Here is a 99467-nt window from a genome sequence, read left to right on the forward strand (position 1 = left end):
GGCCTGGGGCGTGTTGGGCTTGTCGTTGCGGGTTTAGTTCTTTGTGGGGGGGGGCTTTTGGCGGGGGCCCGCGGGGGTTGGCTATGCGGGGGGGGCCGATTATAACCGGCCCCCCGCCTCATTCGTGGTGCAGGTGTCAGACCTCAACACCGGGTACAGGACGCCCAGTCAGGGTCTTCTCGGTTCTGGAGTCGGCTACGAGCCGTCGGCTGGCCACGTACGGGCCTCCACCCGCCGCGCCCGGCGCCGGCGCAGCCGCGCGGCCCGCCGCCCGAACTCGCCGGTGTAGTAGAAGCACGTGCACCCTCGCCCGGCGTACCGGCACTCTCGCCGGTATCCGGGCACTTCGCGTCCCAGCATCGACGCCACCAAGGCCCCCGTCATTTCCCATCCAGCAAATCCAGCACCGCAGTTGCGCGCCGCCGGCCGCCCTGCGAAGCTCAGCCGCAGGGAGGCTCACCCGACCAGAGTCCGCGCGGTAGCCGCGGCTCGGGCACCAGCTCGCCCGCTCAGTTGAAGTAGATCCCCGCGAAGGCGCCGTCGTAGCCGGCCGAGGTCATGGCGACCTCGAAGTCGTCCCACACCTTCTCCGGGTGGGAGAAGTGCTGGTCGAAGTAGTCGACCGTCAGGTCCGGCTCCAGCCACTCGTGCGAGCAGCGGCAGCGGACGAATACCTGCTCGCGCACGTTGAGGAGCAGCCAGTCGCGGCGGGCCTTGCAGTGCTCGCAGATGATCACGATGCCGCGGGCGTTCAGCTCGTCGGCGTGCGGCACGGCCCGGATGACGGGCTTGCCCGGTTCGGGTTCCGGGACCACCAACGGGCTGTCGGGGATGTGCAGTTCAATATCGGCGAGCGGCGGGAGGAACGCCGGCTCGTGGTCGTCGCGACGTCTCGGCAGATCCGACAAGTACAGCCCTTTCATCAGACGTGGGGGCTATAACCACGAAAGGTACGATTTTATTCCCGAAACTGGATTCCGTTACCCAGCTGTGATCTTTCCGGGGTCGGGCGTTCACCGTCGCTGTTCCGGGCCTCGCTTGGCAGGTGTTGTGCTGGGACGGGGTTCGGCCTGCTCTGCCGGGTCGCCGGCGGTTCGCCGGGGAGAGCGTGCTTGAGCGGCAGCTCGTCGGTCCGCGCCGCCGGTTGAGGCAGCGACTCGGAGCAGTTCGGTGAAGGCCGGGCCGTGGCTGAGCCAGGTGTGCACGTCGTGCCACGCCTCGGAATTGCGTTCCTCGAGCGCCTCATTGTAGCCGTCGACCGTGGTGGCCCTGGTGAGGATGCCGTTCCATCGGTGGACGATTCCGTTGGCGCTCGTGAAGGCGTTCTCCAGCTCGCCCAGCATCCAGTCGGCTCGGTCTGCGGCCGGCCCGGGCGGCAGGTTGGCCTGGGCGGCGCGGCCGTCGCGGAGGAAGGCGCTGGCGTCGGGTAGGACCCGCTCGAGGTGGCGGAGCGCTTCGGCATCGCGGCGGACGACGCCGTCGCCGTAGAGCTGGTCGTCCAGCGGCCACCCCTCCTCGTCGCTCAGGCTGTCGGAGATCGAGTCCCAGTGGTCGACGGCCGCTTGGGCCTGTCCGAGCGCTTCTTCCAGGACTGTCAGACGCTGGTTGGCGAGGATCTGGTCGTGGCGGGGCAGCAGTGTGCGGGCGATGTCGGCTGCCGCGCGGGCTGGCTCAGCCTCAGCGGGAACGTGGAGTTCGAGCACCTCGCCGTCGTTGACGTGCTCCATGTACGAATTGCCGTTGGTCACGGCCATCGAGCGGATCCTGTAGCCGGGCCCGGTGGGGAGCTGCTCCTCGGTGACGAGCAGGCCGATAGGCCGGGCGAGGCTGTGGAGGACGACGGCGTAATGGAAGTCGGCGAGTTGGAGTGTGGGCCGGAGGACGAGCAGCGAGATGATGTCGGCCATGTCCTCGTCGAGGCCCTGATGGTGCTCAGCCCGCCAGGTCCCGGGCAGGTGTGTGGCGAGGGCAGTGGAGTACGAGTTGAGGTTCACGGGTCCTGGTCCTGGGTTCTCTCTCCTCGGCCCGGCGGCGTGCGGGGTGTTGTCGGGCCGGGGTGGGCGGCTTCGGTCTCGGCGGGCCCGGTGCAAGCAGCGCACCAGGCCCGCCTGCGGCCGGTGTCAGCCGATGGTCGGCCGGGGGTCGACGGCCGTGTCGAGCAGGCCCTCGGCGTGCGCGAGGTGTTCGTGCACCTGGGCAGCGTCGGTGCCGGTGACCACCAGGTGTCCCAGACGGGCGGCGTTGAGGTCGCCCTGCGGGGGCAGCAGGGCCTGCTGGCCGGGTCGGAGTTCCCACACCAGGCGCTCCAACCAGTCGGGGGTGCCGAGTTCGGGACGCGGGTGCGCCCTGCGGACGGTTCCGGAGTGGGCCGGGTAGAGCAGGCAGATGCCGGCGGCGGATGCCCGGGTCGGGGTGAGGTCGGGTTCCCTGCCCAGGGCGATGTCGGCTGCTGCGGCAACGAGGTCGATCCCGGTGGCGAGGTGGACCAGGTGGGCCACCAGGTCTCCGCCGATCCTGGCGTTGACCTCGACCAACTTGGGGCCCGCGGTGGTCAGGCGCATCTCGACGTGGGAGATGCCGCTGTTGACACCGAGGGCGTCCAGTGCCGCCTCCGCGATCGGTCCGACCTCGGCGAGGAGCGGGTCGTCGGCGGCGACGACGTGGCCGACCGCTTGGAAGTGCGCTCCGGCGAGTTCCGTGCGGGTGACGGCGACGGCGGTGGTGATGCCGTGGGAGGTGACGCACTCCACCGCGATCTCGGGGCCTTCCAGGTACTCCTCGACGAGGATGCCGTTGCCCTCCTGGCCTTGGGTCTCGGCGTGGGCGTTGACGTAGGCGAACGCGGTGGGCAGTTCGTCGAGCCGGTCGACCTTGACGACGCCGATGCCGTCGGCGTGGGCGGCCGGCTTGAGGACTACGGGCAGGCCGATCCGGCGGGCCGCGGTGGTGGCGGTCACCAGGGAGGTGACCCGGATCGACTGGGCGGACGGCACGCCCTCGGAAGCCCACACCGCCCTGCTCGCGGCCTTGTTGCGGCAGGCCGTCGCGGTTGCCGAGGACTGGCCGGGCACCGCGAGGTCGGTGGCGATGTGCGCGGCCGGGACGACGGCGTGCTCGTCCCACGTCACCACGCCCTTGATCTTGTGGCGGTCGGCGATGCGGGCGACCGCCCACCGCAGCTCCTCGAGGTCGCCGAGGTCGGCGACCTCGTGGTCGCGCAGGTAGGGCAGCTGCCAGGTCGGCTCGGCGTCGCTCACCAGGACCAGCGGGCTGCGCGTGGCGGCTGCGGTGAGGCAGTACGAGCTGAACGCCTGATCGCCCGAGCCGAGGACCAGGAGCACCCCGTCATCGAGGGCGTTGTCCGGATGGGCGGCGGTCGTGGTCATGTGGTGCTGTTCTCCAAGAGATGGAAGGGAGTTGGGGCTGGAGGGTCAGGCGGCCTGGGCCTGGAGGTGCTCGTCCTCCTTCGCGGTGGGCTCGGTGGCCGGGTGCTCGTAGGAGTGCCGGTGGCTGTGGAGGCCGGCCAGGCAGAAGGCCGTGGCGACCGCGGTGGCCACGGCGGTGGCGAACAGCAGCGCCCTCACGTTGGCCGCCGGAACGGCGAGGACCAGCAGGCCGGCCAGCGGCAGCGGTATCAGGACGAGCAGGACGCAGGTGGCCAGCGTCGCGGAGAAGCGGCGGGCGGGAATCAGCCGGGCTCGTGCGGTGCGCAGGGCGACGGTGGCCGCGCCCTCGGCGGCCATCACCGTGCCCACCGCGGCGGTGTAGGTGGTCAGGGTCGGAGCGATGGCGGCGGCGCCGGCCGCGGTGCAGGCTACGACGGAGGAGGTCAGGATCACGGGGAACAGGCCGAAGCGGTCGATGGCGGGCTTCGCGGCCAGGGCAGCCAGCAGGGAGGTGCCGGCCGCGAAGCTCCAGACCAGGCCGGTGGCGGCGGTACTGCGGTGCAGGTCCTGGGCGACGGTGATCGGGGTGGAGACCTGGAGGACTCCGAAGACGACGTTCGCCGAGGCGAGCGTGCCGATCAGCCAGGCGAGGGCGGGGGTGCGCAGGACAGCGTCGATTCCGCCCGCGAGCGCGTCGCGGACCCGCTCGCGGCGGGCCTCGGCGACCAGGCGCAGGCGGGTTCGCGGGGTGTGCATGACCAGGGCCATGGTGATGGTGACGGTGGACAGGATCGCCACGGTGGTCAGCAGGAGGGCCGGCCCGGCGAGCAGGAGCGCGCCGCCGATCAGCGGTCCGAGCAGTGCGGCGCTGCGGTCGATGGCGGTGCACCTGGACTGCACCCGGTGGATCTGGGTGCTGGCGCGTCGGCTCGCCTCGGCGCCGAGGGACTCGACCGCAAGGAGGCTGCCTTCGGCCAGCATGCCGGCGGCGATGCCGAAGGCGAGCACGACCGCGACGCCCAGCCCCAGGCTCATCCCCGCCAGGGTGAGGAGGGCGGCTGCTCCGCGCGCCAGGCTGGTGGCCAGGACGGCGGTCTGCGGGCTGTAGCGGTCGACCATCGCCCCGCCGAGCACGACCGCTGCCAGCCTGGGCAGCCACTCCAGCAGGAAGGCCAGCCCGGTCCACATCACCGAGTGGGTGAGGGTGAGGACCAAAAGCGGCACGGCGTAGGTGATCACCGATCCCGCCAGGGCGTCGGCGCCGCGCAGCACGTAGCAGCGCAGCAGCCAGTCCCGGTCGCTCTGCCGGGGGCGGCGCGGGACTCGGCGGGACGGCTCCAGGAGCGCGGGCTGCGTGATCGAAAGGGGCAAGAGGGTGCTCTCCGGCTTGGGCGTGGTGCGGGGCGGCGCAGCTGCTGCCGCCCGCTTGTGGAGGTGTGGGGCGGGCGCGCTGGAGTCGGTCAGCGGCGGTGGGAGACCGGCAGGACTGCGACAGCGGGTGCCGGTCCGGTCGGGGCGGCACGGTGTTCGCCGACAGGAACTGCGGACGGTGTGCTCGCGAGGGCGGCCTCGCGACGCACCGCCCCGGCCGGGGCGCCGAGGACGACCGGTTGTCCGGCGGCGGGCTGGAGGCCCCGGTGGCGTGTCGGGCAGGTGACGCCGTACCCCTCGGCGCGCAGTCCGTCCACGGCGCGGGCCACGGCGGCCCGGCGCTGCGTCGGCTCGGCGAGGGTGGCGGGCAGACGGTACGAAGTGCGCTCCGTCGAAAGGTTCTTGACGAAGCCGGCCTGCCGGAGAAGCGTCTCCGCTCGGAGCAGGGTGGCCTCTGCCCTCTGCCAGCCCGGGTCGATGCGGTCCAGGTATCCGTACACCCCTGCCAGGAGCTCCGGGACGCTGCCACCGTTCGCGGCGTGCGATCCGTTCCGCTCACTGTCGTAGGCGACTTCGAACAGGTCGGGGTTGTCCGGGTGGTCGCGGGTCACGAGCCAGCTGGGGGGCGATCCGGGCCGGTAGTCGCCGCAGTCCTCCGGCGGGGAGATCGTCAGGTGACTGCCGTCCACCAGCAGAACGTTGACGACGTAGTCGCTCGCGCCGTAGTCGACGACGCACTCCAGGCCGTAGCTCTCCAGCGGGTCGATGATGCCGCGGTACCGCTTCGCGGGGTCGTAGGTGTCGTACGTCCGGGGCGTAAGCGGCCCCATGACGTGGGCGTTCACGTCGAGGCCGGCCTCGGTGATCAGGACGGTGACCTGGTCGGTGCGCACGGCGGGTCCTCCTGCTGTTCTCGGGCGGTGGCACGCCCGCCGACGAAGCGTCGATCGCGTCCGTCGGCGGGCGGATCACCAGAGTCCCGTTCGACGGGCTCGCCGCAGCGAGCCGATCTTGTGCTATGGCCCTCGGCGCCCTTGCCCCCTTCATTCACCTTCCGCAAGCGTGGTGCCGACCTGACCGTCGGCGGATCTCAGGAGGTACACCGTGACGATCGACAACGACAGCAGCGGCGAGGCCGGTGACTACGACCTGCTGGCGACCGGAGTCTGGGTGGACGGCGAGGTAGTCCCGGCCGTCGTCCGAATCCAACGACCCGCCCCGCTGCCTCCGCAGCCCCCGCTCCCCGCGGACTGGGGCAGCTGCGCCAGAACACGGGACTGCATCGACGGTGAGTGCTACTGCGCCGAGCCGATGCTCGCCGACTACCTGTTCCCTGACGGGGACGGCCCGGACAACCTCGACGGCTGGAGCGGCCTGGACGAGTACTCGTAACGAGCCGTCTGCACCCCGGCCTCGCCCGGCCAACCCCGGAGCCCCCTCGTCGGGTACGAGGGGGCTCCGCTGGTTCAGCCCCGGCCGCTGCGCCCCCGGCGCTGCGGCCCGGGCACCGGGGCAGCCGGACCTGCGGCCCTGGGACGGGTGCCGGCCTTTCCGGTCTCAGCCGAAGGTACGGCCGACAGCTCCGCGAGCCGGCGCACCCGCCAGACCATGACGGCGGTGACGGACTCCGCAGTGTCGAGTTCACGACGGTTCCGGGCTCGCTCGAGGAGCACGGCCGGGTCGTGGCCGGCAGCCTCCGCTTCGGCGAGGGTGGCCGCGAGCGCGTCCCAGTCCTGCCCACCGGGCTCGGTGTCCACTGCCTCGGGCAGTTTGGCCCGGATGACCGCGTCCTGCCGTTCGCGAACCGGCGCGGGCAGGGAACGGCCTCGCGAGGCCATGGCCGCCATCGGGCGGGCGGCCACCGTGGCGTACGCCGCCCGCAGTTGCTCGGCAGCGGCGCCGGCGGCGGCAGCCTGCTGGGCGTGGGCGCGCGCTGAGTGCCACCGCGCCGACGCGATGGCCAGCAGGATCAGGGCCGACAGCAGCATGGCGGTGACGCCGCCGTCCTCACCCCGATTCCCGGCGTAGCCGCTGCTGAGCAGCTGGCGGGCCGCCGTACGGACGGCCCGGTTGTCGGCCCGCTCAGCGCGGACATGGGAGCGCGATGCCCGCTCGAAGGCCCTTGCCGCCGAGAGGAGTTGGGCCTTGGTATCGGCCGGGGCGCGCACGGCCAGGACGTCGATGATCTCGATGGCGCCGACCAGCTGCGCCGCCGCGTCTTCGTCGGGACCTTCCTCAATCGTGCGGGTGGCGTCGTCGACCGCGGCGGCGGCGTCCCGGCGGGCACGGGCGGCCTTGGAACCGGGCACCCGCGCCTTGCCGGCGCCCGGGTCGCCCACCTGGGCCGCGCTCGCGCCGTCTGCCCGGACAGCGCCGTTCAGCCGCTTGCGGATGCGAGGAAGGGAGAGGTCCGGCGCCAGCTTCGAGCCGCTGAAAAAGATCGGCTCGCCTTGGGCGTTGCGGTCGTCCGGGTGGGCAACCGAGTAACCGAGAACGTCGCCGGACGGGCCGACTTTGCGCTGCACCAGCAGGCCCGCAGCTTCGAGGCGGCTGAGGAACTCGGCTTCGTCGCCGGCGCCGGCGACGGCCTGGCGGACCCGGTCCCTGAGCTGCAGGCGCATGGGCTCCGGGCGGCCGAGGCGCTCCGCCTTGTGCCCTTCCGCGCTGGTGGGCCGCTTGGCTGCCGTCTTGTCGCCCGGGTTGAGCTGGCGCAGGCCGAGTTCCTTCTCGATCTGGCGGCATTCGTCCTGTGCGCGCTGGGCGTCGTTGTGGAGGCGGGCACCGCGCAGGTCGCCGCGCACGATGGTGGCCATGATGTGGATGTGGCGGGGGTCGTGGCGTACGGCGATCCAGCGGCAGCCGTCCGGGTCGCCAGGCAGGGCGATGCCGGCGGCAGCAACGACGCGGCGGGCGACTTCGCCCCACTCCTCATCGGAGAGCAACCGCTCGTCCGGGTCGAGGCTCACCGGGCAGTGCCAGACGTGGTTCTTCAGACGAGGCCGACCGCGCTGGTTGACCCGCAGATCGAGGGCCTGCTCCAGCTGCTTGAGGGTGGCGTTGGGGTCGCGGCCCGGGTCCGGCGCGAACCCGTCCCAACTTGCCACCAGGTGAGGGTCAAAGTGCTCGTCGCGCCGGCCGGGGCCGAAAAGGTAGGCCAACAACCCGTAGGTCTTGTTGCCGCGGCTGACATCAGGAACCAAACGGACCGCCGTTCACCAGCTGGGCTGCGGTGTCGTCGACCACGGCCACGGCCTGGCGGACGGCACCGAGGGTGAGGGCCAGCTCTTCCGGCTGAACGTGGCCAGCGGCGTGGAAGCCGAAGGTGAGCTGGTTGAGGTTGTTGCCGACGCGGGCGAGCTGCGCTCGGCTGGCGGCGAGTTCGTCGACGGCACGGTCGAGGCGGTCTTGTGGGTCAGTGGCGGTGCTGTGACCGCGGGCGGCACTGATGGCACTGGTCGCGATGAAGCGACCAACGGTCACAGCACGGCTGGCGGCGGCAGCGGCGATCTCGCCTTCTTCGTCTTCGTTGAGACGCACGGTCAGCTTGCGAGTGCGGCTCTGGGGATTGCGGTGGCGGCGGCGCGGTCGACGTACAGGGCGCGCGTCACTGGTCGGTTCGGCGGCGGACGGCTCGGCGGCGGAGCTCGGCGTCTCGATCTTCTCCTCCTCATTCTCCTGCCGGCACCCCCTGGTGCCGGTGACCGAGGACGAGTCGAGCGCCCCCGCTCGACTCGTCCTCGGTCCTCCCTCGCCCCCCGGGGGCGAGGGCAAGTGCCAAAGTCGGGCGTAAGCCCGGCTTTGGCGATAGCTTGCTGCGCCGTAGGGGCCAAGCCGTCAGCCACAGAACTACGGTCACAGCCAACGGACTTGGCGCGCTCAGGCGGCAGTGGACTCCAGCTCGAGCTTCGCGTCCAGGAGCACGCCGAGCCCGTAGTCCAGGGCTTCGACCGGGCTCTCCAGGACGACCTTCGGCCCGCCGGCGGACCGGCGGACCAGCCAGCTGCCGTCGCTGGCGGCCTTGGCGGATCGGACGAGCCGCTGCTCCAGGAGGAGCTGCATCAGGGCGTCCGGGGTGGTGGTCTTCGACTTGGTGCTGGTCATGTGCGCTTCCTTGGAATGGAGTTGGGTGTGGGAGTGGGCCGGTGGGCGGCGAGGTGCGGGGAGTGCGGGGAACCGGTCACGGGTTTCGGCGGAGGTTTGGCGGCGGCGTCGTCGATCATCTTCATCAGCTTTCCCATGCGCTCGTTGCTGATCGAGTAGCCCTGCTCCCGGAGGCCGTCCGCAACAACGTCCCGGTTCACCCGGCCGGCCTTCGCGGCAGCTTCCCTGGCGACCGGCACCAGGTCCTCCAGCTGAACCCGCTTTCGTCCGGTGGACGCGGACGAGCCCGCCGAGGGCACCGGACCGGACGGACCCGCCGAGGAGACCGGACCGGACGAGCCCGCCGAGGAGACCGGACCGGACGAGCCCGCCGAGGGCACCGGACCGGACGGACCCGCCGAGGGCACCGGACCGGACGAGCCCGCCGAGGAGACCGGACCGGACGAGCCCGCCGAGGGCACCGGACCGGACGAGCCCGCCGAGGGCACCGGACCGGACGGACCCGCCGAGGGCACCGGACCGGACGAGCCCGCCGAGGGCACCGGACCGGACGGACCCGCCGAGGAGACCGGACCGGACGAGCCCGCCGAGGGCACCGGACCGGACGGACCCAGTTGGTCCGCGCCGACCAGCCGCAGGCGTGGCTGCTCGGTGGTGGTCTGGTCGTGGTCGAGTTGCGGGGTGTCCGAGCGGCTGCGGCGGAAGCGGGTTCGCCACCTAGAGCGGACAGTGCTCGGTGTCGTGGAGTCGGTCCGCTCCGTGCGAGCCGTGAGCTTCTCCGCCTGTGCAGCCTCGGCTTCGTCCGGCTCGCTGTGCGCCGCCGTGGGAGTGGCGTGCCGCGACATGACGATGTAGAGGTGGGTGGCACCTCCGAGCACCAGCGGGGCGATGGTGCTGAGCGCCCCAACCGCGCCGTTCGTCAGGTGGATCCCCTGACCCGGCGTGGTCTCCTGGTTGAGGCGGACGGCGTGGGTCCAGTTGGCCCAGACGCTGGTGGCCGTGGCGCTGCCGAACACCGACCAGGTATAGGCGCGGGCGCGCCATGGCGCTTCCTTCAGCACGACCAGCGCCCGCACGCCGTAGGCGATGAACCCGTCGATCGCGAGGGGGAAGAGGTAGGACAGCTCGGGGCGCACGTGCATGGCGACGGCCATCTGCTGCAGCGCGTCGTAGCTCAGGGTGCCGCCGACCGCGCCCATCACGCCGATCGCGGCCTTGTCCCAGCCGGACATGCGATTCGGTGTGCTGCCAGGCTCGTTCATGCCGCCACCGCCGCCGGCTCCGGGTTGAACTGGGCGGCGATGCGCTGCTCGCGGCGCAGCAGGAAAGGCTGCTTCTCCAGCTGCGCGCGGGCTTCGCGCAGTCGGGTGAGCGCCCTGGTGCGACCGATGTCGAGCACGGGTGCCCAGATCCGCGGGTCGAGGTCGAGGATGGCGGCAACGACGCCGACGCTGTCGCGCTCGGATCGGGAGAGGGAGACGGGGCGGCCGTGAAGTGCGGCAACGACGCGGTCCTCTTCCCATCGGCCGTTGGTGTTCAGCTTGTGCAGGGCGAGTCGCTCGTTCTGATCGAGGCCGGCGCGGATGCCGTGGCGGTCGTTGGTCTCCAGGGCCTCGGTGAGGCATTCGTCGCTGACGGGACAGGCGCTGCACAGGGCCTTGGCGGCTTGGTTCTTCGCGGTCTCGCCGGCCGAGGGGTAGAAGAGGTCCGGCTGCGGGCTGTCAGCGCAGGCGGCCCGGCGTACCCAGGTGTAGTCGCGTCGGCGGCTGGTGATCGAGGTGATGGTGCTGGACACGGGGTGGTTCTCCGGGTGGGTCCGCTGCCGAAAGGGGGCGGACGTGCGGGGCATCGGCTTCAGCGCGGCCGGGGTCGGGGTGGGTTGGTCGCGCTGGTGCCGGCCGTTCGGTGGCTAGCGGGGTCGCGGGCCGGAGAGACGGGGAGCCGTCTCTCTGGCCAGCGTTCTGATCCGCCGGTCGACGGCCGGGCTCGTCCTCGAGTCGGCCGGCGCGCTCGGGCGGCTGGCCTGCAGCTGCGCGAGCGCGTGCAGGTATCCGGGCGAGGCGTCCTCGCGGGTCTTGATCTTGGCCTCTTGGAACGCGCCTCCGCCGCACCTGCCAGGCTGGCGGGGCTCCTCGGCGGGCCCGGTGCCGTACGCGCGCAGCACGCGGATGCTGTGCAGGATCGTTTCTCCGTACGCCTGGTTGATCTTCGCGATGAGCACCGGGGCGAGGGCCCGTACGTGGGTGGCGTAGGCGGGGGATGTGGCGCGGACGACCAGCTGGCGGCTCTTGTGGTCGAAGCTGACGGCGGCGACGTGGTCGGCGAGGTCGCCCACGGTCGTCGGCCAGAGGTCGAGCAGTCCGCCGCCGGCCAGCGGCGCCTGCCAGGCGTGCTGGGTCACCAGGTCGGACAGGGCCGTTCCCAGCCCCACGGGGTCGAGTCCACCGCACCGGGGGGCGGCAGAGCGCCCGGTGGTCGGGGCCTTGGCCGCGCCGGCGGGGCGCTTGCTCGCGTCGGCGCGGGCTCGGCGGAGGGCGAGGCGGGCGAGGTCAATGCCGGTGTTCTCGTTGTGGTTCATCACGCGGTTCCTGCTCTCAGGTGGCTGCTGGTGGTGCGGAGGCGCAGGACGCGCTCGACGAGGTCGCGCCCGTAGATCTGCTCGGCCTGGTCCCGGCCGGCCAGGGCCAGGGCGGAGGCGACGAGTTCGGGTCTTCCGGTGAGGTACTGGCGCCACGCGGTGGTCCGGACCTCGCGGTGCTCTTCGCTGGTGGGCTGCTCGTCGAGGGCCACCAGCGGCTGGCGACGGGTCGCTCTGGTCCAGGCGTCCCGGAACAGGCGCTGAACCGCGGTGCTGCGCGGGGCCTGCCAGGTGCCCTGCCATTCGGCGTGGCGCTCCTTGGCCGCCTGCGGGCTGTCCCGCCACCAGGCGGCGATCGCGCTGCGCTTGGCGGGGGTGTCGTAGAGCAGTTCGGCGCCGGCGAGGCGGGCGGTGAGGAAGCCGACTGGGCGGTGGACTCGGCGCGCGGGTGTCCGCTGGGCCAGGACGGCGATGACCTCGTGGGCGGTCCACCCGGCGTCCGCGAGGTGGCGGACGGCCCAGGCGATCCGGGCAACCGGGCTACCGCTGAGCCACGGGACCTGCCGGACGAGTTCCAGGGCCAGCTGGTGGCGCCGTCCGACCGCGTTCAGCTTCCGGCGGGTTCGCTTGCCCGGTCGGTCCTGCTGGTCTCTCCCGTTCTCGAGGTCGCCCTCAGAGGGATTGTTGGTAGGTGCTGCAGGAGAAGACGTAACAGAACCTGCCCCCATTGGGGTGCAACGGGACTTCTTCCGAGGGGAGTTGATGCCGGCCTTTCTGGTGCGCCGCTTGGCGCGGCGCACGGTTCGGGCCGCCTTCTTGCCGAGCTGGGCGAGGGCGAGACGGCTCTCGTCGGAGACGACACCGACGACGGTGCGGATGAAGGTCTCGGACTCGGCGGTACGCAGCCCGATGGCGTCGTCGAACAGCACAGGGATGGTGCGGACGAACTCGCTTGCCTTGGCGGCGGCCTGGCGCATGCGGGTGCCCTTGACGGTGTACGTGAGCAGTCCGGATTCCCTGAGGATGGAGAGGTGGTACTGCACCGTGCGCTCGGACAGCTGGAGCATCCGCACGAGGTAGCCGACGCCCGGCCGGCACGGGGTGAGCTCGGCGAGCAGCTGGGCGAGGCGGATCGTGGTGCTGCCGAAGCGGGGACCGTGGGTACGGGCCGGGCGGTGGGCCTGGCTGTCGCGCACCCAGTGGACGGCTTGCAGCCAGGTGTACGGGTCCGGCGAGATGCGCCCGGAGGTGGTCGATATCCACTGAGAGGGGTCGGGCACGAGCAGGCCGAAGCCGCCCGCCGCCTCCTGCGCCTCGAGGGCGCGGCCGGGCAGGATGGAGCTGGGCACGGAAGTCCTGGTTTCACTGGGCACGGCGGCCTGGCGCCACGAGCTGTCGCAGCTCGGGGCACGGCACCGGCGGATTCGGACGGCGGTACGCGCTGGGCGCGTTCATCGCGAGGGGCAGCCGCCTCGTGCGGGTCGAGGCAGGACGGACCGCCGGAGCCCGCCGGGTCGGCGGGACCGGGGCGGTCAGGCTGCTGGGCGGCGCCCTGGGTCAGGCCGCCATGGCGGCGGGTTCTGCCGCGGCCACCGCGGTCAGCCGTCCGGTATCGAGGTCCAGCTCGTGGGCGAGGTACGGGTCGAGACCGGGGAAATGCTGGACGATCCAGCGGGCCGCCAGCTGCCGGTCGACGAGCGGCTGGCGCACGTGTCGGCGCTGGGCGTCGAAGGCGCTGGCCGTGCGCGGGAACTTGCCGGCTCGGCGGTCCAGCCGGACCATCGCGGCGTCCGGCGCGAGGAGACCGGCGAGGGCCTCGACGAAGGAGGCCGGGGCGGTGGCGATCTCGGTGCTGTCGGGCCTGGTCGGCGACGCGGCTGTACGCGAGAAGGAGGACATGCGAGACTCCTCGGCAGTGGAGCAGGTCGGCCGCGTGGTGGAACAGGTAGGCCGGCTGCTTCGGACGTGGTTGAACGTCCTCGTTGTCGAGGAGCCCGGGAGCGCCAACTCCCGGGCCCTTGGCGAGAACGGCCGAGGTGACCCGTCCTGCGGGCCAGTGGGCCGGCCAGCGCCCTTCGAGAGCGCGCAGAGCGACACCCCCGAGGAGGGCGGACACTTTATTACCCCTTCGGCGGGATCAACGTACACCAAAATGGCCCGCCCTGGGCAATAGATTGACCCTCAAGATGTGCGGTCAGGCACTATCAGGCACTAAAGTGTCCCCGTGGGACGATCTGACACGGGAGGAGCGACGATGGCCAAGCACATCGACGCCGATACGGGGGCTGCGCAGATCGCGGCGCGGCTGGCCTACCTGTTCGAGCACCGGCATCCCGAGGAGCGCGGCCCGTACACGATCGCCGAGGTCGCGGCTGGCACCGGCATCAGCGAGTCCTCGATCAAGCAGCTGCGGGGCGGCGGCAGGGCGAACCCGACGATCAAAACCCTCACCGCGATCAGCACGTTCTTCGACGCACCCCCGACGATCTGGGTCGTGACCGACGAAGAGGTGGAGACGGAACTCGCCAAGCGCGACCTGACGTCAGCCATGCGGGACTCCGGCGTCCAGTCGATCGCGCTGCGCAGCCAGGGGCTCAATGCGAAGAACATGGCGCGCATCACGGAGATGATCGACATGGCGAGAGAATCCCAGGGACTACCCCCGATCCCCCCTACCTGACACCCCGAGCGAAAGGAACGGGTGGCGCTCTTTTCTCGGCCCTGTCTACGCGCATAGATATCTGGCGCGCCCCCTCACCCTCCCGCCGGCTTGGCATCGACCGGGGCGGAGGCGAGAGGCACGCAAGGTCAAGCGCAGGCCGACCCGAGCCCGCCGCCCGGACGGCGACGGCCCAGCATGCGGGGCCCGATTCCGAGCGGCGCGGTGATCACCCGCCGAAGGCAGCACCGGCGGACTCGGCCAAGGCCGCCCGGGGAACCTGGGCTGAGTCCGCCGCAAGGGGTTCAGACGCCGTGAAAGCTGACAATGAATCGCAGCGTGGTGTTGCGCAGCGGGGCCAGGGCCATGATCCGGCAAGGCACCTTGTCGTCACCGCCGTGGGGCATGCGCATGTACCTCACGTCGCCGTCCGGGTGGACGTAGTAGTCGTGGCGGTCCCAGATTTCCTGCGCCTCGGGGCAGCCTTCCATGATGTCCTGCACGAGCTGCTTCAGCTGGACGTGGTCAGGATGCTGCGCCGCTGCGGTCCTAATCTGCGCCAAGAACGGGACAGCCCAATCCTCCTCCCAGTTGACCAGCTGCTCGCGCGCCTCCGGATAGAGGAAGCTCCACCTCATGATGTTGCCGGAGTAGACCCACGGATACATCACCCTGTCCGGTGAGTTGTGCGCGACGACGTTCCAGGCAAGGTCTGAGATATAGGCCGGGCTCGGCAGCATCTTCGCGAGCAGGCGCTGCATGTCGCCGTCCATCGCCGCCATGGCGTCCGGCTCCGCACCGCGCTCGGTGGGTCCGCGCCCGATCGCCCGGTGGAAAAGCGCGAGCTTTTCGGCGTCGTTCAAACGCAGCGTATAGGCGAGTCGATCCAGGAAATCCTCGGAGAAGCTGGCTTCCTCGCCGTTTTCGAGTTTGCTGTACCAGCGGGTGCTGACGCCGATATAACGAGCCATCTCGCTTTTCGAGACTTCGGCAGTTCGACGAGCAGAGCCGGTCGTCTTCACCAGACCCGGAAGGGCATTGGGGTCCAGGCGCCGGCGCCAGCGTTCCACCATGCCCGCCAGAGTCTCATCACGGGCTATCAGGCGTTCGTGGTCGGTCTTCATGAACGTCGATTCTAGGCAGCGGCCGAGAGGCAGGCATGCCGGAGGAGCCTGTGGGGAACACCACACCAACAGCAAAGTCGAATCAACGTAACGAAACGATTTCGATGCTTGTTTTCGGATGATGAACAGTCAGCTGGAAATGATCATGCGGGCCGATTCCCATGGGGCGTCAGATCCCAGTATCGACGGCCCCTGGGGCCAAACGATTACTTTCCGTTAGCACAATCAGGCGATAACGCAGCGAAGTCGATGCGTGTAGCACGAACTACCGGTTCCGGAACTGGTGCTTCCGGAAGTGTTTGTTCCGGAACTGAAAGTTCCGGCGACGGTTTGGCAGGGTGGGGCTACCGGCCGCTGCCAGGTAGCGCCGGGCCTCCCTCACCCCGTTTGGAGTACGTACCCATGTCTCGATCCGCACTCGTCGTCGGCGGCAGCCGTGGCATCGGCCTTGCCGTAGCGCGACAGCTCCGTGAGCAGGGCCACAGGGTCGCCGTCACCTCTCGCAGCGGAAACTCCCCGGAGGAGGGGCTCCTCGCGGTGCCGTGCGACGTCACCAGCCCCGAGTCGGTCGACGCGGCCCTGACCGCGGTCGAGGCGGCGCACGGCCCGATCGAGATCGTCGTGATCAACGCGGGCATCACCCGCGACACCCTTCTGCTCCGCATGAGCGAGGAGGACTTCGACGCCACGCTCCAGACCAACCTGGCCGGGGCATACCGGGTCGCCAAGCGGGCCGTCAAGGGCATGATGCGTGGCCGGTTCGGCCGCCTGGTGTTCATCTCCTCCGCGGGTGCGATGACGGGGGAGGCCGGCCAGGCCAACTACGCCGCCTCCAAGGCGGGCCTGATCGGCTTCGCCCGGTCCCTGGCCCGAGAGCTGGCCTCGCGCGGGATCACCAGCAACGTCGTCGCGCCCGGCCTGACCGAGACCGACATGACCGCTGTGCTGACGGACTCCCAGCGCGAGTCCCTGCTGCAGCGCGTGCCCATGGGCCGCATGGCCCGACCGGACGAGGTCGCGGCTGCTGTCGCCTTCGTGACCTCCGACGCCGCCTCCTACGTGACCGGTGCAGTCATCCCGGTCGATGGTGGCGTCGGCATGGGGCACTGACCCCGGTTGAAGCCGGGCCCTGGGCGCACGAGGGGACGCCCAGGGCCCACCCAAGACTCCAACGGAATTCTTGATCATCTCTGGGAGGTGCCGTGCATGCGGGTTCACTCCGGACCGCCTGCGAAGATCGACTCGGGCGCCTGAATCTGCCGCACCGGTTCAGCGAGAACGACCTGATCGGAGCGGTCGCCTCACTGGTCGGACGGACAATCGCCTGCGAGCCCGTCGATATGAGGGGCGCATTCTCATGCGGACTGCGCAAGAGATATTCCGACCGTGAGGTCATCTACTACGAGAAAAACGCCTCGGCGCTGCATCAGCGACAGATTATTGCCCATGAACTCTCCCACATCCTCTGGGAGCACAAGGGTGAGATCGACCTCGCTGACCTGATGTCTGACGAGGAACTCGCCAGCCTGATGGACTGGAGCATTCTCGGGGTTTCCGCCCGCACGTCGTACGAAACCGACGCGGAAGTCGAGGCGGAAATGATGGCCACTCTCATACTTCAGCGCATGTACCGCGGAGCCGTAATGCCCGCCGCGCGCCCCAGCGCCGCCGATGAGCGCTGGGATGCAATATTCGCCTGATCCCTCAAGGAACAAGTCGTGATCAACGCCATTTTCGGCGGCATGCCCCTGATCCTGCTCGCCGCCTCGCTCTACTGGGCCCTCCGGCGGCGTCCGGGCCAGCGGCCTGCGGGCACTCTGAGCTTGTCCGCTCTCCTCGCTTGCTTCGCGGTCGCCTTCAGCGCCTACCAGCCGACGATCCGGGCGTTGGAGGACGCCGTCTCGCTGGACCTCTCCCGGCTGGTGAGCAACAGTGCGACCCTATCCGCAGGAGCCGCAGTCTCCTCCGTGCTCCTCTACCTCAACTACGACGTCGCCGACGCCCGCCGGCGGGTCCGCTGGCGACTTCGCCTCCTGGCCGTGGCCGTCGCCACCATGGCCGTCGCCTTCGCCGTCACACCCCGCGAGCTGATGTGGAGCACGGCCGAGGCGCAGGGCGGCCTCGACGAGGCACCCACGTCCCTTCACGTCTACTCGGCGGCGTACATCGCCTTCCTTTCGTACGCCGTCTTCGACTGCCTCACCCAGACCTGGACCAGAGCCCGCAAGGCAACCCGGACCACCCAGCGGCTCGGGCTCCGCACGACCGCCGCCGGCTGCGTCGTCGCGCTCCTCTACACCACCTACAAGACCGTCAACGCCGTGGCGGCATTGTTCGATTGGAACGCCATCCCCGGTGGCCCCCGCTGCACAAGCCCGGTCACGCCGGTCAACTGCGCTTTCAGCGTGACTGCGCCAGCCGTCAGCGTGCTACTCATCACGACGGGGCTGACCCTGCCCGCCATTCTCTGGCCGGTAACCCAGTTCCTCCGCCGCCGCTGGGAGCGCCAGTCCATTTCGGACCTCACCCCGCTCTGGCAGGACCTGACGAAGGTGTGCCCCAGCGTCGTCTTCCGGACGATCGGCGGGGCGACCGAGTCCGACCTCGTCCTTCACCGACGGGTCGTGGAAGTCTGCGACGGGATCCTCACCCTGGACGAGCACCGCTCGAGGGCCGTCCAGCACGCAGCAGCAGCAGCGGTCGCCGCCACCCGGCACGCCGGGACCGATCGCGGCGCCGCGATCGTCGAGGCGGCCGTGGTCGCCGGAGCGATTCGGGCCGCCCGTGCAGACGCCCCTGCCCAGGACGATCCTGCCCCGCAGGCATCCGGTGCCGACGCCCGCGAGGGAGACCTGCGCGCCGAGGCGTTGTGGCTACGCTCGGTTTCTCGGCAGTACGCGAGCAACGACATCGTCCACCGCGCCGCTGACCACCAGTTCCCGGCGCTCACTGCGGCCTAGGGAGACATCATGGCCTCCGCATCCCCCTTTGCGGACCCGGAGTTCTACCGGGACCGCTACCCGATCTACGCAGCACTGCGCGGTCGGTCCCCCGTTCTCCAGGTCCCCATGGGCGAAGGCGGCGCGACGGCGGTTGCCGTGACCGGCTACGAGCAGGCGCGCCAGGCATTCAGCGCCGCCCTCTCAAAGGACACCGGGGCCTACTTCGCCGACCGCCCATCCGGCCGTTCACTCCACCCTGCGGTCGCCCACACCATGCTGCACACCGACCCGCCGGCGCACACCCGGCTCCGGCGGCTGGTGAACAAGGCGTTCACCGCCGCCCGGGTCGACGGTCTGCGCCCCTACATCCGTTCCCTCGCTGAGCAGCTCGTCGGGATGTGGCAGCCCGGCAGCGAGGTCGACTTGGTCGAGGAGCTGGCCGGCCCCCTGCCGGTCACCGTCATCTGCCAGCTCCTGGGCGTCCCCCCAATCGACCGGACCTTGATCCGCACCTGGTCGACCGACCTGTTCGCCACCGGCGACCACCAGCGGATCGACGCGGCCTCCCACACCCTGGCCGGCTTCATGGCGGAGCTGATCGCCACCAAGCGCGCGCATCCCGACCACTCACTGCTCGCCGATCTCAGCGCGGTTCACGACGAAGATGCCGACCGGCTCAGCGAGGAAGAGCTGCTCTCCCTCTCCGTGCTGCTGCTGGTCGCCGGCCACGAGACCACGACCGCGGCGATCGGCAACGCCGTGCTTGCGCTGCTCCAGCACCCCGCCGAGCTCGAGCACTTGCGTACCAGCCCGCATTGCATCCGCGGCGCAGTCGACGAACTGCTCCGCTACGACTCCCCGGTCAGCATCGCCACGTGGCGGTGGGCACCTGAGGAGGTGGACCTCGGCGGCACCCAAGTGCCCGCCGGCAGCCCGGTCTTTGTGTGCCCGGGTGCGGCCAACCGCGACCCCTTGCGGTTCCCCGACCCTGATCGGCTCGACCTCGGCCGTGCGGACGCCGCCGCCCATCTCGCCTTTGGCCACGGGATTCACCGCTGCCTCGGTGCCCCGCTGGCCATCGCCGAGATCGAGATCGTGCTCGATGTCCTCCTGGAGCGCTTCCCGGACCTGAAGCTGGCGGTCCCGGCCGACCAGCTCGTCTGGCGCCGGTCCCGGCTGGTTCGCGGCCTTGAGGCTCTGCCGGTGCAGCTGTAGGCGTACGGGTGCGGGGACGCGGATACCTCCGGTCCCCGCACCGCTGGACCCAACTGCCTCCCTCAGCAGGAACCTTGTCGATCGGGCATGCGCTGCCGCGCACCCGCTCCGCCGTGCGCGCCCCACAAGGCGCCACGACGGGCCGGACACCTGAGCAGGCCGCACGGGATTGCTGGACCCTCCACCCCTCCCGACAGCGGGGGTCCTACGCCGTGTCGGTCTTCCCGGCCAGCGCTGCCCGGACCTTGGCCATGCCCCTGGCCGTCACCCGTCCCCGGGCGTCGTCCGGGACGGTCAGGCGACCAGCCCCGGCACACGCCGGACACAACCCCGGCTTCGGCAGCGGATCACGGCACTCCTCGCACTCCGCAACCCGCCGTCTCGTCGCCGTCGCCGCGGGGCGCTCGGCAGGCATCTTCCGGGCGAGGCGTGAGCGCAGCACCCCGGCTGGGGAGTAGACCACCTCCGGCAGCCCGGCCAGCAGCGCCTCCCGCAGCTGCTCCTCCGAACCGCCCCGCGCCATCCACTCCCGCACCATCGGCGCCAGCGCCGCCGCCTCCGCTGCGCCGAGCGGCAGCCGTCGTTCCGGTCTGACCGCGCGCAACAGCACGTTCATCGCGGCGCGAGTCGCCTCGTCCGCCTGTCCGGCAGGCTCGGCGGGTCGGGGAGCGGGAGCGGTTACCTCCCGCCCTCCCTCGGCCTCCGCCGGGCTGTCCTCGATGGCCGGCTCTACCGTTCCGGCGGGGAGGGTAGGTACTTCGACCAGGTCCTTTGGAAGGACGCCACGTTCAGCGGTGTCCGACTCACCGGAGTCCGGTGCAGTGGCACCCGGCAGCCCTCCCGACTGCGGCCGGTCGTAGATGTGCGCCTCCGATCGGATTCTCCCGTTCGGAAGTTGGACCACGTCCACGCGGTAGTACCCCCATGCCCGCAGCTCGTCCAGCGCCGCCGCCAGCGCCTTGCGGCCCTGGGGGCTCGAGTCGGCCATCTGCCGACAGGTCTCACGCCAGTCGGCCGGGCGGGACAGGAGGTCCACCAGCAACCCCCGGGCGGTGTAGGTCATCGCGCGGTTCTGCGCCAACTCGTTCGGGACGATCAGGAAGTTCGACGGGTGCGGGCTGCGGTGGATGATCAGGAAGGGCCTCCTCGCTCCTCAGCCGGGCCAGTCCCAACTGGGGGACGACGGACCATAGCCACGAACCCGCCACAAGTGAAGCCGACACCGAGCGACCTTGATCACACCCCGACCGAACCCGCACGCCGATCGGGCGCCGGCGATTGACGCGTGGACGGCTACGGCCTGTGAGTTGTTCGCCGTCCTCCGGAACTGGTGCAGCAGCGAACCGCATAGCAGGTGGCCTGGGCGCCGTCAGGCAGTCCTCCCTGACTTTCTGGCCCTGTCGAGTCGCCGCAGCAGGAAGGCGGTGGCGTTCGCCCGCTCCCGCGAGCACGGCCGTCCGGACGCGGCCCAGCACCTGGTCGACGTGGTGCTCGACGCCGCCGCCGGACGCTGAACCCGAACGGCCCCGGTGCCCGCCCCGTTGAGCGGGCCCAGCGTGCCGCGCGACCTGACTTACATTCATCTCGGCCAAATGTCACGACAATCGGAAGATTCCGAGAGGGTGAGCTCTGCGGGCGCCTCGCTGCCGGCATCGGCCAGGTGCTACGAGTACCCCGATTCCGGCGGCGCTCGGCGTCCACTACCGCGATGCAACATCTCACCTGGAACGTAGGTCGACTGTGTACCGCAGCTCGGGAATGGTGAAGCCCCTGATGGTTTCTTCGCGGGCGACGCCCTCGGTACACCAGCCGTGCCGTTCATAGAGCCTGCGCGCGCGGGCATTGCCGGTGAGCACCCACAGAGTCGCCTTGTCGAACCCGTCGCGGTGCAGGACATCGTGAGCTGCTCGGACGAGATTGGATGCCAGGCCGTTCCCCCATTGTTGCGGTGCCACGTTCAGCGCCCAGAGCTCTCCCGCGCCGTCCGCGTCCGCGTCGCGGCCAGGACCGACGTGCGCGAAGCCCAGTGGCGTTCCGCTCACCTCAGCAACCAAGATCTTCTCTCTCGGGTCGCGGTCCCTACTCAAGGTCAGTTGCCACGTTGCCGTGCGACGCTCCAGCGTCGTCGCGTCGAGCAGGCCCTGCGGCATGAGTGCGGCGTACCCGACAAGCCAAGCGTCAAGGTGCACTCGGGCCAGCGCTGGACCGTCGTCGGCGACCGCTTCTCGGATCAGCATGTTGAAGTCCTTCCGGTCTGGGCCCCGCCCCTCGGCGAGGCGGGGAGCGTAGCCGACATCGTGGAGCACCGCGACGGCGACCAGCAGGCCATCATCCCGCCTGGTAACGTGGCCAGTTGCTCAGCCCGGTGCGCCACCCCATGGGAGTGCGACCCCGTCTCGACAGGGCGTCGGCCAGCTCCTGCTCGGCGATCCGCCATGCTCACTGGGGCAAGGTCTCCATCACGCTGTCGGCCTCCCCGCCTGGTGCCTGGTCCGTTCGTTGCTGCAAGAGGCCACTGCCCGGGTCGCCGCCTGGGCAGTGGCCTCTCCTGCGCCGGTAGGCCCGGATGCGCTGTTCCGGGCCTACCGGCGGTACGACTACCTGGGTTCTGCCAGGGTCAAGAACTTGCAGCCGAGCCAGCGCTGCAGCACCGGCGGCACCGCGACAGTGCCGTCCGCCTGTTGGTGCTGTTCCAGCAGGGCCGGCACCAGGCGGCTGGTGGCCAGCCCGGAGCCGTTGAGGGTGTGCACGTAGCCGGGCTTTCCCGTTGCGGGGCGGTAGCGAATGTTGCCGCGCCGGGCTTGGTATTCCCGGGCGTTGGATACCGAGCTCACCTCGACGTAGCCGTTGATGCTGGGCAGCCAGACCTCGACGTCGAAGGTCTTGGCCATCGAGGCGCTGGTGTCCTCTGCGGCCAGCCGGGTGATTCGGTAGTGCAGGCCGAGTGCCTCGACCAGGTTGGCCGCCTTGGTCAGGAGTTCCTCGTGGGCGGTGTCGGAGGCGTCGGGGTGTGCGAACTGGAACATCTCGACCTTGTTGAACTGGTGGCCGCGAAGGGTTCCACGGTCGGCGGCGCGGTAGCTGCCGGCCTCGCGCCGATAGCAGGGCGAGTACGCGACGTACTTGCGCGGAAGTTCGTCCTCCGTCAGGACCTCGTCGCGGTGGAGGTTGACCAGGGCGGTCTCCGATGTCGGCAGCAGGAACCGCTGCGGCCCGGCCGGACCCTGTTCGAGGGCGAAGACGTCGTCGGCGAATTTGGGGAACTGGCCTGCGGTGTAGCCAGCCTGATAGGTCAGCAGGTGGGGTGGCAGGATCAGCTCGTAGCCGTCCTGAACGTGGGTCTCGATGAAGAAGTTGAGCAGCGCCCATTCGAGGAGGGCGCCGTTGCCACGGTAGACCCAGTTGCCGGTGCCGGCGAGCTTGGCTCCGCGCTCGTAGTCGATCAGTCCGAGTCGGCGGGCCAGATCGACGTGGTTGTGCGGCTCGAAGTCGAAGTCCGGACGGGTGCCGTGCTCGCGGACGACCTGGTTCTGTTCCTTGCCGCCGGTCGGCACGTCCTCGTCGGGCAGGTTGGGCAGTTGGTCGAGGAATGCCTGGCGCTCGCCGGCCAGGGCTGTGAGCTGCTCTTCGAGCACGGCAAGGCGGGTACCGAGTTCGGTTGCCTCGGTGCGCTTGGCGACGGCGGCCGGGTCCGCCGGGTCGAGCCGCGCGATCTCGCGGGAGATCTGCTTGCGTTCGGCGCGTAGCGTCTCGACCTCGGTCGTGCCGTTCCTGTAGTTCTCGTCCAGGGCGAGGAAGGCGTTGAGGTCGATGTGAACGGCTCGCTTCGCCAGCGCGCGCTCGACGCGCTGGGGGTGCTCGCGGATCACGGTGATGTCCAGCATTTCGGGTCCCATCGATCAGTCGGAGTGCGACGTGATCCCTTGGGGGCGTGGGCGAGAAGGGAACTCGCGGTGCCACCACGCCTTCGCCGTCACCCGGAGATGACGGCCTCGACAGCTCGATAACGGAAGCGAACCGGCGGGGCATTGGACCGCAAATAGGCCGTTCCTCCCCGCACTCGGGAGGGGATTCACCCCAGGACGCGAGACTGCCTTCCCAGCTGCCGGCAGCTCTCTCGGCTCGCGTGCCCTGCGGCTACTTGTCTCCGTCAGCGCGTTGCCCAGAGGATAGGGCGCCCGGGGCGCCGGGAGCAACGCAGAATCGCAGTCCAGATCCGACCGATCACCCTGAGCCACGTCGCGGTGATGGGCGCGGATCCCTCTCTTGCCAGCTCAGCAGCCTCCTTGCCACCCGGTTCTCGTGAGGGCCGGCCGCCGAAGCTGGTCAGCGGCGCTTAGCCGCGCGATCAGCCCGCGCACTCCGTCCGTGACGTTCGGCAGGGCGTTCGGCCTGGCCGGCCGGTCGGACGGTGGGGCTGCCACTGTTCGAGTCGCTGGAGGTGCTCGGCCGCGAGCGGACCCTGGCACGCCTGGACAAGGCTCTGGCCGAGTTGGCGTGATGCCCGGGGGGACGACACTGTGCGCCTTCCGGCTGCTCAGCGCAGATCGACGCGGACGACCCGGAACAGACGAGGCCAAGGAAGCCAGCGGCCTTGGCGTGCGCCCTCCAAGCGGCGTCGGGTTTCGTCATCCGGTCGAGATGACATTGAGCACCTTGAGTCGTTCTTCTGGAATCGAGCGGCCGAGCGCTGTTGCGGCATCCTCCCAGCGCGCGCGGCTGCTGGTCGAGGTGTTGCGCGAACTCGCCCCCCTGCTGTCGCATGCAGCCGATGCATGCCCGAGGCTTTCACTACCTGTCGCGGCGCGGTCTCAACCAGGTTCAACCGCCTCTACCCTATATACACCTGAAGAACCATCAGCTGGAGGATCTTGACGTGGGCCTGAAGCAGAGCGATTGGGTGGCCGCAGCTGCGGACCAGGTGATCGCCGAGGGAAAACGCCGTGGCGGGGCTCCGCTGGTGTGCGCATCCGGGGTCAGCCCGTCCGGCCCGATCCATCTTGGGAACCTGCGCGAGATTATGGTGCCGCACTTCGTCGCGGACGAGATTCGCCGCCGAGGTCTGGAGTGCCGGCACCTACTGTCCTGGGACGACTACGACCGGCTCCGGAAGGTGCCAGCCGGCGTCCCGGCGAGCTTCTCCGAGCACATCGGCCGACCGCTGACCGCGGTGCCCGATCCCTGCGGTGAACACGAGAACTGGGCGGAGCACTTCAAGGCGCCGCTTCGTTCGGCCTTGGCCCAACTGGGTGTTGAGGTTGACGAGATCAGCCAGACGCAGATGTATACGTCGGGGGCCTACCGTGAGCAGATCGTGCACGCGATGCGTCACCGGCAGCAGATCGACGGTGTCCTCGGCCGGTACCGAACGAAGAAGGCCGAGGTGGAGGTGGAGCAGGACGAGGAGGACCTGGCCGCCGCCAGCGCGGGAGGCTACTACCCATATCGGCCGTACTGCGAGGTCTGCGGGCGGGACTCCACCGCGGTCACCAGCTTCGACGACGCCAGCACGCAGATGCGGTACCGGTGCGAGTGCGGTCATTCAGGTGACTTTGCGCTCTCCGAGACGGACGGCGGGAAGCTGGTCTGGAAGGTGGACTGGCCGATGCGCTGGGCCTTCGAGGGCGTGACCTTCGAGGCGGGCGGCGTGGACCACTCCTCACCGGGCTCGTCGTTCACCGTTGGATCGCAGCTGGTGCGCGAGGTCTTCGATGGGCTCCCTCCGTCGTATCTCGGGTACAGCTTCGTGGGGATCAGCGGTATGGCGAAGATGTCTTCGTCGAAGGGTGGTGTCCCCACCCCGATCGACATCTTGGAGGTCTTGGAGCCTGCCGTGCTGCGGTGGCTCTACAACCGCCGCCAACCGCGCCAGTCGTTCCAGATCGCGCTGGACCAGGAGATCCTGCGGCTCTACGACGAGTGGGACGCGCTCGAGCGCAAGGTGGCTGCGGGGACGGCGACGGACCTTGATGTCGCGGTACGGGCCCGTTCGGTCGGTCCGGCGGCCGGACCACTGCCGTCCACGCCCCGGCCTCTGCCGTTCCGCACGCTGGCGTCGGTGGCGGACGTGGCGGCTGGCGACCCGGAGCAGACGCTGCGCATCCTCCGGGACTTCACTGTTGAGGAACCGCTCGCCAGTTTGGCGGAGTCCCAGCCCCGGTTGGACCGCGCGCAGACGTGGGTGACCACCTACGTCCCGGCCGAGGACCGCACGCAGGTTCGCGCTGAGCCCGACCGGGCCCGGCTGGAACAGCTGGCCCCTGCGCAGCGGGAGGCGCTGAAGCTGCTTCTGGATGGCTTGGACGAGCACTGGTCGCTCGACGGGCTGACGTCGCTGGTTTACGGGGTGCCGAAGATCCAGGCGGGACTGCCGTTGGATGCTCCGGCGTCGCCGGAGCTGAAGGCCGCGCAGCGGGAGCTGTTCGTGCTGCTGTACGAGCTGCTGGTTGGTCGGGACACCGGTCCTCGGCTTCCCACCTTGCTGCTGGCGCTCGGTGCGGACCGGATTCGGTCGCTGCTGACCGTGGCGTAGACGGGAGGCTGCGGAGGCTGATCGCGGGCCTCCTCGCTGATCACCCCCGAGGGCCGGGTCGGAGCGTGATGCTTCGGCCCGGCCCTCGGTGTTGGTCAGGCTGCCGGTTGGCGCCTGGTGCGGGTGAGGATCTCGTCGGCGATCTCGGTGGCCGGGCGGTGTTCGGTGTCGATGTGGTCGGCGAAGGCCGGCTGGCTCAGGGCTTCGAGGCAGCGTTCGACCTGATTGCCCTCCCAGCTGAGCGGTCCCCACTTGTCGGGGCGTTCGCCGCGCTCTCGCAGACGGTTGCGGATGGCAGCGGCCGGGGCCAGCAGGGTGAAGTGCCGGACGTCATGGCCGGCGTCGCGCAGTGGTTGGACGATCTGGTCGAAGACGGCGTGGCGGGCGATGGTCATGGGGACGATAATCGGGCGGTCGTAGGTGCGGGCGGCCCGGTCGATCATGCAGTGGGTGAGCGGCGGCCAGAGGGGCTCCAGCTCGAACTCTTCGGTACGCAGGGGCGCGGGGAGCTGGGCCCAGAGCATGTGCCCGAGGTCCTCGGGGTTGATGACCAGGGCCTGGGGCAAGCGTTCGGCGAGAAGGGCTGTGGTAGTGCTCTTGCCTACGCCGAACGGGCCGTTGACGAAGATGATCACGGAAGCGGGGCCTTTCTGCTGGATGGTCAGAAAAGCTCGACGTAGCGGTTCGGGTAGGCGTGGGCGTCGTACCGCAGGACGAGCACGGTGTACCGCTGGTGTGCGCGCAGGGTGTTGGTGGCGTGCTTGATCTCGCGCAAGCGGTCGGTCATGGCGGTGCGGACGGCGGGGTCGGTGTTGCCGCTCTGGGCGACGGCGCGGTCGACGGTGGAGCGACAGTAGTGGTCGATGGCGTCGTCGGGCTCGGGGGTGAGGGCGTGGTCGGTCCGGTGGAGGACGTCGAGGCCGGTGAAGAGGGTGAGGGCCTGGTCGCGGGTCTCCATGGGGCTGGTGATGCCGAAAACCTCGCGGCGGACGGCGGCGGCGTGCTCGGGCAGGGGTTCGGGGGCCCAGAATGGAGCGGCGAGAACGTATCCGCCATCGTCGAGGAAGCCGAGTAGCCGCGTCGCCATCGCGGGCGGGTCGGGGAAGAAGCCGAGCGCGGCGCCGATGGCGATGTGGCTGAAGGTGTGCTCGGGCTGGTAGGTGGTGCCGTCTGCCTGGTGGTAGGTGAGGCGCAGGGCGGGGTCGAGGAGGCCGTGGTTGTAGCGGGCGAGGGCGACCGAGTCGGCGCTGAGGTCGAAGCCGGTGGCGGTACAGCCGGTGAGGCGGGCGAGTTCACGCGAGGTGAATCCGGTCGTGCAGGCAACGTCGAGCAGGTGGTGCTGGGGGCCGAGGCGCGAGTGCAGGGCCCAGGTGTTGAGCGTGGAGTGGGCACCGGGCATCACGTTGGTCTGGTTGATCATGGCGACGAAGTCGGGGTAGCTGGCGGCCCAGACTTCGGCGGAGGACCTGGGCACCGTGGGCAGGGGCCAGGTGAGCGTGGTGGTCATGGAGTCCTCTCTGTGGTGGGCAGCGTCGGGATGCGGCGTTGGGTTGGTACGCGGCGGGGGTGGAGGGCGGCCAGGCGGGTGACGCTCATGCCAAAGCCGGTGCATGGGGGCAGTCCGCTGTCGTACAGGTCGATGACCTTCTGGTACGTGCGGTGGACCAGGTGACGATCGGCCGTGAACTGGGCGGCGAAGGCGTCGGCCAGCCGGTGGGGGTCCCGTTCGTTGGCGGCGATCTCTGCCAGTTCGAGGCCGTCGGAGTACAGCCAGATGCGCTGGGCCTGGCGGCCGGTGCCGGCAATCAGGGGCGAGGCGGGGCCGGGGATGTCGGTGATCGCCGTCAGGCCGCGCAGCTGCTGTCGGACGCTGTGGCGCCACAGCCGTCGGGCCAGGCGGTCGGGGTCGTCGGTTCGCTCGGCGGTGTAGGGGGTGCGTTCGACGGCGAGGGACTGGACAGCGGTGGTGTCGGCGGGGTCGATTCCGGTGATCTCGCGGAAGGCGTCGTCGAAGGTCCGGTGGGTCAGCGGGGCCGCGATGCCGGTGGTGGCCGTGACGAGGTCGGCGAGGTAGACGGTGGCCTGATCGAGGGTGAGGTCGGCGGCGTACGCCTCCAGCATCACGAACTCGACGGCGGGCCGCGCTCGTTGGCCCTCGTTGCGGAAGGAGGGGCCGATCTCGTAGCAGCGGGTGGTGCCGGACGCGATGACGGCGAGGAGGTCGAGTTCGCTTGTGACGCGCAGGTACTGGCGGCGTTCGGCGGCGTGTGCCCAGGTGGTGAACGGCCGTGCCGATCCTCCGAAGTAGCCGTCGGTGAGGACGGGGCTGATGGTCTCGCGGAATCCTCCGGCGGCAAGGTGAGCACGCAGCGGGCCGAGGACCGGGGTGAGGTGGGCGGCAGGCGGTAACGGCGGTGGTGCTCCTGGCTCGTGGCGTTCCAGGTGTCGGACGAAGAGGGTGGGACGGCCGGTGCGGCTGGTGGAGCAGGTACCTCGGACGACGATGAGGTCTCCGGTGTGCAGGCCGGCGGCGGTGGCGGGGTCGAAGGCGAGCTGGGCGGTGTGGCGGTCCCAGGCGAGGCCGGCGAAGGCGACGTGGCTGTGGGTGCGGACTGCGGTGATGCGGCCGGACAGGGTGAGGACTTGTTCGGAGGCCGGCCAGGCGTCCCAGTCAGCGGTCGGCAGCGGGTCGGGGCCGCGGTCGCCGGTCCGGGCGCGGCTTCGTGGAACAGGGGCGAGCGGGTCGTTGGGGGCGGTGAGGGTCAGCAGGAGGGTGACCGGGTCGTCGGTGCGGGGGTCGAGGAGCCAGGCGGTTCGGCGGAGCAGGTCGCGGTGGAGACGGTTGTCGGTGTCGGGCAGCAGGCGCAGGAGGTGGAGGACGGCGGCGGCGCGCAGGGTGGTGAGGCGGCAGGGGATGACGGCGGTGAGCATGCGGGTGGCGGCGGCCAGCCGGGTGGGGTCGGCGGTGCCGTGGGGCCAGGGCGGCCGGCCGGGTTCGGCGGCTACGGCGAGGGCGTGGTGGAGGATGTCGAGTTCGCGTGGGCCGCGGGTGGCCGGGTCGGTGTGGAGGGTGACGGCGGGGTGGGGGCCGTGGCCGAGGAGGCGGGCGATGCCGGCCAGGAGTTCGTCGGTGCCGTCGGCGGGGTGGGTGGTGAACAGCACGGCGGCGGCGCTGAGCAGGTCGGCGGGCGCGTCCCAGGTTGTGGGCGAGGTGGAGGCGTGGGTGGCGGTGATGGCGTTGGTCAGGGTGGTGAGGCTGGTGGGGGTCATGTCGTCTCCGGGTTGGTCGGGCTGGGGCTCCACCAGGTGACGGGCGGGTCGCCGGGTTTGATTGCGGCGACGAACTTGGCGGCCTCGCAGGTTTGTTGGGCGAGGTCGGCGTCGTAGGGGGTGCCTGCTGTGCGGTGGGCCTCGCGGATGCGCTGCCGGATGGCGGGCGCGATGGCGGTGCCCTTGGGGGTGGCGTGCCGGTCGAAGGAGTGGACGGGTTGGAGAAGGAGGAAGGTGGAGGTCGATCCGCGGGTGGAGCGCGGGGAGGTATCGGGGTAGCAGGGCGCGAAGACGACCAAGAACCAGCGGATGCCGGCGAGGCTCAGCCACCAGCCGTCGGCGCCCGCGTGCGCGAGTTCGGCGGTTGGGTCGGCTCCGGACTGGGCCAGCAAGCTGGTGACGGTCGCGCGGACGGTGGTGGTGAGGGCCTCGAGGGTGGCGCCGAGGCGGGGGTTGGTGAGTTGGAGGACCAGGCCGTCGAGTTCCTCGTGCTCGATGCGGCGCGCGAAATCTGCGAGGGCGGGCCAGGCTGTTCGGCCAGCCTGGTGCGGGTCGGGCCCGGGGTAGGCGGGGACGGTCTCGATGCGGGCCCTGGCGGCGAACAGGCAGGCGGAGCCGCGTTGGATGGGGGCGAAGCCGTCTTCAGTCACGGGTGGCCACCGCCCAGGGGTCGAGGTGGCTGCGCGAGGCCAGTGGTCCGTCCGCGCCCTGGTACTTGCCGTTGTAGAGCTGGTCGATCTCGCCGTAGGTTTCCCACCAGCTGACCTGCGCCACCGGCATACCGGGGTACAGGACCGTGGGGAGGGTGGCGTACAGCTGCAGCGTGGAGCAGCCGTAGAAGCCGAGATCGATGAGGTCGGCGGTGCAGTGGGCGAACGTGCCGCGGCGGGCGAACCCGGATGTGGCGTGCACGATGGGAACGAGCGTGTCGCTACCGAAGCGTTCGACGGTGTGGCCCAGGGCGAAGTCACCGCGTTCGAGCCGGTAGCCGGTCGACGGGATCTCGCGGTACTCAACCTCGGGCTCGCGCGTCGGGTCGAGGACCTCGTCCAGGTAGACGCCCACGCGGTTTCCCAGGGTCAGGTCGTAGCTGTTGGTCGTGCAGCGGCGCAGGTCGAACGGGTCGATCTTGATGCGGCCCTGCTCAACTTCCCGGGCGATCTGGGGGCCGGTAAGGATCACGACGGTGCTCCGATCAACATCTGGGACTCGCAGGGGTGATTGAAGCGGGCGTAGGTCGCCGAGCTGGGTTGGATGAGCCCGGTGTTGTGCCAGAAGCTGACCTGGCCTGCGACCATGCCGGGGTATATCCGGATCGGCAGGGCAGCGACGATCTCCAGCGTCCAGCGGTGGCAGGAGGTGGTGTGGCCGAGGTCTGCCGACAGCTGGAGGAACAGCCCGCGGCGGCCGTTGCTGCTGCACCCGATCAGCCGCATCGCGAACAGGGCGCTGCCGATCGTCTCCGCGGTGTGTCCGAGGTACATCCGGTGCGGCTCCAGCACGAAGCCCTCGTCCGGCAGCTCCATCTCCAGCCACGTGCCGGTGGGGTCGTCGAAGACCTTCAGCCCCCGGCCCAGGTGGTAGTTGATGGAGTTGGGGTTGACGCCAGCCGGGTCGTAGGGGGAGAAGACGATGTGGCCCTGCGCGATGAACCGCCGGATGGCCTCGCCAGTGAGGATCACCGTTTCACCTCCCGTTCGACGCGCACCGGCAGGAAGGTCGCGGAGCGGATCACCTGCGAGGGCTTCCAGGTCGCTCCGTCCTCCATGTGAAGCCGGCTGCCCCGCCGCAGAACGGAGCGCATCACGGCGGCGGCCTCCATACGGGCCAGCGCGGCACCGAAGCAGGCGTGCGGGCCGTGACCGAAGCCGACGTGCGGGTTCGGCCGCCGTCCGGGTCGGAACTCCTGCGGCTGCTCGAACACCTCCGGGTCGCGGTTCGCAGACGCCTGCAGTAGCACCAACCGTCGGCCCGCCGGCACCGGGACACCGAAGACCTCGCAGTCCGCGGTCGCCGTCCGGGCGGTGATCAACGCCGGGCCGTCCAGGCGCAGGACCTCCTCGACGAACCCGGCTACGGACTGATCCGAGCCGACCGCTGCCTCCGCCAGTTCCGGGTGATCCGCCATCGCAGCGAGCAGCGCGCCGATCAGCCCGGTGGTCGTCTCATGGCCGCCGATCAGCAATGCGATCAGATTGGCCACCGCCTCCTCCAGGGTGAGGCGCTCCCCGTGCTCCTCCACCTCGATCAGGTCCGAGACGATGTCTCCGGCCGCCCGGGTGCGGCGGTGCTCGATGAGGCCGGTGAAGTAGTCCCACAGGCCGGCCCAGGCTCCAGCGAGCCGCTTCTCCTGGTCGTCGGTGAGCGCGGGCTCGGTGAGCAGGATGACGTCGTCGGACCAACTCTTGACGAGGTTCCGGTCGCTGTCCGGGATGCCCAGCAGTGCGCAGATCGTGTGGACCGGCAGGGGCTCCGCGATACTGCCCACTCCGTCACCGCCGCCGGAGGCCACGAACCGGGACACGAGCGCGTCGGCCGCCACCGCTATCTGGGGCTCCAGGGCGGCGATCCGGCGAGGCGCGAACGCCTTAGCCAGAAGGCCCCGCAGCCGCGGGTGTTGCGGCGGGTCCGCATAGAGCACCCAGGATGCGACCGGTTCGAGCACCGGGCGGAGCACCGGGCGGATCTCATCCAACATGCCGACGGCGGTCGGCGCGCACACGAAGCCCGGGTGCCGGAGCAGGTGGCGCACTTCCTGGTGCCGCGTGAAGACGAGCCGTCCGCTGCCCAGGTCCGGGCAGTCGATGGCCCGAGGCCCTCCACCCAGAGCGGTGAGCGCAGCTTCACGCCCATCCCCCGAGGAGAGGGCCCTTAAGACAGTGGCCTGGTCCATGTTCCTGCCTCCCATCCGCCCGGTGTCGCGAGGAGCCAGCCCGGACCGTCGCGAAACCGGACGGACGTAGCACCAGGCGGGGAGGCTCACAGGCGGCAATCAGGCCGTGGCGTAACAAAGTTCGAGGGGCGACGGGAGGCGCCTGCCGGTCGCAGCTGGCGCGCGGTCCCGATCCCGACCGTCAACCGATGATGACGCTACGTCAGGCAAACGGCAAGAGGGTCGAAAAGGAAACCCTGTCCCTTTCGGTGAACGGGCATTTGCGAGCTACTGCCCAAGCACTAGCCTTTCCTCAACGCAGGAACAGGAGGTGGAAGGTGGCCGTCGAGCCGACCCCGCGACGACGCCGACTCGGCAGGGAAGTCCGGCACGCCCGTCAGCGCCTCGGCTGGAGTCTCGAGGAGGCCGCCGAGAAGCTCGGGTACAGCTCTGCCTCAACCATCTCGAAGATCGAGAACGGCACGCAGGGCATCAAGCTTCAACAGCTGCCGCACTACTTCGCCGTCTTGGAGATCGGCGATCTTGTCGTCCAAGCAGCATGGCGCGAGATGGTCCGAAACGCGCGCGACCGCAACTGGCAGCAGCAGTACCCAGGCGTCGCGGACGATCCCCTCGGCGACTACCTGGTGAACTTGGAGATCGCCGATAGCTTGTTCATCTGGTCCCCGGTCGCTGTCCACGGACTTCTCCAGGCCGACGAATACGAGTTGGCCGTGATCATCGCCGGCCGCGCTTGGAAGAGCGACGCAGACATCCAGCGTTTCATCACCGTGCGGCGGAACAGCCGCCGAGCGGCCCTCTCCCGCAAGACTCCACTCCGGATCTGGGCAGTGCTCACCGAGGCCCAACTACGCCAGGAGGTCGGAGGCCGGACGACGGCCCGCGCTCAGGTGCTCCACCTGATCGAACTCGCCAGTACCCACCGGAACATCGTCATTCAGGTCATCCCCCTGTCACATGGCGCACACGCCGGCTGCGACGGTCCGTTCATGGCCTGGACGTTCCCGACCGGCCACGACTCGGTCACCATCGAGGGCATGAAGACCGCACTCCACCTCAACGACCCCGCGACGGTGGCGGACTACCGCACCACCAGCGATCACCTGAAGACAGATGCCCTGCCGCCGAAGGAATCGCTCGAACTTCTCGCTCAAATCGCCAAGGATCTCTCGTGACTCACGACCCCCGCCTCTTTTCTGCTGACTCCAACAGCGTCGTCACTGCCGACGAGAAGAACCACCTCGATCCATCATGGGTCAACAAGCAGCTGGAGCAGGCGGAATGGCTGACGGCCAGCACCGGCGGAAGTAACTGCCTCGAAGTCGCCTTCCTGGACCGCGGCATGGTCGGATTCCGTGACTCCCTGAACCAGACCAAGGACCCGCTCCTCCTCTCGTGGGGCGAATGGGCGGACTTCCTCGCTGGCGCGAAGGCCGGCCGGTTCGATCGCCCCGGTCCTGCCGACGCCTGATACCGAGCCGGACTGTCACTGCCTGCTCCCCCCAGGCAAGCCACTGACGACTCACCGCGTGCCGAAGCTTCCAGGGCCGTCCGTATCGCCCACCTGGGAGCTTCGGGTGTTGGCCAGCCACAGCCCTTTGTATTGGATCAGGGGGTGTCGGTGGTCTGCTCTGGTAATGCCGGCCGGGACGTAGCCCCAGGATCGCACCAAGTCCTGCGTCGTGGTCCGGTCTCGTTCCTCGTTGTAGACGCCGATGATCAGCCGCCCGCCAGGGGCGACGACATGGTCCAGCAGATGGGCCACGTACGCTCCACGCAGGTCCGCCGGCACGTAGTCCACGCCGGTGCGGACGGCGTCGAAGCGGCGTGGAGGCTTCCAGCCCATCGCGTTGGCGGTCCAGATTCGACACGCCCACTGCGGGCAGCGGGTTCGGGCGAGGTCGGCGAGGGCGGTGGAGATCTCGACCCCGTAGGGCTCGATGGTGATCCCGGCTTCGGCCGCCCAGGCGGTCAGGCTCTCCATCAGGTGGCCGTTGGCGCATCCGATGTCCAGGAACGTCCCGCCGTGGGGCGGGAGCAGGTCGACGAGCAGGCTGCGGGCTTCTCGCCAGCGGGTCTCGTCGCCGCTGTGGCCGGACTGGGCCCGCGGGTTGTCGCCGTTGAGGTAGGCCGGTTCGATGACCCCCAGGACGGCGGTGTGCCACTCGGTGGCCGTGATCTCGCCCGCCTGGTACGCGTCGTCGATGGGTGCCAGATCGCGCCAGCCTCGCTCCTTCGCGCTCGCGATGTCCTCAGCGTCGTGGCCGACCGGACGGCGCGTGTCGGGGTCCATGCGTACTCCTTCCTTATCCCTAACGTTGGCGCCTTGCAGGCAGGGTGACGTCCAGTACCCTTGAAGAGCGTGGATCAGCCGCGCGGCCTCCCGGTGCGCCGGCCCCATTCGCGGGTCGTTCGAACCGGCGTGTGGTCCAACGATCTTCGCCAGCACGAACAGCTGCATCACCATCCCGTCGCGGCTCTCAAGGTCTGCCCGGCGCTCCCTCCGCACCCGATCCGCGAGCGCCGGTACGGCGAGCGAGGCGGCGAACAGCGATGCCGAGTCGAGGCCGCGTGGCGCCATTCCCCAGTCCTCCCAGTCGAACATGCAGAACTCGCCAGGGCCGGTGACGTTCGCCCAGTTCAGGTCGGCGTGAGCAGGACACCACTGGTCCACCCGGGTGTCGTGCGCTCCTGGAAATGCGGCCTTGATTGTGTCGTCGACCAGCTGCTTCGTGATCCGTTCGGTGTCCGGGGCCGCAACCCGGGCCGTTCGTTGACGGGCCAGCTCTGCCAGCGAGGCGTTCAGCGAGCGCCACCAATCGTCCGGCAGCTCCGGGTCGACGGTCACCACCGCGGGTCCGACCGGGAGTTCGGGCAGCAGCGAGATCTCGTCCGCGTGCCAGATCGCATGGTCGTCCGGGTCCTGCCATGTCGCCGACCTGTACCAGCGTGGCATCGCCACGCCGGGCAACGCCGCTGCGGCTTCGAATCCGCCCCAGCCCTGCTCCCGCGCCCGCGCCCAGGGGCGGCGTTCGACCCGGGTCCAGGTGTCGCGGTCGGTGCCGGTTCCGACCGTCCGGCGCTTGCGCACCACACTGCGCCGGTCCAGCCTCGTGCCGAGGCGCTGCTCAGCCTGGTCCAGGACGTGACCGACGGGCTCCTGCCGGAGGTCCATGGTCTACCGGACGAGGCCGGCGTCGGTGCCCTGCGGCGGGGTGACACCAGTCAGCTCACGCGCCCGCTCGGCGAGGAGCGGGGCGAGTTCTGGGTAGTACCCCCGATCGACAGCCTGGAGCATCTCCGCGAGAGCGATGAGCTGACCCACGCGTCCAGCCGGAGTGTCGAGGATGTCGGCGAACTCCGTGCGGATGCGGTCCGCGACCGCGGGCACGAGGAGGCTACTGACCCACAGGACCGCAGGGTCGTAGCCGACCGGCACCAGGCCCCAGCGTTCCCAGTCGAGGATCTTGAGCGGCGCGGCGGTCAGGTTGGCCCACTGGAGATCACCGTGCCCGGTGATCCGCTCGATTTCGGCCGGGGCCGGGATGCCGAGGTACTTCGGGAAGACCTCTTCAACCCATGTCTGACGCAGAGTAATCTTCGTGCTCGGCGCTTCCGCGATGCCGGCCACCGCGCTCCGCAGCCCGGTCCACCAGCTGTCGTCCAGGCCCGGGTCGTCGCGAAGATCCGGGGTCGAGGAGACCGCGGGTCCTACCAGGTCGAAGACGTCGGCCTGGTAAAACCAGCCGGACACCGTCCAGTCCACGGTGCCGTGGAGCCGGGGTCGCGGGACGGACGCGTGGACGCGCTGCTCCGCGCCGAGGGCCCCCTGGCCGGTCGGCCGGGGCGCCCGGTCGCAGTTGCTTCTGGAGACGCGGAGCCAGGTGTTCTCGGCCCGGCGACCGACGGTGGTTCCGGAGGTACCAAAGACCGGCGGTTCGGTGCACACGAGGCCGAGGAACGCTGCGGCCTTCTGGTGTGCTGCCATCAGGCTGTGCCGGGTGTCGTCATCCGGCCGAAAGGGCATCAAGCACTCCTGAGTCGCTTGTCGGGAATCGGTTCGGCGAGGGCCACCCTGGCATCGTCCCAGTGCCGACGGGTGCTGGTCACGTTGAGGCCGACGTCCAGCGCCCACCATGCTCCAATGACCTGCGGCGTGCAGGGTCGTCCGGCTGGACTAGGTTCACCAGTTCGGGTGTCATCAGGCCGGGCAGCCCCACGCCCTACAGGCTCGCTCCGGCTCGACGCGGGATAACTGTGGAGAACCGCGAGCATTCGTCGCGAGCACCGGTATCGTTGACTCGGCGTACAGGTAACGTAGTTGGCCGTCGATCATATTCCCTCCTGCGCTTCACTGCGCCTGTCAGAAGTTCAAGGGAACCGCATGGAATTTCTACCGATCGAGCGCGCTGCTGAGGCGTTCCAGCAGCCGGTGACCGCCGGCGAGATCCAGGCGGTCTGCCAGCGGGTCTTCGACGCCGACGTACTGTCCGCCAGAGAGTTGGGCTCGGGCATGTACAACAACACCTACCGCGTGGCCGTAACCGGACACGAACGTCCCGTGATCCTCCGGATCGCTCCGGAGCCGGGTCGGCAGTTCCGCTCCGAGCTGCAGTTGATGCGCAACGAGTACGCCAGCGTGCCATGGTTGACGGCAATTGCGCCTCTCATGCCGCGTGTCATTGCCGCGGATTGGTCGCACGAGGTGATCGGCCGGGACTACATGGTCCAGACCCATCTTGACGGCGTACCCGCCCCCGAAGGTCTCGGTAGGTACTCCCGCACGAGCTGGCCGAGCTTCTTCCGGCAGATGGGCTCGATCGCGCGGAAGATCCACGAGGTGCGCGGTCCGCACTTCGGCCCCGTCGCCGGCCCGGCATACTCCGCGTGGAGCACGGCCGTGGCGGCCTCTTTGGAGGACATCGCTGCCGATCTCGACGCGGTCGGCTTGGACTCCGCTGATCTGCGTAAGGTAGCCGAAGTAGCGAGCCAGCACCGTGCAGTTCTCGACGAGATCACCGAGCCACGATTTCTCTCGGGTGACCTGTGGACCGTCAATGTGATGCTCGCCGAGAGCGCACCCGAACCAGTGATCTCCGGAGTCCTCGACCTGGACCGCACCTGGTGGGGTGATCCTGCTGCGGACTGGACGATCCGCATGGCGATGGCGAAGGCAGACGAGCGGGAGGCGTTCTGGGAAGGCTACGGCCCCCAGGACCGTTCCCCTGCCGCGGTGCTGCGCTCGCGAATCTACGAGGCCCGCCACATCGGTGCCATCCGCCTGGAGCGGCATCGGCTGGGAAATGTTGACACGGTGCCGCAGACGTACGAGCTGATGCGGGACGTACTCGACCAGCTTCAGGCGTGAGTCGCAGTGTCGCGCTGCCGGGAGGTCTCGCGGCTCGGCATGCGTTGGACGCCGGTCTGCGCCGCTCGCAGCTCGGTCATGAAGTGGTCCTGTGGCTGGACGTAGGCGCGCAGGTCGACGTCGTGCAGCAGTACAGGTGGCCGGCTCAGCAGATGCGTGCCGGCGGCGATGAGGAAGGTGCGGGTCGCGGCGTCGCTGCCTCGCTTCGTGCGTGGCGCCTGATAGAGCAGGTACGCCGCCTGCAGCCAAGCAGTCAGCGCGGCGGCCGGGGTGCGGTGGTCCTGGGCGAGCAGAGTCATGGCGCTGCGAAATATTGCCCTTCGGTCCGTTTCCGGAGAGCTGGCGCTGTAGACCAGCTGACCGTCGGTGACAATCCGGGAGGTATCCCCGCCCCTTGCGGCGACACGGGCGACCATCACGGCCGCAGCATTGTGGGCGGCACTGCCTCGCAGTAGTCGCATCCCGTGTGCTGCCTGACCGTGACCGTCGGGCAGCGTGACGCGGTTGCACACGACGTCCACGCCGGGCCATTGGGTGAACCTTTCGGTGATCAGCGCGGCGATCCGTCGCATGGTCCGGCTGGCGGGAGTCTCGGCGCCGCCGAGGTAGGTCCGCGTGGCCGGATCCCATGTGGCACCGTCCCGGAACCGCTCGTGCTCCCCGATCCGAAAGAGGTTCGGGTTGTCGTCGGTGATCGGTGTGCGGAACTGCTCCGCCGAAGCTGCGTCGTAACGGCCAGACGGGTGCGGGTTCGCCACCGCGGTCCGGTACCGCCAGTCCTCCGCTGCTTCGAACGCCGTGCTAAATGCCGTGGCCCGCGCGCTAATGTCGCGGGCCGTAGGCAGAACTTCGGTCAACATCCGGTGGAGTGAGAGTGCTGCCTCAGCCTGACGGTCAGCGAACTCGCGCACGATCCGCTGGGCGGTCGGCTCGTTGCTACGCAGAACCACGTCCGGTGTCGGGAAGCACTCAGCTGTGATCAGCGTGGGAGCTGGACGGGACATCCTAGGTCTCCGTGGTCGTGGAGTGGCTGCCCGGCCAGTCGCCGGGCTCGACGTCAATGCGGATCTGGTCAAACAGCTGCTCTGCATATAGGTCGACAGACTGCTGGTTGGGGCCGACCACGACGAAGCTTCCGAGGCGGGCGGTGTTGTCCGTGGCTCCGTTGACGGTCTGCCCGACGGCCTTGCGTACGCGGACGATCGGAACTCGGGGGCTGGGGTCGGGTAGTCCGGTCACGGTCGCCAGGCGTCCAGGGTGCGGGCTGGTCAAGAAGCGCACGGTGGCGTAACCGCTGCGGGTCGGGGCTAGGTTGGCCGGGCGACCCAAGGCCGTTTCGAGACAGGCCGCCCACGGATCGATACCGAGCGCGTGCTGGATGAGGAAGCCGATCTGCCCGGCGCCGACACGGGCTCCGATCTCGATCACGGTGCACCGACCGTCCGACGCCAGCATCACCTCCGTGTGTGACGCCCCGTTGCGTATTCCGACCGCGGCGATGGCCAGGTCTACCTCCTTGATTACGGTCTGCTCGGCCTCCGGAGAGAGAACAGCGGGGAGGGCATGGCCGAGCTCAACCCGATGGGCACCGCCGGTGACCGTCTTACGGGTCACGCACAGGTGTGTGCTCATCCCGTTCTGAGTGATGGATTCGACGCTGTACTCGGTGCCCTCGATGAATTCCTGGACGAGGACCCGCGGATCGAGATCCATCCCGTACATCCCGCGCGGCACCTTTGCGGCTTGGAAAGCTTCGGCTGCCTCGCCCGGACTGGTCACCACGGTGACGCCGGCGGAGCTTGCCGCTCCTGCGGGTTTCATGACACACGGGAAGGTGACCTGTCGCGCTGAGCACAGGGCGAGCAGCTCGTCCTCGGTGCCGACAGCCCGGCTGCGGGGCGCGGTGACGCCGTGGCGGGCGAACGCCTCGCTCATGGCGGCCTTGCTCCGTGCCGCAGCGGCCCGGGCCGGATCGTTGCCGGGCAGGCCGAGGGCCGCGCACACGTGCGCGAGCAGCTCGGTGAGGTACTCATTGGTGGTGAGTACCGCGCCGACGCCGTGGTGGTGGGCGTAGTCGATGACATCCCGCAGTGCCTGCTCCGTGCGTGAGAAGTCTGTCAACAAGCATCCGGACAACAGCGCTTGGAGGTCGGTGGCATAGGTGGCATGTGTCTCGGGATCGGTGGCGGCGTGGACCTGGTAGCCGGCTGCGACCGCAGTCACGGCGAGGGCACCGGACTCGGGGCCCGCCGCCTCCAGGAGCAGGATGCGGGGCGTCGTCACGACAGGTAGTCCTCGCATCCGCCGGAGCGGTGGGTGTCGAGGGTGAAGCAGTGGAATCCGCCGCCGAACAGTCGCCGGTGCCGGTGGCGGACCGGCACGGTCGTGAAGCCAGCTGCGTCGAGTGTCTTGATCAGGCCCGTGCAGTCCTCGTTGACCAGCACCGTGTTCTCGTCGATCGAGAGCACGTTGAGGTCGATGTAGGGGCTGGTCAGGACCAGGTCAGCGTCGTCGTAGGCGGGGAACGCGCCGGGGTCGGGCTGCGGCGGGACGATGAACTGCCAGTGTTGCAGCGGTTCGGGCAGCAGGTCGCGGATGCCGTCGTGGCGAGCGAGGAACACCCCGGGCTTGAGCGCCAGGAGCATGCTGTCGATGTGGTTGTCGGCCATCCGGTGGACACGGTGGACGCGGTAGCGGCCGTCCAGGTGCCGTTCCAGCCACTCGACCGCCATCGCGTGGTTTTCGTGGGCGATGTTGACCACCAGGTCGCGGCCCAGGCGCAGGACCTGGGCGCCGTCGAGCATCATCTCGAAGCCGACGTCGTACGGGGACGGCTGGGAGGCAGCGATCGGTTCGGTGGGGCCGCCGAGGGTGGTGGTGGCATCGCGCGCGTAGGAGAGGTCGAAGGAGTTGTCGGTGAGCAGGGGCCGAGGCATCGTCGTCCAGCGGGCGCCAGCCGCGTAGTAGGCGCGGAAGACGGGGGCGAGCAGGCGGGTCTCCAGGTAGCGGGAGCGGATCGCGGGCGGCGTCTCGATGATCTCCTCGCCGAGGATGAGCGTGTTGTCGCGGATGTTCAGTGCCGGGGTGGGGGCGGCCTGCCAGCCGAGGCCGGCGATGGGGGCGGCGTTCGGCGGTAGCGGCAGGGGCCGGTGGACGATGACGCCGAGCTCGGCGAGGGTGGCGGCGAGGTTTTCGACGTCCTCGTGGAGTTCCTCGGTGTAGTTGCGCTTGATGTGCCAGCTCTGCGGCGCGGCGTCGCGGGTGGTGGCCAGGCGGGGGTAGGCCCAGTCGGAGCGGAAGCCCGCCAGGTTCTCGTGGTGGAACAGTTCGAAGGTGACGTCGCGCTCGTGGGAGAGGTAGTTGGCGGCGGAGCCGACGATGATCTCGCGCAGCGGGGTGAAGTCGTCGTGACTGTGGAGCTTCATGGCTGGTGCCCTCCGGGCTGGTCAGTGGCGGTGGTCGCGGCCGGCAGATGGCGGTGGACGGTGGTGCGGCCACGGCGCACGTGCAGCAGGACGCCGTCGGCAGTGGGGGTGAGGGTGCGCTGCTCGCTCCAGCCGGCGAAGCGGTACTCGCCGGCTCCGGTCGGAGCGAGGGCGAGGATGCGTCCGGCGGTGGTCAGCGTCAGCAGGCTGTCAGGCTGCTGGGTGATCTGGGCAGGCTGGAGTTGGCCCTCCAGCGGGTCGGCGTGGTCGAAGTCGGTGAAGCCGCTGGGCAGCAGCACCGAGTACGGGAGCGGGATGGGAAAGGCAGCGGCCTGCGGGTTGGACCCGTTGAACAGGACGTCGGCTTCGGCCAGCGCGGCCTGCCAGGCGGTGGGGAACAGATCGACGAGTTCCTCGGTGAGGAGGGCGTCGATGACGGTGTGGACCCGCACCCGGTCGCCGGTGTTGCGCACCAGGTGTTCGCGGGAGAAGTCGCCGTACCAGAACTCGCCGGGCTGCCAGCAGTGCTCGGCTCCGTCCAGGACGAGAACAGCCTCGGGGTGGGTGACGATCGGGATGTGCAGGCGCACGAACCCGCGATCGAGGCGGTACTTGGGGTCGCAGTGGGGCTGAGAGGCAGCTCCGGGGCCAAGCGCCATCAGCCGCACCGCATTCAGCGGAGCCGGGATGCCGGCGAGGATCTCGCGCAGGTAGGGCAGGCGGTCGAGCCATGGGGTGGGCGCGAAGTCGACCGGGCCGGGCCCGCCGGGGTCGGTGCGCTCCCCGTCGCCGCCGGGGCTGCGAAGCGGCAGGACCCGCCAGTCGATCGCGGTCGCCTGGCCGATGCGGCCTCCAGGGGCGTGGATGCGCTGGGGCTGCCAGCGGTGGCCGGTGACAGCAGCGAGCTCCCGGGAGAGCCTGTCGGCGTCGAACGCGGGGGCGAGTCGAGCGGCTTCAGCGAGCCGGACGGGTCCGGGGCGGGCAGGCGCGTTCATGATGGAACCCCTTCCGGGTGGCAGCGGTGGTCAGGACGCGAAGTGCGCGGGGATACCGACGTGGTCGCTGGCGCTGTAGGCGCTCGTGGGCACCGTCGCGAAGCGGGCGTCCAGGCGTTCCCAGACCGCCTGGCGGTCGGCTTCGGTGGCATAGGCGAGGCAGAACACGAACTGCGCGAGGCCCGGCTGGAGCGGGACGATCGGCATCGAGACGATGACGCCGGTGCGGCTGTCGGCATCCCAGTCGCAGCCGAGTTCGGTGAGGGCCGCGAAGAAGGTGTCGGCGTCGGGGACGGACCAGGTCGGGGGGATGTGGTACTCGACGACGGATCGCTCGGGCAGGGCGGCTGTGTCGACGATGCGGTGGGCGATGACCTGGTAGATGTGCAGGGAGCCGGAGACTTGCGCGTTGACCTCGGTGAACAGCACGCGGCCGTCCGGGGTGGCGATCGCGTCGGCACTGAGGTGACCGCGGTAGCCGAGCGCCCGCCAGGTCTCGGCCAGGCGGGTTCCGCCGTCCAGGAGCTGGGCGCGGACCTTGTCGTCCACGTCGCGCAGGGGGACGATCTGGTGGCTCAGTCGCCGGCCGACGTACAGCAGGGTGCCCATCTCGGTAGGACGGGTGCCGGTGTCAGCGGCGTAGTGCTCGGAGTAGAGGGAGGTCGCGTTGGGTGTGAACTCCTCGACGACGACAGGGAAGTGGCCCTCGCCACTCGCCCAGCCCCATCGCTCCTGCCAGTACGCATCGATCGCGTCCGGCCCGGGGCCGAGACGGTGGAGGTGGCGGGCGCCGACGTGGTCCACGGCCAGCATCGGGTCGCGGACCAGGAGCTGGTTGCCAACGCCGGCTCCGTTGTGGGCCTGCTTGACCACGACCGCCCCGGCGCTGCTGAGCAGGGTGTAGGTCGCGTCGATCGCTTCGCTCACACTGCGACACACCGCGCCGGGGGCGATCGGCACGCCGGCCCCGGCGGCGAGCGCCCGGAAGACGGCCTTGTTGTTGCCGAGTTCTCCACCGCTCTGGGCGAAGAACGCGGCACCGGGGAAACGATCGCCCAGGCCGAGGGCGGCGGCGAAGCGGGCCACGGAAGCGGACGGCCACAGCGCGAACACCTCCTCCACGTGCCGACTGCCGGAGGCGGCGAGCGCCTCGCGTGCCGCGTCGAGGAACTGAGGGCTGGTCAGAGCATCGGGGTCGAGCAGGCAGCCACCGAAGCGTCCGGGCGGAGTGATGAGCACGTGCAGGCTCGCCGGGTCCGCACCGGTCAGCGTGGTGACGTAGGCGAGGAACTCCGGGTCGGGCGCATCGCAGAGCACGATCAGGTCGCCGTTCTGGGCGAACCACAGCAGGCGCTGGGTCCAGGCTCGCAGGTCACCGCGGTCGCGGATGGTGGGGTCGATGTGGTTGCCGATCAGGATTCTCATCAGGGCACTCCAGATCACGAGGGACGCGCGGCTGCCGCCAGGCGGATTGGGAGGGATCACGCGTCGAAGACGACCGGGAACCGGTCGAAGACGCGCATCGTCGCGGTGCGGCGTCGCACCGGTGCTCCCGCTGCGTGCAGGCGGGCCGGGCGGTCGAGGAGGGCTTGCACCAGGACGCGCAGCGCGGCCTGGGCGGGTACGGTGCCGATGCAGGAGTGGGTGCCCCAGCCGAAGCCGAGGTGCCGGTTGGACGCACGGTCCAGCACCAGCTGAGCTGGCCTGGGGAACTGCTCCGGGTCGTGGTTCGCGGCGGCGAACAGCGCCAGTACGGTCTCGCCCGCCCGCACTGCGGTGCCGCCTACCTCGCAGTCCTCGGTGGCGATCCTGCTGGTGCCCTGCACCGGTCCGTCGAACCGGACCAGCTCGTCCACTCCGCCGCGCAGCAGGTTGGGGTCCGCCATCCGTTCCAGGGCGTCGGGGTACCGCAGGAGGGTGTGCACGGCGTTGCCGAGCGCGGCAACCATGGTGCTGTAGCCGCCTTGGAACATGACCCGGGCGGTGTTGCGGACGAACAGGTCGAGGTTGGCGCCGCCGGCCGGATCGGCGTGCTGACGGACGTGGGCCAGCAGCCCGGGTCGGCTGCTGACGGTGAACCAGGACTCCACCAGGGCGGTCAGCTGCTGCCGTGCAATTCGGCCTGGCTCGGCGAGAGCCGGATCGAGGCCCGCGTCCATGCTTCGCATGATCCGGTCGGAGATCTCGGCGAAGGAATGGAGGTCAGGCTGCTCGACTCCGAGGAGATCCGAGATGACGGCGAGCGCGAGTGGCGCCGCGATCTCGACCATCACGTCAAAGGGGCCCTGGCCCGTGAGCTCTTCGAAGCGCGCGGCCAAAAGGCGGCGGCCACGGTCTTCGATCGCTTCCAGATCCTGGGCGCGCAGCGCGTTCATGAACAGCGATCGCACCGGAGCCTGGTCGGGCGGATCCAGCGACTGCACGCTCAGGCTCGGCTCCGGCACCACGGCGCCCGTGCGGCGCCGGTCGCGGGCGAAACGCTGGTGGTCGCGCAGCACAGCGACGCAGTCCGTGTAGCGGGTCAGCGTCCACGACCGCATGCCCTCATGCCAGAACACCGGCGTTGCTTCGCGCAGTGCGGCGAGCACCGGGTAGGGGTTCTCCAACGTCGCCGGGTCTAGCGGGTTGTACATCGTCAGGGACGGCATCAACTCTCCTCGCGGCTCCAGAGCGTTCCGTAGCTGCTGACGTCGGGCCGGGGCCGCTGTGGTCCCCGCCCCAGCCCGACGATCAAGATCAGTGGTCGTAGGACATCGCAGACCTCCTCTCGAGGTGCCGGGGCGGGCCGCCGGCAGCCATGCCTCCAGCGAGACCTCAGGGAATCGCTGCGAACGAGCGTTGAACAGAGCAGAATTGATGCATCGATGAGGCATTCATGTGGCAAACCCGCGTCTGACCTGGCAACTTCTGCAGCCGACAGAGTCCTGGCGCGGCAGGGGGTGGGTTATGGGGGCTAGGCGCGACCGGTTCATCGCGCAACGCGCGAGCGCGGGGTTCACGCAGGAATCCCTGGCGACCGCGATGGGGGTCGACCGGACGACGGTCGGCCGGTGGGAACGCGGTTCCGCCCTCCCACGCCCGTGGCAGATGGCGAAGCTCGCCAGAGTGCTAGGGGTTAACACGAGCGAACTCGCCACCCTGCTGTCGCCTCTCGAGCAGGATGTACTGGCCGACAGCACGACGTCGGCGCATGGAGCCTCGCTGTCCGGTGGAGAGGTACAGCGTGTCACGACGCCGGAATGGAACGTGCCTAACCTCGATGGGCACACAGTTGGCGCCGCGTCGATGGCGCTCATGGACGGCGGCGTCCGGGTCGGCTGCCGGACGGCAGATGGGAGGATCATCTTCGTGACCATGCCGCGTAGAGCCCTGCTGCGGGGCGTCACCGCTGCTGCGGGTGTCACAGCGCTGTCGGGTCTCGCGGCACCCGATGTTCAGGCAACCCCGTCCGTCCTCTCGCCAGATATCCACCCGGTCGAGAACATGAGGTCCCTGCGCAGATCACTGGTGGAGTGTGACAACGTCCTCGGGCCTCGCGAGGTCGTCTCCACGGCGCAGGAGCACGTTCGCCTCATCCAGCGCCTTCGCCGCGAGACGTCCGGCCGGGACCGGCACGACCTGCTGCAAGTGCAAGCCGAGTACGCCGAGTTCTGCAGCTGGCTGTACCACGACAGCGGCGACCACCGGGCCGCCCAGTACTGGGCGGACCGCGCCGTCGACTGGGCAAGCGCCTCCGGAGACCAGGACCTGACCGCCTACATCATGGCCCGGAAGTCCCAGCTCGCCGGTGACATGCAGGACTCGATCGAGGCCATCGACCTCGCCGCCTCCGCCCAGCGCCTGGCCGGCTCGAGAAGCCGACTGAGCGCCATGGGCGCGGTCTACGAGGCTCATGGCCACGCCCTGCTCGGCGACGAGCGGACGGCCCAACACACCTTCGACCAGGCACTCTCATTGCTCACCCGCCCACCCGAGGCACCGGTCGGCCGTGGCCGCTGGCTGAACGAGGCGTACGTCGAGGCCCAGCGCGCCCGGTCGTTGTCGTCACTGGGACGCCACCGCGATGCGGTAGCCGGCTTCGAGAAGGCGATCCGATCCCTGCCCGCAACCTACCGTCGTGATCGCGGTGTCTACCTCGCCCGCTCCGCCATCGCCCAGCTGTCCATCGACGGGCCGGAGCAGGCAGCCGTCACCGCCTGCACGGCGCTGTCGATCGCGGCGACCACCGGATCGGCCAGGATCTTCAACGAGTTGGCCAATCTGGACGCGCTGCTGCGAGGTTGGCGGGGAGTGCCCGAGGTTGTGCAGTTCCAGCAGGCACTCGACAGCCTCCTGCTCCATGAAGTGTGATCACCACAGACCGATGCCGCTTACCTGAGAGAACGGACCTCACGATGCCCTCCCGCCCCTTCGTCCTGCTGAGCGTCGCCACCTCCGTCGACGGCCACATCGACGACGCCTCGCCCGAGCGTCTTCTGCTGTCGAACGCCGAGGACTTCGATCGCGTCGACCAGGTCCGGGCCGAATCCGACGCCATCCTCATCGGCGGCAACACCCTCCGCAGCGACAACCCCCGCCTGCTCGTGAACAGCGAGAAGCGCCGGGCTGACCGGATCGCGGCCGGCAAGACCGAGTACCCGCTCAAGGTGACCATCTCCGCCAGCGGCGACCTGAGCCGCGACCTCAAGTTCTGGCACTTCGGCGACCAGAAGGTCGTCTACACCACCGACGCTGCAGCACCAAAGCTCCGCGACACCCTCGACGGCCTGGCCGACGTCGTCAGCACCGGCCCCACCGTCGACTTCGGCACGCTGCTCGACGACCTTGCCACCCGCGGCGTCGAGCGCCTCATGGTCGAGGGCGGCGGGCAGATCCACACCCAGTTCCTCTCCCAGGGGCTGGCAGACGAAATCCACCTCGCCATCGCTCCGCTGCTCGTCGGCGACGCCGCAGCACCCCGCTTCCTCCACCCGGCCGACTACCCGGGTGGCAGCGGCCGGCGGATGAAGCTTCTCGGGTCGGAGCAGCTCGGCGACGTGGTGGTGCTGCGATACGCGCCCAAAACCGAGGCCAGCTGATCCAGGTCGCCAGCCCGATGCCACCACATGCTGTCCAGCCCCGGAGCACTCATTGAGCGCAGGCACCGCTGTGGTCTGCAGGTTCGTCCGAACCCCGGCCGACGGGTAGCCTACGGGCAGGCCAGCAGCGATGCCAGGAGGACTGCACCGCATGACCGAGGACGGCACCGGGCTGGCGCCCGCGTGGGTGGCCCAGACCGTGGTGACTTATGACGAACTCTGCTTCGCGCAGGGCGCACTGTGGTGGCTGCAGTCCGATCCCGACCATGGTGGACGCCGGCGACTCATGCGCAGTTTCGCCGGCTCAACCCTGCCGGTAACTTCGCCGGAGTTCTCGGTCGGTGGTCAGCTTCACGCCTACGGCGGCGGTAGTTTCGTGGCAGCACCGGGCGGCGTGTGGTTCATCGACGACGGCTCCCTCTTCCACCTTCCTACTGGCGGAACTCCGGTGTGCGTCGCGACCGGCGACGATCAGGTGCAGTACGGGGATCTCGCGCTGTCCTGGGACGGACTTCCGCTGGCGGTCCGCGGTGGCGAGGCAGCCGACGAGATCGTTTCCGTATCCAGGACGGGGCACGTCGAGGTCTTGGTCCGCTCCTCGGGCTTCCTAGCCAGCCCGCGGCTTGCGCCGGGCACGCTGGCCTACTTGGAGTGGGGCCGCGATCAGATGCCGTGGGACAGCTCCCGGCTGTTGCTGACAACCGTCCGACATGACGCCGTAGAGCCGGGCGTGGTCATCGCCGGCGATGGGCAGGAGTCCGTGACGCAGCCATCGTGGGGGGCGGACGGCCGACTGCACTTCATGTCCGACCGAACGGGTTGGTGGAACCTGTACCGGTGGAGCGGCGTGGTGGAGGCCATCGCCTCGATCGACGCGGACTGCGCCCCTGCGCCGTGGGAGGGCGGGTACCAGTCGTACGGCTTCACGCCGCGCGGTGAGATCGTGCTGACCACAACGGACGGGATCGCCACCGAACTGCTGCTCGTCAATGGGCCTGACCAACGCCGGATAGCTTCGAACCTCACCTCGATAAAGCCCTATGTCGCCGCCACGGAAACCGCGGTGGCGGTGATTGGTTCCACCCCAACCAGTTCACCCTCGATCTGGTCGGTCGACCCCACGACCGGATCGAACGATCGTGCCCGCCTGGTGGTACCAGAGCCGTCGTCCCCATCACCCTGGACGGTTTCACCGCCCTCGGTGGAGACCGTGGAGACGATCAACGGGCCGCTGCGCTTCCTGCTCCACCGTCCGGACGACACCGGGGCGGTGCCGCTGATCGTCCGGGCTCATCCCGGGCCGACCGATGATGTCCCCCTGCGACTGGACTGGACGACGCAGTTCTTCATCAGTCACGGCTTTGCGGTCGCCGAAGTTCTGTACCGGGGCAGCACTGGACAGGGACGGGCCTTCCGGCAGTCGTTGCACGGCCATTGGGGTGAGTACGACGTCGATGACTGCGCCGCTGTCGGCGAGCATCTCCTCGCGGCCGGTGTTGCTCTGCGCGGAGCCCTGTTCATCAGCGGTGCCAGTGCCGGTGGGTACACCGCGCTCCAGGCCGCATGCCGCCCAGGTCCTTTCAGCGCGGCGACGGCCACGTCGGCGATCATCGACCCGGCCCGGTGGGAGAGGTCCGTGCCGCCCTTCCAGCGTCCGCATGCCGCGGTACTGCGCGGGCCTGCCGGTGCGGCGGTACCCGACCATGTCCGGGTTCCTGTTCTGGTGATCCACGGCACCGCCGACACGATCACCTCGGCTGACGACGCGAGGCGCTTTGCCAGCGTCCTGTCCGCTCGGGACCGAAACCACGAGAGCGTGTTCCTTACAGGTGGTGACCACTACCTGTCGGATCCCGCGTCACGGCAGCAGGCCCTCGGCGCCGAACTCGGTTTCTACCAGCGCATCATGCGCCGCGGGACAGGGTGATCGCGACGCGGTCGGCCTCGGGCAGCACCGCCCGTGTGAACTCTCGCAGGTTACGCACGGGCGCGTAGTCGGCGTGGGCCTGGAGATCGGCGAGAACGCCGGCCACACGGTCGATACACCGGCCGGAGCCGGTTCTGGCAGCGTACGTGACGGCTTCCCGGCCGACCGCGCACGCCTGGTCGAGGTCTCCGGTGCGCAGCCAGGTGGAGGCGAGCAGGGCGGCGTCGATGGCGAGCCGGCGGACCTTGTCCTTGCCGACTCCTTGGAGGGCGTCAGCCAGTTGGGTTCTTGCAGCCGGTGCGCGGCCGAGGTCGTGGAGGGAGTGTGCGATTTCGTCGGCGAGGTAGGCGTGGGTGAAGTACCGGATCCAGGCCGGTTCGTCCCCATCGGCGGTGTCGAGCAGTTCCTCGGCCTGCCGGATCAGCTGGGTCGCCTCTGCTTCGCGTTGCATGCGCGCGTTCGCGCGGGCGAGAACGGCGGTGATGGCTGCCCGGGTGGCGGGGCTGGCCGCGGTGCCGGCCGCGGCGCGGGCTGAGGAGGCCCAGCGCAGGGCGACTTCCGGCTGGCCGCAGTGCAAGGCGAGGTGTCCGAGATTCACGGCGACCAGGTAGGAGCCGTACGCCTGGTCGTTGGTGGCGGTGGTGAGGGCCAGGGCGCGCTGGTAGTACGCCTGAGCGTGGCCTGGGCTTCCGGTATCGACGGCTTGGTATCCGGCGAGTTCGCAGAATCCGGCGGTGAGCCTGGCCCGGTTGCGGGCGACCTCGTCATCGGCGGCAGGGCGGCGGAGCATCGCGGCGAGTTCGGTGTCGATGTAGTCGCGGACCTGTCGGGCATAGTGGCGGGCGCCGTGCGTGTGGTCGAGCTGGCGAAACATCCCGAGCATGCCCTCGGCGACACCGACCTCCTCTTCAGTGACCCACGGCGTGTCCCCGATCCCATGGCCGGCCGAGTTTGCTGCGGCCCAGTCGCCAACCAGCGTATCCACCTCGGCGAGTTGTACAGCATCACCGTTCGGCAGGCGATTGGGTCCTGCTTGGAGCGCTGCCTGGCCCGTGGGTGCGGGCAAGGACTCCACTGCCGTCTGCTCGCAGGTTAGCCGCAGCAGCCTGTCGAGTTCCACGGCCCCGATGTTCAGCAACTTCGCGAGCTTGGGGCGTTGCCAGGGCCGCGGCTCGGCCTTGCCCCGTTCCCAGCGCGCCACGGTGGTTCGCTCGACGTCCATCGCGGCGGCAAGTGTCTCCTGCGAGTGGCCCGCTGCCATTCGCTGCAGGGCAAGTGCGGTGCGCTTCTTGACCACCATGGCTGAATTCCAAACTTCGTCTACGCGCCAAAGGTCCAGCTCAGCAGGCACTTTGCCGCAGCAATGCGTCATCAGTGCGTCAAGTCTGCTCTGTTCTCGGGCGCTTCGTACTGCTTCTGTATCAATCGCCACCGGAGGTCGGGCATCCAGACATCAGCCCAGCCCTGACCTGCGCCCATTCGCAGCTGCGTGAAACCCGGTTGACCACGGTTCGATCTGCCGCCCCCGCTTTCGGGACCGACCAATCTGCCACGCGCAAGAGAGGGAGTATTCGGCCACCATGAACACCTCACGTCCGGCCCGGCCGGTGTACCACCCTGCCGGGTTCGACGAGGCGCTCCGGACCGCGGTGGACGACCTGCAGGCCGGACGCTGGCTGTCGACGCAGCGGCTTCTGGCCTCGACCCAGGATGTCGGCCTGCGGACCTCTCGTACGCAGGTGCTGGCGCTGGTCGCGGCCCGGTCGACGGTGCTCACCGACTGGGGGCGCGAGGAGCCGGACGACCCCGGGCTCGCCATCCTGCGCACCAGGGTGATGGTCGAGCACGCCCTGGCCGCAGCCGAGGCCGGCTCGCCGAAGGCCGAGCCCTTGGAGCAGGAGGCCCGCGAGTCGTGCCAAGCCGCCGCCGAGGCGGCGTGCTCGGACCCTGTTCCGTGGGTGTGCTTGCTCGCCTTGGCGGCACTGGACCGCGCCAAGAGCCGACCCGAGCACCAGAATCGCTCGTCGGACCCGATGCTGCCGCGCGGCCCGTGGGGGCTGCTCGACGAGGCGCTCACGCGCGATCCGGGCAACCGGGAGGCCCACCACCGCATGCTCCGCTACTGGCTCCGGGTCTACCGGCCGGCGGCTTCCGACTTCGTTCACCTCGCCATGTCGAAGGCTCCGGCCGGATCACCACTGGCGGTTTTGCCGCTGTACCTGTCGGTCGACCAGTACCGCACCGAGCCGAGGCGCACCGCGGTGGTGCTCCGGCAGTGGCTTCGGGAGCCCCACTTCTCCCGTGCTCGGCGCGCGTTCGAGAGCTGGTCCGTGGCGGTGCCGGGGTCGTGGCCGGTCGTCGACCTCAGCCATCTCGCCCACGCTCTGTGGGCGTCCGCCCAGATGGGCGCCGCCGTCCAGGTGTTCAGCGCGCTGGGCCAGTTCGCGTCCAAGGCGCCGTGGGCCCATGTCGCCGACTCCCCGGGCCAGGCGGAAGCCCTGCTGCTGACCGCCCGGGACCAGGCTCTTGCCGGCCGAGCGACCGCCTTGGCCTGAGCCCCGGCCACTCCCGTTCCCATCACCCGACTTTCCGCATGGAGGTTGTCCCGATGTCCCCCGCCCAGGCCGCACCACCGACCGACGAGGAACGCCTCCTCCAGCTCGGCTACCAGCCCAAACTGCGCCGCAGGATGGGCGAGTTCGGCAACTTTGCCAGCTCCTTCTCGGTCATCAGCATCCTGTCCGGCTGCATGACGATGCTCGCGTTCGGTCTGAACACCGGCGGACCGGCGGTGATCATCTGGGGCTGGATCGGCGTCGGCGGCCTGGTCATGTTCGTCGGCCTGGCCCTCGCCGAGGTGACCTCGGCCTACCCGACCAGCGGGGCGCTGTACTTCATGGCCCACCAGCTCGGCGGCCCCCGGTGGGGCTGGATGACCGGCTGGCTCAACCTGCTCGGCCTGGTCGGCGGCATCTGCGGCATCGACTACGGCGCCGCATCCTTCGTCGGCGCGTTCCTCAACATGCAGTTCGGGTACTCGCCGACGCCTGCCGGGCTGTTCGGGATCTTCGCCGCGATCCTGCTGCTCCACGCGGTGCTGAACCTGCGGGGCGTGCGGCTGGTGTCGGTGCTCAACGGCATCTCGGTGTGGTGGCACATCGGCGGCGTCGTGCTGATCGTCGGGGCGCTCGCGCTCGTGCCCGCCCAGCACCAGGGCGTCAGCTGGGTGGTCGGGCACTTCGTCAACAACACCGGTTGGAGCAACCCGATCTACGTGAGCGCGGTCGGGTTGCTGCTCGCCCAGTACACCTTCTCGGGCTACGACGCCTCCGCGCACATGAGCGAGGAGACCACCAAGGCGTCACTGTCGGCGCCCCGCGGGATCGTCCGCTCGATCTGGGTGAGCTGGATCGCCGGCGCCGTCCTGCTGGCCGGCATGCTGTTCGCCGTCCAGGACTACGACGGCGTCCTCAACTCGCCCACCGGCGTGCCGCCCGCGCAGATCTTCATCGACGCGCTCGGAACGACCGGGGCGAAGGCGCTCCTGGCCGTGGTGATCGTGGCACAGGTGTTCTGCGGCAACGCGGAGACGGCGGCGGCCTCGAGGATGGTGTTCGCGTTCTCCCGCGACGGCGCGCTCCCCGGCTCGGCTCTGTGGAGCCGGGTCTCCGAGCGCACCGGCACCCCGGTGGCTGGGGTGTGGCTGTCGCTCGGGGCCGCGCTGGTGCTCGCGCTGCCGTCCTTGTACAGCGCGACCGCGTACGGCGCGGTGACCGCGGTCAACGTGGTGGGAATGACGCCGGCGTACGCGGTGCCGATCTACCTCCGGCTGCGCAAGGGCCGCCGGTTCAAGCCCGGCCCGTGGAACCTGGGTCGCCGGGGTCCGGTGATCGGGTGGATCGCGGTCGGCTGGGTGGCCGTGGTGAGCGTGCTGGTGTGCCTGCCGCAGTCCTCGCCGGTGACGGTCGACACCTTCAACTACGCCCCCGTGGCGCTCGGGGTGGTGCTGCTGCTGGCCTGGGCGTGGTGGCTCAAGGCCGGGCGCGCCTACGCGCCGCCGGTCCAGCAGTCGGCCGAGCTGGTCGAGCTGACCAAGGAGGTCGTGTGACCAGCCGCCGACGCCCGGGCCGTACGGCCACGATGCGGGCCACCCGGTACCGCGCCGCCGGCAACTCGCTGGCGCCGGCCTCGCCCACCGGGCCGCTGCACCAGCTGGTGGACGCCTTCGGCATCACGACGGTGCTGCTCGCTGCCGTCGACGTTCAGGGCCGCCTCAAGGGCAAGGAGGTCGATGCGGCCTCGCTGGTGCAGCGGCTGCGCTCGGGTGGGCTCTCGCCGGAGATGTGCGGCTACGTGTTCGGTACCGACTTGGGGATGACGGCCGCGCGCAGCGGGTCGTTCTCGTGGGAGTCCGGGTTCGGGGATGTCGCGTTGCTGCCCGACACCCGGCACGCCCGCGTCCTGCCCTGGCTGCCGTCCACCGCCCTGGTGCTCGCGGAGCCGATCAGCGTGGGCCTGCCGCACCCTCTCGCCCCGAGCACCGTGCTCGACGAGCAGGAGCAGCGCCTGGCCGGTCTCGGGCTGACGGCGAAGGTGGGGGTGGAGACGGAGTTCGTCCTCTTCGAGGGCACCGCCCGGGACGCGTCGGCGGCCGGCTTCCGCGGACTTCGCCCCGCTGTCTGGGGCAACCGCGACTACGCCCTCGACCAGCCGCTGCCGGTGCGGGAGTTCAGCAGGCGTCTGCGGCAGGTCCTCGCCGGCGCCGGCCTTCCCGTCGAGGCCGTGAAAAGCGAGGGCGCGCCGGGCCAGGTCGAAGTCACCTTTCCCTACGGGCCGGTGACGGCGGCGTGCGAGCAGCACGTGCTGTTCAAGCACGCCGCGAAGTCGGTCGCGGACGAGCAGGGCATGACGGCGTCGTTCATGGCGGCCCTGCCGGGCGGGGTCGGCAGCGGCATGCACCTGCACGTCTCGCTGCACGACGTCGACGACCAGCCGGTCCTGCTGGCCGGCCCCGAGTTCGGCAGCGGCCTGTCGGAGCTGGGCGAGCAGGCAGTGGCCGGACTCCTGACGGCGTTTCCCGCCCTCGGCCCGCTGTGGGCGCCGTACGTGAACAGCTACAAGCGCCTGCGGGACCACTCCTTCGCCCCGACTCGCCTCAGCTGGGGACGGGACAACAGGTCGTGTGCGGTTCGGGTGGTCGGTCACGGCCGCAGCCTGCGGTTGGAGGTGCGGTTGCCCGGTGCCGATGCCAACCCCTACCTGGCGTCGGCGGCGGTCCTGGCGGGGATCCGGCACGGCATCGAGTCCGGACTCAAGCCCCCTGCCGCCACCCGCGGCGACGCCTACCTGGACCGCGAGGCCGAGCCCGTACCGCTGTCACTGGCCGAGGCCGTTTCCGCGTTCGAGACCAGCCCGCTGGCCGGCGAGCTGCTCGACGAGCACGTCGTCGCCCACCTGGCCGCCGTCGCACGCCTGGACCTGGACCACCACGCCGCCGCCGTGAGCGACGTCGAGCTGGAGCGCGGTCTCACCCAGGCATGAGCCCCGGGCCGGTCGCGGCGCCAAACCCCCGAGACCCGCGACCGGCCCGGTTCCAACCCCCACCTCTCTGTCCCCGACCCCGCTGAGGAAGCCCTTCCTATGGACACCACCACCCGCCCCCCAACTCGTACGGGCCCGCGACCCGCCGGAGCCGATCTGCTGACCCGAGCCCACCTCGTCGACGCCACCGCACCCGGCATGGAGGGCCTTGCACTGTGGCTGGCCACGCGCCAGCTCGACGTCACCGCGAGCATCACCCACGCCGAGCAGGACAGCCCGGCCGCCACCCGGCTTCGCACGGCCGGCGTGAAGGTCGCCGTAGGCTTCGACGCCGACCACGTCCAGGCCGACCGAAGCGCCGTGGTGTGGTCCGGCGCGACGACGGACCCGCTCCCGGAACTCGACCAGGCCCAGTTCCTGGGGCTGCCGGTGCTCACGCGCGCGCTCGCGCTCACCGCGCTGACCGGGGAACATGGCGAACCGCTGGTGGCCGTCTACGGCAGCCACGAAACCGCCACCGCGGCAGCGGCCCTGGCCGCGGTCCTCGACGACGGCCGCACGTCCTGGGTTCTCACCGCTGCGACCCAGGGCGGCGTTCCCGGACAGGGCATCCACGGCCAGCGCCTGGTCGTGGACCTGGGCCCGGACGCCGGCACGCACGAGGCCGCCTCCTGGAGCCGCCTCCCGCACGGCCCGCAGCCCGTCCGCAGGGCGACCCCGGCCGTGACGCTGATCACCGCCGCCGCGATGAACGCCCCGCACTTCACGGACACCATCGAGGCTCTGGACGCCGCCACCGCCCTCGCCCGCGCCTCCGCCACGGTGGTGCTGCCGCTGTGGGACAAGGGAGCCAAGATCGTGCACGAGCGCCTCAGCGACCGTCCCGGCCCCGCCGTGGTCACGGTCGGCCTGGAGGAGAGCGCCGACGTGTGGGTCCTCCCGCCCCGCTGGCTCGGCACCGAGTACCTCCTGACCCTCCACCACCGGGGTGAGCGGCACCAGTTCACCGTGCCGGTCGTCGGCCGTCACCACGCCCTGGCGGTGTGCGCAGCCATCGCCACCGCCCTCGTCGTCGGGGAGGACCCGCAGGCCGTCACTCAGCGCGCCGGCGGCTTCCGCGGGGCTGAGCGGTCGCTGGCTGTGCTCGGCACTCAGGCTGGCGTCACCGTCGTGGACTCCCGTGCCCGGCACCCGCGCGAGATCGAGCAGGATGTCACGGCCGCCAGGATGCTCACCGAGGGCTCGGTGGTCGTCGTCCTGGAACCGGACGGCATCGCCCGCACCAGCGCGCACGCCGCCGAAATCGGCGCCGCCCTCGGCGACGCCGATCACGCGGTGCTGCTGCCGGTCAGCACCCCGCTGACCGAGGCCCCCGGGCCCGACCCGCTGGAGGCCGTCGAGCAGGCCGCTCTTCACAAGCTCGGTCAGGGCACGGTCCACCTCATCCGCCTCGGGCAGGGCGAACCCGCCCCGGAGCAGCGGATCTTCGAGATGACCGCCGAGGGCGACCTCGTCCTGGTCGTCGGCACCGGCCAGGCCGAGCGGCTCGGTCCGAGGCTGCTGTTCCACCTCGCTGCCCCCGCCATGCCGATCCCGCAGCAGCTGTGACCCGCCCGCACCATCCCGCTGGAGACGACGCCGTGGCCATCGGCCCCTTGCCCGCCCTCACCGCCTCCGAGCGCCGGCTGATCGTCCTGGTCGCCGCCGGCGCCAGTCACGACCAGATCGCCGCCGACCCCGACACGAGGCTGCAACCGGCCGACGTCCGCAGCGCGATCGAGGCGCTGCTCGTCACCACTGGCACCCGCACCGTGCTGCACCTCGCCGCCTGGGCCACCGCCCACCGGATCGTCACCCAGCCGGTGCACCCCAGCGGAGCGCTGACCATCAACCCCCAGCTGGCTCCGCGGTTGTTGCAGATCCTGCGCGGCTGGGCGGGCGGGCGCAGCACGCCCGAGCTGACCGCCGACGTCGGCATCGCGCCGAGCACGATGCGCACCTACGCCAAGAGCCTGCTCAGCCAGTTGAACGTCGACTCCCAGCCGCAGGCCGTCGTCGTCGGCGTCCTCGCCCAGCTGGTCTGGCTGAACAGCATCGACCCCGCCTGGCCGGCCGGCCCGCTCGTTCCCACCGCAGAGCCGCAGGCGGTGGCCCCGTGAGCGCTCACCGAGGCATCGGGCGCATCGGGCTCGCTGCGCTCTGCTTCCTGCTCGGCGTTCTGGTCGGAGGCGGCGCCATCTATCTGCTGGATCACCGCGCCGCCTTCAGGCAGCCGCTCTATCTGGGCACCTTCGCCGTCGTCGCCCTGTGCACCCTCGGCGTGGCCGACCGCTTGGTGAGCCACCGCGCGCCGCCCCCGAAAGACCCGGATCGTCCGAGCGACCGCCGCCGGTCCGGCTGAAAGCACACCCGCAGTAACCCATGGCGGCCGTTCGGGCCAGGGCCGCACCCCTTCGACCTTAGAGAACAGATGATCATCCTCACCGTCCTCCACGGACCCACTCCCTCCGGCGGCGCCCGGTGAACCTTCGATACGTCGAGGCACCGCAGCCGTACGAGCGGGACGGCCGCCCGGCGGTGTTCCTCGCTGGGGCAACCGTTGGCTGCCCGGACTGGCAAAGTGAGGCGGTCCATCTGTTCACGACCGCCGGCTTCGACGGCACAGTGCTCAACCCCCGACCGTCACGCAACCCGGCCACCGACCCCTACCTCGCGTGGCAGCCGTTCGGCTGGCAGGACCGCAACATCCGGCGCACCGACGTCGTCCTGTTCTGGAACCCGATCGGCCACGTGCGCGTGCACGACTGCTACGAGGCCGGCCTGTTCTCCCCGTACGGCGGGACGGTGGTCGTCGGCTGCGACCCGGCCGACCCCGTCCAGCGCGCCAACCGCGTGCTACTCGCCAACCTCATGCCGTGGCTGCCGGTAGCCGACACGCTCGCCGACACCGTCGCCGCCGCCCTCGCCGCGCTCGCGACCCCTGCCCCCGCACCTCGCTGACCACCCACCCACCCGCCCATGTCAGGACCCCATGCACACCCTCACCACCCCTTCCTGGATCGAGGACCACGCCCTCCTCGGCAACACCGCGTCCGCCGCCCTGCTCCGGCCGGACGGCTCCATCAACTGGGCCTGCCTGCCCGGCTTCGACTCGCCGGCGGTGTTCGCCTCGCTGCTCGGCGCCGCCGACCACGGCCTGTGGCGCGTCGGCCCGGCCGTCTACAACGGCGCGCCGCCCCCCGAGGCCGACCGCCGCCACTACGCGGGCAACTCCCTGGTCCTGCGCCAGGAGTGGGACACGCCCACCGGTACGGTCGCGGTCACCGACTTCATGCCGGCGCCCACCGTCAGCGACCACGCGGAGCCGAGGATCTTCCGGATCGTCGAAGGCGTCAGCGGCGCGGTCCGCGTCGCCAGCGTCTTCCGCCCCCGCCCCAACTACGGCGCCACCAGGCCGCACATCGAGCGGATCACCCGCGGAGCCTCGCGGCTGTGGGTGGCCGCCCACCCGGACTCGTACTGGCTCGACGGCCCCCAGCACACCGCCAACGGGCGGGGCGTGTGCCGGGCCGACTTCACCGTCCACGCCGGTCAGATCGTCGTACTCACCCTCACTTGGGCTCCCTCTCACCGTCCCGCGCCCGAGCCGCCCGACGCCTTCTCCGAGCTCGACGCCACCGCGGAGTTCTGGGAGCAATGGGCAGCCGGCTGCACCTACCGCGGCCCCTATCGCGAGGCCGTGGTGCGCTCCGCCCTCACCCTCAAGGCACTCTGCCACCCGGGCGGAGGTGTCGTCGCCGCGCCCACCACCTCCCTGCCCGAGCAACTCGGCGGCGAACGGAACTGGGACTACCGGTACGTCTGGCTGCGCGACAGCGCGCTGACCATCGCCGCACTGCTGCGACTCGGCTTCCTCGAGGAGGCCCGCCAGTGGCGCAACTGGCTGGTCGACACCGTCAACCCCGAGCACCTCCAGCCGATCTACCGCGTCAACGGCGACGCCGACCTCGACGAGGAGGTCCTGGACCACCTTTCCGGCTACGACGGCTCCCGGCCGGTGCGCATCGGCAACGGAGCCGCCGGCCAGCTCCAGCTCGACGTCTACGGCGAACTCGCCGACACCCTGCTGCTCGCCGAGGACGCCGGCCTCCCCCCGTCCCCGCAGTGCGATGCCCTACTCCTGGCGCTTGCCGAACAGCTGGATCAGCGCTGGCGCGAGCCGGACGAGGGCATCTGGGAAATCCGCGGCCCGGCACGGCACTTCACCCACTCCAAGGTCATGTGCTGGGTCGCCGTGGACCGGACTCTGCGGCTGCTGGAACGCCGGAGCGCCACCGACCCTGCCGTCCTCGTCCGCCTCGCCCGTCTGCGCGAGGAGATCCACACCGACGTCTGCACGCGCGGCTTCAACTCCGAGACCGGCACCTTCACCCAGTCCTACGGCAGCCGGGCCCTCGACGCCTCCCTGCTGCTCCTGCCCCTGGTCGGCTTCCTGCCGCCGGACGACAAGCGCGTCATCCGCACCGTCGAAGCCATCCAGCGCGAACTCACCGAGCACGGGCTGGTGCTGCGCTACGCCACCCGCGAGGATGCTGGCGGCAACGTGGACGGGCTCGCCGGCCACGAGGGCGCCTTCCTCGCCTGCTCGTTCTGGCTGGCCGAGAGTCTTGCTGCCATCGGCCGGCACGCCGAAGCCCGCGAGCTGTTCGACTGGCTGCTCGGCCTGCGCAGCGATCTCGGGCTCCTCGCCGAGGAGTACGACCCCCTCGCCCGGCGGCAGCTCGGGAACTACCCGCAGGGGTTCTCCCACTGGAGCCTGGCGGACGCGGCCGTCCGCCTGGCCAGTCGGCCGCAACCCCGGCGCCCGGCGCTGCCCGGGCCGCGCGCCGTCGTCGACCAGGCGCTTCCCGCCGCCGTGGTGGCGTAGTGGGCGACAGCGAGGTCCGCAACACCGTCACCGGGTCGAAGGTGAATGTAGCTGTCCAGGCCGCCAGCATCACCGGCGGTGTGCACCTTCATCCGGGCCCGGCGCCGCGACCGGTGCCGCGACAACTCGCCTCAGTTCCACCCGTGTTCACCGACAGGGAGGAGGTGCTGCGCGCGCTGGACGGCGTCCTCGGCCGCGCAGTCGTCGAGACAGCGCCCGTCGTCGTGGTCACCGGCCCGGAAGGAGTCGGCAAGCGCTCCCTCGCCGCGAAGTGGGGGCACCGGAATGCAGCCCGCTACCCGGACGGGCAGCTGGTGGCTCGGTTGAGCACCGCCACGCCCGGCGTTCCGGCCTCGACCGCCGAGACCGTACGGTCGCTGCTGCGCTCGCTCGGGCTGGGCGAACACGTCCCCCTTCCCTGGGCTGAGCAGGACCTGCTCGGGATGTGGCGCAGCGAGACCGCCGGGCGGCGGCTGCTCGTGCTGCTGGAGGACGCGGCCTGCGCCGAGCAGGTGGTGCCGCTGGTGCCGGCGGAGCCCGACTGCCTGGTGGTCGTCACCAGTTGCTCGCCGATTCCCGCGCTTGCCGCCCGTGGCGCGCACCACCACCACCTCGGCCCGCTCGCACCCACTCACGCCGTCCAGCTGCTCGGCCGCATCCTCGGCGAGGACCGGGTGCGGGCGGAGCCGGACGCCGCCGAGGCCCTCGCTCGGGCCTGCGACGGTATGCCGCTGGCCCTGGGCTTGGCCGCCGGCGAAGCCGTCCTCACCCCGGATCGCCCGCTCGCCTCCCACCCGGTGCTCACCGCCGCGCCCGAACTGGACAGTGTTCCGATGACCATCGCCGTCGCCTGCGCGGCGCTGCCCGACAGCGAAGCACGCCTTCTCCGGCTCGCCACCTTGATCCCCGCACCCGACTTCGACCCCCTCACGGTGGCCGCTGCCACCGCCACCCCCGCCGCCCACACCCGGCAGTTGCTCGAAGAACTCGCAGCCCGGCACCTGCTGGAGCACGCCGGCCACCAGCCTGTGCGCGGCGAGGTCTACCGCATCCGTCCCGGCGTCCGGGAGCTCTTCCGAAGCGCGGACGACACACGCCTGCTCATCGTGCAGCGCTGCCTCGACTACCTGATCGCCACCGCCCAGGAGACCGTCCAACGCCTCACCCCGCATCACCGCGTCCTGCCGCGCCAGCACCGCCACCATCCCGCCGAACCGGTGCGTATCACCGACGACCGCCCCGCGCTCGACTGGCTGGAGGCCATCGCCCCCACCATCCCGTCGGCCCTCGCCGCTGCCCGTGAACTCGGCGAGCACCAGGCCCTGGTCGTCCTGGTCCACGACCTGTGGCCCCTGTTCCACCGCCTGCGGCGCACGGACCTGAGCATCGCCTTCCACGAGCTGGGCCTGGCCTCCGCCCGGATCTGGGGCCACCGCATGGCCATCCGGGAGATGACCACCACCCTGGCCATCTCACACAAGCGCGTCGGCGAGCACGAGGAAGCCCGCCGGTTCTACCGAGAAGCCCTCGACCTCGCAATCGAGGACCACGACCCCCACGGCATCGCCCAGTGCACCGCCGGAATCGGCGCCACGCTCTACGAAACCGGGCAGTACGCCGCCGCCGAACCCGAACTCACCCGCGCCACCGAGCTCTACGCCGACCTCGGCGACCGCCGCGGTGCCGGCCTCGCCAAGACCCTCCTCGGCTCCGCCGCCGCCCGCCAGGGCAACACCGACCTCGGCATCCCGCTGCTGCGGCAGGCCATCGCCGACCTCGGCTCGCTCACCCCGCCCGACCCGCTGAACGTGGCCCGGACGAAGGTCTTCCTCGGCGAGGCGCAGTCCCTGGCCGGCGAGTACGGCCTCGCCGTCACCACCATCAGCGAGGCCCACCGGGAGTTCACGGACTTCGGCCACCTCCACTGGACGGCCTACGCCACCGAATTCCTCGGGCAGGCCGCCGAACGCTCCGGCCTTCCGGACGCCGCCTGCGACTGGTACACCGCGAGCCTCCGGCAGTACGAAAACCTCGGAAGCACCCGCGACACCGAGCGCCTCCGGAGCCGGATCACCGCCCTGGCGCAGACGTGAACGCCCGCCTCCCGCCGAGCACGGCGCGATTGTCAGTACCCCGTGGCACACTGCCCTGTTCGACCCGCAACCACCGCACCAGTATGACGAGTTGGGGCCGTTCACCGGATCGTGTGGCTTCTGCCGCGACACGCCGACGCGGCCCCGCCGGGCCGCCTACGGTGGGACACCTGCCCACGCACTCACGTACGACAAACGATCACCAGTTTGATCGCAGCTTTGCCATGCCCTGAACCGGCCGCGCTCCCCCGCGCCGGTTCCCCCACCCTCTGGGAAGGAGACGTCGTGCCGCACACCGTTGGTGTCGGAGTGCACCTGGTCCTGATCGAGAACGGCCGGGTGCTGCTCGGACAGCGCGCCAACACCACCTACGCCGAAGGGCACTGGCACGCCCCGGCCGGCCACCTCGAAGCGGAAGAGTCCGTCCTGGCCGGCATGGCCCGCGAGGCCGAGGAGGAACTCGGCATCACCATCCGGGAGGAGGACCTCAACCTGGTCCACACCCTCCACCACCTCGACGCCGACGACGGCGCCGGACGCCTCCAGCTGTTCTTCACCCCGCGCTCGTACACCGGCAAGATCACCAACCGCGAACCGGACAAGTGCACCGCCCTTCGCTTCTGGCCGCTGGACAGGCTTCCGGAGCCGATCGTCGGCTACACCGCCGACGCGCTCGCGCAGATCACCGCCGGCCGCCCGCTGTCCGTCGTCGGATGGCCGGCGTGAGCACCACGAGCCACCCGGTGGCCGGGGCGCCTGCGGGGAGCACGGAGACCCGGCTCGTGGTCGTCCGCGGAAACTCGGCCTCGGGCAAGTCGTCGGTGGCGGCGGGCATCCGGGGCCGGTTCGGCCGGGGCCTGGCCGTGGTCGCGCAGGACAACCTGCGCCGCATCGTGCTGCGCGAGCGGGACCGGCCCGGCGGCGCGAACATCGGCCTGATCGACACCGTGGCACGGTACGCGCTGGGCGCCGGCTACCACGTCGTCATCGAGGGCATCCTGTACGCCGATCACTACGGCGAGATGCTCACGCGCCTGGTGGGCGACCACCGAGGCGTCACCCGCTGCTACTACCTCGACATCCCCATCGACGAGACGCTGGTCCGTCACGCCTCGAAGGCCGATCGCGAGTACCTGACGGCCGTCACCGAGCGTGAACTGCGCGACTGGTACCGCAAGCACGACGTCCTTCCCGGCGGGATCGAGACCGTCATCGGCAGCGACAGCACCCTCCACGACACGGTCGAGCGCATCATGCGCGATACCGCGCTCTCGGAGTTGTCCCCGCGCGACACCTAGAAGCAGTCGCCCGACTGCCGTGTCGGCGCCACTGCCCCCCTCCCACTCCAACCAGGAGCACCCCTGATGCACGAGACGAGCAGGCTGTCGGTCGGCGTCATCGCCCACGACCTGAACACCGACCGGATCGCCACCGTCCACTACGCCCAGCGCAGTTGGACCCCGGGCCCCGCGTGGACAATCCCGGGTGGAAAGGTCGACCCCGGGGAGGAGATCCCCGACGCCGCCGCCCGGGAACTGCGTGAGGAAGCCGGGCTCATCGCCAAGCCGTCCGACCTGCGCCTGGTGCACACCATCCAGGCCAAGGAGGGTTGGGACGGGCTCGGCGGCTTCGTGCTGTTCGTGTTCGCCACCAGCGAGTTCACAGGCGAGCTGGTCAACGTCGAGCCGGACAAGCACCTGGAGGTGCGCTGGCACCCCGCCGCCGCCGTCCTGCCAAGCCCGATGTTCCCGACCTCCAAGGCCGCGGTGGAGGCGTACCTGGCCGGCGGCCCCGCGTTCTCCACCCACGGATTCGATCCCGCCTCCGGACAACGGCAGCTCGTCGAGACGTGACCGGCGCCCTTCGGCACCATGCCGGGCGAGTGCGCCCGCCCGGCATGGTGCCGGCCAGGTCGGCCCTGCCCGGCCTGCCCGGCCACCCCCAGCCGCAGGAGGACCCGACCTGTGGTGAGCGGCCCGGCCCGAATCGAAAACGTGGTCTTCGGGGTCTTCGACCCGGGCTCGCCAAGAACCGCCGGGAACCTCCCGGCGCTTGGATGCGAAATCGAACAGGGAGCAGGATCAACCCCCATGGAAGAGCTGTTGCAAGTCGCCAACTTGGTTGCTAATAAGCTGAATTCGCGCTTCAAGGACGATCCCGAAAAGCTCCGGATGCTGCAAGGGCTCAAGGTCCAGGAGGAGGCCGGCGAACTCGCCCAGGCCGTCATCGGAGCGCTCGGACTCAATCCGAACAAGGGCCACTCCCACACCTGGGACCACGTGCGCGCCGAGGCGTGCGATACCGCCCTCACCGCGCTCGTCACGCTCTGCATGCTCGGGGGCGACCCCGAATGGTTCCTCACCAAGCACCTGCGCACCATCCGCACCAAGGCCGAGGGCTGGGAGGGCACCGCTTGAGCACCACGCAGCAGCTCGACTTCACGGCCGAGGACGAGGCCGAGATGATGGAGTACCGGCCGCCCGAGAGCGACGCCGAACTCATCTCCGGCCGCAAGGCCAGCGTGCTGGCCACCGCCCGCGCCCTGCCCCGCCTGGTCCTCCTCGCGCTGCGCCTCGGCCGCCAGGCCGACCCGGGCTCCCTCACGATCATGCTGGTGTGCGCGGTCGTCGCCTCGACGGCGAGCGCCTTTGGCCTGCTGGCCACCACCGGCATGATCACCCACCTGCTGGCCGGCACCGGTTCGATCAGCCAGCGCCTGTCCGACTCCCTGCCCTCGATCATCGTGCTGGCCGCGATGGCCGCGACCGGCTCGCTGCTGGACATCGTCGGCGGCTGGGTGTCCGATCGGCTCGGCCCCAAGATCAACCGCCTGGCCGAGATGGAGCTGATCGAGGCCGCGACGCGCGCCGAGCTGGCCGCCTACGACGACCCGAAGTTCCACGCCGCCTGGGACGCCGGGGACCGGGGCGCGGTCTCCACCCGCGACCTTGTCTCCCAGGTCCGCGACCTGATCACCCACGTCGCCTCGCTGGCCGCCGCCGCAGTGGTGATCGCCACGATCCACCCCCTGCTGCTGCCCCTGCTCGTCCTGGCCGTCCTGCCCCAGGCGCTGGCCCGCACGGCCGCCGCGACCTCCCTGCACCGCGCGATGCTCGCCATCTACGGACCGCTGCGCGCCGCGGCCGTCCTGCGCTGGTACCTGTGCGACCGCCGCTCGGCCGCCGAGGTCCGCTCCAACACCTTCGTCCCATTCCTGCTGCGCCACCACGCCCGCGCGGTGAAGAAGATCAGCGCCACCACCGACGAGGCCGCCGGCCGCTCCGCCCGCCTGAACCTGTACGGGTCGGTGGTGTCCGGCATCGGCGCCGCTCTGGTGTGGGGTGGGCTGGCCTGGCTCCTGGCCACCGGCCGCGTCTCCCTCGCCTCCGCCGGAACCGCCGTCATCGCCCTGCGGGCGGCCTCGGCGAGCCTGCGCAATGCGGCGAGCTACGCGGCTGCCGTCCACCGCACCGGCTTGTGGGTCGGCGACTGGTCGCGCTTCATCGAGCTGGCCTGCGCCCAGCGCCGAAACCGCGGCACCCAGGCCCCGCCGGAGGAGACCGCCGTGATCGAGGCCCGGGGCGTCACCTACGCCTACCCCGGCTCCGACAAGCAGGCCCTGCGCGGCGTGGACTTCCGCGTCAGGCGCGGCGAGATCGTCGCCGTGGTCGGGGTGAACGGTGCCGCGAAGTCCACCCTGATGCGGCTGCTGTGCGGCCTGACGCTGCCCGCAGACGGCGCGGTGACGTGGGACGGGCGCGACACCCGCGACATGGACCCGGACCTGCTGTGGGGGCACACCGCGTTCGTCCAGCAGGACTTCTCTCACTGGCCGCTCACCGCCAGGCAGAACATCACGCTCGGCCAGCCCACCAGCCGGGGCGACGCCGCGGTGATGGAGGCTGCCGCAGCCACCGGCGCCGACGAGGTGATCGCCGAACTTGACCGGGGCCTCGACACCCTCGTGTCGCGGGACTTCTGGGGCGGCACCGACCTGTCCGAAGGCCAGTGGCAGCGCATGGTCACCGCCGCCGCGTTCCACCGGCAGTCCGACCTGCTCATCCTGGACGAGCCGACCAGCGCCATGGACCCGAGGGCCGAACACCGGATCTTCAACGGCCTGGCCGGCATCGCCAAGGACCGCGCCACCGTGCTGGTCACCCACAACCTGGAGAACACCCGGGTCGCGCACCGCATCGTCGTCCTGGACCACGGGCGCGTCATCCAGGAAGGCAGCTTCGACCAACTCGCCTCCACGCCAGGCATGTTCGCCGACCTCCGGGCGCTGCAGCACGACCGCAGCGGCGTGCCAGCGCAGAGGACGCCACTGACCGACACCCCTGAGACGACCAGCAAGGAGCAGACCGCGTGAGCGACCAGCAGACCGCCTCCCGGCCCAGCACCGCCGAGGAGCTTCGCCACCAGCTCGCTGATCGACTGCTCGCTGACCAGAAGATCCGCACCAGCGCGGTGGAGACGGCGATGCGCACCGTGCCACGCGAGCTGTTCGTCCCCGGCGTCCCCCTCGCCACCGCCTACGCCGACGACACCGTGTCCATCAAGACCGACGAGGCCGGGACGTCGATCAGCGCGGCGTCCCAACCGCGGATCGTGGCCCTGATGCTGGAACAGCTCCAGGTCGAACCCGGCCACCGGGTCCTGGAACTCGGCGCTGGCACCGGCTACAACGCGGCCCTGCTGGCCCACCTGGCTGGACCGGCCGGACGGGTCGTCACCATCGACGTCGATGACGACCTGGTTCGCGGTGCCCGCGCCAACCTCGCTCGGGCGGGCATCGGCGGTGTGGACGTCGTCCTCGGCGACGGCAGGCTCGGCCATCCCAGCGAGGCGCCGTTCGACCGGATCACCGCCACCGTCGGCGCCTTCGAAGTCCCCCGGGCCTGGCTGGACCAGCTCCACCCCGCCGGCCGTCTCCTCGTCCCGGTGCGCCTGGCCGGGGCGGTGTCGCGGACCGTCCCCTTCGCCAGCGACGGCCACGGCGGCTGGATCGGCGACGGCAGCGAGATGGCGGGCTTCATGCCGCTGCGCGACCCCGGCACCACCCCGGCCGGGCCCGGCGCCATCGACCTGACCGGCACCGGCTCAGCCACCCTCCATCCCAACCGGGACAACCTCCACGCCACCGACCCGGCCGCCCTGAGCGAGGTCCTGAACACCCGGCACACCACCGTGCCTACCGGGGTGTTCGTCGGCCGCCGGGAGTCGTTCGAGCAGCTGTATCTGTGGCTCGCCTGCCGACTGCCCAACCCGCCGATGTGGCTGCGGTCCTCCGGGGACGCGGTTCCGGGCCTGCCCGCCCAGACGATGGCCACCACCGCAGGCGGCTCCCTCGCTCACCTTGGCTACCACCTCACCGAGGACGGCGGCGACCTGTTCGAACTCGACTTCCATGGTTACGGCCCCGGTGGCGCCGACCTCGCTGCCCAGCTCGCCGCCGAAGCCGCACTGTGGGACCGCCGCTTCCGCAACCACCCCGCCGTCATCGCGATCCCGGCGACGCCGCCGTCTGCCGACCCGGACCGGGGCCGCTTCGTCCTGGCCCGCCCCACCACCCCGATGACCGTCACCTGGAACACCGAGGACCCCCGTTGAACGAGCAGCGCAGGACGATCGCCGTGCTCGGCGAGATGGCCGAACTCGGACCAGATGCCGTCGAAGGGCACCGCGCTGTCGGACGGGAGGCAGGTGAACTCGGCGTGGACCTGGTCGTCGCTGTCGGCGGCGCGCTGGCCGAGCAACTGGCGCTCGCAGCCGGTGCGGCGGGCGTGGAGACCGTCGCGATCGTGCGCGACAACGCCACCGCCGCCGCCTGGCTCCAGAGCGAGGTGCGCTCCGGCGACGTCGTCCTGGTGAAGGGCTCGCGCTCCGGGATGCTCTGGCAGGTCGCCGAGACCCTGGCCGGGCAGCAGGTCACAGCCTGGGGCGACTGGAACCGTGTGAAGGAGGAGACCACCGCATGATCTCGTACAAGTTGCTCGCCGAACAGGCCCTGGCCGAGGGCGTCCAGAAGGTCGCGGCCGGAACGGTCGTCCGCGACCAGCAGGGCCGCGTCCTGATGCTGCGCCGCAAGCAGGACGACGTGCTGCCCGGCCTGTGGGACTACCCGGCCGGCGGACTGAACGACGGCGAGGACCCCCGGGACGGTGCGATCCGGGAGCTGGCCGAGGAGACCGGCATCCACTGCCCCGACATCGAGTACGTGCGGGCCCTGGACTTCATCAACACCCGAGGCCGCCTGACCCGTCAGTTCGTCTTCACCTGCACCGTCCCGGACGAGACCGCGGTGACCCTCTCCGAGCACGACGCCTTCGGCTGGTTCCGCCCGGACGAGCTACCGCCGACCAGCGACGGCTACCGCGAGGTGATCGGCTGGCTCACCCACCGCCTCGCCGCCGGATGGAAGCCCGCCAGCCGGTATCTGGCCACGATCGACCGGCCGATGACGTGGGCCTGCTTCCTGGTGCGCGACCACGAGGGCCGCGTCCTCGGGATGCGCAACTCCGTGGACACCGAACGCTGGGACTGGCCCGGCGGGAACTCCGAGCCCGGCGAGTCGCCGTTCGACACCGCTCTGCGCGAGGCCCGCGAGGAGATCGGCCTCGACCTGCTCGCGGAGAACCCGGACCCGGTCGGCCGGCAGCGGCTGATCGCCGTCATCCACCAGCAGGCCGACCACGTCCGTCCCGTGCCGTCGATCGGCTGGGTCTTCGACGGCGGCACGCTCACCGAGGAGCAGCAGGCCCGCATCGTCCTCGACCCGGCCGAGCACTGCGAGTTCCGCTTCGAGACGGACTACAACTGGCGCCACTTCCTGACTCCGAAGGAGTACCGGCAAGACCTCCAGGTGCTGCGCGCCGCCCGCTCCGGCCGGGTGCTCTACATCGAGCGTCCGACCCCGGAGCACCAGGACTTCGAGGGCATCGTGGTGTTCGTCACCACCCCGGACGGCGAGCTGCTGGTGCACCACCGGGACGAGAAGGAGGGCATCGCCTGGCCGGGATTCCGAACCCCGATCGGCGGGTGGCGTGAGCACGATGAGACGCCGTCCGAGACCGCGACCCGGGAGGTGTTCGAGGAAGCCGGGATCACCATCACCGACGTCCGGGAGCTGCCCGGCCCCCGCCACGAGCGCGTCTCGGCGATGACCCGCGTCCTGCACGCGGTGTACACCGGCCCGAAGGACGCGATCCGGCTCGGCGACGAAGGCCAGGGCATCGCCTGGGTGCCCTTCGCCGAAGTCGCCGCGCTCCAGACCCCGCCGTACGTCGCCCACTACCTCGACCTGATCGGAGCCTGACCATGTCCGACTTCTACTGCGAGCAGGTGCTCAACGGCCTCACGTCGGTGGACACCGTCCAGGAGACGGACTTGGTCCTGGCCTACCACCACACCAAGCCCAGCTACCCGGTTCACATCGTGGTGATCCCCAAGCAGCACATCCCCTCGCTCGAAGACCTGGGCGACGGCGGCGAGGAGCTGCTGACCGAGGTGATGCGGGTTGTCCGGGAGGTGGCCGCCCTGGTCCGGGCCGAGCACGGCGCCGCGTGCGTCGTGACGAACCTCGGCGACTACCAGGAGTCCAAGCACCTCCACGTGCATGTCCTCTACCGGGGCGACAAGCCCGAGGGCCTGGCCTGAACCCGGCTGCGCCAACGAACAGGAGATCGTCCACGATGCCGCAGTGGATTCCCCCCGCCGACTACCTGAAGACGATGCCGCAGGCGCGGCCGAACGCACCGCCCGCGCCCGCTACCTCGGGCAGGACGGCCGGACTTACCACGTCCTGCTCGGAGAGCAGGCCCTGCTGACTGGCATCGGCGGCGCCGAGGTGATGCGCGCCCAGCTGCAGCACCTGCTGGGCGTCCTCGACGTGCCGGGCCTGCAGCTGGGGATCATCCCGTCCCGAGCCCGCCTGCACGTCTACCCCGGCGACGGCTTCGGCATCCACGACGGCACCCGCGTGGAGGTGGAGGGCTACCGCGGATGCGAGACCATCACCGACCCCAAGCGCGTCGGCCTCTTCCACCGGGCGTTCAGGCTGCTCCAGGAGTCCGCCGTCTACGGGCAGGACGCCCGCGCCCTGATCACCGAGGCTCTGCACGGCTGGTAATCCCCACCTGGCCTCGTCCGTCGAGGACCTCGGGCTGCCGGCCCGCCGGCTCTGCCATGCCACAGCACTGACATTCGTCCGAACCTGTCCAAATCAGACCGGAGTTCTTCATGAAGACCAATCCCAGCGCCGGTTCTCGTACGGCCCTGGTGGGCGGCTCCACTGTCCGTATCGGCGAACTCGCCGGGCCCGCTCGCCCCAGCGAGGACCGGGTGTTCACCACGGACCGTGCCGTGATCGTCCTGGACGGTGTCTCCACCGTCACCGACGACCAGCCCCGCGGCGGCTGGTACGCCGACACCCTGGGCTCGTCCATCGCCGAACTCCTCACCCGCGATCCCGACGTGGACCTGCGCCAGGTGCTCGCCACCGCGATCGACATCGTGGCCACCAGCCACGCGCTCGTCCCCGGCTCGGCCCCGGCCGCCACCGTGGCGATCGTGCGGCGGCGGGCGGACCAGATCGAGGCGGCGGTCCTCGGCGACAGCCCCGTCATCGCCATCCGCCGCGACGGCACGCTGCACGAGGTGCGCGACGACCGACTCGCCCTTCTCGTGGCCGCTCAACCGCAGGCCTGTGAGTACCGCGACCTCCTGCGCGCCGGCCACGGCTTCGGCGAGCGCCACCGCCACATCCTTCAGGAGCTACGCGACTTCCAGAACGGCGTGGTCAACCGCCCCGGCGGATACTGGATCGCCGAGGCCGTGCCCGAGGCGGGCCTCAACGCGGTCACCGCGTCGTGGCCGGCCGACGACCTGGCCGAGATCGTGATCGCCACCGATGGCATCTCCGCCGGCGTCGAGGACTACGGGCTGTACTCGTGGCCGGCACTCGCCCACGCGTGCCGGGAGGACGGGCCGCACACGGTCGCCGACGCCATCGACCTCGCCGAACACGAGGACCCCTCCGGGCAGGTCTGGCCCCGCTACAAGGTCGGCGACGACAAGGCCCTGGTCTGGTGGCCGCTCGCCGGCACCGCTGCGGCCGACACCAGCCTGGGGCGGAAGTCGGCGACCACCAGGGTGCGGGACGCCGACTGGCTGATCACCCTCGCGAACCTCAACGCCTACAAGCTGCACCCCCGAGACCTCGGCACCAAGGGTTGGGAGGCTCGGGTCACCGCGATCCGCGAGGTCGCCCCGGACATCCTGTGCCTGCAGGAAGTCCTCGTCGACGAGGACGCACCCGAGGACGCCGACGAACAGGGGATCGTCGACGAGGCGAAGCGGCACCGCCGCTGGGACGCGCAGGCCGCCACCGTCATCGAGCGCCTGGCCCACGAGTGCGGACTCACCGCCACCACCGTGCGCTCTGACGGCAGCCCCGGACCGGTCGCGATGGCCCGCAACGGCGACCGCCCCTGGTTCACCGCGGTGCTGTGGCGCCCGGAGACGATTACCCCGGTACCCGGCGGATTCCGACCGTACGGGTCGCCCGACTACTGGCACGGCTGCACCACGATCCAGCTCGACATCGGCGCGCAGGATCCGCTGCTCGTCGTCAGCTACCACGGCGACCCGTTCCGGCCGGACTTCCGGGCCGACGAGGCCCGGCGTCTCAAGGGTGCCTTCCGCCGTACCGGCGGTGCCAAGCCCGGCGTCGCCCTGGGCGACTTCAACTCGATCTCCGCTGCCAGCATCACCGTCGACGGCCAGGAACGGCCCTACGACGAAGAGCCCTACCGCGACCAGCACCACGACGACCTCGAGTACCAGTGCGTCCCCGAGACGATCGGCGACACCAACCTCGCCGACCGCCGGCCCACCGCCATGCTGCTGCGCCGAGGCTTCATGGTCGACGCCGCCGCGCACCTCGGCGCGCCGTGGGAGCCGACGGTGGGTCACTGGGAAGACGGCACGGGCGACCCGGACCCGTGGGGACCGCGCCGCATCGACCTCGCCCTCGCGACCCGCCCCGTGGCTCCGGCGCTGGTCGGCTACCGCACCCACCGAAGCCCCGCCGCCGAGGCGGCCTCCGATCACCTCCTGATCGCGGTCGACATAGACCCGTCCAAGATTCACCACGAGGCCAAGGGGGCTTAGCCGTGCGCAAGTTCATGTCGCCCAGCAGACTGTGGGGCCGCCCGGACGGGCCGGACGAGGACTGGGTCCGACCGCATGTCCTGTGGCTGCCGCAGGACCAGCCGCAGGTCTGCGCCTACTTCGCCAAGGTGCGGGAGATCACCTCCCGGTACCCGGACGTGATCTCCTCGATCGCCGAGGAAGACCTCCACATGACCGTCCAGAAGATCAACCCGCAGGCCGCGGACGGCTCGCGCGTCGACGACGCGATGCTCGAGGTTGCGGCGGTCGCGGTCCAGCGTGAACTGGCCGCTCTGGAACCGTTCACCGTCGAGATCGGTCCGGCCCGGGCGTCCGGCTCCGCCGGGATCGTCGAGGTCTGGCCCGAGCGGGGACCGGCGGAGCTCTACCAGCGCGTGCGCGCCGGGCTGACCACGGCCGGCCTCGGCCTCCCTCCTGCCGAGGAGTTCTTCTGGTGCCACATGTCCTGCGGCTACGGCGTGCAGGACACCGACACCCCGGAGCTGGCCGCCCGTTCCGACCGGCTCGCCTCCGACCTCGGCCGCGGCATACGGCCGGGCATCCGCACCAGCGCCACCATCTCCAGCGTGTGGCTGGCGTGGGAGCGCCAGGTCCACGGCCGAAACACCTACGCGTTCGAGCGCGTCCACCAGCTGCACCTCGGCCAGTACCACCAGCCGCAACCGCCCACACTGCACGGCGCCAACGCCGGCATCTACGCGACGGAGAAGTGATCGTGGAGAAGTTCGTTCCCAAGTTCCAGCGCTCGCCGTGGCCAGACGGCGCCCGAGTACTGCACGTGTACGCGGTTCCGGACCTGCAGGCCAACCTTCCCTTGGCTCGGCTGGTCGGCGAGTGCCGCAGCGCGATGCTGCCCTTCCCGATCACCCCGATCGGCGACGGCACGCTGCACTGCACGCTGGAGATGGTGGCCGACACCACCGCCGACAAGATCACGGCCGACGAGCGCGACGTTCTTCTCGGCGCCCTGCGCAAACACCTCGATGGCGCCAGCCCGTTGGAGATCACGGCCGGTTCCCCGGTGGCCAATCGGGTCGGGGCGTACCTGGACCTGTCGCCGGACGATGGCCTGCTCGATCTGCGGGAACGCGTCCGCGCGGCCATCCGTGAGGTCCGCGGGCCGGGCGCGCTGCTCCACGACGGCGGCCGGCCCCACATCTCGCTCGGCTACGCCTGGTCCACCGCGTCCTCCGACGAACTGCAGACCGCGCTGCGGCGGATCTCGCCCAGCCACGCCCCCGTCCGCGTCACCGCAGTACAACTCCTCGACGTCCAGTTCCAGCAGCGCCCCCGACCGAACGGGGAGACGGCGTGGGAGCTGTCGTGGGAACCGGTGGCCGAACTGCCGCTCCACAACGCCGGATGAACGTCTCCGGTGCCCCGCGCGCTGCGCGGGGCACCGGTAACGTACCGGGAACCGACCGCCGACACGGAGGGAGTCCGTGGAAACCGTGAGCACGGACAGCAGCAACGAGGCCCGCAAGCGGGCCTGGGACGCCTGCGTGGAGCTGACCACCCGCCCGCCACTGGCTCCCCGGACGCCAGCAGCCGATATCCCCGGCCAGGTCACGCACGATGCGACCGCAATCAGCCGGGCCTTGGCCGCCATCCCCGCAGACGGCCTTCCCGCCGGCGTCGCCGCAGCGGTCGGCCAGGCCCGCGACGGCCTTGGCCCCGTGCTGGAACTCGGCGCCGAACTGGAGCGCTGGTGCGCGCAGCAGGGGCCTGCTGGGGTGGGCGAGGGTGAGAGGCAGTGGCCGCTCTACGCCGAGCTCGTCACCGCCTTCGACGAGGCCCATCCCGCCTTGGAGTTGGCCTGGTTGGCGCTGGATGCCTTCGCCCGCGCCAGCTCGACCGGCCCCGCGCCCAGGGGTTGGGCGACCCTGGGCAGTCAGGTGATCCACCAGGGCCCGTTCCTGACCGTGCGCCGCGACGACGTCCGCCGGCCTGACGGGCAGGAGGGCTTCTACGAGTACATCGAGATGGCCGACACGGTACGGGTCGTGGCGCTGAACGCGGCCGGCGAAGTCGCTCTGTTGGAAGACCACTTCTATCTGCAACCCACTCATCCGGTCCTTCACCTTCCCGGCGGCGCCGTCGAGAAGGGCGAAGGCGTGCTGATCGCGGCCGGGCGCGAGCTGGAGCAGGAGACCGGGTGGCGGGCCGGTCAGCTGGAGGTGCTGGGCTGTATCGACCCGCTGCCGGGCGCGGCCCGCACCACCACCCACCTGCTGCTCGCCACCGACCTCGCCCAAGGGCGGGTCGACCGGGAGCCCACGGAAGCAGGGATGACGATGCGCTGGACGCCCGCCGCGGAGGCCGTTCGGCTGGCCCTCGCCGGCGGGATTCGGGAAGCGGGGAGTCTCGCGGCCATCCTGCTCGCCCAACCCCGGCTGCCCTCGGCACAGTTGCCGTGATCGGGACACCGCACCACGGGTTGCCCGAGCCGGGCTGGCAGCAGCGGACCGTGAAGACGCTCAGGGAGATCGCCGCGCGCGATCCGCGCGTCCGTGACCTGCGGGTCCACGGATCGGCTGGCGCGGGCGGCGGCGACGTGGATCTGTGGTCCGACCTCGATCTGGTCCTGACCACGGACCACCACCCCGCCCAGGTGGCGGAGGAGTTCGCCGGCTTGGCGTTGTCCCGGCTCGGGCCGCTCTTCACCGCCAGCCACGAGGCCACCGCCAACGGCTACGGACTGCGCCTGGTGCTCGTCGACCTCCGCCGCATCGACGTCACCGTCCGCGCAGTCGGCAACTCCCGTGATCCAGATGCGGCTGCCCCGGCGGCGGATCCGCTGGCGGAGCTGGTCGAAGCGTTCCGCTTCGACGGGGTCCTGGCCGCCGTCAAGGCCGCCCGAGGTGACGTCCTGATCGGCTCTCACCTTGCTCTCCAGCTCGCGCGTCACCTGCTCGTCGCGGCGATGATCTTGCGTGACCGCCAGAGCGGGACGACCCACCACCGCCACGGTGGCACCGTCTGGGATACCTGGGCGGAGCGCCTGGCCACGGCCCCCGCCCCCTACACCCGGTCGGGGATCACCGCGGCCATCCGCTTCCACATCAAGGAACTGGACCGACTCCTCCTTCAGCGTGCCCCGCACCTTGCCGGCGGCAACCAGCCCTTGCACGCCCTGCTGGATGCCGTCGACGCTCACGCCCCGGCCCGCCCCGAAGGTCTGGCGTGATAGACACCAGCAGCGCGGTCCCGCGGCCACCCTGGTTATCGGGCCGCAACGACCCAGCCTCCGACTCGCCGTCAGCTTCCCTCGCGCCACTGCGGACAGCCCGAACCATGGTGGCCTTACCCGATCGAGCCTAAGGTAGGACGGCGTGACCTGGAACTTCACCACGAGCCACATCGGCCACGACGGGGCCGGCAACCTGACCTTGGAGATCTGCCATCGCCGCGCCGACTACGGCAACCGGTTCGGCGGGGTGTTCTGGCTCCGCACCCCGCCGCTGCCGGACGGGACACCCGAGCTGGACGTCTGCTGCCCTGTGTGCATGGCGGACCGCGGCCTGACCGTCTCCGGGGTCTGGGGCGGCCCCGCCCGACTGACCTGCGTGTGCGCTCACTCCTGGACGCCCCGGCTTCCCGGCCTCTCACCCGAGGCCGTTCTGCGAAAGCTCGTGCGCCTGGCCCGCACATCGGATCCCGGTCCCGGGATGCCGTTGTGGCGGATGCGGGCCGACCACGACGCCAAGCCCCCGACGCCGCTCCAGCAGGCCGTCCACTCGTACGTCGTCAACGCCTCTCGCGCCCTCAATCGTCGGGAGTGGCAGTTCAGCGACCGTGAGTGTTCCGTGGCCTCCGACCTGCTGACGCGGGCCGGCTGCCGGGTGCACTGGAGCCCCGAGGAGCTTGAGGCCCTGGCGAAGCAGAAGCTCACCGACGAGGACCAGCTCAAGTGGGTCCATGAGAACCTCCAGGCGCTGGAGCACGCCAAGGCGCCTCGCGGCCGTCTCAGGCAGTTCCTGTCGGACTGCGCCGCCGCGCTGCGGCCGGCCGCCCTTCTGACCGTGGACGACCTGGAGCCCGGGACGACGTGGTCCGGCATGCCACCGGTGCTTGAGGACGCCCGCGGGGCGCTCGGCAGCGTCCACGTCGTCCTGACCGCGGGCGCCACCGGCGACGTCGATTACTGACGCCGACCGCAACCTGCCGCACCGCCCCTTGCCCTGCGAAGTGTTCGGTCGGTCCTCGGCGGCTCTGCGCCTAGGATCGACACATGGTCAGCAACGGTGGGCAAGGGTGGGAGGAAGCCCGGGCCAAGGCCCGCGAGTTCCGGTGTTTTGATCGCAATGTCCGGGATGTCCTCGCTCTGATCTACTACCTGATCGCGGCTCAGGACGGCAGCGCCCTGGACCGGTTCTCCTTGCGGTCCGTCCGCTACCGCCTCGCCGATCCGCAGCGCCTGCACCGAGACCTATCCGGGCTGCTGCCCGGTCCAGCACGTGAGGCGAGCGGGACCAGGCCGGTCGAGATCGGCTTGGCCGATCTTGCGCAGGCACGGCTACTCGAGCACGGCCAGGACTACGGCCCGTTCACCGGCCCGCCCCCCGTGGAGGGAACGATCTGGAAGCTCTGGCACGCGCTGAACGCCGAGCACGGAGTGCCGCTGGAGGACACCCTGCCGTCCGACATGGTCACCGAGGACGTGTACGGCAGGTATCAATCGAGCGGGATGACCGTCTTCGAGCACGCCGTACGCGAACTGACCGGCCAAGTCGACCAGCTTCTCCTTCCGGCCAGCGGAGCGTTGAGCCTGCAGGCCCACGTCCGGATCATCGGAGGCGTCCACGCCAGACGGACCGGCCGTCTCCGCGCAGTCACCTGGGGCACCGACGACGAGCAGCGCACCTGCACCGACGCCCCAACGGTCTTCCGGGTCGACTTCGACGACCGCCATGAAAGTGCCGACATCGCCCCCGCCGACGTGGAGAAGCTGCCCGAGTGGGACCACCGATTCGTCGTCGTCCACGCGGGCGAGCCGCTGCCTACCGAGTGGGCTGCCTCCGTGTTGCTGGCCGCCGCCGGTCCGTCGCCCGCCTGGCACGACGAAGCTGTGGAGCGCCTTCGGCGGTGGCAGGGCGGTGGACGCATAGTCGTCCTCCTCGGCTGGCCGCGGCACGGCCAGGCGCTCAGCACCGAGGAGGAGCGGTGGGTTGACTCGGCCGCCGACTGGGCCGACGAGATCATCGCTCTCGAACTCGACGACCGTTCCTCCCCGGCTCGGCTCACGCCCGACCGGCCAGTCGACGCCCTCCGCCACTCTGCGCGCCTGACCCTCGCAGCCGCCCCCGGACGCACGCCAGCCCCCGAAAACGCGCCCTCCTGGGCCCAGACCCACCGCGTCGGCGTTGCGCCCACAACCGCCGAGGCGGTCGAGGCCGCGCTGAGCCGGATCGGCGGAGGACACCGACGAGCTGCTGGGCATCGTCAAGTGCCACTTCTCGTTGCCCGCTCCGCGGCGTTCATCGGCTGGTCCGTGGAACAGCTGACGTCCGGCACGGTGCTGGAGGAAGCCCAGGTGGAGTGGGTGTGCCGCGAGGAGGGTGCCGGTGAGCCGATCTCCTGGTGGATCCTGCGCGCCCGTCTCTGGCACCAGGACCGTTCTCGCAGCGAGGAGACCGTGCTCGCGCACCCGGGCCTGCTGAGCGTGGTCGTCTACCACCCGCGGAAGCCATGGACGGACACCGAGGTAGTCCTCGTCCCTAGCCCCGCCGCCGCACGGGGGAAAACGCGCGAGTTCCTGCGCCTTCCCAGCGTCATCAACAACGTGCGCGCCGGCGGAGGCAACACCGACCGCGCCTGGTCGTTCCTCGTGGAAGGGCTCAGCCTGTACCTCGACTCCGATCGCCTGCGCGGAAGCGCGTTCCGCAACGACAGCCACCTCACCTCCGCCCGCCGCAGCGTCGTCCGCGTCGCGTTGACCGACAGGGAGTTCGACGACCTCCAGGACCGGCTGGAGCTGAGCCCAGTCGGCGCGCCGGAGGTGCACCGGTTGGCTGACCTCATGGCGAACCCGGTCTGCGACTGGGCCACCCTGGGCGCCATCACCACCGCCGTGCAGCCCAACCCGCCAACCGCATCCCTTGACCCGTGGACTGCCCGCCAGAGGATGCTGCAGTGGCGCGAGGCCGTTCGCCGGGCCACCACCCTCGCCGCTCCCCACCACGAGGGATCGGACGTTGCCGCGGTCCGGGACCTCATCGCGATGACCCTCTATGCCCTCCACCTACGCGAACGACAGCCGGTTGCCGAAGTGTCGTGGTGGACCGTGCTGTTCCACCTCCAGGACGACCAGCACGTCATCGACCTGGTGGAGCAAACGCTCCAGGACACCGGCCACGACGTGATCCCACGACTCAGCTTCAGGTCGCCCGACCAGAGGAGAGCCGACCCGATCGCCCGGCGGTGGGACCGGCTGAACCGCCCCCAGGACCCGCCTGCGGCCGGACCTCACGACGGCCCCGCTCGCAGACCCGATTCCGTTCCCGACGCATGGGACAGCCACCGCGGCGGCCGACCCGACCCGATCATCAGGGCGTGCGTCCCTCGCGCCGCAGCCGCCGTCCACGCAGTCCTGGAGGACGGTTTCACCGAGCGTCAGCGCATCCGCGTCACGGCCGGCCCGTACGAGGGTCGCGCCGGCTTCATCCAGCGCCCCGTCTGGAGGCTGGACCGCGAGACCTTGCAGATCGCGGCGCCCCCCGCTGCATACGTCGTCGACCTCGACGACCTCGACGACGCGGCAGAGATCAACACCGGCCAGCTCGCTAGCCACACGGACGGACGCAGCCGGCCCGGAGCCCCGCCTGCCACGCCGAACGGCCCGGCCGCCGATCCGACGGCGCGATAGGGTCAGGCTTCGGCGTTGGCCCCAACCTGGCCCGCCGGACGCCGTTCTCCGAGGTCGTCAGCTCCCAGCAGCTCGGCCGGACATCACGGCGCCACCGAAGGCTACGGGAGGGAAACTCGGTGAACGATCTCATGAGCCAGCTGCCCCGTCCGCTGGTTGAGCGGATGGGCCGGATGAGCGGCATGGCGCTGCGCGGCGTCATCGCCCTGGTCGACGAGGAGCCGGACACCTTCGCCGCTCTGGTGGACAGAATCGGCACCTGGGACGACGATCCGGGACGCACGCCGTACCCGAGGCCCCGCTACCAGTTCGCCGTCACCGAGGCGCTGCGCGTCGTCAACAACGGCTTCACGGCTATCGAAGAGCACGGCCCCCTCCTCAACGAGGCGGTGGTGGAAGGCGCTCGGCCGCTGATCGAGTCGTTCGCGCCCGCGGAGTTCCGCGACGCCGCCCTGCAAAAGCTCGCAACCTTCCCTCCCGGCACGGAGCCGATGGACCTCTCCGGCGGCGACGACGTCGGGCCCGTGGACTACGTCGTCGCCGCGGCAGCGGCGGCGTGGATCGCCAACGGCGCGGGCGGGCGGGTGGCAATGCAGCAGAACCTGCGGCTGGCCCTGTTGAAGGAGGTCCGCCGCGCGGAGAGCGTGGCCACCGGTGCACCGGAGCGCGAACAGGTCAACGACGTCAGCGACGCTGACGCGCTCGCTCTGCTCGCTGCCTTGTACGACGAGGACTATGTCCGGCTGATCCCCGGCCCCCGTGACCGCGGTCCCTGGGAGTGGGACATGCTGGCCGTCCTCAAGGCACACCTGCTGGAGACCCCCGCCGACGCCACCACCCCTGAACAAGCCCAGGCGCTCAAGGCCAAGCTCGTGACCATCCTGCAGGCCGCCGTGGCCACGGTCGAGAAGCCGAAGGCGCCCATGGTGCGCCCGGTCGGCAAGCGGGTCCAGCCCAAGCGCCAGCCGAAGAAGAAGCGCAACGGCAAGTAGTCGGCGAGCTCAGGGTTAGCCGGATGCCGGCGTCAGGTCTTCTGCCCGGCCCGGCGGGGATCGTCGCATTGGGCCCCCGGGCGGACAGCGGAAATTCCGTTGCCCGCTCGGGCCAGCTGACGATTCCATGGCCCAATGGAGACGACAACTCCCTTGGCTGTCAGCAGCTTTCACCGTGACGGCTACTGCGTTGTGCCCGATGTCCTCACCGCCGAGCAGGTGAGCCACTGGCGTTCGGCGCTCGCGCGGCACGTTGCGGCCCAGCCACCCGAGCCCAGCCGTACCGGTCCGTACTTCCTGTGGCCGACCCTCGCCGACCACTCCGACCTTCGCGCCCTCTACGAGGAAAGTGGCATCGGCGACGCCGTCCGCGCGTTTCTACGTTCCGACCTCACCTTGCCGACCCCGGAGGTCGCACAGCTGGCGCTCACCCTGCCGCCACACCCGCACCACCCCGGTGCCCCTCACATCGACGGCCTCACCCCCACCGAGGACGACGGCCGCCCCGGCACGTTCACCGTCCTGGCCGGCCTCCTACTCACTGACCAGCGCCAGCGCAACCGCGGCAACCTCTGGGTCTGGCCAGGCACACACCTCAGCACGGCAGCGTGGCTGCGCCACCACGGCGCGGACGCGCTGCGCGACGCCACGCCCTACCCGCCCGTGGACCTGCCCACCCCGTTGCAGGTGACCGGCACGGCCGGAAGCCTGGTCCTCGTCCACTACCTGCTCGCCCACAACATCGGCGGCCATTTTGGTGCCGCTGGCGACGAGCGCCGCGAGACCGTGTACTTCCGGTTGCGCGCCGTCAGCCACCGCGAACGCTGGCGCGAGGTCGTGACAGACCCGCTGTTGGAGTTCGCGCTGCCGGATCAGACGGGAGGCTCCGTCACGGACGCCGGGCGATGATCGCCTCTGTGCGGATCGTCTGCTCAAAGGTGCCCGCCGGGTCGAAGGCCAGCAGGGCGTCGCGGACGTCGTTCACGAACGCCTTCGCGTCCGGGCCGAGCTGGCGGGGGCTGCTGTAGCTGTAGGAGAGCTGCAGGCCGGCCACCTCGTCCGCGGTCCGGGCGATCGTCCGGTCCCAGTGCGCGGTCTCGATCCGCGAGAATGCGGAACGGGCCAGCACGTCCTGGTGGCGCTCGGCCGGGTGGGTGTAAGTGCCGCGCCCGGCTCGGCGCTCCGGCCCGAGGTACCGGACCCGGACTTCCCTGATCGTGTCCAACCAGGGCGGCGGGGCGATGTCGCCCGGACCGCCGCCGGAGGCCAGCACGATCGCGCCTCCGTCGTCGATGAGGGCATCCAGGTCCTGGGCGACGGAGGCGCGGTCCATCCAGTGGAAGGCGGCTCCTACGGTCACCAGTCGGAGCGGCGGCAGGTCCATGCTGGCCAGTTGTGACGCCTCGCCCAGGCGCCATTCGATGTTGGTCACGCTGCCCGCGGCGGCGAGCGCTCGGGCCTCGGCGAGCATGCCCGGTTGCGGATCGATGGCGATCACCGAGTTCACCATGCGGGCCAGCGGGAGGGCCATCGCTCCAGTACCGGCGCCCAGGTCCAGTGCCCACCCGGTCCCGTCGAGGCCGAGGCGCTCGGCGACATGGGTGAACAACCGCTCGTCGTAGCCCGGCCGGTAGGCCGCGTAGTACGGCGCGGTGCCGTCGAATAGCTCTGCTGGCTCAGTACTCATGTCCGCCACGCAGCCATCCTGCCACCGCCGCCCAGGCCGCATCGGTCGAGCTCCGCCCCTTGGAACGGAGCGGCGGCCGAAGCGTCCTCCTCCTGGCATCTACGCCGTGTTCCGCGAGGCACGCGGGCGCAGGAAGTGGAGGAGATCTGCGGTGATCACGCGATAGCTGCCGCCGACCTCCACGACGGTGACTGGGTAGCGGCCCTCCCTGACCATGCGGTATCCGACCGTCCGGCCGAGCGAGAGCAGCTCGTTAGCCATGGACAGCGGAATCGCCGGCGGGAGGGCAGCGAGAGCTTCCGGCGAGTACTTTCCCGACCGGGCAGTCCGGACTGCGTTCACGGCAACTTCTCTCCCAAGCGATGTTCTCTGTGCGAGAAACATCTATCACATCTGCCCTGGACGAAGAAGATGGCTCATGTATTCTTCCCTTGTGACAGAATCCAAGGAGCAGTGGCCGGCGGCGCTGACGGCGCGGATTGCCCAAACGGTCAAGACGCACCGAGTCCAGCGCGGCATGACAACCAGCGACCTCTCGGCAGCGTGCGCGGCACGAGGCGTGCCGATCGCCGCGAACACCATCACCAAGATCGAGAAGGGTTTGAGGGACTCACTCAAGGTGGAGGAGGCCCTCGTTCTCGCCCACGCCCTCGATCTGCCGCTCGTGGCGCTGCTCATCCCGTTGGAGGGCCGGACCGACGTCGATCTCCTGCCCGAGGTGACCCTGTCCATCTGGCAGGCAGCGGCATGGGTCACCGGCGAGGACTACCTCGGCGAAGCGCCACAGCCGGGGACGGCACGAGCCGTACTCGCCGCCTTCCGCGAACACGACGTCGACGTCCGCACAGCGCTGATCTCCACCCGCGAAGCCCACAGCCGCCGCCTCCAGGCACGCCAGGCCCTCGGATCGGCCCGCTACGAGCAGTTGGCCCGCCAGGCGGACGAACTCGACCGCCTAGCCCACGAGGACTGCACCCGCCTCAAGGCCGTCCGAGAGCAGATGCGAGCCGACGGACTCCAGCCAGCGCCCCTGCCCTCCGCACTCGATTTCGTCGACTCGGCGAGACCAGCACCGGCCGATAGCTAACCGTTCGCATCTACTTCAGCCAGCCCCGAGGACCACCGACATGCCCCGATCCTCCGCACACCCTCCGGCTCTCGCCCCGCGCCCGATTCCCACCACAGGACATGCGGCATGAGCGGCCTTCAGCCTGTCGGTCGAACCGCCGCAGAACACGGGGACGGCACAACACGCCCTTCGGCCGTCGATCTGCTCCACAGCGGCTGGTACACCGCGGAGGAGCTCGCGCCGCTCCTGACGGTCGATCCGTCAACCCTTCGCCGCTGGCGCAACGCCAGGCCCCCGCAAGGGCCTCCCTTCGTGCGCCTCGCCAACCGGACCGTTGTCTACTCCATCCCCGACACGCAGGCATGGCTCCTGTCCCAACGAATAGTCCCCGCAGAATCGGAGGCCGCCTAGCTTGGCTGACACCCCCGTGATCGTCCCGATCGCAATCGACCTGACCGACGACATCGAGTTCCGGGCGGACCGCCGTCCCGACTTCCGCTACCGCGCGCGCGTTCGTTGGTGGGATCCCAACGGCGGCGGGCGGAAGTCGTTGTCCAACTCCGTTGCCTCCGAGGATGAGGCGAAGGACTGGATCGACCGTCTGCGCAAGGCGGCCAGACGCGGAATCGTTCCGTCGCTCTCGAACGTGACGTTGGCGGACTACGGGGACAAGAACTGGGACCTGGCCATGCGCGGCCTGGAGCCGAAGACCCTCGACCCCTACCGCGCCGGCTGGAAGCTGCGTGTCGTCCCCACCATGGGCCACGTCCCGGTGGTGTCGATGACCAACGGGATCACCGACCGGGCCCTGAACACTTGGATCTCCGACGAGGTCGGCAAGTCCTCCGTCAAGAACACCCTTGCTCCCCTTGTCCGGATCATGGAGCAGGCCCGCCGCGACGGACTTATCGACCTCAACCCCTGCCGGCTGACCGGCTGGCAGTCCCTGTACAAGCAGTACGAGGACGAGCTGGACAACCCGCGTGCCCTCGCGCTGCCCGACTGGGACACTCTCGAGGCCCTCGCCGAGGCGCTCGTGGCCCGCTCCCACGGCAACTACCGGATCTGGGGCGACGTCGTCCGCTTCGCCGCCTGCACTGGTGCGCGCATCGGTGAGGTCTCCGGGGTCCGGGTCCGGGACATCAACCGCTTCGACTGGACCTGGGAACTACTGCGACAGACCACGCCGGGCCCCGGAGGGCTGACCGACAAGGGCACCAAGGGCAAGCGCAAGCGCACCGTCCCGATCATCGAAGAGATCCGCGATCTGGTGACCTGGCGCCTCACCGTCGTCGGACACGACCCGATGGCACGGCTGTTCACCGGCCCTCGCGGTGGCCGTATCAGCACCGCGGTGCTCCGTGACGCCACCCACTGGGACGAGGTCGTCACTGCGCTCGGGTACCCCTGGCTTCGCCGCCACGGCCTGCGGCACACCGGTCTCACCTGGCTCGCCGACGCCGGCGTGCGCCTGCACGTCCTCCAGCGAATCGCCGGACACGGGCAGATCACGACGACCCAGCGGTACCTCCACCCGTCGCACGCTGACTACATCGAGGCCGGCAACAAGCTGAGCACCCACCTCAGCGGTGGTCGGGACACAGCCTCGGCGGTTCCGGATCCCGAGCCCGAGGCCCCTGGCCGTCGTCTCTACATCGTCCGCTGAGCTGGTCCGCTGGGTCCTCCATCCGTGTCGCGGTGCCCGGACGGAGGACCCAGCGCTTCAACCCAGGCACTCATCGTGGGGAGCGGTCACTCGTGACGGAACCCTCGCTGTGGATCGCGTTCTTCGCCGAACGGCTCGAACCAGTCATCCGGGTTGAGGTTTACGGTTCCCAGCTTCTGACTGATCTCGCTGTCGGCATCATCGACGCCGTCAAGACTGCGGTCGAACAGCAGCAGGACGTCGTGGTCCTCGAACAGGAGGTCCAGGCAAGCCTCCCAGTCGAAGTCGTCCTCGCTGACTGGCAGCTCATGCACAAGGTCCGTGATCCGGTTAGGGCGGTCACGCAGCAGCGTCTTGGCCTGCCGGATCGCCAGATGCAGAGCCATCTCCTCGCCGGTGCACCGCGGGTAGGGCGTCTTCCCTGCATCGAGATCAGCCCGGAGATCATCGAACGCGCGGGCCATGTGCTTGCGCCAAGCACGGGGGCGATGGAACGTCAGCGACGGCAGCTTTGCAAACAGGCCGGCGGCTCCTCGGGCCAGGGGCTCATCGTCCAGTGCCACGACCTCCTCCCAGGCCTGCTGTGACAGATCCTCCAGGGCCGCCCGCAGTACGGTGGCGGTGCGCGCACTCAGCTGCCAGTTGTCCTCGTCAACCTCCTCGTCCGGGCCTTCCTCCCAGCGCTCGGCACGCCGTCTTCCAAGCCGCTCTCTCACCTGTCGGCTGGCCTCCTCGCAGGCGGCGAGCGCGGTGTCAATCAGTCGCAAGCGGTCGCTGAACTCGAACGCCTGGAGCAGCGCACCCCGCCTTATCGAGAAGCTCGCCTCCCTCGAGGACGAACGTCGATCGGGGGATGACGATCGTTCCGCAGTCACCGGCGAGCCGGTCGGCGGCACTCGCCACCACCGCAGCCGCGACCAGCGGAGTATCGTACGGCGCCGCCAAGTCGAGATGCTCGATCACGAGGAAATCCCCCACCGCCATCTCGACAGCGCCGTCGAACCTCTCGTTCGGGTCGCCGTCCGGCGTGAGGAGTTCGGAGGCGATCACAGCGAGCAGCGAACTCTCGTCCCTGAGACGATCGCTGAAGTTGCCGACACCCCATGGCCGACAGCGACTGACGCCCAGTAGCCCGACCTGACCGCCATCGGCATCGGTCACATTCACGCGCCAATGGTGAACATCATCTGTGCCGGGATCCAGCAATCGGTAGGCATGCTGGAACTCCATCACGAGGCCGGACGGATCCACCTGCCTTGACGCCCCGCCACGCTGTTCGGCCATTGCATCAGCTCCTTCAACCGTCCCCTGCGACCGCCTGCGTCGGAGGATACGGCCCGCGCATAGCCTGCAGCCTCGCGATGGAGCCCTGTTCACCCGACGTGACTACCCGAACCGGGGGCAACGGCCTGGGATCCCAACCGGCTCGGGCGACCGAGGTCGGGTGTACCCGGTGGGTAGACCGTCCCGGTACCGGCTCGGCCGAGGTACTCCCGCTCGGTGCGGGGCAGCAGTCCTCGCCTGCGCCAGTACTTGAGCTGGGTGGCGCTGACGGGCACCCGTCGGCTGCGGCGAGGCCCACAGGTCGCGGTCGGCGCCGCTCAGCGTGGTTCGTGGCATGCGGGAACGCTACAAAACAGGCTCACGTACCTTCTCGCCGCCGCGTGAGGAGGTGGAACCACCTCACCTCCCGAGATCGGCCAGCGGCCGACCGTTGAGGAGTCGCGATCGAGGCTGTTCGATGACTGTTCCTCGACGACCATCACCAAGGCTTCCAGTGCCCCCGATCCTGTGATTCACGCCACAGGGGCGCATCCGCCGACAGGGTCTCCCAGTGAAGATCCGAGACGCCGAAAGGAGCTCACCGGATCAACGGCAGGCCGGGTTGGCCGCCCCAGTATCACCAGCCTCGGACACACCCCGCCGCCAATAGCCGCGACCTATTGGTACGCACAAGGACCATCAAGGCCCTGCATGCCCGCCTCGCGATCCAGGGTCGACCATTCGCCCCGGACGCGCCCGTTGGCCGGCCAATGCTCACAGCAACCGGCATCAACTCCCGCCCCCACCAACGCGCTTAGCCTCCGGCGAGTGTGGCGTGCGGCCTCGCTCACCGTACACGGGCGGTCCGACAGCCCATCCAAGTAGCTATTCGCACAAGTTTGCTGATGATTTGTCAGGAATTGCTGACGAGCCTATGTTCCCTCCATCGCCCGTCTGGCGGCCCGCCCGATCTCGGCAGTGAAGGGCACTCGCCGCCAACTACTGGAAGCCGTCTCTTAGTTGTCGAGGAGGAGTAGCGCCTTGCCTTCGCTGCCCAGTTTCAGTGTGATGGCTTCGCCGTGCGTCCTGGTACGGATTCGCGCCGATGCCGACGACGGAGAGGTGACCGAGCTAGCGCCGGGCGCCCTCCCGGGCGGGGCCGTCCAGATGAGCGTGCGCCAGGTGCTGGTGGCCGCGCACCTGATTGCTGACCTGCAGGTACCGCATGTTGCCGTCGAAGCAGCGCTGCGGCGGTTCCTGACTGCTCTGGCCGTGCGCGTGACGGGGCTGGACGTGCCGGACGAGTACGAGTGGCAGGACCTGCAGCAGGCCCTGCTGCTGGCCGGCCGCTTCGATGCGGCAGCAGTGGACTGCTACCTGGAGCAGTTCCCGGGCCGGTTCGACCTCTACGACCCGGCAAGGCCGTTCCTCCAAGACCCGCGCCTGGCTGCCGAGTGCACGAAGGCCTCGGCGCCGGGACGGTTGGCGATGACCCGCCCGTCGGGCAACACGCAGCCGTGGCGCAGCCGGGTGCCGCAGGAAGTTCCGGTGGCGTCGGCGGATGCGTTCGGGTGGCTACTGGCGTGGCGGGACTACGGGCCGTGCGGGATGGCGGCCTTGCGCAGTCACGGTGGGCAGAGCACGAAGTCGTCGAAGGCGGGGCCCAACCGGCGCACGGTCTCCTACTTCCCGGTGGGCGAGAGCCTGTTCACGTCGCTGGTACTGGGGTGTCCGCCGCCGTCGCGGTGGCCGCAGCTGCCGGGTGAGGACTTGGCGCCGTGGGAGCGCGAGGAGCTGCCGGATCCGCTGGCTCCCGTCGCGGCGTGCGGGCCGGTGTCGTTGCTGACGGGCCGGGCGGCTCACTCCGTGCAGCTGGCGCCCGGGGTGGCTGGCGCGGAGACGACTTCGTGCTGGATCGCCTGGGGTACGCGCACCGATCTGCCGACGGCCGTCGATCCGTTCACCATGACGACGTCGGCGGGCAAGGCCCGGCTGGCGAACGCTGGCCGGTCGCTGCTCCGGGACTTCGACGCGCTCGCGCACGCGAAGGACGCATCGGCGAGCGCCAAGGTGTCGAGCGTGCCGCCGGTCTGGCTGAGCACGTTCGCGGACCTGCCGCCGAAGGTCTTGGACGTCCTCTCGGACGTCCGGGTGCGGGTGCTGGGGTGCCAGCAGGCTGCGCAGGCCGGCGGCATGGAGCACTGGTGGGCCGAGACCACCCCGGTGGCGGTCGCCCCGTACCTGCCGTCACGGGATCCGCAGCGGTCCGCGCTGGTCTGCCGGACCCGTAAGGCCGCCGAGGACGCTGCCAAGTCGCTCGGCGCGGCGCTGCGGGCCGTGTGGCGGGACATGGGCAGCAACCCGAAGCAGAACGCCTGGACGGAGTCGGCGGACGCCGCGTTCTGGGACCGGGCAGAGGCGCCGTTCTGGGCTGCGATCACGGCCGAGCCCGCGGTCGAGGACGCCGTCGAGGACAGGGCGCGGCCCTCCGGTCCGGGTTTTCGCCGGATCGCGCTGCAGGTCTACGACGCCGTGACCGCGCCGCAGGCCGCCACGGTCGACGGCATGGACCCGATCGCCGCCCACCGCCACTCCATCATCTCCCCTCCCGCTCCCCGCCGTGGAAAGGCCGAACCCGTGACCGCCGACACCGCGCCCGCCGAGCCGCCCACGGCGACGGCCGCTTCCAGCCGTCCCAGTCCGCTGGAGGTGTTCGACGACTTCCTGCGTCTGGTCGCCAAGGTCTGCTCGACGTCCGGCGGCCGGGCCCGGCTCGCCGACGGCCTGGCCTGCGACCTGACCGAGGGCGCCCCGTTCCACCTCGTCGAGGCGCTGCTGGACGCCGAGCCCAGCGACCGCGTCCGCGTGTCTATCGTCGATCCGCGGCAGGCCCGGCTGTTCATCCTGATCGCCTGCCTCTACGCCTTCCATGACGCCCCGAACCCCAAGACCGCCGGAAAGCGCAGGCCCCGGCCGCCGCGGCCGGGCGTTCTGCGGCACAACCTCGGCTGGACCTACCGCGAGGCGGCGAACCGCGGCATGCGTGCGGGCAACGCCCGCGACGCGCTGCTCTCCCTAGCCGGCCTCGAACTCGACGACCTCGTCCTCACCCTTCCCGGCGCGATCAGCCAGCTGCGCTCGCAGAAGGTCCCCGTCACCTGGTCCGTGCTCCTGCGCGACCTGACCCGCTGGCCCCGCCACGCCGATGCGATCCGCCTTGACTGGATCCACGCCTTCCACCCCGCCACCGCTTCGAAGGAGAACGCCGCATGACCACCACCAAGGACGCCGAGGCCACCACGGGCACGGTCTTCGACCCGGCGCAGACGGTCCACGTCGACGTCCACCTCATCCAGTCGTTCCCGTACTCCAACCTGAATCGCGACCGCCAGGGCGCGCCGAAGACCGCCTCGTACGGCGCGACGGTGCGCGGGCGGCTGTCCGCGCAGAACACCCGCCGCCACACCCGCACCGATGTGGAGAAGACCCTCGGTGTCCGGGCGCTGCGCACCCGGCAGGTGCCCAAGGAGGTCGCGGCGATCCTCGCGGAACGCGGATGGGACGCGCAGGAGGCCCTGGCCGCCGCCCAGATGCTCATCTACTGCGCCCACGTCAAGGGTCTGGGTGTGGCGGACAACGGCGGCACCAACGCCCTGCTGTTCCTGCCCGAAGCGGCCCTCACCGACTTCGCCGACCTCGCGGTGGCCGAGCGCGAGCAGCTGGCGGGGGCCCTGGCCAAGGTCGAAGCCGAACTCGCCAAGGCCAGGAAGAAGCGGCCCGCCAAGAGCAGCGACACGGCCGACGTCGACGACCAGGCCGAGGCGGACGAGGAGGACGAGGAGGCGGAGTCCGCCGCCGGCACCGTGATGGCCAAGCACGCCCCGAAGGAGCTGAAGGCCCCGGTGCTGGCGATCCTGCGCTCGCGCAACGCCGCCGTCGCCGCCTACGGCCGCATGCTCGCCAACGAGGCGGAGTCCAGCGTCAACGGCGCCGTCCAGGTCGCCCACGGCCTGACCACCCACCGCCTGTCGGTCCAGGTCGACTTCTTCTCCGCGGTCGACGACGTCCTCACCGGCGGCACCGAGACCGGCGCCGGACACATCGGCGACCAGCGGTACACCACCGGCGTGTACTACCGCTACGCCTCGCTGAACTGGCACGAGCTGGTCCGCAACCTCGACGGCGACGAGGCCACCGCCCGGGAGGTCCTGGAGGCGTTCACCCGCTCGTTCATCACCACCGTGCTGCCGGCCAAGGGCAACAACACCGCCGCGTTCACCCTGCCGCACCTCGTCTACACCGCGGTGCGCACCGACCGTCCGATCAACCTGGTCGGGGCGTTCGAGACCCCGGTCCGGGCCGCCGAAGAGGGCGGCTTCCTGCCCGGTTCCCTCACCGCGCTCGGCAAGCACGCCGCGGCCACTGACCGCTTCCTCGGTATCAGGGGACGCGCCTTCCACGCCCACACCGGCCTCACCGACGACGACATCCCGGCCCTGGGCAAGCGCCTGGGCGGCCTCGACGACCTCATCGACGGCATCACCGGCGCCATCGCCGACCTCGGCACGCCCACCAAGTAGCCCTTCCTGCACCTCTGTTCACGGGGTGCCCGCCGCCCGCCGGCGGCCCGGGCACCCCACCCCGTCGTCCTTGGAGGCCCCGATGACCGGCATCCTCGCCCACATGTCCGCGCCTTGGCAGTCCTGGGGTCTGCAGGCCGAACACAACATCCATCCCACGGAGAAGCACCCCACCCGCGGCGCCCTGATCGGCCTGATCGCCTCCGCGATGGGCCGCTCCAGCGATCACCCCAACCCCGACCTGCAGCACCTGCGCTTCACCATCCGCATCGACCGCCCCGGCGCGCGGGAGGTCGACTTCCACACCATCGGCGGTGGCCTGCCCGCGTACCTAGCCGTGCCCAAGGCCGAGGGCGGCCCCCGCGACGAGGGCACCAGCACCATGGTCACCGAACGCGCCTACCGCGCCGGCGCCGCGTTCACCGTGGCCATCACCGGCCCCGCCGACACCATCGCCCACGCCGCCCACTCCCTGGCCAACCCCGTGTACGGGCCCTATCTGGGACGCCGCTCCTGCCCGCCCGACGTGCCGATCTTCCTCACCACCCACCCCGACCCCGTCGCCGCCCTCGACCACCTCCCGCTGCACCGCCCCGCCCCCGCGCCCTGGGACGAGCGCCAGGGCGTCGGCTTCGTCTACGACACCGCCCCCGAACCCGGTGCCCGGCCCGACCGCCAGCTGCGCGACCAGCCCCTGCCCGGACGGCACTTCACCGACCGCGACGTGTGGTACCGCACCCGCCACATCCCCGCCCCGGACGCCGGCCTCGGCACCGCCTACCTCACCGCCCTCACCGACTACCTGGAGAACGCCCGATGACTGCCCTCACCGAAGGCCTCCACCTCGCGCGGCTCTCCCTCAACCCCTACTCGCAGGAGGCCCGTGACGACCTCAAGGAGCGCGGCTCGCTCCACCGCCGCATCCAGGCCCTCTTCCCCGATCAGCTCGGCTCCGAGCCCCGCGCCGCCGCACGCATCCTCTTCCGCCTGGAGCGCACCGAACAGTCCGCCACCGTCCTCATCCAGTCCTCGATCCCCATCAACCGCAACGCCCTGCCCACCGGCTACACCAACGCCGACGTCGGGTACCGCGACCTGACTCCGCTGCTGGACTGGGCCGGCACCGGCCGCATCGTCCAGTACCGCATCGACGCCCACCCCGCCCGCGCCGTGCGGGCCCCGCACGAACCGGGCGTCGCCCGCCCCCGCGGCAAGCGCGTACCCCTGCAGGGGCAGGACGCCATCGACTGGTGGCACCGCCAGGCCACCCTCGCCGGACTCCAGCCCCACGTCGTCCTCGACCTTGAACAACCCGCCGTTACCGCCAACCGTGACAGCGGCAAGCGGATCTCCTACCGCGTCACCCGCTTCGAAGGCACCGCCACCATCACGGATCCCGACACCCTCCAGGAAGCGCTGCGCCAGGGCATCGGCCAGGGCCGCGCCTTCGGCCTGGGCATGCTCTCCATCGCCCCCAACCGCGCCTGACCACCCCGCCCCGGAGAACGACCAACGTGCCCGCACCGCTCGACCCTCGCTTGCCCGCCAAGGAACACGGCCTCAAAGAGCCCTACCCCACCGGCTGCCACGCCCTGGACGCAGGCGCCATGGCCGAACGCCTGTGGAACACCTACCTCACCCCCGCCCAGCGCCGCGTCATCGCCACCGGCTGGGGCCTGACCGACGACCAGGCCCGCACCCTGGTCGTCTTCCTCGCCGCCCTCCACGACCTCGCCAAGATCAGCCCCACGTTCCTGCGCCAGCTCGGAGACGCCGACCAGCTGACCGGCATTCCCGGCTACCCCGCCGCCCCGCCCGGCGAGCGCCTGCGCCACGACCGCGGCGTCCACCTCGCCCTGCCCGACCTCCTCCACCGCACCCACCAACTTCCCCTCGACGACCGCCCCCTGCGCCTGGTCGCCCACCAGCTCGCCCAGATCCTCGGCGGCCACCACGGCCTGTGGCATCCGGCCCTCTCTCACCTCGGCAACCAGCTCACCTGCCCCCTCGACGCCGCCCCCGGCCTCGGCCGCGACCAGTGGGACACCCAGCGCGAAGCCCTCCTCCGGCTGACCACCGACCACCTCGGCGACCCGGTCATGCCCAACCGGGTCGCCCCCGCACCGGCCGCCGTCCTCGTCACCGGCACCGTCATGCTCGCCGACTGGCTCGTCTCCCAGATCGGCTGGATCCGCGCCCGCCAGCGCCAGTGGAAGAAGAACCCCAGCGACTGGGCAGCCCACCTCGCCGCCGCCCGCCGCGCCGCACCCCGCGCCCTGCGGCGAGCCCAGCTCACCACCGCACCCCGCCCCAAGACCACCGCCTTCACCGGCCTCTTCCCCCACCTCGACGGCCACCCGCTTCACCCGCTCCAGGACGACCTCGAACAGCGCCTCGCAGCCCTCATCAAGAACGGTGGGCCCGGCCTCCTGCTCGTCACCGCCCCCACCGGCGACGGCAAGACCGAATCAGCCCTACTCGCCAGCGCGATTCTGTCCGCTGCCAGCGGCGCGGCTGGCCCCTGCGTCCTGCTGCCCACCATGGCCACCACCGACGCCATGTGGAAACGCCTGCGCGACCACTGCCTCCACCTCGCCGCCCTCACCGGCCGCCGCCACCCCACCGCCCTCCTCCACTCCGCGGCCTGGTACCACGCCGACTACAACCCCGCCGGCGACACCGCGCACTGCGACCACGCCACCGTCGACGAATGGCTGCGCGGCCGATACCGCGGCCTGCTCACCCACGCCTGCGCCGGCACCTGGGACCAGGCCGCCACCGCGGTCCTCGCGGTGAAGTACAACGCCATGCGCTGGCTCGGCCTGTCCCGCCACGTCGTCGTCATCGACGAAGCCCACGCCTACGGCGCCTACGAGCACTACCTCACCGCCCGCCTCCTCGAATGGCTCGGCGCCCTCGGCACCCCCGTCGTCCTGCTGTCCGCCACCCTCACCGGCCGCACCGCCGCCAGCCTCATCAATGCCTACCGCACCGGCCAGAACCCCAAGGCGGTACCCGAGAAGATCCAGCCCGCCTACCCCGGCTGGTCCTACACCGACGCCAACGGCACTACCACCGTGTCTCGCGACGACATCCCCTCCAGCCGCGCCCACCAGCTCACCATCACTATGCCCGACGCCACCCCCGACGACGACCCCACCGCCGGCAGCCGCACCCACGCGCTCCTCGACGCCCTCGCACCGCTACACGACACCCACACCGGCAGCGCCCTCGTCGTCTGCAACACCGTCGCCGCCGCCCAGGACACCCACCAACTCCTACGCGCCACCTGGGGAACCGGCCCCGACACCCCCCGTCTGCTCCTGCTCCACTCCCAACTGCCCGCCCACCGGCGCACCGCCATCACCCGGCGCATCGAACGCTGGACCGGACGAGGCCGCACCCGGCCCAATCGCCCCTTCGTCGTCGTCAGCAGCCCCGTCTGCGAACAGAGCCTCGACGTCGACTTCGACCTCGTCATCTCCGACCTCGCCCCCGCAGCCCAGCTCCTCCAGCGCGCCGGCCGCGGCCACCGACACAACCGCACCGACCGACCCACCTGGACCCAGCACCCCACCCTCGTCGTCCTCACCCCGCCTGGCGCTATGCCGCCCGCCTGGCTCCACATCTACGACAAGAGCCTGCTTCTCAACACCCGCCAGCAGCTGCGCGATCTCGATCCCACGAAGACCGGGACCGTCTCCCTCGCCGTGCCCCAGCAGGTCCAGAACCTCATCGACGCCGTGTACGCGGACGACTTCACCACCCCCGACGGACGCGCCCGCGAAGTCCAGGACCACCAGCGCACCGCCCAAGCCGCCATCACCGCCATCAACCCGCCCAGCAAGGTCCACGACCTCCACCTCCTCTCCGAAGGCCTTGTCGACGACCCCGCCACCCGCCTCGGCGCCGACAGCCTGCGCATCCTGCCCGTCTACACCCAGCCCGACGGCACCCGCTGGCTCAACCGCCGCTGCACCACCCCGCTACCCGAAACCATCAACCCCGACGACCTCCACACCATCCGCCACCTCATGAACCTCACCCTCCCCATCCGCGCCGACCTCCTCCAACACCACGACCCCGACACCGCCCCACCCCCCGGATGGCGAACCATCGGAGGCCTACGCCACCTCACTCTCCTCCCTCAACCCGCCACCTCAACAGGAACCCGCCCCTACCGAACCCCAACCACCACCCTCCACCTCCACCCCACCCTCGGACTCACCACCACCCGACGCTGACCACGTAAAGTCAGACCAGGCCCAAACCGCCCACGCTCCTTGATAAAAGAAACCGCAAAACCCACCCAACGCCGCAGGCCACGAAGAGTGTCCTCCGCCCGCGCGGAGGTTCGCCGTAGTCGACCAACCGGTCGCAGTCGTCGATCAGGTGCCCTCCGCCCGCGCGGAGGTTCGTCGATGTGCACGTGGGGCGCCCCGCGCCGCTGGAAGTGCCCTCCGCCCGCGCGGAGGTTCGCCATAGAACGCCTCCTGCTACGCGCTGACCATCGCGTGCCCTCCGCCCACGCGGAGGTTCGCCGGCGGGGGCCTCGGTGGGACTCCTCGGTGGGCGGTGCCCTCCGCCCGTGCGGAGGTTGGCCTGAGGAGGACGCGAAACCGATGGAGTGGTACCTGAACTCTCCTGTCAACGGCCTTGAAGTTCTCCCCGTAGGCGGCCATGAGTTCTCCCCGCTGGCGGCCACGGAGTCTTCCCCAACGGCGGCCAGTTATCTCCCCGCCGTGGATGGTGCTCGGGTCAGCTGAAGGGCTTCACCCCCTGGCCGGAGGTGGCCTGGGTCAGCCGGAAGCTGTCACCCTGGGTGACAACGATGTGGGCGTGGTGCATGAGCCGGTCGACGGTGGCCGTGGCCAGGGTCTTCGGCATGATCTCGTCGAAGCCCGAGGGGTGCAGGTTCGAGCTCACGGCCAGCGCGCGCCGCTCGTAGGCGGCGTCGACCAGCCGGTAGAAGCCTTCGGCGGCGTCCGGTGAGACGGGCAGCAGGCCGATGTCGTCGACGATGATCAGGTCGGAGCGGATGACCCTGGCCAGCGCGCGGGCGATGGAGTCGTCGGCGCGGTGGCGGCGGACGAGGGCGCCGAGGTCCTCGATGGTGAACCAGGCGACTGTCATCCCGGCCTCGACCGCGGCCTGGCCGAGCGCCTCGGTGAAGTGGCTCTTGCCCGTGCCGGAGGGTCCGCAGACGCAGAGGTTCTCGCGGCGCTTGACCCACTCCAGGGACTTGAGGGCGTCCTGGGTCTGGCGCGGGATGGAGGAGGCGGTCTCGTCCCAGTCGCCGAAGGTCTTGCCGGCCGGGAACCCGGCGCGCTTGCGGCGGGTGTGCAGGTTGGCGCGGTCGCGGCCGGCGGCTTCCTCGGCCAGCAGGACGCGCACGACCTCGGCGGGATCCCAGCGTTGGGCCTTCGCGGTGGGGATCAGGTCCGGGAGGGTGCGGCGGATGTGAGGGAGCTTCAGTCGCTTGGTGAGCTCGATGGCCTCGGCGAGTGGGTCGCCGTTGCTGCCGTGAACGGATCGGAGCGGGGTGGCCATCAGATGCTGTCCTCGTCGTCGGTGCTGGTGGTGCCGAAGCGGGCCCAGGCGGAGGTGCCGGGCTGCAGGCTGTGGTCCTCGCTCGCGCGGGTGGGCTCGGTCGCGGTCAGGCCGACCTGGTAGTCGAGGATGCTCAGCAGGTCCTTCTCGGAGAACCGGCCGGTAACGGCGGCGGTCCCGAGAGCCCGGTCGACCTCGGCGATGGAGTAGAGCTTGGAGAGCGCGACGGCCTCGGCCATCTTCGACTTCACGCGGCGGGCGCCCATGTTGCCTGCCTCGACCAGCCAGGATGCGGCGCCGGGGCCGATCATCAAGAACGCAGCCTCCTCCGCCGAGGTGGCTCGCGGGGTCCGGTCGCCCTCTTTGTCCTCGCGCGGCGGGTAGTGGGCGTCGTCGATCACCGGCGAGCCGGCCGCCCCGCGAGGGTGTCGGGCGACCTCCCGGGCGGTGCCGTCCGCCTCGACGGCGGTCACGACGAGCTCGTCGCCGTGGAAGCGGGCCCAGACCCGGGTGTCGATCAACTGGTGCGGGACCGAGTAGCGCACCGCCTCCACCGAGATCGTGGCGTCCCAGTTCACCCGGCGGGTGGTGCCGAACGCGACGGTGAACGGCTGCCGGGGCAGCGGGTGCAACCGGGTGCGTTCCTCGGCGAGCATCTCGACTGGCTTGCGCCTGGTCTCCCGGTGGACCCGGCCGTTGACCTCCTCGCAGAAGTCGCGGCAGGCCGCCTCCAGGGACGCGAAACTGCGGTATTCCTCAAGGAGGTTGACGTCCTTGGGGACCAGGTCGGCCTTGGCGATGCGAACGGTGGCCTCGCTGCCGCCCTTGCTTTCCGGATCGGCGGGTATGCAGGTGCGGATCGTCATGCCGTAGTGCCGGGCGACCTCGACGATCTCCGGATTGCGGACCGCGATCCCGGCGATGTGGTCGGTGGTGACCGTCTTCTCGTTGTCGGTCAGCGCGTAGGCCGGCACTCCGCCGATCCGCCGCAGCGTCGCGTCCAGGCAGGCGGTGATAGTCGGCAGCGTCTTGTCCCAGACCGGGATCACCACCCGGAACCGGGACCAGGCCAGCCACGCGCACCACAACGTGGCCTTCCGCCCGCCGATGACCGGCCCATCGCCCCAGTCCCACTGCAACCACAGGCCCGGCTCGGTGATCCACGGCCGGTAGATCCGCCGCTGCCCGGCCCTGAACTGGGCCTTCGCCTCGGCGACCGTGCGGCGGGTGGTGCGTTCCCCGCCGGTGAAGCCCATCGCGACGATCCTCTTGTGGACCACGTCCGCACGGATCCGCCCGCCGGAGCGGTGGACCAGCTCCTCGATCTTGGGCAGATAGACGTCGATCGCCCGGTCCCGGTGCCGGCGGGCCTCGGGCTCCTGCCCGGCCGCCCGCATCTTCACATAGCGGGCCACCGTGTGGTGGTCGCACCCGGCCAGCTCGGCCGCAGCCCGGTAACTGCCCGTGAGGTCGTACGCCTCCAGGATTTCCATGATCTCCCTGCTGTTCTTCACCCGGTCGAGCGTCGCCGACCAGGGACGGATGGGGCGAGCGGGGAGATATCTGGCCGTCCGCGGGGAATCCGCTGGCCATCAGTGGGGCCCTATATGGCCGCCTATGGGGAGCTTTTCATGGCCGCCGTCACTCTCCGTCGATGCGGAGGTTGACCGGCGCCGGATGTGACCTGCAACACCATCAGGGCACCCCCTTCGCCCGCATGGAGGTTGGCCGGGCGCGACCGACGCAGCCCCGGTCAGGTTCAAATCCTCTCCGCCCGCGCGGAGGTTGGCCAAAGGAATGGGGCGCACTGACCACCCACGTCGCATGCTCTCCGCCCCGGGCGGAGGTTGGACGTCGCACAACCACGCCCTTGGGATCTTCTTGTCGTGCCCTCCGCCCGCGCAGAGGTTGACCCTGGTCCATCGTGTCGCCGAGGTACTTCGCGGAGGTCTTCCGCCCGCGCGGAGGTTGCCCGATCGGCACGCGCGCGGGATCGCCCGCCCGTCTGTCTTCTCTGCCCGCGCGGAGGTTGGTCGACGACGCCGGTCAGCAGCAGCATCAGGGCGCCATGTTCTCCGCCTGCGCGGAGGTTGGCCGTTGGTCTTTGCGTCGCCCGCACCCGACTTGAGGTGCCCTCTCAGTCCCCCCGTAGGTGGGCCGCACCCGCAACTCGACTGGTGCGTCGGCACCTGGCGCCCTTTGCCCGCGCGAAGGTTAGCCGTTGGCCGGGTCCGCTAGGTAGTCCATCTCCAGGAGCTCTCCGCTGCGCGGAGGTTGGCCATCGTCGAGTGCCGCGAGGTACTCACAGCCGGGGCACTCTCCGCCCGCGCGGAAGTTGGTCGTCGCGCCTGGTCGCGGCGCTGACCGGTGTGTGGTGTTCTCCGCCCTGGCGGAGGTTGACCGGGGCCAGCGTCGGGTCGGCCCTCGAACAGGTCGTGCCCTCCGCCCACGCGGAGGTTGGCCGGAGGTCGGTCGCGGGGCTGAGCACTACGACCTGTGCTCTACCCCCGCGGGGAAGTAGAGCCGCCAGGATCATCAGGTACATGGCCGCCTCGTCGTTCTGTCCGCCCGCACGAAGGTTGGTCGCGCTGGGTGTGCCTGCGCCACCCGGAGTTCGGGTGTTCTCCGTCCGTGCGGAGGTCGAGCGGGCGGGACGACGAAGTTCACGACCCTCGGGCAGGGCTCTCCGCCCGGGCGGAGGTTGGCCGCCCATCGGGCCGCTGACCTTCATCTCGGTCTCGTCCTCTCCGCCCGCGCGGAGGTTGACCGGACATCCGGGCGCTGGACAGCACGGTGTCCTCGTCCTATCCGCCCGCGCGGAGGTTGACCGTCGTCGGGGTACGGATTGTTCTCGGAGACGACGTCCCGCCCGCGCGGAGGTTGACCGTCCATGAAGAGGGTGCGCATGACCTCGGGCTTGTCCTCTCCGCCCACGCGGAGGTCTTCCGAGCCTCGGCGAGCGGATCGGGGAGATCGTCCGGTCCTCTCCGCCCACGCGGAGGTCTTCCGTTCTTGGCCGGGCTTGGCCGAGCGGCCCCGGGGTCCTCTACGCCCACGCGAGGTCTTCCGGCGGTCATCACGCCGTTGGTGCTGGGGGGGTCGTCCTCTCCGCCCACGCGGAGGTCGGCGCACCAAATCAGTTAGATGCCGGGCGGCTCCGGGTCCTCTCCGCCCGCTCGGAAGTTGGCCGTAGGCGTTCGCGAACTGATGCGTCCCAACGACGTGCACTCCGCCCACGCGGAGGTCTTCCGTCCTGCTTGGCCTTGGTGCCGATGTGGTTGGAGTCCTCTCCGCCCATGCGGAGGTTAGCCGACGTAGGTGGACGTGACGTTCGGTGCGCCCAAGTGCCTCCGCCCGCGTGGAGGTTGGCCGGAAGGCGGCCTCCTGAAGTTCGCCGAACAGGCATCCTCTCCGCCCACGCGGAGGTCGACCGAAGGTGGTCGGCTGGCCCGAGAACAAGGTTCAGTGCCCTCCGCCCTCGCCAAGGTCCATCGCCGAGGTGCCCCACGCCGATTCGCCGGTGCCGGTTCCCTCCGCCCGCGCAGAGGTAGGCTCGCCAGGATCATCAGGTACATGCCTGCCTAGTCGCGCCCCCGCCCGCGCGGAGGTTGGCCGATCAGTCGGCAGGAGCAGGGCAAGGGCCTCATGTCCTCTCCGCCCGCGCGGAGGTTGGCCGAGGTGCCTGGTCGCCGGTCGGGTCGTGATGCAGTCCTCTCTGCCCGCGCGGAGGTCGGCCGCAGTCGAAGACGTAACCACTGTCGGCGGCGCAGTCCTCTCCGCCCGCGCGGAGGTCGGCCGTGGGTGATCACGGCATCGAACCGCTCGCGCAGGTACCCTCCGCCAGCGCGGAGGTTGGCCACGTAGCGAGCTGGCGGCCAGGTGGATCAAGAGGTCCTCTCCGCCCGCGCGGAGGTTGGCCGTCGTCCCGGAACGGCGAGCCGAAGTCTCCGAAGCCTGGTGCTCTCCGCGCTCGCGGAGGTAGGCCGGACACGATGGCCGCGCTCGGCATCGTCCAGGACGTGCTCTCCGCCCGCGCGGAGTAAGCCGCAAACCGGATGGTCGCGATCTGTTGAGGAAGGTGTGTCCGCGATCTCCCAACCGTGACCCTCTAACGGTCGATGAAAAGTGACCCCTTCCGTGGTCAGGTGATCAGGCTGGCTCCGTGGGGAGTCAGGA

86 protein-coding genes and 2 pseudogenes are annotated in these 99467 nt (G+C 70.4%); 49 read left to right on the top strand and 39 right to left on the bottom strand.

Annotated features, from left to right (window positions below):
- Positions 1 to 509: 509 nt before the first annotated feature.
- The 5 genes from ACFXAM_RS03435 to ACFXAM_RS03455 all read right to left on the bottom strand — a co-directional run bounded on the left by ACFXAM_RS03435 (position 510) and on the right by ACFXAM_RS03455 (position 5650).
- Complete coding sequence (locus ACFXAM_RS03435; protein WP_380287316.1) at positions 510 to 908, bottom strand: hypothetical protein; 399 nt, start codon at positions 906 to 908, stop codon at positions 510 to 512.
- Positions 909 to 1013: 105 nt separating this feature from the next.
- Complete coding sequence (locus tag ACFXAM_RS03440; RefSeq protein ID WP_380287317.1) at positions 1014 to 1994, bottom strand: hypothetical protein; 981 nt, start codon at positions 1992 to 1994, stop codon at positions 1014 to 1016.
- A gap of 126 nt (positions 1995 to 2120) precedes the next feature.
- Positions 2121 to 3386, bottom strand: a complete 1266-nt coding sequence (locus ACFXAM_RS03445; protein ID WP_380287318.1) for an acetyl-CoA carboxylase biotin carboxylase subunit family protein — start codon at positions 3384 to 3386, stop codon at positions 2121 to 2123.
- A 45-nt stretch (positions 3387 to 3431) separates the two neighbouring features.
- Positions 3432 to 4757, bottom strand: a complete 1326-nt coding sequence (locus tag ACFXAM_RS03450; protein ID WP_380287319.1) for an MFS transporter — start codon at positions 4755 to 4757, stop codon at positions 3432 to 3434.
- A gap of 89 nt (positions 4758 to 4846) precedes the next feature.
- Positions 4847 to 5650: a hypothetical protein gene (locus tag ACFXAM_RS03455; protein WP_380287320.1), complete on the bottom strand. Its 804-nt coding sequence runs from the start codon at positions 5648 to 5650 to the stop codon at positions 4847 to 4849.
- A gap of 211 nt (positions 5651 to 5861) precedes the next feature.
- Here ACFXAM_RS03455 and ACFXAM_RS03460 point away from each other — a divergent pair, with 211 nt between their 5' ends.
- A complete protein-coding gene (locus ACFXAM_RS03460) occupies positions 5862 to 6149 on the top strand; it encodes a hypothetical protein (RefSeq protein ID WP_380287321.1) in 288 nt (95 codons plus the stop codon).
- A gap of 74 nt (positions 6150 to 6223) precedes the next feature.
- Here ACFXAM_RS03460 and ACFXAM_RS03465 read toward each other — a convergent pair whose 3' ends face one another.
- The 8 genes from ACFXAM_RS03465 to ACFXAM_RS03500 all read right to left on the bottom strand — a co-directional run bounded on the left by ACFXAM_RS03465 (position 6224) and on the right by ACFXAM_RS03500 (position 13335).
- Positions 6224 to 7957, bottom strand: coding sequence for a relaxase/mobilization nuclease domain-containing protein (locus tag ACFXAM_RS03465; RefSeq protein WP_380287322.1), 1734 nt, complete (start codon positions 7955 to 7957; stop codon positions 6224 to 6226).
- Complete coding sequence (locus tag ACFXAM_RS03470; protein ID WP_380287323.1) at positions 7947 to 8528, bottom strand: plasmid mobilization protein; 582 nt, start codon at positions 8526 to 8528, stop codon at positions 7947 to 7949. The genes ACFXAM_RS03465 and ACFXAM_RS03470 overlap by 11 nt, the downstream gene beginning before the upstream one ends.
- Before the next feature lie 105 nt (positions 8529 to 8633).
- Complete coding sequence (locus ACFXAM_RS03475) at positions 8634 to 8858, bottom strand: hypothetical protein (protein WP_380287324.1); 225 nt, start codon at positions 8856 to 8858, stop codon at positions 8634 to 8636.
- The gene (locus ACFXAM_RS03480) at positions 8855 to 10090 is read right to left on the bottom strand and encodes a DUF2637 domain-containing protein (RefSeq protein ID WP_380287325.1); all 1236 of its coding nucleotides are present in this window, start codon (positions 10088 to 10090) and stop codon (positions 8855 to 8857) included. Before ACFXAM_RS03480 ends, ACFXAM_RS03475 begins: the two co-directional genes overlap by 4 nt.
- Positions 10091 to 10116: 26 nt before the next feature.
- The gene (locus tag ACFXAM_RS03485) at positions 10117 to 10653 is read right to left on the bottom strand and encodes a WhiB family transcriptional regulator (protein ID WP_380287326.1); all 537 of its coding nucleotides are present in this window, start codon (positions 10651 to 10653) and stop codon (positions 10117 to 10119) included.
- Positions 10654 to 10767: 114 nt separating this feature from the next.
- Positions 10768 to 11436, bottom strand: coding sequence for a DciA family protein (locus tag ACFXAM_RS03490; RefSeq protein ID WP_380287327.1), 669 nt, complete (start codon positions 11434 to 11436; stop codon positions 10768 to 10770).
- The gene (locus tag ACFXAM_RS03495; protein WP_380287328.1) at positions 11436 to 12785 is read right to left on the bottom strand and encodes a winged helix-turn-helix domain-containing protein; all 1350 of its coding nucleotides are present in this window, start codon (positions 12783 to 12785) and stop codon (positions 11436 to 11438) included. The genes ACFXAM_RS03490 and ACFXAM_RS03495 overlap by 1 nt, the downstream gene beginning before the upstream one ends.
- Positions 12786 to 12993: 208 nt before the next feature.
- Complete coding sequence (locus ACFXAM_RS03500; RefSeq protein WP_380287329.1) at positions 12994 to 13335, bottom strand: hypothetical protein; 342 nt, start codon at positions 13333 to 13335, stop codon at positions 12994 to 12996.
- Between the two features lie 355 nt (positions 13336 to 13690).
- Here ACFXAM_RS03500 and ACFXAM_RS03505 point away from each other — a divergent pair, with 355 nt between their 5' ends.
- Entirely contained in the window at positions 13691 to 14116 is a 426-nt protein-coding gene (locus ACFXAM_RS03505; protein WP_380287330.1) for a helix-turn-helix domain-containing protein, read from the top strand.
- Positions 14117 to 14400: 284 nt separating this feature from the next.
- Here ACFXAM_RS03505 and ACFXAM_RS03510 read toward each other — a convergent pair whose 3' ends face one another.
- Entirely contained in the window at positions 14401 to 15219 is an 819-nt protein-coding gene (locus ACFXAM_RS03510; RefSeq protein ID WP_188302133.1) for a helix-turn-helix transcriptional regulator, read from the bottom strand.
- Positions 15220 to 15621: 402 nt separating this feature from the next.
- On the opposite strand from ACFXAM_RS03510, the gene fabG reads away from it, so the two are divergent.
- From fabG to ACFXAM_RS03530, 4 genes are all read left to right on the top strand, one after another.
- A complete protein-coding gene (fabG, locus tag ACFXAM_RS03515; RefSeq protein ID WP_380287331.1) occupies positions 15622 to 16329 on the top strand; it encodes a 3-oxoacyl-ACP reductase FabG in 708 nt (235 codons plus the stop codon).
- A gap of 92 nt (positions 16330 to 16421) precedes the next feature.
- Positions 16422 to 16919 carry an ImmA/IrrE family metallo-endopeptidase gene (locus ACFXAM_RS03520; protein WP_380287332.1) on the top strand — a complete coding sequence of 166 codons (498 nt, stop codon included), beginning with the start codon at positions 16422 to 16424 and terminating at the stop codon, positions 16917 to 16919.
- An 18-nt stretch (positions 16920 to 16937) separates the two neighbouring features.
- A complete protein-coding gene (locus ACFXAM_RS03525) occupies positions 16938 to 18179 on the top strand; it encodes an MAB_1171c family putative transporter (protein ID WP_380287333.1) in 1242 nt (413 codons plus the stop codon).
- A 9-nt stretch (positions 18180 to 18188) separates the two neighbouring features.
- The gene (locus ACFXAM_RS03530) at positions 18189 to 19376 is read left to right on the top strand and encodes a cytochrome P450 (protein WP_380287334.1); all 1188 of its coding nucleotides are present in this window, start codon (positions 18189 to 18191) and stop codon (positions 19374 to 19376) included.
- 205 nt (positions 19377 to 19581) lie between these two features.
- Here ACFXAM_RS03530 and ACFXAM_RS03535 read toward each other — a convergent pair whose 3' ends face one another.
- From ACFXAM_RS03535 to serS, 3 genes are all read right to left on the bottom strand, one after another.
- Positions 19582 to 20439 (bottom strand): hypothetical protein, encoded by an 858-nt coding sequence (locus ACFXAM_RS03535; RefSeq protein WP_380287335.1) that lies wholly within the window; start codon positions 20437 to 20439, stop codon positions 19582 to 19584.
- Between the two features lie 655 nt (positions 20440 to 21094).
- On the bottom strand, positions 21095 to 21613 hold the full coding sequence (locus ACFXAM_RS03540; RefSeq protein WP_380287336.1) for a GNAT family N-acetyltransferase: 519 nt from the start codon (positions 21611 to 21613) through the stop codon (positions 21095 to 21097).
- Between the two features lie 360 nt (positions 21614 to 21973).
- Positions 21974 to 23272 (bottom strand): serine--tRNA ligase, encoded by a 1299-nt coding sequence (gene serS / locus ACFXAM_RS03545; RefSeq protein ID WP_380287337.1) that lies wholly within the window; start codon positions 23270 to 23272, stop codon positions 21974 to 21976.
- Positions 23273 to 23778: 506 nt separating this feature from the next.
- Between serS and ACFXAM_RS03550 the strand changes: the two are divergent.
- A pseudogene (locus ACFXAM_RS03550) lies at positions 23779 to 23877 on the top strand (hypothetical protein); the annotation flags it as partial.
- A 261-nt stretch (positions 23878 to 24138) separates the two neighbouring features.
- Complete coding sequence (lysS, locus tag ACFXAM_RS03555; RefSeq protein ID WP_380287338.1) at positions 24139 to 25908, top strand: lysine--tRNA ligase; 1770 nt, start codon at positions 24139 to 24141, stop codon at positions 25906 to 25908.
- A 95-nt stretch (positions 25909 to 26003) separates the two neighbouring features.
- On the opposite strand, the gene ACFXAM_RS03560 is transcribed toward lysS, so the two are convergent.
- The 7 genes from ACFXAM_RS03560 to ACFXAM_RS03590 are packed head-to-tail and all read right to left on the bottom strand — an operon-like array spanning position 26004 to position 32071.
- Positions 26004 to 26543 (bottom strand): AAA family ATPase, encoded by a 540-nt coding sequence (locus ACFXAM_RS03560; protein ID WP_380287339.1) that lies wholly within the window; start codon positions 26541 to 26543, stop codon positions 26004 to 26006.
- Positions 26544 to 26569: 26 nt separating this feature from the next.
- The gene (locus ACFXAM_RS03565; protein WP_380287340.1) at positions 26570 to 27415 is read right to left on the bottom strand and encodes a class I SAM-dependent methyltransferase; all 846 of its coding nucleotides are present in this window, start codon (positions 27413 to 27415) and stop codon (positions 26570 to 26572) included.
- A complete protein-coding gene (locus ACFXAM_RS03570) occupies positions 27412 to 29178 on the bottom strand; it encodes an amino acid--tRNA ligase-related protein (protein ID WP_380287341.1) in 1767 nt (588 codons plus the stop codon). Before ACFXAM_RS03570 ends, ACFXAM_RS03565 begins: the two co-directional genes overlap by 4 nt.
- Complete coding sequence (locus ACFXAM_RS03575; protein ID WP_380287342.1) at positions 29175 to 29828, bottom strand: hypothetical protein; 654 nt, start codon at positions 29826 to 29828, stop codon at positions 29175 to 29177. The genes ACFXAM_RS03570 and ACFXAM_RS03575 overlap by 4 nt, the downstream gene beginning before the upstream one ends.
- Positions 29821 to 30360, bottom strand: a complete 540-nt coding sequence (locus tag ACFXAM_RS03580) for a dCTP deaminase (RefSeq protein ID WP_380287343.1) — start codon at positions 30358 to 30360, stop codon at positions 29821 to 29823. Before ACFXAM_RS03580 ends, ACFXAM_RS03575 begins: the two co-directional genes overlap by 8 nt.
- Positions 30357 to 30860 (bottom strand): deoxycytidine deaminase, encoded by a 504-nt coding sequence (locus tag ACFXAM_RS03585; RefSeq protein ID WP_380287344.1) that lies wholly within the window; start codon positions 30858 to 30860, stop codon positions 30357 to 30359. Before ACFXAM_RS03585 ends, ACFXAM_RS03580 begins: the two co-directional genes overlap by 4 nt.
- Positions 30857 to 32071 (bottom strand): cytochrome P450, encoded by a 1215-nt coding sequence (locus ACFXAM_RS03590; RefSeq protein ID WP_380287345.1) that lies wholly within the window; start codon positions 32069 to 32071, stop codon positions 30857 to 30859. The genes ACFXAM_RS03585 and ACFXAM_RS03590 overlap by 4 nt, the downstream gene beginning before the upstream one ends.
- Positions 32072 to 32388: 317 nt before the next feature.
- Between ACFXAM_RS03590 and ACFXAM_RS03595 the strand changes: the two genes are divergently transcribed.
- Both ACFXAM_RS03595 and ACFXAM_RS03600 read left to right on the top strand, forming a co-directional pair.
- On the top strand, positions 32389 to 33246 hold the full coding sequence (locus ACFXAM_RS03595; protein ID WP_380287346.1) for a Scr1 family TA system antitoxin-like transcriptional regulator: 858 nt from the start codon (positions 32389 to 32391) through the stop codon (positions 33244 to 33246).
- Positions 33243 to 33542 carry a DUF397 domain-containing protein gene (locus ACFXAM_RS03600; protein WP_380287347.1) on the top strand — a complete coding sequence of 100 codons (300 nt, stop codon included), beginning with the start codon at positions 33243 to 33245 and terminating at the stop codon, positions 33540 to 33542. Before ACFXAM_RS03595 ends, ACFXAM_RS03600 begins: the two co-directional genes overlap by 4 nt.
- Positions 33543 to 34424: 882 nt before the next feature.
- On the opposite strand, the pseudogene ACFXAM_RS03605 reads toward ACFXAM_RS03600, so the two are convergent.
- Both ACFXAM_RS03605 and ACFXAM_RS03610 read right to left on the bottom strand, forming a co-directional pair.
- Positions 34425 to 35246: pseudogene (locus ACFXAM_RS03605) on the bottom strand (hypothetical protein); the annotation flags it as partial.
- Positions 35247 to 35249: 3 nt separating this feature from the next.
- Entirely contained in the window at positions 35250 to 36098 is an 849-nt protein-coding gene (locus tag ACFXAM_RS03610; protein ID WP_380287348.1) for a hypothetical protein, read from the bottom strand.
- A 357-nt stretch (positions 36099 to 36455) separates the two neighbouring features.
- Here ACFXAM_RS03610 and ACFXAM_RS03615 point away from each other — a divergent pair, with 357 nt between their 5' ends.
- Positions 36456 to 37439, top strand: coding sequence for a phosphotransferase family protein (locus ACFXAM_RS03615; protein WP_380287349.1), 984 nt, complete (start codon positions 36456 to 36458; stop codon positions 37437 to 37439).
- On the opposite strand, the gene ACFXAM_RS03620 is transcribed toward ACFXAM_RS03615, so the two are convergent.
- The 6 genes from ACFXAM_RS03620 to ACFXAM_RS03645 are packed head-to-tail and all read right to left on the bottom strand — an operon-like array spanning position 37430 to position 44507.
- Positions 37430 to 38443, bottom strand: a complete 1014-nt coding sequence (locus ACFXAM_RS03620; RefSeq protein ID WP_380287350.1) for a hypothetical protein — start codon at positions 38441 to 38443, stop codon at positions 37430 to 37432. The two genes, ACFXAM_RS03615 and ACFXAM_RS03620, sit on opposite strands and share 10 nt — an antisense overlap.
- Before the next feature lies 1 nt (position 38444).
- Positions 38445 to 39722, bottom strand: a complete 1278-nt coding sequence (locus ACFXAM_RS03625; RefSeq protein ID WP_380287351.1) for an ATP-grasp domain-containing protein — start codon at positions 39720 to 39722, stop codon at positions 38445 to 38447.
- Positions 39719 to 40864 carry a glycine amidinotransferase gene (locus ACFXAM_RS03630; protein ID WP_380287352.1) on the bottom strand — a complete coding sequence of 382 codons (1146 nt, stop codon included), beginning with the start codon at positions 40862 to 40864 and terminating at the stop codon, positions 39719 to 39721. Before ACFXAM_RS03630 ends, ACFXAM_RS03625 begins: the two co-directional genes overlap by 4 nt.
- Positions 40861 to 41859, bottom strand: a complete 999-nt coding sequence (locus tag ACFXAM_RS03635; protein ID WP_380287353.1) for an aspartyl/asparaginyl beta-hydroxylase domain-containing protein — start codon at positions 41857 to 41859, stop codon at positions 40861 to 40863. Before ACFXAM_RS03635 ends, ACFXAM_RS03630 begins: the two co-directional genes overlap by 4 nt.
- A 30-nt stretch (positions 41860 to 41889) precedes the next feature.
- Positions 41890 to 43284, bottom strand: a complete 1395-nt coding sequence (locus tag ACFXAM_RS03640; protein WP_380287354.1) for a hypothetical protein — start codon at positions 43282 to 43284, stop codon at positions 41890 to 41892.
- Positions 43285 to 43340: 56 nt separating this feature from the next.
- Positions 43341 to 44507 carry a cytochrome P450 gene (locus ACFXAM_RS03645; protein WP_380287355.1) on the bottom strand — a complete coding sequence of 389 codons (1167 nt, stop codon included), beginning with the start codon at positions 44505 to 44507 and terminating at the stop codon, positions 43341 to 43343.
- Between the two features lie 298 nt (positions 44508 to 44805).
- Here ACFXAM_RS03645 and ACFXAM_RS03650 point away from each other — a divergent pair, with 298 nt between their 5' ends.
- From ACFXAM_RS03650 to ACFXAM_RS03660, 3 genes are all read left to right on the top strand, one after another.
- Positions 44806 to 46209, top strand: a complete 1404-nt coding sequence (locus ACFXAM_RS03650) for a helix-turn-helix transcriptional regulator (protein WP_380287400.1) — start codon at positions 44806 to 44808, stop codon at positions 46207 to 46209.
- 44 nt (positions 46210 to 46253) lie between these two features.
- On the top strand, positions 46254 to 46937 hold the full coding sequence (locus ACFXAM_RS03655; RefSeq protein WP_380287356.1) for a RibD family protein: 684 nt from the start codon (positions 46254 to 46256) through the stop codon (positions 46935 to 46937).
- 151 nt (positions 46938 to 47088) lie between these two features.
- The gene (locus ACFXAM_RS03660; protein WP_380287357.1) at positions 47089 to 48864 is read left to right on the top strand and encodes an alpha/beta hydrolase family protein; all 1776 of its coding nucleotides are present in this window, start codon (positions 47089 to 47091) and stop codon (positions 48862 to 48864) included.
- On the opposite strand, the gene ACFXAM_RS03665 is transcribed toward ACFXAM_RS03660, so the two are convergent.
- Positions 48842 to 50164 (bottom strand): helix-turn-helix domain-containing protein, encoded by a 1323-nt coding sequence (locus ACFXAM_RS03665; protein WP_380287358.1) that lies wholly within the window; start codon positions 50162 to 50164, stop codon positions 48842 to 48844. The two genes, ACFXAM_RS03660 and ACFXAM_RS03665, sit on opposite strands and share 23 nt — an antisense overlap.
- Positions 50165 to 50444: 280 nt before the next feature.
- On the opposite strand from ACFXAM_RS03665, the gene ACFXAM_RS03670 reads away from it, so the two are divergent.
- The 28 genes from ACFXAM_RS03670 to ACFXAM_RS03805 all read left to right on the top strand — a co-directional run bounded on the left by ACFXAM_RS03670 (position 50445) and on the right by ACFXAM_RS03805 (position 80385).
- The gene (locus ACFXAM_RS03670; RefSeq protein WP_380287359.1) at positions 50445 to 51419 is read left to right on the top strand and encodes a hypothetical protein; all 975 of its coding nucleotides are present in this window, start codon (positions 50445 to 50447) and stop codon (positions 51417 to 51419) included.
- A 38-nt stretch (positions 51420 to 51457) separates the two neighbouring features.
- A complete protein-coding gene (locus tag ACFXAM_RS03675) occupies positions 51458 to 52972 on the top strand; it encodes an amino acid permease (protein ID WP_380287360.1) in 1515 nt (504 codons plus the stop codon).
- Complete coding sequence (locus tag ACFXAM_RS03680) at positions 52969 to 54405, top strand: glutamine synthetase family protein (RefSeq protein WP_380287361.1); 1437 nt, start codon at positions 52969 to 52971, stop codon at positions 54403 to 54405. Before ACFXAM_RS03675 ends, ACFXAM_RS03680 begins: the two co-directional genes overlap by 4 nt.
- Before the next feature lie 99 nt (positions 54406 to 54504).
- Positions 54505 to 56013: a glutamate ligase domain-containing protein gene (locus tag ACFXAM_RS03685; RefSeq protein WP_380287362.1), complete on the top strand. Its 1509-nt coding sequence runs from the start codon at positions 54505 to 54507 to the stop codon at positions 56011 to 56013.
- A gap of 32 nt (positions 56014 to 56045) precedes the next feature.
- The gene (locus ACFXAM_RS03690; RefSeq protein WP_380287363.1) at positions 56046 to 56564 is read left to right on the top strand and encodes a LuxR C-terminal-related transcriptional regulator; all 519 of its coding nucleotides are present in this window, start codon (positions 56046 to 56048) and stop codon (positions 56562 to 56564) included.
- Positions 56561 to 56806, top strand: coding sequence for a hypothetical protein (locus tag ACFXAM_RS03695; protein ID WP_380287364.1), 246 nt, complete (start codon positions 56561 to 56563; stop codon positions 56804 to 56806). Before ACFXAM_RS03690 ends, ACFXAM_RS03695 begins: the two co-directional genes overlap by 4 nt.
- Positions 56807 to 56925: 119 nt before the next feature.
- Positions 56926 to 57405, top strand: a complete 480-nt coding sequence (locus ACFXAM_RS03700; RefSeq protein WP_380287365.1) for a hypothetical protein — start codon at positions 56926 to 56928, stop codon at positions 57403 to 57405.
- A 31-nt stretch (positions 57406 to 57436) separates the two neighbouring features.
- Positions 57437 to 59332 carry a glycoside hydrolase family 15 protein gene (locus ACFXAM_RS03705; RefSeq protein WP_380287366.1) on the top strand — a complete coding sequence of 632 codons (1896 nt, stop codon included), beginning with the start codon at positions 57437 to 57439 and terminating at the stop codon, positions 59330 to 59332.
- Between the two features lie 143 nt (positions 59333 to 59475).
- Complete coding sequence (locus ACFXAM_RS03710; protein WP_380287367.1) at positions 59476 to 61425, top strand: tetratricopeptide repeat protein; 1950 nt, start codon at positions 59476 to 59478, stop codon at positions 61423 to 61425.
- 285 nt (positions 61426 to 61710) lie between these two features.
- Positions 61711 to 62151 (top strand): NUDIX domain-containing protein, encoded by a 441-nt coding sequence (locus ACFXAM_RS03715; RefSeq protein WP_380287368.1) that lies wholly within the window; start codon positions 61711 to 61713, stop codon positions 62149 to 62151.
- Positions 62148 to 62723 carry an AAA family ATPase gene (locus ACFXAM_RS03720; protein ID WP_380287369.1) on the top strand — a complete coding sequence of 192 codons (576 nt, stop codon included), beginning with the start codon at positions 62148 to 62150 and terminating at the stop codon, positions 62721 to 62723. The genes ACFXAM_RS03715 and ACFXAM_RS03720 overlap by 4 nt, the downstream gene beginning before the upstream one ends.
- A 66-nt stretch (positions 62724 to 62789) precedes the next feature.
- Positions 62790 to 63278 (top strand): NUDIX domain-containing protein, encoded by a 489-nt coding sequence (locus tag ACFXAM_RS03725; protein WP_380287370.1) that lies wholly within the window; start codon positions 62790 to 62792, stop codon positions 63276 to 63278.
- Positions 63279 to 63515: 237 nt separating this feature from the next.
- Positions 63516 to 63842 (top strand): MazG-like family protein, encoded by a 327-nt coding sequence (locus tag ACFXAM_RS03730; protein ID WP_380287371.1) that lies wholly within the window; start codon positions 63516 to 63518, stop codon positions 63840 to 63842.
- Positions 63839 to 65797, top strand: a complete 1959-nt coding sequence (locus tag ACFXAM_RS03735) for an ATP-binding cassette domain-containing protein (protein WP_380287372.1) — start codon at positions 63839 to 63841, stop codon at positions 65795 to 65797. The genes ACFXAM_RS03730 and ACFXAM_RS03735 overlap by 4 nt, the downstream gene beginning before the upstream one ends.
- A complete protein-coding gene (fxlM, locus tag ACFXAM_RS03740) occupies positions 65794 to 67038 on the top strand; it encodes a methyltransferase, FxLD system (RefSeq protein ID WP_380287373.1) in 1245 nt (414 codons plus the stop codon). Before ACFXAM_RS03735 ends, fxlM begins: the two co-directional genes overlap by 4 nt.
- Complete coding sequence (locus ACFXAM_RS03745) at positions 67035 to 67406, top strand: glutamate ligase domain-containing protein (protein WP_380287374.1); 372 nt, start codon at positions 67035 to 67037, stop codon at positions 67404 to 67406. Before fxlM ends, ACFXAM_RS03745 begins: the two co-directional genes overlap by 4 nt.
- Entirely contained in the window at positions 67403 to 68743 is a 1341-nt protein-coding gene (locus ACFXAM_RS03750) for an NUDIX domain-containing protein (protein ID WP_380287375.1), read from the top strand. Before ACFXAM_RS03745 ends, ACFXAM_RS03750 begins: the two co-directional genes overlap by 4 nt.
- A 2-nt stretch (positions 68744 to 68745) precedes the next feature.
- Positions 68746 to 69084: an HIT domain-containing protein gene (locus ACFXAM_RS03755; RefSeq protein WP_380287376.1), complete on the top strand. Its 339-nt coding sequence runs from the start codon at positions 68746 to 68748 to the stop codon at positions 69082 to 69084.
- Between the two features lie 43 nt (positions 69085 to 69127).
- Positions 69128 to 69556 carry a Scr1 family TA system antitoxin-like transcriptional regulator gene (locus tag ACFXAM_RS03760; protein ID WP_380287377.1) on the top strand — a complete coding sequence of 143 codons (429 nt, stop codon included), beginning with the start codon at positions 69128 to 69130 and terminating at the stop codon, positions 69554 to 69556.
- Positions 69557 to 69666: 110 nt separating this feature from the next.
- Positions 69667 to 71598 (top strand): endonuclease/exonuclease/phosphatase family protein, encoded by a 1932-nt coding sequence (locus tag ACFXAM_RS03765; RefSeq protein WP_380287378.1) that lies wholly within the window; start codon positions 69667 to 69669, stop codon positions 71596 to 71598.
- Between the two features lie 2 nt (positions 71599 to 71600).
- Positions 71601 to 72332: a hypothetical protein gene (locus ACFXAM_RS03770; RefSeq protein WP_380287379.1), complete on the top strand. Its 732-nt coding sequence runs from the start codon at positions 71601 to 71603 to the stop codon at positions 72330 to 72332.
- A 2-nt stretch (positions 72333 to 72334) separates the two neighbouring features.
- Positions 72335 to 72985, top strand: a complete 651-nt coding sequence (locus ACFXAM_RS03775; protein WP_380287380.1) for a 2'-5' RNA ligase family protein — start codon at positions 72335 to 72337, stop codon at positions 72983 to 72985.
- Positions 72986 to 73061: 76 nt separating this feature from the next.
- Positions 73062 to 74036: an NUDIX domain-containing protein gene (locus ACFXAM_RS03780; protein WP_380287381.1), complete on the top strand. Its 975-nt coding sequence runs from the start codon at positions 73062 to 73064 to the stop codon at positions 74034 to 74036.
- Positions 74037 to 74086: 50 nt separating this feature from the next.
- Positions 74087 to 74806, top strand: coding sequence for a hypothetical protein (locus tag ACFXAM_RS03785; protein ID WP_380287382.1), 720 nt, complete (start codon positions 74087 to 74089; stop codon positions 74804 to 74806).
- Positions 74807 to 74951: 145 nt separating this feature from the next.
- On the top strand, positions 74952 to 75767 hold the full coding sequence (locus ACFXAM_RS03790; protein WP_380287383.1) for a hypothetical protein: 816 nt from the start codon (positions 74952 to 74954) through the stop codon (positions 75765 to 75767).
- An 83-nt stretch (positions 75768 to 75850) separates the two neighbouring features.
- On the top strand, positions 75851 to 78484 hold the full coding sequence (locus tag ACFXAM_RS03795; RefSeq protein ID WP_380287384.1) for a hypothetical protein: 2634 nt from the start codon (positions 75851 to 75853) through the stop codon (positions 78482 to 78484).
- A 119-nt stretch (positions 78485 to 78603) separates the two neighbouring features.
- Positions 78604 to 79476, top strand: a complete 873-nt coding sequence (locus ACFXAM_RS03800; RefSeq protein WP_380287385.1) for a hypothetical protein — start codon at positions 78604 to 78606, stop codon at positions 79474 to 79476.
- Between the two features lie 153 nt (positions 79477 to 79629).
- On the top strand, positions 79630 to 80385 hold the full coding sequence (locus tag ACFXAM_RS03805; protein WP_380287386.1) for a phytanoyl-CoA dioxygenase family protein: 756 nt from the start codon (positions 79630 to 79632) through the stop codon (positions 80383 to 80385).
- Here ACFXAM_RS03805 and ACFXAM_RS03810 read toward each other — a convergent pair.
- Positions 80366 to 81163, bottom strand: a complete 798-nt coding sequence (locus ACFXAM_RS03810) for a class I SAM-dependent methyltransferase (RefSeq protein ID WP_380287387.1) — start codon at positions 81161 to 81163, stop codon at positions 80366 to 80368. The two genes, ACFXAM_RS03805 and ACFXAM_RS03810, sit on opposite strands and share 20 nt — an antisense overlap.
- A gap of 99 nt (positions 81164 to 81262) precedes the next feature.
- Positions 81263 to 81424: a hypothetical protein gene (locus tag ACFXAM_RS03815; protein WP_380287388.1), complete on the bottom strand. Its 162-nt coding sequence runs from the start codon at positions 81422 to 81424 to the stop codon at positions 81263 to 81265.
- A gap of 172 nt (positions 81425 to 81596) precedes the next feature.
- Here ACFXAM_RS03815 and ACFXAM_RS03820 point away from each other — a divergent pair, with 172 nt between their 5' ends.
- Positions 81597 to 82250 (top strand): XRE family transcriptional regulator, encoded by a 654-nt coding sequence (locus tag ACFXAM_RS03820; protein ID WP_380287389.1) that lies wholly within the window; start codon positions 81597 to 81599, stop codon positions 82248 to 82250.
- A gap of 394 nt (positions 82251 to 82644) precedes the next feature.
- Positions 82645 to 83898, top strand: a complete 1254-nt coding sequence (xerC, locus tag ACFXAM_RS03825; RefSeq protein WP_380287390.1) for a tyrosine recombinase XerC — start codon at positions 82645 to 82647, stop codon at positions 83896 to 83898.
- A gap of 86 nt (positions 83899 to 83984) precedes the next feature.
- Here the strand turns inward: xerC and ACFXAM_RS03830 are convergent, their stop codons facing one another.
- Both ACFXAM_RS03830 and ACFXAM_RS03835 read right to left on the bottom strand, forming a co-directional pair.
- Positions 83985 to 84665 carry a hypothetical protein gene (locus ACFXAM_RS03830; RefSeq protein WP_380287391.1) on the bottom strand — a complete coding sequence of 227 codons (681 nt, stop codon included), beginning with the start codon at positions 84663 to 84665 and terminating at the stop codon, positions 83985 to 83987.
- The gene (locus ACFXAM_RS03835) at positions 84652 to 85182 is read right to left on the bottom strand and encodes a hypothetical protein (protein ID WP_380287392.1); all 531 of its coding nucleotides are present in this window, start codon (positions 85180 to 85182) and stop codon (positions 84652 to 84654) included. The genes ACFXAM_RS03830 and ACFXAM_RS03835 overlap by 14 nt, the downstream gene beginning before the upstream one ends.
- A 1020-nt stretch (positions 85183 to 86202) precedes the next feature.
- Between ACFXAM_RS03835 and casA the strand changes: the two genes are divergently transcribed.
- The 5 genes from casA (at position 86203) to cas3 (ending at position 93985) form a co-directional block, all read left to right on the top strand.
- Positions 86203 to 88434, top strand: coding sequence for a type I-E CRISPR-associated protein Cse1/CasA (casA, locus tag ACFXAM_RS03840; protein WP_380287393.1), 2232 nt, complete (start codon positions 86203 to 86205; stop codon positions 88432 to 88434).
- Positions 88431 to 89741 (top strand): type I-E CRISPR-associated protein Cas7/Cse4/CasC, encoded by a 1311-nt coding sequence (locus ACFXAM_RS03845; protein WP_380287394.1) that lies wholly within the window; start codon positions 88431 to 88433, stop codon positions 89739 to 89741. Before casA ends, ACFXAM_RS03845 begins: the two co-directional genes overlap by 4 nt.
- A gap of 82 nt (positions 89742 to 89823) precedes the next feature.
- Entirely contained in the window at positions 89824 to 90561 is a 738-nt protein-coding gene (gene cas5e / locus ACFXAM_RS03850) for a type I-E CRISPR-associated protein Cas5/CasD (RefSeq protein WP_380287395.1), read from the top strand.
- The gene (gene cas6e / locus ACFXAM_RS03855; RefSeq protein ID WP_380287396.1) at positions 90558 to 91229 is read left to right on the top strand and encodes a type I-E CRISPR-associated protein Cas6/Cse3/CasE; all 672 of its coding nucleotides are present in this window, start codon (positions 90558 to 90560) and stop codon (positions 91227 to 91229) included. The genes cas5e and cas6e overlap by 4 nt, the downstream gene beginning before the upstream one ends.
- 50 nt (positions 91230 to 91279) lie before the next feature.
- Positions 91280 to 93985: a CRISPR-associated helicase Cas3' gene (gene cas3 / locus ACFXAM_RS03860; protein WP_380287397.1), complete on the top strand. Its 2706-nt coding sequence runs from the start codon at positions 91280 to 91282 to the stop codon at positions 93983 to 93985.
- A gap of 514 nt (positions 93986 to 94499) precedes the next feature.
- Here the strand turns inward: cas3 and istB are convergent.
- Positions 94500 to 95291: an IS21-like element helper ATPase IstB gene (istB, locus tag ACFXAM_RS03865; RefSeq protein WP_380287398.1), complete on the bottom strand. Its 792-nt coding sequence runs from the start codon at positions 95289 to 95291 to the stop codon at positions 94500 to 94502.
- Entirely contained in the window at positions 95291 to 96805 is a 1515-nt protein-coding gene (gene istA, locus ACFXAM_RS03870) for an IS21 family transposase (RefSeq protein WP_380287399.1), read from the bottom strand. The genes istB and istA overlap by 1 nt, the downstream gene beginning before the upstream one ends.
- Positions 96806 to 99467: the final 2662 nt, after the last annotated feature.

Origin of the sequence: Kitasatospora sp. NPDC059462 (assembly GCF_042749955.1) — a bacterium.
Lineage (GTDB): Bacteria > Actinomycetota > Actinomycetes > Streptomycetales > Streptomycetaceae > Kitasatospora.

Bases quoted from the DNA above. Each gene is read 5' to 3' on its own strand.
- ACFXAM_RS03640 (WP_380287354.1), bottom strand. From the start codon at position 43,284: ATGAGAATCCTGATCGGCAACCACATCGACCCCACCATCCGCGACCGC.
- ACFXAM_RS03675 (WP_380287360.1), top strand. From the start codon at position 51,458: ATGGAGGTTGTCCCGATGTCCCCCGCCCAGGCCGCACCACCGACCGAC.
- ACFXAM_RS03835 (WP_380287392.1), bottom strand. From the start codon at position 85,182: ATGGCCGAACAGCGTGGCGGGGCGTCAAGGCAGGTGGATCCGTCCGGC.
- ACFXAM_RS03615 (WP_380287349.1), top strand. From the start codon at position 36,456: ATGGAATTTCTACCGATCGAGCGCGCTGCTGAGGCGTTCCAGCAGCCG.
- ACFXAM_RS03815 (WP_380287388.1), bottom strand. From the start codon at position 81,424: ATGGCTAACGAGCTGCTCTCGCTCGGCCGGACGGTCGGATACCGCATG.
- ACFXAM_RS03610 (WP_380287348.1), bottom strand. From the start codon at position 36,098: ATGCCCTTTCGGCCGGATGACGACACCCGGCACAGCCTGATGGCAGCA.
- cas6e (WP_380287396.1), top strand. From the start codon at position 90,558: ATGACTGCCCTCACCGAAGGCCTCCACCTCGCGCGGCTCTCCCTCAAC.
- ACFXAM_RS03530 (WP_380287334.1), top strand. From the start codon at position 18,189: ATGGCCTCCGCATCCCCCTTTGCGGACCCGGAGTTCTACCGGGACCGC.
- ACFXAM_RS03540 (WP_380287336.1), bottom strand. From the start codon at position 21,613: ATGCTGATCCGAGAAGCGGTCGCCGACGACGGTCCAGCGCTGGCCCGA.
- ACFXAM_RS03750 (WP_380287375.1), top strand. From the start codon at position 67,403: ATGATCTCGTACAAGTTGCTCGCCGAACAGGCCCTGGCCGAGGGCGTC.
- ACFXAM_RS03565 (WP_380287340.1), bottom strand. From the start codon at position 27,415: ATGACCACCACGCTCACCTGGCCCCTGCCCACGGTGCCCAGGTCCTCC.
- ACFXAM_RS03795 (WP_380287384.1), top strand. From the start codon at position 75,851: ATGGTCAGCAACGGTGGGCAAGGGTGGGAGGAAGCCCGGGCCAAGGCC.
- ACFXAM_RS03475 (WP_380287324.1), bottom strand. From the start codon at position 8,858: ATGACCAGCACCAAGTCGAAGACCACCACCCCGGACGCCCTGATGCAG.
- ACFXAM_RS03645 (WP_380287355.1), bottom strand. From the start codon at position 44,507: ATGCCGTCCCTGACGATGTACAACCCGCTAGACCCGGCGACGTTGGAG.
- ACFXAM_RS03660 (WP_380287357.1), top strand. From the start codon at position 47,089: ATGACCGAGGACGGCACCGGGCTGGCGCCCGCGTGGGTGGCCCAGACC.
- ACFXAM_RS03500 (WP_380287329.1), bottom strand. From the start codon at position 13,335: ATGTCCTCCTTCTCGCGTACAGCCGCGTCGCCGACCAGGCCCGACAGC.
- cas5e (WP_380287395.1), top strand. From the start codon at position 89,824: ATGACCGGCATCCTCGCCCACATGTCCGCGCCTTGGCAGTCCTGGGGT.
- ACFXAM_RS03670 (WP_380287359.1), top strand. From the start codon at position 50,445: ATGAACACCTCACGTCCGGCCCGGCCGGTGTACCACCCTGCCGGGTTC.
- ACFXAM_RS03445 (WP_380287318.1), bottom strand. From the start codon at position 3,386: ATGACCACGACCGCCGCCCATCCGGACAACGCCCTCGATGACGGGGTG.
- fabG (WP_380287331.1), top strand. From the start codon at position 15,622: ATGTCTCGATCCGCACTCGTCGTCGGCGGCAGCCGTGGCATCGGCCTT.
- lysS (WP_380287338.1), top strand. From the start codon at position 24,139: ATGCAGCCGATGCATGCCCGAGGCTTTCACTACCTGTCGCGGCGCGGT.
- ACFXAM_RS03765 (WP_380287378.1), top strand. From the start codon at position 69,667: ATGAAGACCAATCCCAGCGCCGGTTCTCGTACGGCCCTGGTGGGCGGC.
- ACFXAM_RS03490 (WP_380287327.1), bottom strand. From the start codon at position 11,436: ATGAACCACAACGAGAACACCGGCATTGACCTCGCCCGCCTCGCCCTC.
- ACFXAM_RS03570 (WP_380287341.1), bottom strand. From the start codon at position 29,178: ATGACCCCCACCAGCCTCACCACCCTGACCAACGCCATCACCGCCACC.
- ACFXAM_RS03725 (WP_380287370.1), top strand. From the start codon at position 62,790: ATGCACGAGACGAGCAGGCTGTCGGTCGGCGTCATCGCCCACGACCTG.
- ACFXAM_RS03650 (WP_380287400.1), top strand. From the start codon at position 44,806: ATGGGGGCTAGGCGCGACCGGTTCATCGCGCAACGCGCGAGCGCGGGG.
- ACFXAM_RS03620 (WP_380287350.1), bottom strand. From the start codon at position 38,443: ATGTCCCGTCCAGCTCCCACGCTGATCACAGCTGAGTGCTTCCCGACA.
- ACFXAM_RS03635 (WP_380287353.1), bottom strand. From the start codon at position 41,859: ATGAACGCGCCTGCCCGCCCCGGACCCGTCCGGCTCGCTGAAGCCGCT.
- ACFXAM_RS03505 (WP_380287330.1), top strand. From the start codon at position 13,691: ATGGCCAAGCACATCGACGCCGATACGGGGGCTGCGCAGATCGCGGCG.
- ACFXAM_RS03480 (WP_380287325.1), bottom strand. From the start codon at position 10,090: ATGTCCGGCTGGGACAAGGCCGCGATCGGCGTGATGGGCGCGGTCGGC.
- serS (WP_380287337.1), bottom strand. From the start codon at position 23,272: ATGGGACCCGAAATGCTGGACATCACCGTGATCCGCGAGCACCCCCAG.
- ACFXAM_RS03630 (WP_380287352.1), bottom strand. From the start codon at position 40,864: ATGAAGCTCCACAGTCACGACGACTTCACCCCGCTGCGCGAGATCATC.
- istB (WP_380287398.1), bottom strand. From the start codon at position 95,291: ATGGCCACCCCGCTCCGATCCGTTCACGGCAGCAACGGCGACCCACTC.
- ACFXAM_RS03590 (WP_380287345.1), bottom strand. From the start codon at position 32,071: ATGGACCAGGCCACTGTCTTAAGGGCCCTCTCCTCGGGGGATGGGCGT.
- ACFXAM_RS03685 (WP_380287362.1), top strand. From the start codon at position 54,505: ATGGACACCACCACCCGCCCCCCAACTCGTACGGGCCCGCGACCCGCC.
- ACFXAM_RS03845 (WP_380287394.1), top strand. From the start codon at position 88,431: ATGACCACCACCAAGGACGCCGAGGCCACCACGGGCACGGTCTTCGAC.
- ACFXAM_RS03755 (WP_380287376.1), top strand. From the start codon at position 68,746: ATGTCCGACTTCTACTGCGAGCAGGTGCTCAACGGCCTCACGTCGGTG.
- ACFXAM_RS03655 (WP_380287356.1), top strand. From the start codon at position 46,254: ATGCCCTCCCGCCCCTTCGTCCTGCTGAGCGTCGCCACCTCCGTCGAC.
- ACFXAM_RS03535 (WP_380287335.1), bottom strand. From the start codon at position 20,439: ATGACCTACACCGCCCGGGGGTTGCTGGTGGACCTCCTGTCCCGCCCG.
- ACFXAM_RS03510 (WP_188302133.1), bottom strand. From the start codon at position 15,219: ATGAAGACCGACCACGAACGCCTGATAGCCCGTGATGAGACTCTGGCG.
- ACFXAM_RS03705 (WP_380287366.1), top strand. From the start codon at position 57,437: ATGCACACCCTCACCACCCCTTCCTGGATCGAGGACCACGCCCTCCTC.
- ACFXAM_RS03730 (WP_380287371.1), top strand. From the start codon at position 63,516: ATGGAAGAGCTGTTGCAAGTCGCCAACTTGGTTGCTAATAAGCTGAAT.
- ACFXAM_RS03665 (WP_380287358.1), bottom strand. From the start codon at position 50,164: ATGGTGGTCAAGAAGCGCACCGCACTTGCCCTGCAGCGAATGGCAGCG.
- ACFXAM_RS03810 (WP_380287387.1), bottom strand. From the start codon at position 81,163: ATGAGTACTGAGCCAGCAGAGCTATTCGACGGCACCGCGCCGTACTAC.